We start from the raw sequence: 99,085 nt of genomic DNA, 5'->3' as shown, positions 1-99,085 counted from the left end.
AATGGACGAGGGACTTGTAAGAGGTGCAGATTCGGCTGGGGGGCCTTTCTCGCTGGGAATTGTCAGAAGATGGATTGGTAGTCCAACTACCAGGTGCATTGCGGCTAAGGCAAAGCAACTGTACCTCCACCCGATCTGGTGCTCTAGGCCTGCGATCAGTGGCCAGCCTAAGGTGCTGGCAAACCCACCTAGCAAGGTTAGACCAGTCATCGAGGCACGTGCGTGGTCGCCAAGTAGTCGTCCGAGAGTCGAAAACGCTGCGTCATAAAGGCCAGCAGCCATGCCCGCGCCGATCAGCGTCCATGCTAGGTAATAAACGGCCAAGTGACTGGCTAAGCCCATCAACAGCATACCCATCGCCAAAAATAACGAGCTAGCTGCCAACACGGGGCGTCCCCCACTTTGATCGATCCATCGTCCCACCATGGGCGAGCAAGCTCCTGCGACCAGCAGTCCCCAAGATAATCCAATCACTACGCTCGTAACTGACCATCCTGTTTCTTTGGTGATTGGTGTTGCAAGAACTGCTGGCAGGTAATAGGTCGAACTCCAAGCAAGGATTTGTGCGATGCCTAATGCCCACACAAGCTTGAATCGGTTGATAGGTCGTTGGCTGCTTTCTAGGTTTTTCACTAGCTACGGACTCTTGTTTTTTCGGACGCCAGCGGCTCAGTTTTGCGTTACGAGCGTCGGGGCGGCTTCTAACTTACGAACTCGCTTTAGCAAATACCGAAGTATTTGTTCGGCATCAGGCCCCACTCCTCGTAGGGTTGCAGAAGCGAAGTTGCGTTGTTTGGGCAAGCCTACAAAGTACAAGCCTGGAACATGAACGGCTCGCCCGTCGCGCTGCGCCACTCGTCCCTGCTCATCCATTACTGGAAGGCCTTGGAGAAATGGCAGGTTCGGACGATAGCCAGTGGCAAAAATCAGGCTATCAACGGTTTCATGCTGCCCTTCGGCCCAAATAACGCCTGTTGAAGTGACCTCGGAGAACATTGCTGCTTGATTGAAGCGTCCGGATCTCAGAGCCTTTCTGTACGTACCGTCGTCCAGTACAGGCGTGCTTTGATCGTTTAGCCACTTAGTTTTCTCTAGGCCTGTCCATTTCAACCAAGTATGAAAATCTGCTCCTAATATCCGTTGTGGCGCGAATCGAATCGCCTCTCGCGTGGCCAGAGTCACGGTTGCAACTTTGGATAAATCGTAAGCGATTTGTACAGCCGAGTTAGCAGCGCCAACTACGACGATGCGTTGCCCACTAAATGCTTCTGCATTCCGATAATGAGCACTGTGAAGCTGAGTGCCGCTGAAGTTCTTGAGCCCAGGGATATCGGGTACGTAGGGACGACTGAAGGCTCCTGAGGCCACGACCACCGCTCTCGCACAAAAGCTTTGTCCGTTCGCTGCAGTGATCCGAAATCCTTCGCCTTCCTGACCTACGTTCGCGACCCTAATCCCTTGAAGGATAGGTAACCGGAAGAAGTCGGCATAACCTTCCAGATAACGCACTACTTCATCCCGAGAAGGGTAGTGGCCTGCTGCTCCAGGAAATGGAAGCCCCGGAAGAGAGGAATATGCTGCTGGCGAGAACAATTCAAGGCTATCGTAGTAATTACGCCAGTTCCCCCCCAGGCTGCGATTGCTCATCAAAAATGCGGAAATTGAGGCCGTGCTGCTTCAGGTGCCAACCGGTAGCCAACCCTGCTTGGCCAGCACCAATGACAATAACATCCAACATCTGACTGCTTATGTTCATGTATGCGCACTCATGCACGTATTTATGCAAAAAAAGGCTCAGACCTTTTCGCCTGGACAGCACAGTGGAACGATGCTTTTGGTGTGGATGAGGATGGCCTCTAGACGCTTGATAATGGCTGGGCCGTCCACTTCATAGAACATCTGGCGCCCTATCTTAGTGGCTCTAACGATCCCCGCCTCTAGTAGCACCTGAAGGTGGCGAGACACAACCGAACGCTCTTGAGGTAAGTCAGCCGCAATTTCAGTGACATCAGCACGGCCTAGTAGCATTACGCGCTTCAGCACTGCGATTCGCGGTGGCTCACAGAGGGCTTTGAAGAATGCACCGTCCAGCGACTCTATGGCGGCCTCGATTGCCTGGGTTCGGTTCAGTAATAAGGTCATGTAGCGACTATATGTGCATGTACGCGCACATGTAAAGGATCGGTCGAAACTGGGCACTACCTCCCAGGCTATCGGATGGGCAGACTATCAGCCATTGTCGAATGGTAACGCCTTGCACATGTAGCAAGCCGAGCCAGGGCAAAGCCCCCTAAACTGCTCCGTCTGTGAGATCAGAGACGGCGCAGAGCCTCGCTGGTTCAGTGCGTAGCCCTGCCGTTCAAAAAAGCCTGATGCAGTTGTTGTCAGCAAATGAAATCGAGCGATTCCCTGCCCGGCGGCTATCGCTTCAATGACTCGAAGCATTTCAGCTCCAACCCCTTTCGATCTGTATGCGGGCTCCACGACCAGAGAGCGCAGCAACCCGTTCGTACCATGCGTTTCGAATCCTCCCCATGCGACCGTCTCACTGTCCAGCGTGAACTCAAAAAAGGTTCGGCCAGGAAGATCAATATCGTCTGATGGAAGGTCAGCAGATTTCAGTGCATCGCGAAAGCGCTGCCATTGCCCACCGGCTATTTCCGTTGCCTGGATCATCATCTCCCACTCCATCCTTTCATCTCCTTTGTGCCGCTTTGCATGGACTGTTACGGCCCAAGCCGAAGCCGTAGTCATCATATTCGCTTTACCGAATATCTGCCAAAGCGTATATTCGATTTTCCATATGCATCGAGTCTAGTCATGACCCCTGCTATCAAAGTGCTTTTCGTGTGCGTTGCCAACTCAGCCCGCTCCCAGCTTGCAGAGGCTTTGCTGCGTCACACCGACCCGCGCTTCGAGGCCTTCAGCGGAGGATCCCAACCGTCTGAGGTTGATACGCGCACGATTCAGGCGTTGGAGGCAGTTGGAGTCGATGCGACGGGCCTGCGAAGCAAGTCCATCAGCGAGTTTCAAGCTGATCGATTCGATTACGTAATCACTCTTTGCGATAAATCCGCCAGCGAGTGCCTACCAATGCCCAGTGCAGGTGAAGTCATTGCCTGGGACTTTCCTGACCCAGTAACGAGCGATGATCCCGGTGCATTTCGCCACACGCTCCACGACATCCACGAGCGCATCAAGCTCTTCGTTTTGGTCAAGACCAAACACCTGGAGGATCTATGACAGAACCCATGAACCCCACCACGTTATTCAAGTGCTTGGCGGATGACACCCGAGCCAAAATTTCCCTGCTCGTCGTGAGCGAAGGCGAGCTGTGTGTCTGCGAGCTGACGGCGGCACTCGACCTGAACCAGCCGAAGATTTCTCGTCATTTGGCCCTGCTGCGTTCTGCTGGTTTGTTGATGGATCGCCGGCAAGGTCAGTGGGTGTACTACCGCCTGAACCCCGATTTGCCTGCGTGGGTAACTGCGGTTTTGAAAGAAGTCGTAGACGCCAATCAGCAATGGCTGGAAACCGATACTAAACGCCTGTGCGGTATGAACGACCGTCCGATCAACCAGGCCGTGTGCAGCTGATTCACGCCCAACCGGATTAACGAAATGCTGATTGCCGTATTGATATTTATCGCCACCATCGTGCTCGTCATCTGGCAGCCTAAAGGGCTCGGAGTTGGTTGGAGTGCCACGTTGGGTGCCATCGTGGCGTTGCTGGCAGGCGTCGTTACTCTTGCAGACATACCCGAGGTCTGGCGCATCGTCTGGAATGCTACCGGAACTTTCATCGCGGTCATCATCATCAGTTTGCTGCTTGATGAGGCAGGCTTTTTTAAATGGGCTGCGCTGCATGTGGCCCGATGGGGAGGCGGAAGCACCCGCAAGCTGTTCGCATTTATCGTCCTGCTTGGCGCAGCGGTGTCGGCCCTGTTCGCCAATGACGGAGCAGCATTGATCCTCACACCCATTGTGATCGCGATGTTGCTGGCGTTGCGTTTTTCTCCTGCGGCTACTTTGGCATTCGTCATGGCAGCCGGTTTTATCGCCGACACGGCGAGCTTACCGCTGGTGGTTTCCAACCTGGTCAACATCGTTTCTGCCGACTACTTCGATATCGGCTTCAACGAATATGCTTCGATCATGGTGCCGGTAAACATCGTCAGCGTGGCAGCGACATTAGCCATGCTGCTGTGGTTTTTCCGCAAAGATTTACCAAAGACCTATGACCTCAACCAACTGAACAATCCGGACGAGGCAATCCACGACCGGGCCACGTTTGTAGCCGGCTGGTGGGTGCTGGCACTACTCCTGATCGGCTTCTTTGTCATTGAGCCATTGGGGGTGCCAATCAGCGCCATTGCAGCGGTCTGTGCGTTCATTCTCTATGTCATCGCGGCTCGTGGTCACGCCATCAACACAAGCAAGGTGCTCAAAGAGGCCCCATGGCAAGTGGTGATTTTTTCCTTGGGTATGTATCTGGTCGTCTATGGCTTGAAGAACGCGGGCCTGACCGACCACATCGCGCAGATCCTGAACGTGTTCGCCGGTTATGGCGTTTGGGGCGCGTCCCTGGGTACAGGGCTGCTAACAGCATTGCTGTCTTCGATCATGAATAACATGCCTACGGTTCTGGTTGGCGCCTTATCCATTCATGCCGCCGAAGTTGATGGCGTCGTACAGCAAGCGATGGTGTACGCCAACATCATTGGCTGCGATCTAGGCCCGAAGATCACTCCAATTGGCAGTCTGGCCACGCTGCTGTGGCTGCATGTGCTGGCCAAGAAGGACATCAAGATCAGCTGGGGTTACTACTTCAAGACTGGGATCGTGCTGACCCTGCCTATCCTCGTCGCCACCTTGTCTGCCCTGGCATTGCGCCTCAGTTTCTGAATCAAGGAATCTTCTGATGAAAGTCTTGTTCATGTGCACCCACAACAGCTGCCGCAGCATTCTGTCCGAGGCGCTGTTCAATCACCTGGCGCCTGAAGGCGTAGAAGCGGTCAGCTCGGGGAGCTTTCCCAGTGGCCGGGTGAATCAAAGGGCACTGCAGACACTGGAGGCGGCGGGTATCTCTACTGCGGGCTTAAGCAGCAAGGCTTCGGACGCTTTTGAAGGCTCGCCGCCAGACATCGTGATCACTGTCTGTGACCGGGCTGCAGGTGAGGCATGCCCAATCTTCTTCGGGCCAGCTTTGAAGGCGCATTGGGGGCTGGCCGACCCGTCTGAGGCTAGCGGGTCGGAAGCCGAGATCACCGCTGCGTTTGAAACCACACTCGCCAAAATTCACGAGCGCGTGAGCGCATTTCTTGCGCTGCCACTGAAGACCATCAGCACTGACCAGTTGAAAGCTGAACTGAACCGCATCGGTTCGCTTTAAAGATCAACCGAGGCGGCACCCAACCAGGCGCCGCCGTAGGAGTTTATATGCAAGAGACATTGCCGAACGTTCACGCCGACCTGATCGACATTCCTTCGTTGGAGCAACTGGCACCTCGTACGCCTTCGCTCCATAAGCCTCGAATTCTGCTTTTGTACGGATCGACGCGAGAGCGCTCTTTCAGCCGGCTGGTGACTCAGGAAGCAGCCCGCTTGTTGGAAGAGTTTGGCGCCGAAACCAAGATCTTTGACCCATCAGGTCTCCCGCTGCCGGATGACGCTCCCGATACACATCCCAAGGTCGCTGAGCTGCGCGAGCTGATGCAATGGTCTGAGGGGCAGGTGTGGTGCTCCCCTGAGCGTCACGGCTCCATGAGCGCAGTATTCAAAGCCCAAATTGACTGGGTACCGCTGGCGATGGGCGCTGTACGGCCTACGCAAGGCAAAACCCTTGCAGTGATGCAGGTCTGCGGCGGCTCGCAATCTTTCAACGTGGTCAATCAGCTGCGCGTACTGGGCCGATGGATGCGGATGTTCACCATCCCAAACCAATCTTCGGTGGCCAAGGCATTTACCGAGTTCGACGAGGCAGGTCGTATGAAGCCGTCCTCGTACTACGACCGACTCGTGGACGTGATGGAAGAGCTGATGAAGTTCACCCTGCTGTTGCGGGATCGCCAGGATTATTTGGTTGATCGGTACTCCGAGCGCAAAGAGTCCGCCGAAGAGCTTTCCAAACGCGTCAACCAGCGCTCCATCTAACGTCAGTGCGAGGAAACTGTATGAGCCAGATCACGATCTATCACAACCCGCAATGTGGCACCTCTCGCAACACCTTGGAGCTGATCCGCAACAGCGGAGAAGAGCCGACTGTTATCGAGTACCTACAGACCCCACCTGACCGCACCACGCTTGTCAGGTTGATCAAGGATATGGGTATTGAGGTGCGGGCCCTGCTTCGCATCAAAGGCACTCCTTACGAGGAGTTGGGACTGGGCGATACGTCACTTACTGATGATCAGCTCATCGATGCCATGATGGCTCACCCCATCCTGATCAATCGCCCCATCGTCGTGACGCCCTTGGGCACACGCTTGTGTCGACCGTCAGAGGCAGTCCTCGACCTTCTGCCGCAAGAGCAGCGCGGCAGCTTCGTCAAAGAAGACGGACAAGTCGTCATTGATGAGAATGGCCGCAGGGTTTAAACCGATGTAAAGCAGATGGGCCTGGGGGGATGCTGGTGAATCAAAACTCGAAATTTGATGTAGTGGTCATTGGCGGTGGCCAATCCGCGCTCACCGTAGCCTATTTCTTGAGGCGTACAGGCCTTTCCTATGTATTACTCGACGCCGAGTCAGCACCGGGAGGGGCCTGGCGGCATGGGTGGGATTCTCTCCGACTATTCTCGCCGTCTGCTTGGAGCTCAATTGCCGGCTGGCCCATGCCAGCAGTATCCGAGGGGACTCCTGGGCTGGACGATGTTATCGACTATCTAACTCTGTACGAGCGTCGATATGACTTTCCCATCATCCGATCCACGCGGGTAAACCGTGTCGAGAAAATCGAAGACGGATTACGGGTTGTCTCCGAGGACAGAGCCTGGGAGGCCAAAGCGGTTATCAGTGCAACAGGCACCTGGAGCCGCTCATTTATCCCAAGCTATCCCGGACAGGAGTTGTTTTTAGGGCAGCAGCTTCATTCCGCTCATTACGTTGGGCCGGATGAGTTTGAGGGGAAAACTGTCCTTGTCGTCGGTGGTGGCAACTCGGGAGCCCAGATTTACGCCGAGGTTTCCAAAGTGGCTCAGGCAACCTGGGTAACTCAAGAAGTCCCAAAGTTTCTACCTGATGAGGTTGATGGGCGCGTCCTGTTCGAACGAGCTACAGCTCGATTGAAGGCGCAACAGGATGGTGTGGAGCCTGAGCAGCCCGCTGGAGGGTTGGGCGACATCGTAATGGTGTCATCGGTGAAAGACGCTCGTGAACGCGGTGTATTGAGAGCGGTACGGCCATTCACGCACTTCACTTCGACAGGCGTTGTGTGGTCATCAGGAGACGAAACAAAGTTGGACGTTGTCATCTGGTGCACGGGATTTTCTCCCGCGCTCGACCACCTGAGCAGCCTGGGCGTTGTAGGCCTGGACGGTAAAGTGGCTGTGGACGAAAATCGAAGTGTTGCGTCACCCAATTTGTGGCTGGTGGGTTACGGCGATTGGACGGGGCTCGCCTCTGCGACATTGATCGGAGTAACCCGCACCGCTCGGGATGTAGTCAACCAAGTCCAAAGCTATCTCACTAGCGAACCCTGATGTCTCGCGACGCAAATCGAGTGTGCCTACTGTGATGCGACTTCAAGCTAAGGAAAGAGAATAGGCTCCAGTGGAGGAGTTGCCGGACACAGCCCGAGTCGCCAGTAGCCGACGTCGTGCCATTTCCCAAGCTTGAAGCCTACCTCCGGATATGTGCCGATGTGGACGAACCCCAGCGACTCATGCAGGCCCACACTTCCTTCATTGGGCTGTGCAATTCCGGCGTACGCTGCGCGAAATCTCTGCTTCTCAAGAATCGGAAGCAAGGTCTCATAGAGCTCACGGCCAACACCCTGACGGCGAGCCGATTCAGCTATGTATACCGTCACGTCAACTGCCCATCGGTAGGCCGGGCGTGCGCGGTGCTGGCTTGCATAGGCATAGCCCTTGACCTCCCCATCTTCTTCGGCCACAAGGTAGGGATATGTTTGAAGTGTGGTGGCTATTCGCTGAGCTATTTCCTCAGCGCTTGGCGGGATCTCTTCGAACGAGATCGCCGTTGTCGAAACTATCTGAGCGTAAATGCACTGGATAGCTTGTGCATCTGCCACCACTGCAGCGCGAATTGTGACAGGCATGTAGGACGTCCATGAGTAAGAATTTGAACACTACCTTTTCCTGGTCAGCTTTCGCCATTAGGCCATTAGAAAAAAGAGCGGCCTGAAATCTGTGTACCTCACTTGGGGGCTTGTCTTTCGTATAGTCCTAGCTCAAGACCACAGAAGGTTTATCGCGAAATTAGGGCCGCAATACATGCTCTCAGTTCTGCCCCTTAGGCTCATCAAATCCATCGGCTGCATCAACAGCTCAGCACACTGTAATCGTGCGCGAAGCAACTCGTCCTGACGGTATCGTTTAGCCGGCCTCAAAATACACTGCTGAGTAACCATCCGAAGAGGCCTCCAGCCAAGACTACCAACCATGGAGGAGCCTTCCAGAACATCAAGGCCACGAGAGCTATCAGCGTCAAGCCAAAGTCTGTAGGAGTGAATATGGCACTCGTCCAGACAGGGTTATACAAGGCCGCCAGAAGAAGGCCCACAACTGCTGCGTTTACGCCTGAAAGTGCAGCTTGGGTGCGTAAGCTTTTCCGCAGTTGCTCCCAGAATGGCAAAACGCCGATTACGAGCAGGAAAGAAGGGGCAAAAATTGCTAGGACGCACGCGGTAGCCCCGAGCCAACCAGAAGGTTGGGCATTCATGGACGCGCCAAGAAATGCTGCGAAGGTAAAAAGCGGGCCCGGTACGGCCTGTGCTAAACCATATCCGGCAAGAAATGTGTCATTGGCTACCCATCCGTTCGGCACGGTAGCTGATTGAAGCAGCGGCAGCACGACGTGCCCACCTCCAAAAACTAATGACCCAGTACGGAAAAAGGCATTTACCACAGCTAACGCTTGAGAGGGCCACACTTGAATCAGTAATGGCAGGCCAGCTAAAAGGCCGAAGAACAGCAGCAACAACACCACGCCGACTTTTCTGCTCACCGATATGGGCAAAGACTCCGTAGTTTGGCTTTCATCGGTTTTGAAGAGCATCATTCCTATGACAGCGCCGAAGAAAATCACGCCGATCTGCCCCCAGGCATGCGGCCAAAGCAGTGCAGCATAGGCAGCAAACACGGCGACGGTTATTCGAGGGGCATCAGTGCAAAGACTGCGGCCCATTCCCCAGACGGCTTGAGCAACGACAGCCACCGCGACAATTTTAAGACCATGTAAAAGACCGCTCGGAAGCGCCCCTCCCCACGAGGACATACCCTGAGCGAATAAAACCAGGATTATTGCCGAAGGCAATGTGAAGCCTGCCCACGCAGCTACTGCTCCAGGAACCCCAGCACGAGATAGTCCTAAACCTATTCCAACCTGGCTACTGGCGGGCCCCGGCAAGAACTGGCACAGAGCAATCAAATCCCCATAGCTACGCTCGCTCAGCCATTGGCGTCGAGCGACAAATTCTTCGCGAAAGTAAGCTAGATGTGCAATCGGGCCTCCGAAGGAGGTGAGCCCTAGGCGCAGAAACACCAGAAAAACCGCCCAAGGGGAGTCAGTCGTGACGGCCTTTACACTACTTTCGGCTGACAATATTCATCACTCCCAAAATGATTGCTGCACAAAACCAAATACTTTGGAGCAAACGGTATATAGGCTAAACGATGGCCTTCCTTAGGCATACGCGGCTAGCCCTGCGAGTGGATCAGAACTTGGTTTCATAATGATGTACCAACCTCAGCGAAAACCAGTTCGAGTTCTAAGCGGGTCTCGCGAGATGCTTACGGCTTTCACCATTGCCACACGTAACAGAGCCGTATCTACAAATTAGACTTTGCTAAAAAACCAACTCTTCAGCTACCTCTCCTTCAGCATTAAATTTTCGTGGGGCTTGACACTGAGTCCCGATCAAGGGTTGATTTGCTGTATACTGCCGGCTCTGCATACCCTTGAGCTACAGGAACATCAGCATGACTGTACTCCAAACGATCTACTGGCAGCCTACGCCGCCTTAGCGCTACGCCCCCTCGCAACAACCTGCTTCCGCTAGCCTCGCTCGCGGGTGCGCACTGCTGTACGCCTGGTTTTACACCTTAAGCGCACAGCAAAAAAATCCTCAAAATTTGAATTTGTATCGACTCGCTCGCCATTCCCTTGGCGTGCGCGATGCTTTGCCTTGGATATTTCTATGCTGCAAAAACTTAGACAAACGTGGTTTTCTAACGTCCGTGCCGACGTGCTCGCGGGGCTGGTAGTCGCACTCGCGCTGATCCCGGAAGCAATCGCCTTTTCCATCATCGCCGGGGTAGATCCCAAAGTCGGTCTCTACGCCTCCTTCTGTATCTGTGCTGTCATCGCCTTTGTCGGCGGGCGCCCGGGAATGATCTCGGCGGCTACCGGCGCCATGGCACTGCTCATGGTGACGCTGGTAAAAGAGCATGGACTCCAGTACCTGCTGGCCGCGACTCTACTGTGTGGCGTACTTCAAATCCTTGCCGGCTACCTGAAGCTTGGCTCGTTGATGCGGTTCGTTTCACGGTCGGTAGTCACCGGTTTTGTAAACGCATTGGCGATCCTGATTTTCATGGCGCAGTTGCCGGAACTTACGAATGTCACCTGGCATGTCTATGCCATGACCGCTGCGGGCCTGGGAATCATCTACCTGTTTCCGTATGTGCCGAAAATCGGCAAGCTGATTCCCTCTCCATTGGTGTGCATTCTGACGCTGACGGCCATCGCCATTTACCTCGGTTTGGATATCCGCACCGTCGGTGACATGGGCCAACTGCCTGATACGCTCCCGATCTTCCTCTGGCCTGAAGTTCCGCTGAATTTTGAAACCCTGCGCATCATTTTCCCGTATTCGGCTGCGTTGGCAGTAGTGGGTCTACTCGAATCAATGATGACCGCGACCATCGTCGACGACCTTACCGATACCACCAGCAACAAAAACCGCGAGTGCAAAGGCCAGGGTGTGGCCAACATCGCTGCCGGTATGCTTGGCGGCATGGCCGGTTGCGCCATGATCGGCCAGTCGATCATCAACGTTAAATCTGGTGGCCGCACCCGTCTCTCGACATTGTGTGCCGGCGTTTTCCTGCTGCTGATGGTGGTATTTCTTGGCGAATGGCTCTCCAAAATCCCTATGGCGGCACTCGTGGCTGTGATGATCATGGTGTCCATCGGCACCTTTAGCTGGGATTCTTTGCGTAATCTGAAAGAGCATCCGCTGTCGACCAACCTCGTCATGGTGGTGACCGTCGTGGTCGTCGTGGCCACTCACAACCTAGCCTACGGCGTACTGGTAGGTGTGCTGCTGGCTTCGCTGTTCTTTGCCAATAAGGTTGGGCATTACCTGGATATCAAGAGCACTCTGGAAGAGACGAAATCGCATCGGACTTACTACGTCGTGGGCCAGGTGTTCTTTAGCTCTGCGGACAAGTTCACTGAGGTTTTTGACTTCAAGGAAGCGCTCAACAAGGTCACCATCGATCTCACACAGGCGCATTTCTGGGACATCACCGCCGTCGCAGCGCTGGATAAGGTCGTGATCAAGTTCCGACGCGAAGGCGCTGAGGTTGAAGTGCTCGGTCTCAATGAAGCCAGCGCAACAATCGTTGACCGCTTCGGTGTGCATGACAAGCCCGGTGCCATCGACAAGCTCATGGGCCACTAAGGAGAACGACAATGACCCACGTAATGGCATGCATTGATAACTCACAATCCTCATTGGCGGTCTGCGATTACGCAGCATGGGCCTCGCAACGACTCAGCGCTCCCCTGACCTTGCTTCATGTGCTGGATAAGGAGAAATATCCTGCATCCGCTGACCTCAGCGGCAATATCGGTCTCGGTAGCAGAGAACATCTACTGGAAGAGTTGGCCACGCTGGATGCGCAGCGGGCAAAACTGGCCTTGGAACATGGGCAGCACATGCTTGAAAAAGCTCGCGAGCGAACAGTCCACTCTGGAGCCATGTCACCTGATATGAAGCAGCGCCATGGCCATCTCGTCGAGAGCCTGAGCAATCTCCAAGACGATATTCGGTTACTGGTGATTGGAAGAGTCGGTGAGGACAGCACGCGCAGTGCCCAAGGTCTTGGCAGCCAGATTGAAGCGGTAGTCCGAACTATCCACCACCCCATCCTCATTACAACCAGCCATTTCAGGAAACCTGAAACGGTCATGGTGGCATTTGACGGCAGCGCTACAGGACACAAGACCGTACAGATGCTTGCTTCAAGCCCGCTGTGCGAAGGCCTGCCAATTCATATCGTCATGGCTGGTACGGACTCCGAAGAAAATCAGAACGAGCTGGAGAAAGCACGAGCCACATTTGCCTCTTCTGGCTCGCTGGTGCATGCCGAGATCCGCCCAGGCGAAGTGGAGTCGGTACTCCATGCATATCAGGCAGAGCACGGCATTGACCTCTTGGTCATGGGGGCGTACGGGCACTCACGCATTAGGCAGTTTCTGGTAGGCAGCACGACCACGACGATGCTGCGAACATCCACTTCACCCGTATTACTGCTTCGCTGAGCCAGTTCCACTGGCCACAGTATTTCCAGAACTGCGGAAATGCCGTGGCCACCTTGGACGATGACTAACTGATCTTGCCGTAACGAGACCACATGCAACTCACTAACTGAAATTGTTCACCCCGAGCTGAAATCCAAGCAGGGCAGAGTATTCCGTCGACATGCAGCACGCGGCATCGTGATGTGGGGTGAACAGATTCTGCTGCTGTTCACAGAGCGCTATAACGACTTCAGCTTTCCTGGTGGCGGTCTTGATGGTGACGAGGACATTGCCACAGGTCTGAAGCGCGAGCTTGAGGAAGAGACTGGTGCCCGTGAAATACAGGTGCTCCAGCACTACGGTTACATCGAGGAGTACCGGCCCTACTGGAAGCCACAGTACGATCTGATGCACATGACATCGCATTTTTATCAATGCGAAGTAGCGCCACAGCTAGAGCCCGTGAGAATGGAAAGCCACGAAATCGCTAATGGTATGCGGCCTGTCTGGATCAACCTACATGAGGCCATATCGCACAATGAAGCCGTGATGCAGCGTCAGGACTCATCGATGGGGCAGTCCATTCAGCGCGAAACTTTCATGCTGAAAAAAGTTGCTGCGGAGTTGCTGGTGCAAATCAGCCGTTGACGGGGATGGGCGAGTCAACATCGCTCCTTCATTCCCAGCATATGTTTCCCCGGATATTTGATGATCGGAGCAACTGAGGCCCAGCATAATGCAGGAACCTCAGCGCGATCCTCCGACACAGGCATTTGAATCTGGCGTAAGTCTATTTGGGGATATACGCAGCTACCGACTTGCGAATCTCTTCCCGCGCTTCATCGGCGCTGCCCCAGCGGCCCATCTTCACCCACTTACCCGGTTCCAATGCTTTGTAGTTTTCGAAGAAGTGCTGGATCTGTGCGAGGAGTAACGCAGGGAGGTCTGAGCACTCCTTTACGTCGATGTACATGGAGCTGAGTTTTTCATGAGGCACTGCGATCACCTTGGCATCGGCTCCGGCTTCGTCAGTCATGTACATCACACCAACCGGGCGACTGCGGATGACAACTCCAGGTGAGACGGGATATGGACAAACCACCAGGACGTCCAGCGGATCGCCATCGTCGCTCAGCGTGTTCGGGATAAACCCGTAGTTGGCCGGATAGAACATCGGTGTACTGAGAAAGCGGTCAACGAAAATTTGTCCGCTCGACTTGTCCACCTCGTACTTGATCGGCGAGTGGTTTGCAGGAATCTCGATAACGGTGAAAAAGTCATCGGGGAGGGCGTTGCCAGCTGGGATGTCCGCGTAGCTCATGTTCACAGCTCCGAAGTTGTGGAGGGTGTTGAGCTGGAGGGCGTTTTTCCAAGGGTGCCCATCTCGATTGGCGTCTTGGTGAAAAACACCGATATTTCCTCAGAGTCCAATCGTTTGAACAATCGTTCTGCCTCATCTTCCGTGATGGCCAAGCGAATCTCCGTGGGTTGATCCGCCAGCTCAAAAAAGTGCGATGAATGCAGTTTTCCTGTGTGCCCAAACCCTTCGATTCCGGTGCAGAGCGTGGCGCCTCGCAACCCCATTTCTTTAGCCACGTCGACGATCCAATCGCCTAGCATCTTTCCCTGATAACGACGGTTTTGTTGGGTGAAGAAAACGACCATATAGCCTTTCATTTCTATCTCCTCAGCGAGTACCAATCATTTGGTAGGACAGAAGCCCGGCAGCGGTCATCGCTAACGAGCCTGCAACGTGCAACGAAATTGAGCCAAGCGCCCAGACCAGTCTGCCCTCCTGAATCAAGGCAACCGTTTCGGCTGAAAATGTAGAGAAGGTGGTAAGCCCACCACAGAAACCCGTGATGATCAGGAGACGCCACTCTGGACTGAGGGTAGGAGAAGCGGCCAAGAAGGCGATGGCCAGGCCGATGATGTAGCCCCCAACCATGTTCGCGACCACAGTACCTGGGGGAATCGTAGGAAACAGAGCATTCAGTTTCATGCCCAATATCCAGCGCAACCAGGCTCCAAGTGAAGCACCAACGGCGATGACCATTAATGACTTCAGCATGGCGAGCCCACCTCATCAGACCTGAGTGGACTAACTCGCAAGCGGCTCGCGCCGAAAGAAAAGGGAAACTCGGAGGGTAAGATCATAGCCTGTCCTAAAATGGAGGACAGGGAGGCGCACCTACGCACCCTGTCCAGGGTTCACGTAGGCATCATCAGCACGAAGGCCGTTAAAGGAGGAATGCCATCTCCTGATCTGATCCTATAGCATCAGCGCCAATGGTATCAATAGGCATCAAGAGCAGCTGCATGCAAGCGATCTGAAGGCCCTTTTGGCTAGGCAAGATGTTTGATTGTTGGCGCTGATTGAAAACTGACCCATCCTGCCGATTGAAAATTGACCCAGGGAGGATTGCTGATTTTTGTCCCAGCAATTGTGGATAGGAAGGTGAGTTGGCCGGACGGTTACAAATGATCGACATGGCCACTGTATCTGCTACTGGGCGCGGTCGTAGGCGATCAAAATTCGCACTTGGTGAATCGAAATTTCATAAATGTTAGCGTTTTCGCCTGCTTTAAAGCCTTTTTTATAGTTTTTCGAGGATGTTTGAGTGAAAATTCAGATTGACAAATAGGCAATTTATTTACCGTTCGTCGGCAATGTCCATTTTATTTTCACCCCCCCCTCTTGAAAATTTTTAAGCGAGACGGAGTTCTTATATTTGAGAGCAAGATAAAAGCGGCAGTGGCCCAGGCACCGCTTTTCTCACAGGATTTCGCCGGCTTTTACATCTGATATTTACGGCTTCTAGATCACACGGTTTTGAGGACTGAAGGTGAATTTGAGGTTGGAATGGTGGGGCTGGGGGCGGAGGAGAAATCGCTTTACTTTGCAGCCGTAGGCTGCTGCTTACGCTTTGACGTCAAACCAATAGGGCTCTTTTGCTGGGATCAGTCCGTCTGAAATTCCACCCGTCTCGGACAACAGGCGTCTGCAAACGTCCGCCCCCGTCATATTTCTAACGAAATGCATTTGCTGACCCTATACGCACGTTGAAAATTCTGGCCTGTAAACCAAATTTTTACACTGTAAACTCCTGTGATTAACACGTTAAAAAATTGGTTTACAGGGTGCACCTGAATTCTGGCCGCGCTTGGGGTTATGTTGCCAATTTATGGATAATGCGAGCCCGACATCGGATCCTATGACCCCACTGTCTGATGGCCAGCTCTGGTCTCTTGCCTGCGAAGCCTATGGGGATGATCTCCCTGTAATCCTTCTATCGCTTTTAAGCGCCTACGAGCGTCGTCCTGGGCTGAATAATCCTATCCGTGTTCACAGGTCGGTTATCGGCGTTGATGGCTTTACAGCGCTTCGAGAGGCCCTTGTTACACAGCGCTCCAATGGTTTCCATCAGCTCGACGGTTGCTTGGAAATCCGTGAACCTTTGGCTTGGCATCTCGTACGCCATCTGCAGCAGAAGCTGATAATCGATGGGCATGCCCCTGCTTCAATCCGCGACCAGCGTTTTGCGGCAGACCTGGGGCTTTAAGTTTGTCCCGTTGAGACACTTAGTCGACCATTGGGTTGATACGATCCTGATCGTCATCAGTCTGTCGGCCTCTCTGCCCGACCTCGATCGCTGCTGTTCGGACATCCACTCGCCCGCGTCGCTGAACTCTTGCATCATTTCTGCGGAACCCCATTAGTGTCAGGGGCTCCGGAGCTTTCTTGTTCTGCGTCTCCGCAAGAGAAAGAGAAACGCCCCGCATGGGCGGGGCGTGGTTACCAGCGCCGAACTCAGCGCTCTTTGTTCGCCTGTGAGAGCACGGAGCCGGCCAGGCTCAACACCATCTGGCTGTGGCCCGACTCACCCAGAATTTTGCTGGCGAGCTCCTCCATCCGAGCGCTGGTTTGCTTGGTAGTTGAGGCCTGAGAAAGCGCCGAGCCAGCCAGCTCCTTGGCCAAAGCCGAGGATTTAGAATCAAGCAATACAGCCGAGGCCAGGCTGGCGATCGAACTGCTGGTTTGTTTCGCGTTAAAGCTCATATTCTTACCTTCTGATCAGAGATTAAGTGCCCCGACTCAGCGCTAGCGCATCGAACCACGCGTCACCTTTATTTGACGCGGCAGTTCGCAATTCGATGTAATGCGTTCACTCAAGTCAGGTTGACTAACCGTATGGCTTTGAGAGCGGGTGGGTCACGGAACGTTTGGCGACCTAACGTGACCACTCGCTGAACTTGCCTCCCGTATAGGGATACGGTACTGCAAACACCATATCTTGGGTGTTTTTGGCGCAGCAGCCACAAGATGAGCGATTTTCGCGCGGTTATCAAGCGTTGAAGACACACATGCCCTGTGGATAATGTGTGTATATCCTGTTGGCCGTAGAGCCCAAGCTGCATACCGCTTGGCTTGCAGCGAGCCCCAAAAATTTCGAACTTTTTTCCGCTGGCCATTACGTGATTCGTCGTGAGGCTCTGAAACGCTCATGCATGCTGAACTGGCGTCGATGGGGCCAGGGCTGCCTAGAGGTAGTCGAGGAAGATCGATCCATCGTGCTCTTTGCGCACAAAGGACAGCTCTTCGGGGTATCCATCGACGCCAATCAGCTTGACTACACCGTCCGCACGCTCGTGCATGCAAACCAGAGTACACGTCGCAACCTCGGCGGCGACCTCGGCTTCATGGAGGCTATAGCGTGGGATGTGGTAAGTATCGCCGGCTTGAAGGCAAAGGCGATGTGTTTCGACTACCGCTTCACGCAGCTGAGTTTTACGCAGGGTATTCGCCGTCTGTTGAAGGTAGCGATTCCCTTCATAGATCACTTCGTACACCGGGTGGCCCGCAGTAGATCCATCGGTAACGGGCGTGCTGATGTACTGAATGTTAGTCAGCGTGCCGACCAGTATTCTGCTGCTCACATGCGTATCGTGCAGGTGGATGCGAGCGGGCATTCCCGTGATCTGGCGTACGCCGTTGGGCCAGAGATGCAGGCGCCATTGCTCAACGTCCGAGCGTTTGAGCAACATGACGTAGAAGCCATGCGGATGCTTGAGGCATTTGGGGGTCTTCTGGTTGATCCAGGCTTTCAAGGTATCCTTGATGAAAGCATTTGAGAGACCGGCAAGATCATGGAGGTTGAGAAAGTCCAGATCAGCTGACATACGGGGAGCTTTCCTTTACCGAAGCTTCCGCAGCCGTCACCACGTCCGACGGTATGATGCCCAAACCAAACATGGACTGGAGTACCTCGCTGGGGGCGACCTTGGTAGGTATCTCCACGCTGGCGGCCTCTCTGCGGATCAACCCCAGCTCATGCGCATACGCCGCATAGTCTCGATGGGTGCGGTGGTAGCGGTAGGCGAAGTCTTTGGGGTCTTCGCGTGTGATGATCAGCTCTTGAGACGACCCTTCGATCCGGAATGTCGACAGCCGCTTGCTTAGATAGAGATGCACGATGAGCAGAGAGGGGTAGTCCATCTGGGCCCTGGCAATAGTGAGGATGGTCGCCAGTACTTCAGACTTAACGTAATTCACGCTCCACAGCTTGCTGTCGAAGGTCGCGCTTTGCCGAAAACGAGCGTACTGCTCGCACAGCGCGTCGTCCCTGAAGTCGAGCAAGATTGCTTCGATCCGGATCGGCTGGCGATGTCTCTTTGCCTGCTCCAAGAGCTTCGGAAGGGTGTCTGCGCGAAAATGCCGACCCGTCCGCACACTGATCTGATAGTCAACGGATTCGGCAACGATGCGATCAAGATTTTGCGAGATGTCCTGAGGCAGAACGACCGCAGCTTTCTGGACTTCATTCGGGTCAACGAAAAACGAAATGTAGAGCGTGGACAGAATCGCAAACGCACCACTAGCCACCACAGACGTCAAGAAGCTGTTGAACGCAGTTAGTGCGGGAGAGGGTTGCGGGATGCTTGCGATCCACAGGATGGCCAGGAAGCACAAGGCGAGCAGAGTGCAGCTGGCGATCAGGAAGCTGCGGCGTTGATGAGCCGAGCTGAAAATGCCGGACAGAGACATGTCGTCTACCTTGAGAATTCCGTTTCGGTCGCGGATTTTGCTCGGCGTGATGGCGTAATGCAAGCATGAAGCCTCACAAGCAACGGGCGCTGCGATCCGAAAACTGATCCGAGGGTGCAAATCCGAATGCTTAAGCTAGGCTCAGATCGAAGCGATCTAGGCGAAGTTTTTTCCGCTGATCAGCGCCAAAATCGAGTCTCGAATCACCGCAGCGAATGGATGAAGAATCGTGTGACATGTCACAAAGGAGTATCGCTTTGCATGATTCCTTTATGCCATACTCAATTCACTAGGCGATTTTCGCCGGTTGATCCCGCTCCAAATCGGCTGCGTGAAAGGCGCAGAATTCACGATCAACACCCAGCAGTGACGGAGGCGTTTCGCTTCCTGAACCCGGAATAAACGTGGCAAAGGTATCTGCATGGCAGGTGCTTGAGATGAACGTAATCGTAAGCTTTGAGTCGAAGCAGTGAGTGAAGCCGTCTGTCGGACATCTGTTTGGGGTGCTGACGCTGTTGATGGCGGATTCGTATAATCCTCACCCTCACGAACCATGGCGAGCTGTACCCGCTTCGGCGTCGTAAGTGTCTAACGTAAGAAAGTCCGTAAGTCAGCAAGACCGCACCACCGGGAACGTGGGCAAAAAGGGGACAGAAAAATGAGCGTTGAGCTTTTGTATGAGAAGGCCAGGAAACACATGGGCGCGACGGAAGAGGAGCGCCTACGAAAAGCGCGAGCCCGTACCTTCGTGATGACCAGAATCCTAGCCAAGCAAGCCAAAGCCCAAGCCGTGACTGATGAGATGCTTGCTCGTACCTGCAGCCTCTGAGTTTTTCTGACCTGAAAGCAGCCCCTCGTGGCTGCTTTTTTTTGCGCATAGAACAATGACTCCATACCTCGTCACGGAATTTCAGGCCGAAACGCTGAGCGCCCTGATTCGCGAATGCTTTGGCTACGAATACCTGCAGATCTTTGACAAAGAGCAGGTGAAGTACCTCTACAACTACCTCTGTCACATCGGTGCCAAGTCGATCCTGCTTCAGCCTCGGTACACCGATCGTGACTTCCTAGAAGACTATTCGCGCTACTATCTGAAGCGTTTCCGTAACGACGGTCAGGTCTGCGGGCGGCTTCATTTTTTCAGCTGCAAGCTTGACCATAAATCGCTTGATCGCATGATGATCGACAGCGCGCGCCAAGACCTGTCCCGGGCTTCGCTGCAGGACAATTACCTCGGCTTTGTGGTGATCAAACCGCTCGAAAAGACCTTCATCGGCAAGACATGCCTACGCATTGCCGGTGATCACGGCACCGGGCCAGGCACGAAGAAAAAAATTGCCAAGCGCTATGACGTCAATCTGTTCGGCATCAAGCTGCATGTGAATTCGATTGCTTTCCAGGAGCAGGACAAGGTCGTCGCCGCCTGCGCGACCACTGCGATCTGGGCTGCGCTGCATGCGCTGCCAGGGCGTGATGTGAAGTCTGTCCCATCGTGCAGTGAGATCACCACCGCTGCACTCAATTTTGTGGATGGCTCGCACAACGGTTTCCCGAACAAGCACCTCACACACAAACAGATCCAGCGATCGCTCGACGTTCAGGGCTTTCGGTACCATTCCACCACACTCACTACTGAAACCCAGGGCTGGTTCCACAGCTACGCCTCTTCGCATATCGACAGTGACTTGCCGATCATTCTGGCAGGCGTCGTGTACGGGCCGGAAAGCAGCACGGCTGCTGACAAGCAGATGAAGGAAGCTGAAGCGCTGGAGGTGTTGGGGGAGTTCGATGAGCTCGACGAAACCGAGCGCGAAGAACTGAAGCTCGCAATGACGACTTCGACTTGCCAACCGATGTGCTTGAAAGGTGGCCATGCGGTGACGCTGGTGGGATATGACTTCCGAGACGGCAAAGAATGGCTCTACGTTCACGATGACCGTTTAGGCCCTTATGCGCGGGCGAAAATTGTCCCTGCGCAAGCATTCATCAAGGCTCAAGAAGACATTGGCTCTGTGGCCACTGAAGAGGTGAAGGCGTTGCTTTGCGAGCGCTGGGCGTTGGAATTCAGTCAGTGGAGCGAAAAAGCACAAGACTGGTTGCCGCCACATGAAATCCTGGTACCTGACCTCGGTATCGTTCCGGCTGACAAAAAGGCCCGTCTCGACTTCAAGTATGCGTACGGGACTGCAGAAACCATCCTCAGCCACCTCGAACGTTGGATGGTGGGCATCTGCGAGGAATCAACACTCAAGCCTGAGAAATGTTGGCACTCGATCAAGCTGGCGTCCATTTCTCAGGTTCGGGATGAGATTACCGGTCGACCCATTGGCTATGAAGTAGGCGACACCCTTGATGCCGGCGCCGAGACCCCTGTCGCGACCGCCGAGGCCATCGAGCGTTGGAACGCACACAAGTTGAGCGTCCTCACCGCACCAATGGCCCGCCTCCAGTGGAGCATTGACCTGTACTGGGGAGATCGAAAGGTGTTGAAGGTGTTGCTCGATGCCACGGACACGCCTTTGGGGGATGCTGTCTCAGCGATTTATGAACACGACTTGTTGTTCGGTGCCCTGTTCCTTAGGTGGTTCAGGGATCAGAAGGCCAATGCTCAGTACGTCGATGTTGAGCATTTCTACAGCTCGTTCTTGAAGGTGTTGGCCAAGCAAGACCAGGACTACGCCAATTACTTGAACACGACCTACGGCAAATTGCGCGCTCCCAAGCGGTTGGAGAAAAGCGAAATCACTGCTGAGGGGAAAGGCGCCAACCATACCGCGATCGAGCGATTCGACCCGCTGGCCAAGGAGCGTACCTTGGTGCGGAAATTCCCGCAGGTCGTCAAAAATCCAAAGACGAAAAACCTGATATGGGCGATCGGGAAAGACGGCAGCGTGTTCGTCGCTGAAGATTTGAAAGATCCAAAGCGCGGTCACCCGAGCATGACAGGCCTACAGGCAGCCCGGATCGCCGGGGAAATGTGGTGGCGACCCAAGGGAGGGAGGAAAGGCGTGTGGGGCGTGAATTACGGCTCAGGCCGCTACAGCTTTGACTACACCAATCCTCGGCCTTTCCTGGCCAACGCGATCACCAAGATCGCTTCTTTCTTCCCCGAAGACAGGTTTGTGGAAGAGAAGATTCGCTGAGGGACTGCGGGCGCTCACCAGGGCGCGTCTTCTCAATGTTCGCAATCGCGAGACTCGCCCAACCCAAGCCTTCCATTGACATCATCGTCACTTTTGACGATGATGGGGGCATGAGATATCCAGGCGGGAAGGGCAAGTGCTATCAGCGCTTGATCAATTTGATGCCTCCGCATCAGACCTACATCGAGACGCACTTGGGGGCGGGCGCAGTCCTGCGTCACAAAAAAACTGCAGCTCGAAACATCGCGGTGGACGTTGATCCTGCCGTTCATGACACGTGGACTGATCACCAGGTTGAAGGCCTTGAGCTCATCCTGGGTGACGCGTCGAGCTATCTGAACAGTTTCACTTACGACGGCAGCGAGCTGATCTATGCTGATCCTCCGTATGTGACAGAGACGCGTCGTCGCCCCAAGATCTACCGGTACGAATATGATCAGAGCCAGCATGAACAGCTGCTGCGTACGTTGTGCAGCGTGCCGTGCAAGGTGATGATCTCCGGCTACGACAGCGCCTTGTACAACGACATGCTCCATGGATGGAGGAAGGTCACGTTTACGGCCAAAACGCACACGGATCTGCGGGAGGAATGCGTATGGATGAACTACGCTGCCCCTCAGGAACTGCACGATAGCCGTTACCTGGGCGATACGTTCCGGGAGCGTCAGACCATCGCCAGGCGTCAGTCACGACTGCGTGATCGTATCGCGGCGATGGAGTCCGTGGAGCGCAACGATTTCTTGCACTGGATCGCGCAGACCTATGGCCCCGCTCAGGAGGCACGATGATGCAAAGCGGCGTAGTGTTTGTTGAGTCCACGCTGTACCAGCGCGACTTTCCTGATGCCAAGATCGAAGTGCTCCCGGGCGTTGCGTGGGGATTGATCGAAGCATTCCCGTCCCCCGCTTACTGGGCTTATCAAGTATGGGCAAACGACCAGGAACCTGAGCCGCTCAACTACAAGCTGGGAGCCACGTTGGCAGAGGAGGTCGGGGCATGCGTACTGGGCGGCCACGGAATTCCAGCGAACGTCGGACTGGCAGCATTCGCCCACCTGAGAAACCATGGCGCTTTTGAAGGGGGCCTGCCTAGTGAGGAGCAGCTGCAGGCGTGGCTAACCGTTCCGTTGAATATCGGTAGCCGCTCGGTACGCTACCGTTTTGCCAAACAGAAAGCGCGTTACCTGCACGCCGCGCTCGCTGCTCTGGCCGCAGGGGGCTATCCCTTGAGTTCCGGGCGGGCGCTTCGGGACTGGCTACTCAAGTTGCCGGGCATTGGCTACAAAACCGCTTCTTGGATTGCTCGCAACTGGCTCGATGCCGACGATGTCGCGATCCTGGATATCCACATTTTGCGCGCAGGGGCGTTAGCGGGCTTTTTTACGCCTGGCCTCACGGTGGAGCGGCACTACCTGAAGCTGGAAGCAGAGTTTCTTGCGCTGAGCAAAGCGATTGAGGTTCGGCCATCCAAGCTCGACGCGCTGATGTGGTACCAGATGATGTCCGCGCGTTCCGTCGTGCACAGCCTGCTGAACCAGACCGGCTTGAAGGCAGCCTAGTCCCTCAGTGTCGGCCCGCCCACTAGGACAAGTCCCACGCCGGTAAGCACCCCTGGCGGGGCAAGTCGACTGGCCCAGGGCTCCCCCGTGATACCCAGTGGGCAGAGCACGCAGTCTAAAGCCTCAGCTACCACTGCCATCACCGCTAACAGTGCCCCTGCATCCCGCCAGATCAGGCTTTCGCCGTGTTGGTATTTGGCAGCTGTTTTCCCAAGCTCGGCCACCAGAAGCAACCGCGTCGCCTGCTCGCTGGGCAGGGTTTGCTGACACTGCTCAGTCAATCCTGCGAGGGCCTCCAATGACCCTGGTATCGCAACGAGGCCGTGCCGGCGACTGTCGTAGCGGCACCAGTTCGCCGCGCCCGGGAGGTGGGCCAGGATGTGGATGGGGTGGATAGCGCCAGCAGATGGGGTGGGCCGAAGCTCCAGATCGAAGCCGTAGTCGGATTCGGCGATGGCTTGTGTACGTGTACTGCGCCACAGTAGCTGGCTCAACTGATCATCGCTCAAGGCCTGGAACGTTCGCCTGGTGCGTCTGTTCTCCAGAAGGTAGAAGATGTCCCGCTCGCGGACACCTTCTACCTCGGGCAACGCATGAAAACGGCCATCAGGCCAGGCGTACGGCTGATAGTGCCCTGGCTCTGGCCTTACGGTTGGGCTACTCAGCGTGATCCAGTCCATGCTCGATCTCGTGCCAAACCTCAAAATACTTGTAGCAGCCTCGGCAGTTACCACAGGGCACGTTTGATTTGTGGCAGCTATGAGCCCAGGCGAGCATTGAGGATGGGACGTTGGCTTCTTTGACTAACTCGAACGTGCTCAGATGAATCGCAGGCGCCTCGACGGTCATCTCACCTTCTTGGATGACCATCAGCTGGTTGATCGCCGCGATGAATTCCGGTGTGCCGTCGCGGTGTGAGCCATCCGACTTCACAGTGCCCAGGTAGAGCGTGTTCACACCCAGGCTGATTGCCTTCATGGCCGCCAGTGTGACGAGCAGCTGATTGCGATAGGGCCACCAGTCACTTGCAGGTGCATGTGCATCAGCCTTGCCGCCCGCCATGTCGCCGGAGCCGACAGCGCGGCAATCGATCGAGATGACATGGTGCTCAATACCGAGCTGTTTACAGAGGGTGGTGGAGGCGGAGATCTCGGCCTCTGCGGCCAACTGGCCATAATTCAGCGTGATACCGACTTCGGGACGCAGCCACCAGGCGATGGCGAGTGAGTCCATGCCACCTGACAATAGAAGAGCGCGCTTCATAGTTCTGCTGCCTTCCAAGCGGTCTGGTAAATGGCGGTCACGAAGTCATCGGAGATGATACAGCCGGATCCGGCCATCATTTTCTGATCCTCCTCCGACTCGTTTTCCACGTACAGGATGACGGGCTTCTTGAGTGCTCGCGCGTAGCCGATCTCATAGATCGTGCCGGCGTCGAGACCATCACCGATAGCGAGCATGAGATCGCACTCATGAATGGCCTCAAGATCCTGATGCACGACTTCCTCTGCGGGCCCGTGCCCGACGTCATGCACCGGAGAGAACACATTCAGCCCCATCGCCAGGAGCTGACTCCGCGCTTCTTCGACCAGCCAAAGCTGTGACAACGAGAAGAAGGGGCCTGCCAGATATACCAGAGGGGCTCTACCGCTTTTCGACTTCTTCGGCATGCTGGCCGCGTCGGGGTTGTACGCGCTGAGTTCAGCCTTCGACGCGAAGCCTTGGGACTCACAATAAAAGGCGGTTGCCCGTGAAGCCAGCATCGCCGCTTCCAGTGGGGGCAGCGCCTCCTCAATCCAGAAGTAGGCAAAGGTCGCGACGAAGACGTCTCCTGACCCGACCTTCCAGACCTTGGGCGTCACGAATGAGGGGATGTGGTGTGTCCGATCTTCATGCAACAGCAGTGCGCCGGCTGGGCCCATCTTGATGATGACGATTTCGGCGTGCTGCGACTTGGCAAGGGCGCGGGCCAAGTCAGTTGCGCTCAGATCACTGCTGTCATGCAACGCTTCAGCTTCGTTTCTATTTAGGACAAGTGCCAGTCGCTCTGCCTTGGAGCCGTTCTCATGGAACGGCGCTGGGGCGGTGGCGCTCTGTGGGTCATACACCGCCTGGCGTGCATCCACAACGCAGTCACCTTCCAGGAAGCCAAAGCGTACGACGTTTGCTGCACATACTTGCAGGCTGTGCTGTTGCTTGGGCGAGGGATGTAGAGATGGATGAGACAGTCCGTGGGTATAGCGGAATTGCAGGCTGCGATCAATGGCATGGGGCTCTAGCGTGAAGCCTTCCAAAGCCGACCTCAGGCGAAGAATCGACTCTGCGGTGCTGTCTACATAGGTCGTGAGGTTAACCGTTCCACCCAGGCGCGCTATCGCTGTAGCGCCTCGACCGCCCGAGCCGAAGAGTTCCTGCCATGTGGGGCACATGCACTGTTCGTAGTAAACCCCGCCAACGACGTTGATCATTAAGTCACTCCTGCTTGACCGGAGAGATCTTGAGCGCAATCTGGCCACCCACTTTGGACGTGACAAGCGCGCGGTACTGCGTACCGTTTTGAATGCAGGCGATCAGCCGAATCGCTTTCGGGGATGCGATACCTCCTGCAACGTGTCCATTCCAGACAGCAAGGGCGGAAAGTTCACTGCCTGCGACGCCTACTGTCATTTGCAGGGTGTCGCCGACTTTGATCTGCTCAACCACATCGGCCTTCGGAGAAGCAAGGTGAGTCTGAAGGTAGAGCCTGTCACAGGCGGTCTCTGTCGGAGCTCCCGCTATGTAGTCCCGGAAAAGCTTGCCATCTGAACCTGACATTACGTTCCCCAATATCCCTATGTGAAACAACGCAGCTAATCTTGGCGTCAAACCGATGGCTGTTGACAGCGGGATGACTAATGCTAGAGTGCCAGCACTCTAACCCTGCCGGCTCCAATTTGCCAATAGGCTACCGAAAGCTGTTGGCCTTACGCTCAGGGCTCAAGCATGCCAAGTTCAGCGGTGAACGCTAGCATGGCTCAGTTCGTGCTAACACAGGGCAGTGTTTGCTGATGTCGAAAATCCTCGATTTTGAGATTAAGAACTACAAAGGCATAGTCAGTACGCGCATTGAGCTCTCAGGCAAGAGTGATACGCCGATTGTGATGCTGATCGGCCTAAACGAAAGTGGTAAAACTACCATTCTCGAAGCGATATCGCAGTTCGTCAGCAGCGATAAGTCGGTCTCCAGTCTCTACGAATTCAGTCCTGAGAATAACGAAGAGTTCACCTTCATTCCCGCCAGCCAGAAGGGCTCGTTCAAGGGAACCGTTTCTGTCGCTGCCACGGTGCAGCTGGACGAAGACGAAATAACTGCGATCGAGAAGATGGCAGAAGAATTCGGGCTTTTAGTCGACAGAGAGGCTTTGGGCAAAAAGTTTCGGATCACCAAAGAAATCAGCTTTGCGAAGAATCCGAAAGGCGAAAGCACGGGCAGCCTCGGCTTGGAGCTAAATGCCAAACGGCCAAGGGAAGCTGAGTTTGAGCCTTATGCGCACCCTGATAAACCTGACGAGGATTTGTGGGAGCGGGTCGCCGAGCTGGTGGTTGAGGGTGTGCCAACGGTCGCCTACTTTCCAACATTCCTGATCAATGTGCCTGAGGAAATTGAACTGGCCCCGTTTCAAGGGGAAAGTTATGAGCAACGGCACTATCGGGAGATCCTAGCAAAGATCATAGCGTCTACAAGTCAAGATGTAGACGAACATATCAACAGGCGCATTGCGCAGTACCGTGAGAAAAATGGCCCTCAATGGCTCGATACCTTTTATCGAAGCCATGAAAAGAATCAGATCGACGCAGTGTTCAAGAAGGTCTCGCAAGCGCTGACAACTGAGGTCATAGGTGGCTGGCAGCGTGTGTTTTCGCGCGAGACGACAGCAAGACGAATCGAACTGCAGTGGTCTGTTACGGGGGCTGACACACCCACGGCAATGGTTTCATTTGCTGTGAGCAATGGAGACTCCGATTACAAAGTCAGTGAGCGTTCGATTGGTTTCAGATGGTTTTTCACCTTCCTGCTACTGACACAGTTCAAGGGTGAAAGCAGCAAGCAAAAGACAATTTATGTGTTCGATGAACCTGCCGCCAACTTGCACAGCCGTGCGCAAGCTGAGCTGTTAAAATATTTTGATCAGATGGTCGGCAGTGGAGACAAAATCATCTACTCCACCCACAGTCATCATATGGTCGATCCGAGGTGGCTCTCAGGCGCTTACATCGTTGAGAACCAGTCAGCCAAGCATGATGAAGCAGACGGATATGATCTGGAGTTCCTGCCGGCAAAAATCGCCGCGATCAAGTACAAACAGTTCATAAACAATTTTCCGGGCCGGACGTATCACTTCCAGCCGGTCTTGGAGAGGCTGCAATATGTCGTTCCAGAGATAGTCGGCTCAGCCCCTTTCGTAATTTTGGAGGGGATCTCGGATTACTACGCCTTCAAAACGGCATCGATCACGTGTGACATCCCGATAAAATTCACGATCGTCCCTGGCGTCGGTTCGAGTGCGCTTGGGAATCTGATCAGCTTTCTGATGGGGCGAGACGAGAAATTCATCGTTCTCCTAGATGACGACAAAGCCGGTCGACAAGAGCGTGAGCGATACCGGAAAAAGTATCTCCTACCTGATCGGCTCGTCATTACTTATGCCGATATTGATACGGCCTATGAGACCGGAGCGCTGGAGTTCCTTGTGGGTGAGGACAGTCTCAGGATTGTCCAAGACAAGCTGAGCTTGAGTACATTGCCCAGCAAGGATCAGTATGGGCTGTATCTCGCCGAGCAGTACCATAAAGCGGGAGCACGCGCGGGCATCTTCTCCCCGCAAGGGCTTGAGAATTTACACGCAGTGCTTCGTTTCCTTGCCCGGCAGTTCGAGCAGTCTTGAGTAGATCCGATAGCCCTGGATTTTGATCTTCGTGATCATCTGCTCTCCTTAGGTGAATGGCATGTCCGAGTAGTCGGTGCATTACTCATAGTGGAGCTCACCAAATAGTCCAATCATGAGGTCGCCGTCCAGAATCTCAAAAGGAAGGGTGACGTACTGGTCAGGGTGCCGAGGCTTGGCCTTTCCATCGTGTGGTGCATTCTTTGTGTGCCCTTGAACCTTTTCCCCGCTCTCCTTGATATAGGGAAGCACGACGATCCGGCCATGGTTCTTGGATAAGATCGTTCCCTCGTACCACAAGGTGTTTCCTTCATCGCTGCTGGACTCGCCATCCGTGTTTTTCAGCACCCACCGTGGCACCACGTCGTCCTCATACCAGAACACGAAGCCACCGCAGACCACTACTCTCTGGCCGCGCATCCTCGCCTCGGCAAGCATTTGCTTGACGCTCGCTAACTGCAGCAGCTGATTGGCTCTGGGAAGAAGCAGTGCCCGAATCTGTGCTTTCGTTCTCCCCCAGTGATCTGCTCCCGAAAGACCGAATCCTTTGGCTGTCACCTCTCGCAGGCAAATCTGCGAGCGTTTGGGAGACAAGGCTCCGATCTGTTCCCACGTCTGGTCTTCGGTACGACGAAGGCACATGTTGAATCTCGGGATGGCAACTATCTCCAGGTAAGGAGCGCGCTCAAGCTCCTGGTAGAGGGGTTGTCGCAAGCTTTCCATCGTATTGTGCAGTTTCAGCTCCTGCATGTTGGGACGGGGCAAATGGGCGTTTCGCTTGATTGCTTCGCGCTCCATGAGCTCTTCTTCTGCGTGGATGCGACGCGCCGCCGTCAGTGCTTTCTCGACTTTCAGGGTGGTTGAGCTCTGAAGCACAGGATCTGGTACCGCCTGAGCCACCAGTTCATTGGTGCGGCTGTTGAACTCGTCTGCCGCTTCCATGGCCTCCTCGTAGGAGGCGAAAACAGCCGCCCTCGCATGGCCACTGCCGTTATCGTAGAAGTAACGCTTCCAGGACAGCTGGGACTCGGGGAAGAGCTTTAGTGCTCGCAGCTGCCACGTCCATCCGATGCGGAATTGCCGGAACGGAAGAACTGCCAAGGTGGGCATTGAGTGGTATGGCATCTGATCTAGGCGCATCGATTCTCCCTGCTGTTTGCGTCTTAGCGTCTGCGGAAGCGCTGGAGCTGATCCTAGGGCGATTGATTTCCCCGACACCATGGATAGCACATTGCCAGGATGAGTCAATTTCTTGGCTAGAGGCCCCGTATTTCGGGGGCTTCAGGAGAAGATGAGCTTTGGAAAGGACTTTAGAAAACTGGTGGTTTATCCAGTATTAGGGGTTGCGCAGGTAATGTGCAAAAGCTATAATGCACATATACCAAGTTGCTTGGAAGGCATTACAAGTCAGCGTAATGTGCAGTAAAAGTGGGGGGTGAAATTGCTCGGCCTGCCGTACAACACCGCCGCGTTGGCCTTGCTGACTCACATGCTGACTCACATGCTGGCTCAGCAATGCGACCTGATCCCTCACGAGATCATTGTCACCACCGGCGACACCCATGCTTACAGCAACCACATGGAACAGATCCGCACCCAGCTCGCGCGTACGCCGAAAAAGCTGCCGGAACTGGTGATCAAGCGTAAACCTGCGTCGATCTACGATTACAAGTTTGAAGACTTTGAAATCGTTGGCTACGACGCCGACCCGAGCATCAAGGCTGACGTGGCTATCTGATCACTGTGGGAGCGGGCTTGCTCGCGAAAGCGGTGGGTCAGTCGCTGGAAATATCGACTGATCTACCGCATTCGCGAGCAAGCGCGCTCCCACATTGGGTCCGTGTTGACTTGATTCAGTGCCCGTGGCTTCTGCCCACGTGCGAAGGCTCTGCCTCGCTGGCCGCGACACTCCCGCTGACTTCCAGCCGCTGCAAAATCCCGCACTGATCCAGATCCGGCCCACCGCCGCAGCGTTGGCGCAGGTCCAGCAATTGCACCTGCAACGCCAGCAGCCCGTCGATCCGTGCCTTTACGTGGTGGATATGCTCGTCAATCAAGGCATTCACGCTTTCGCACTGGTCCTGGGGGCTGTCGCGTAGCCCCAGCAGGCTGCGGATTTCCTCGAGCGTCATGTCCAGGCTGCGGCAATTGCGGATAAAGATCAGCCGTTCGGTGTGCGCCTGGGTGTACACACGATAATTGGCGTCGGTGCGTGCCGGAGGCGGCAGCAGGCCTTCTTTCTCGTAATACCGGATGGTTTCCACCTGACAGTCGGTCAGTTTGGCCAGTTCGCCGATCTTCATCGCAGCAATCTCCAAATGGGTGCTTGACCCTATAGTGGCTACAGGGTCTTTACTTGGCAACAGGCACCTTTACGGACGCGACAGAATGAGCGACTCCATCCACACCCCCAAAAAGCATGATCACCCGCATGATCATGATCCTAAGCACGATCATGCCCACGATCACGGCGCCAAACTGACGCCTGTCAAAAAGCACGACCACGCCAGCCATGCCGGCTCCTGCTGTGCAAGCAAGGCCGCGCCTGCCGTGGTCACGCTGAGCGAAGCGCCGACCGCCGGCTCGCGCCTGAGCACCTTTCGCATCGAAGCCATGGACTGCCCAACCGAGCAGACGCTGATCCAGAACAAACTGGGCAAGCTCGCGGGTGTGCAGCAGCTGGAATTCAACCTGATCAACCGCATGCTCGGCGTCACCCATGACTTGCCGAGCACGGCGCCGATCGTCGACGCCATCAAGTCCCTCGGTATGCAAGCCGATCCTATTGAAGAAGGCACCCCGGCCGCTGCGCCGCCGGCCAAGAAACACGGGTGGCCGCTTGCAGTGTCTGGCGTCGGCGCGCTGGGTGCCGAGGTGCTGCATTTCACCGGTGTCGCACCGACCTGGGTGATTGCTCTGGTGGCGTTGGTGTCGATCCTCAGCGGCGGCCTCACCACCTACAAAAAGGGCTGGATCGCCCTGAAAAACCTCAACCTGAACATCAACGCGCTGATGAGCATCGCCGTGACGGGCGCGATCCTGATCGGCCAGTGGCCCGAAGCCGCGATGGTGATGTTCCTGTTTACTGTGGCTGAGTTGATCGAAGCCAAGTCCCTGGACCGTGCGCGCAATGCCATCAGCGGCTTGATGCAGATGACCCCGGAACAGGCCACGGTGCAACAGGCTGACGGCTCGTGGTTGGAACAAGAAGTCAAAAGCATCGATCTTGGTGCCATCGTACGAGTGAAGCCCGGCGAGCGCATTGGCCTGGACGGCGAAGTCACCGCTGGCCAATCCACCATCGACCAGGCACCGATCACCGGTGAAAGCCTGCCGATTGAAAAGACCGTGGGCGATAAAGTTTTCGCCGGCACCATCAACCAAGCCGGCTCTCTGGAATACAAGGTCACCGCAGCCGCCAACAATTCCACCCTGGCGCGCATCATTCACGCCGTAGAACAAGCCCAAGGCGCGCGGGCACCGACCCAGCGCTTTGTCGACAGCTTCGCCAAGGTCTACACTCCGGCCGTGTTCCTGTTTGCCTTGGGCGTGGCGGTGATTCCACCGCTGTTCATGGCGGGCGTGTGGTTCGACTGGATCTACCGTGCGTTGGTCCTGCTGGTGGTTGCCTGCCCTTGTGCCTTGGTGATCTCCACCCCGGTGACCATCGTCAGCGGCCTGGCGGCGGCGGCGCGCAAAGGCATCCTGATCAAAGGCGGCGTGTACCTGGAGGGCGGTTACAAGCTCGATTACCTGGCCCTCGACAAGACTGGCACCATCACCCACGGTAAACCGGTGCAAACCGACTATTTGCCGCTGTTCCCCAACGTCGCGGACAGCGCGCCGGCCCTGGCTGCCAGCCTGGCCGGGCGGTCCGACCACCCGGTGTCGCTGGCGATTGCCAACGCAGCTGTGGATAAAAACCTGCCGAGCCACGCTGTGGATAACTTTGAGGCCTTGGCCGGTCGCGGTGTACGCGGCGACATCAACGGCGAAACCTACCACCTGGGCAACCACCGCTTGGTGGAAGACTTGGGCCTGTGCTCGCCTGCGCTGGAAGAAAAGCTCTTCGCCTTGGAAAAACAAGGCAAGTCGGTGGTGCTGTTGCTCGATAAATCCGGCCCGTTGGCGTTGTTCGCGGTGGCCGACACCGTTAAAGACAGCAGCCGCGAAGCCATCCAGCAGTTGCACGACCTGGGCATCAAGACCTTGATGCTCACCGGCGACAACACCCACACCGCCCAGGCGATTGCGGCCCAGGTCGGTATCGACCAGGCTCAGGGCGACCTGTTGCCCACCGACAAACTGCACGCCATCGAAACCCTCTACGGCCAAGGCCGCCGGGTGGGCATGGTCGGCGACGGCATCAACGACGCGCCGGCCCTGGCCCGTGCCGAGATCGGTTTTGCCATGGCCGCAGCCGGCACCGACACCGCCATTGAGACCGCCGACGTGGCGCTGATGGACGATGATTTGCGCAAGATCCCGGCTTTCATTCGGCTCTCCAGGCAAACGTCGCGTATCCTCAAGCAGAACATCGCCCTGGCGTTGGTGATCAAGGCGATCTTCCTCGCGGTCACTTTCCTCGGCATGGCCACCATGTGGATGGCGGTGTTCGCCGACATGGGCGTGAGCCTGCTGGTGGTGTTCAATGGCCTGCGCCTGTTGCGCAAATAGACGATGAGAGGGTGGCGTGCTGAGTGCCGAGTTGAAGGCGTTTTTTATGGTCGCCCGCCTGGGCAGCATTACCCAGGCGGCGAAAAAACTCGGCCTGAGCCAGCCCACCGTCACCACGCAGATTCGCAATCTGGAAAGCCAGTACGGCGTTGAGCTGTTCTACCGGGGCGGCCGCCGCCTTACCGTCAGCGATGAAGGTGCGCGGCTGCTGCCAATGGTCAAGACGCTGTTGCAGCAGGAAGCCGATATCGAGTTTTTCCTGCGTAACAGCGGCCATGTCCAGGGTGCCTTGAGGATTGCCGCAACGGCGCCGTATTACATTCTCGACCTGGTCAAAGCTTTTCGTGAACGCCTGCCCCACGTGGAGGTGTCGGTGGAAATCGGCAACTCCCAGCAGGTGCTCGAAGCCTTGGACGATTACCGCGTCGATGTCGCCGCGTCCTCGCAACTGCTGGAAGACCCTCGTCTGATCCGGCGCGTACTGGGCACCGATCCGTTGGTGCTGGCGGTGCATCGCAATCACCCGTTGGCCACCCTCGAGCATGTACCGCTCAGTGCGTTGGCCGGGCACACGCTGTTGATGCGTGAGGCGGGTTCGACCACGCGCAGGTTGACCGAAGAATTGTTACAAGGCGCGGGTGTGAATTACGGGCCACTGCTGGAAATCGGCAGCCGTGAGTCGATTCGCGAGGCCGTGCTGCGCAATATCGGTATCAGCATCATCGCCCGCCAGGAAGTGCCCCATGACCCGCAGTTGCGCGTGCTGACCATCGAGAACGCGCCGCAGATTCCGGAGTATTTGTACTGCCTCAAGGAAAGAAAAGGGGCTCGCCTGCCTGCTGCCTTTCTCGGGTTGGCGCAGGAAATGTCGCCGCTCTGAGGTTTTGTGCTGGCCTTTGGATCGCCATCGCGGGCAAGCCCGCTCCCACCTTCGACCGAGTTCCAACATGAGAATGCGGTCAAAATGTGGGAGCGGGCTTGCTCGCGAAAGCGGGATCCCAAACAACACATCTCTGTAGTTACTACCCAAATCCACCAATACCACTATCACTCCCTTTTGCCTTCCTGCCACATCAGGGACGCATTGCCCCTCTAGCATGGCCTTCATCAGTTTGATGAGGTGCCTCCATGAACACAGCCCTGACCAACCCCGGCGCGCCGATGAAGGTGCGCGGTATCCAGAAACGCTTCGGCGCCTTTACTGCGCTGGACAATGTGTCGCTGGACGTCGCGGCCGGTGAGCTGGTGTGCCTGCTGGGCCCGTCCGGTTGCGGCAAGACCACTTTGCTGCGGTGTATCGCCGGTCTGGAGCGCCAGGACAGCGGCGAACTTTACCTTGGCCAACGGGATGTTTCCTTGCTGCCACCACAGGCACGGGACTACGGGATTTTGTTCCAGTCCTACGCGCTGTTTCCCAACCTGACCGTTGAAGCGAATATCGGCTACGGCCTCACCGGCAGCGGCCGCGATGAAGTGCGCAAGCGTGTCGGCCAGATGCTCGAACTGGTCGGCCTGCTGGGCAGTGAAAAGAAATACCCCGGCCAACTCTCTGGCGGCCAACAACAACGCGTCGCTCTGGCCCGTGCTCTGGCGCCAGCCCCTTCTTTGCTGCTGTTGGACGAACCGATGTCGGCGCTCGACGCCCGTGTCCGCGAGCACTTGTGCACCGAGTTGCGCCAACTGCAACGACGCCTGGGGATTACCACCCTGATGGTCACCCATAACCAGGACGAAGCCATGTTGATGGCGGACCGCATCGCCGTGATGAACAACGGCAAGGTCGAGCAATATGCCACGCCCCAGGAAATCTACGACCGACCGGCCACGCCGTTCGTGGCGGAGTTCGTCGGCCAGGGCAATTGGCTACCGTTCAGCCGCAACAGCGACAGCCATGCCCAGGTCGGCGGTATGAACATGCGCCTGGACGATAACGCCAGCAAGGCCAGGTCCGGCCGTTTGTTCTGCCGCCCGGAAGCCATCAGCGTCAACCCGCCGGTGCATGAAGAAAACCTGTTCCCGGCGAAGGTCCGCGAAATCACCTTTCTCGGCAACCGCTGCCGCATGAGCTTTGAGCTGGAACAATTGCCCGGCCATCCGCTGCTGGCCGAACTGGCCCCCGAAGCCATGCCACGCCTCGGTGCCCAGGACATCTGGGTTGCCTTGCCGCCGCGCAGCCTGCAGGTGTTTGCCTGAGATGGCCGAAGATATGACACTGCCGATTCCCGACAACCTGGCTCGTCAGGTGTCCCGCGCCGAACTGGGCGACCGCATTTTTGTGCTCGGTGGCAAAGTGCTCTGGTTGTGCCTGTTGGGCGTGGCGGTACTGATGCCATTACTGGCGATCTTCTGGCGCGGCTTCAGCAGTGAAGCCGGGCAGGGCGGTGGGTGGGTCGCGGCGCGCGAGCTGGTCACCAGCGACAACTTCCACTGGCTGCTGGGCAATAGCCTGAAGGTTTCCCTCAGCGTAGCGGCCATCGTCGTACCGTTGGCCTATCTGTTTGCTTACGCATTGCAGCGCACACTGATTCCCGGCAAGGCAGTTTGGCGGGGTATATCGCTGCTGCCGTTGATGGCGCCGTCAATGCTGCCGGGGATTGCGCTGGTGTATCTGTTCGGCAACCAGGGCATGTTGCGCGGGCTGCTTTCGGAGAATATCTACGGTTTCTGGGGCATTGTCCTCGGCGAAGTGATCTACACCTTCCCACACGCGTTAATGATCCTGCTGTCGGCACTGTCGCTGGCAGATGCGCGTTTGTTCGACGCGGCGTCGAGCATGGGGGCAAGTCCAGCCCGGGCGTTTCGCAGCATCACTTGGCCGGCCACGCGCCAGGCGGTGTTCGCTGCGTTTTGCCTGGTATTCACCCTGACCATCACCGACTTCGGCGTGCCCGTGGTGGTCGGCGGCGATTATCAGGTGCTGGCGCTGGTGGCCTACAAGGCGGTGGTCGGCCAGCAGCAGTTCGGTCGCGGTGCATTGATTGGCATGGTGTTGTTGCTGCCGGCGCTGTTCAGCTTTGCGGTCGACGCCTGGTTGCGCCGTCGGCAGGGTGACGCCATGAGTGGCCGTGCCCAGGTGTTCCAGCCGGCGCCCTCGGCGCGCCGCGATGGGTGCTACCTGACCATTGTGCTGCTGATTTGCGCGGTGTTGCTGCTGGTGTTCGGCATGGCGGTGTATTCCTCCCTGGTTAAATTCTGGCCGTACAACCTGTCGCTGTCGCTCAACCACTACCAATTCGAAGACACGGCCGGTGGCGGTTGGCTGGCCTATCGCAACAGCCTGACCATGGCCCTGTGCACGGCGCTGATCGGTAGCGTATTGATCTTCACGGGCGCCTACCTGATGGAAAAGACCAAGGGACAGAAAGGCCTGAACCTGGCGCTGCGCATGCTCAGTTTTGTGCCGATGGCCGTGCCAGGCCTGGTGCTCGGCCTGGGCTACGTGTTCTTTTTCAACCTCAACGGCAACCCGCTGCATGTGTTCTACGGGACCATGACCCTGCTGGTGGTGTGCACCATTGCGCACTATTTGACCACTGCGCAGATGACCGCGACCACGGCGTTGCGTCAGCTGGACAGTGAGTTTGAAGCCGCCGCGCTGTCGCTCAAGGCGCCGCTGTACCGCCACTATTTGCGCGTCACCGTACCGATCTGCTTGCCGGCGCTGCTGGACATCGTGCGCTACTTGTTTGTGTCGGCGATGACCACCGTGTCCGCCGCGATCTTCCTCTACAGCCCCGATACCCTCCTCGCCGCCGTCGCCGTGTTGAACATGGACGACGCCGGCAACGTAGGCGGCGCCGCGGCCATGTCCACCCTGATTCTGTTCACCTCAGGCGGCGTCTCGCTGCTGCTGGCGTGGGCTTCACGTGGCGCGTTGCGCCGCTCCCAAGCCTGGCGCCAGACCGCGCCCGGCCAATAATCCCTGAAGGAGGTGTTCCATGTTCAAGCCCCTGGCCCTGGCCGCTGCTTTACTCAGCGCATTCAGCCTGAATGCCTTTGCAGCCAAAACCGAGTTGACGGTGTACACGGCGCTCGAAGCCGAGCAGTTGAAGACTTACAAGCAGGCCTTTGAAAAAGCCAACCCGGACGTCGAGATCAAATGGGTACGCGACTCCACCGGCATCATCACCGCCAAGCTGCTGGCCGAGAAAGACCGCCCGCAAGCCGACGTGGTGTGGGGCCTGGCCGCGTCGAGCCTGGCGATCCTTGACCAGCAAGGCATGCTGACCCACTACGCGCCCAAGGACTTGGACAAGATCGGTAAAAACTACCGCGACGCCGCTAACCCACCGGCCTGGGTCGGCATGGACGTGTGGGCTGCGACCATCTGCTTCAACACCGTCGAAGCCGAGAAACAAGGCTTGACCAAACCGGTGAGCTGGCAGGACCTGACCAAGCCTGAGTACAAGGGCAAGATCGTGATGCCTAACCCGGCCTCGTCCGGCACCGGCTTCCTGGATGTGAGTGCCTGGTTGCAGACCTTTGGCGAGAAACAGGGCTGGCAGTACATGGACGACCTGCACCAGAACATAGGCCAGTACGTTCACTCCGGGTCCAAGCCGTGCAAACTGGCGGCTTCGGGTGAGTTCCCGATTGGCATTTCCTTCGAATACCCGGCCGTCCAGCTGAAACGCCAAGGCGCGCCGCTGGACATCATCCTGCCCAAAGAAGGCCTGGGCTGGGACATCGAAGCGACTGCCGTGATCAAAGGCACCGCGCACGCCGAGGCGGCTAAAAAGCTCGCTGACTTCTCCGCCAGTACTGCGGCGATGGACTTGTACAAAGACAACTTCGCTGTCCTCGCCCAGCCTGGCATCGCCAAGCCGCAGACCGAATTGCCCGCTGACTACGAGCAACGCCTGATCAAGAACGACTTCGCCTGGGCCTCGAAAAACCGCGACAGCATCCTGACCGAGTGGCGCAAGCGCTATGACGGCAAGTCGGAAAAGGTCGCGGGTCAGTAAGGTTTTCGTTAGGGCTTATGGCCTCTTCGCAGGCAAGCCCGCTCCCACATTTGAACGTGTTCGCACATCAACATGTAGGAGCGGGCTTGCTCGCGCAGGCGGCTTCGAATTCAGGACATCATGTAATGACACACCACAGCGATCTGCTGATCATCGGCGCCGGCATCCTCGGCCTGTCCCACGCTTATGCGGCGGCCAGGCGCGGCCTCAAGGTCAAGGTGTTCGAGCGCAGCGCCACACCGTTGGGTGCCTCGGTGCGCAACTTCGGCCAGGCGCTGGTCACCGGCCAACCACCGGGGCCGATGCTTGACCTGGCCCGGGAAAGTCGCGGTATCTGGGGGCAATGGGCACAAGTGGCGGGTGTGCAGCTCAAGCGCAACGGCTCGTACCTGTTTGCCCGCACCGAAGCCGAAGAGCATCTGTTGGAAGCCTTCTGCGCCGGTCGCGCACACGAACACGGCTACAACGTCGAACTGCTGCAAGGCGCGGCGATGAGGGACCTATATGGCGGTCAGTTCCGCCATCACCGCGCAGCGCTGCATGGTAAAGACGATCAGCAGTTGTATTCCCGCGAGGCGATTCCGGCGCTGATCAACTACTTGAGCCAGCAATTGAGCGTGGAGTTTCATTTCTCCACCCTGGTGCGTGACGTGGAGCCCGGCCAGGTGCACACCACCTTAGGCAGCTTTCGCGGCGAGCAGGTCATCGTGTGCTCCGGCCACGACTACCAAACCTTGCTGGCGGAACCGATCGCCGAACTCAACCCGAGTATCTGCCGCCTGCAAATGCTGCGTGCCCGGCCTGCGGCCAACCTCAACCTGCAACACGCGTTGCTCACAGGGTTGAGTTGCGTGCATTACGGCGCCTTCGCCGACCTGCCCGAAGCTGCGCCGGTTCAGGCGCAGATCCTGCGCGAAGCCGCGCATTTGCACGCGCACGGGATTCACTTGTTGATCAGCCCGACGCCCCATGGCGAACTGATCATCGGCGACTCCCATGACTACGGCAGCGACGCCTCGCCGTTCAACGCCGAGCAGGTTGATGACTGGCTGATCGAGCTGGCCGAGCAAACGTTGGGCTGCAAGGTCCAGGTGGTCGAGCGCTGGCAGGGCGTCTACGGCTCGCGCGGGCCGGCGCCGTTTTCGTTCCTGCGCGTAGCGCCCGGCGTGAGCGCGGCACTGATGCACACCGGCGTGGGCATGAGCGTGGGGCCGGCCATGGCCGAGCGAAATATCACAACCCTGTGGGGGGCCGCGTGATGAGCCCGGAGCAGGCGATTGCCGAAGTCTTTGGCGTGTACGAGCAGCACGGCATGGCGGATTACATCGGCGAGCCGGTGTCGCAGATCGAACACATGTCCCAAACCGCGCAACAGGCGATGGCCGAGGGGTTTGATGATGAAGTGGTGCTGGCGGCGTTTTTCCACGACATCGGGCACTTGTGCGGCCAGGGGGGTGAAAACATGGGCAGTTATGGTGTGGTCAGCCATGAGCGGCTGGGCGCAGATTACTTGCGCCGGGCGGGCTTCAGTGAGCGCATGGCCAGGTTGGTGGAATATCACGTGCAGGCCAAGCGTTACCTGACCTTCAGCCAGCCGGGCTATTACGCCCGCCTGAGCGAAGCCAGCCGCCGCACTTTGGCGTACCAGGGCGGCATGATGAGCGTCGAAGAAGCCCAGGCCTTCGAACAGGACCCGCTGTGTGCGGTTAGTTTGCGCATGCGCCATTGGGATGAACAGGCCAAGCATGTATCCATACCGGTGCTTGATCTTGAAGTGCTCAAGGCCAAAGCTCGGCACCTGCTCGCGGCTTAGGTTTCATCCAGACGCTGGGCCAGGGCTTGGATGTGTTCCTGGCGCTCTGCCTGACTCAGCTTGGGATGAGGGTTCAGGGACGACCATTGCGGATGAGCGCGGGCCTTGTGCAGCGCGTCCGGTAACTTGCCTTCACGCCAGGTTTTATCCTGAGGCGTGTCGACCTTGATGCTGTGCATCGCCGCATGGCCGCGCAGGCTCAGGGCCTTGAGCAACTGGCGCTGGCGCAGGGCGAGCAGGCGCAGCACGCTGTCGTCCACGGTCAATTCGCGTTGGCCCTTGATCTTGCCCAGCAGGCGGCTGCCGTAGCTACGCGCCGTTTGCAGGGCGCCCCCGGCAATCGCCCCGGCAATGGCGGCGGCGCCAAGCGTCAAGCCACCGACCAGCAGGTCCACACCTGCCCCGGCAGCCGCCCCTGCGGCGATTCCGCCACCGACGCGCACGCCGAGTTGCTTGAGGGTTTCCGGGTTGAACAGGTCATCGCCCCAGCGGCCGTCGAGTAACGGCAAGTCGCTGGCGGCGGCATCTTGTGGGCGGAAACCGAACAGTTTGAGCAGGGCTTCCACGCATTTCTGTTCGCGTTGGCGCACGGCTTTGCGCAGATCACTGATGGCTTGCTGTTCATCGGCAGTCAAAACGCTGCGCCGGCAGGCGGCGCAGTCGATCAGCAGCTCGGCGATCAGCCGTGCGGCGCTTTGCTGGCGCGCCTCGCGTTGGGCTTGTTGGTCGAGAATCAGCCGCTCCAACGGCCCCCGCGAATTCTCCAGAAGCAGGGCCAGGCTTTCATAAAGACGACGCTCGCCATCTTCCGGTGGCGCCACGCTGTCGAAACGCACCAGCGCATGCAGGCCAAGGCGGGCCAGGGCTTCGCGCCAGTCCGGCTCGCGGTGGTCGCTGCTGCTGACGAAATTGAGCACCGGCAGCAACGGCTTGCCGCAACTGGCCAGCACTTGCAGTTCATCGCGGTACTTGGCCAGCACCGGCTCGCGGGCGTCGATCACATACAGGCCGGCGTCGCAGGCCAGCAATTGGCGCAGCACCTTGGCTTCCTGTTCAAACCGCTGGCGCGCTTCGCTGCCTTCCAGGAAGCGCGCCAGACGGGCCGGGCCGTCGAGGCGTTCGCCGGGGCGATCCAGGCGTTCCAGATAGTCGAGCAGGGCGATGGCATCTTCCAGGCCGGGCGTGTCGTATAGCTCCAGCAAGGCCTCGCCATCCACCGATAACCGCGCGCCTTCGACATGCCGCGTGGTGCTGGGCCGATGGGACACTTCGCCAAACCCGACATCGCGGGTCAGGGTGCGCAGCAGCGAGGTCTTGCCGACATTGGTGTGGCCGACCACGGCGAGTTTCAGCGGTTTAGTCATGACCGGTCTCCAGCCAGTTCAGCGGCGCGCAGTCGGCGAAGGGCAGCTCTAATTGTTGCAGCGCTGCGTGCCAATCGCCCAGGCGCTCGGCGTCCAGTGCCTGGCCGGGCGGGGCTTGCAGCAGCCATACGCGGGTGGCGGCGGCGCTGCGTGCCAGCTCGGCGACCAGCGCCAGGCTGCCACGGTCGGGCGAGCGCCGTGGGTCGCAGGCGATGGCCAGGCGCGCGGGCGGGAAGCGGGTGAGTTGTTCCAGCAGTTTGTTGCGCGATTCACGGCTGTCGAGGATGCCGGCGTTTTTCACGCTGGCCGGCAGTTTGGGCGGCCAGGGGTGCTGATCGTCCAGTTCGATGGCGACCAGCAGCGCGCCGTCGCTCTCCAGCTCACTGACGCCACCGGTGACGTGGTGCAGCTGTTCGGGCGCGGCGTCGTTGACGCCCAGCCGTTCACTGCTGGGCATCAGGCGTTCGCGCAGTTGGCTGTAGCCGGGCAGGTTGAGGTCCAGGCGCAAGGCGGCGCGCCCGCGTTTCCAGCGCCACAGGCAGAGCAACGCGAGGATCAGTCGGGGCAGCAGGCCGTACACCAGCAACACGCCGACCAGCCAGGCGGCCCAGGCTTGGCGAGCGCTTTCGATGTTCAGGGCGGAATCGCCGCTGGCGCGGATCATCTCGACCGTTGGCACGTTGAAGCCCAGCAATGCGGGAAGGCGGCCCAGGGCTTGGGTCACGGCGACAAAGGTGTCGGCGCCGAGGATGGTGGTTTCCCACACAAAACCATAGCGTCGGGTGGCGAGCAGTGTCAGCAAAATCAGCATGGCACTGAGCAAGGCCAGCAACCACAGGCTGTTGACCAGCATGCCGACCGCCCAGCGATTGAGTTTCTGGCGCTGTAACAACAGCAGCAACGCCGGGGCCAGTTGCGCGGCCTTGGCATCACGCGCGAGTTTCTCGCTGAGCCACAACCACAGGCGGCCGAGGCTGGCGCTGTGTTCGCCGGCAAACAGCAGGCCCAGGGCCCAGCTGATTAACAGGATCAGATTCAAGCCGAGCAGGCTGCCCAGGGCCCAGAACACATTCACGGGCGTCACGCCATTGCCCAATGCAGCAAACGCCAGCCCGGCGCCACTGACTACCGCGACCACGGCCAACAGCACCAGCGCCAAACGGGCACCTTGCAGCCAGCGGGTGAGGGCGGCGGTCAAGCCATCGCGTTCGGCCAAGTGCAGGGCGCGCTGCTGGATGCGCGTCGGCAGGTCGCCGCCGGCCGCGCGGGCCAGGCGGTTGGCTTCCAGGTCTTCCAGCGGGCCGGCGTGTTCTTCACGCAAGCGCACGGTTTCCGTCAGCCAGAGTTTGTGCAGGGGGTTCAGTGCAGTCACGCGCGGTCCTGTTGTGTTCGTGAGCCTGGAGCATAACCGCTCCGGGGCTGTTTAGTGCACGCTGCGCGTGGCTGGGGGCTCTGGTATTCTCGTCGGCATGAAAAACACTCTCCCTCTAAGCCTGATCGCAGCCCTCGGTGAAAACCGTGTGATCGGCGTCGACAACAGCATGCCCTGGCATTTGCCGGGGGATTTCAAATACTTCAAGGCCACCACCTTCGGCAAGCCGATCATTATGGGGCGCAAGACCTGGGATTCGCTGGGCCGGCCGTTGCCGGGGCGCTTGAATATCGTGGTCAGCCGTCAGACCGATTTGGTGCTCGAAGGTGCGGAAGTTTTTCCGTCGCTCGACGCCGCGGTTGAGCGGGCTGAGTCCTGGGCGCTGGCGCAGGGCGTGGATGAGCTGATGCTGATCGGCGGTGCGCAGCTGTATGCGCAAGGGCTGGAACAGGCGGATCGCCTGTACCTGACGCGGGTTGCGTTGAGCCCGCCAGGGGATGCGTGGTTTCCCGAGTTTGATCTGAACCAGTGGACGCTGGTGTCGAATGTCGAGAACCCGGCTGAAGGTGATAAGCCGGCGTACAACTTTGAAGTCTGGGAAAAAGCCTAAGCACATTGCTGGCAAGCCAGCTCCCACACTTGACCGAGTTCCTACATGAGAATGCGGTCAAAATGTGCGAGCTGGCTTGCTTGCGACAGCGCTCCGTCAGGCCTGCGCTAACTCAGCATGCTCATCGGCATTCAACAGCGCTTTATCCGTCTGCTTCATGACCTGGCTGGTAATCGCGCCCGCGGTCATCGACCCGTTCACGTTCAACGCCGTGCGGCCCATGTCGATCAGCGGCTCCACGGAAATCAGCAGCGCCACCAGTGACACCGGCAAGCCCATCGCCGGCAGCACGATCAGCGCGGCAAACGTCGCACCACCGCCTACGCCGGCCACACCCGCCGAACTCAAGGTCACAATCGCTACCAGGGTCGCGATCCACAGCGGGTCCAGCGGGTTGATGCCGACCGTCGGTGCAACCATCACGGCCAACATCGCCGGGTAGAGGCCTGCGCAACCGTTCTGGCCGATGGTGGCGCCAAACGAGGCGGCAAAACCGGCGATGGATTGTGGAATGCCCAGGCGGCGCGTCTGCGCTTCAATGCTCAGCGGAATGGCCGCCGCACTGGAGCGACTGGTGAACGCGAAGGTCAGCACCGGCCAGACTTTGCGGAAGAACCGCAGCGGGTTGATCCCGGCCAGGGACAGCAGCAGGCCGTGCACCACAAACATCAGGCCCAGCGCCAGGTACGACACCACCACAAAACTGCCGAGCTTGATGATGTCTTGCAGGTTGGAGCCAGCGACCACTTTGGTCATCAGCGCCAGCACGCCGTACGGCGTCAGCTTCATCACCAGGCGCACCAGGCGCATCACCCAGGCTTGCAGGGTATCGATGGCGTTGAGCACTTTCTGGCCTTTTTCCACGTCATCCTTGAGCAGTTGCAGCGCGGCAACCCCCAGGAATGCAGCGAAAATAACCACACTGATGATCGACGTCGGTTTGGCGCGCGCCAGGTCGGCGAACGGGTTCGCCGGCACGAACGACAGCAGCAACTGCGGGATATTCAGGTCGGCGACCTTGCCGGCGTAATCACTCTGGATCACTTGCAGGCGCGCCATTTCCTGGGTGCCGGCCACCAGGCCTTCGGCGGTGAGGCCGAACAGGTTGGTCAGGCCGATGCCGATCAGCGCCGCAATCGCCGTGGTGAACAGCAGCGTGCCGATGGTCAGAAAGCTGATCTTGCCCAGGGACGAGGCATTATGCAGACGGGCCACTGCGCTGAGGATCGAAGCGAATACCAACGGGATCACGATCATTTGCAGCAGTTGCACGTAGCCGTTACCGACCAGGTCGAACCAACCGATGGACGCTTTGAGCACCGGGTTACCGTCGCCATAAATGGCGTGCAATGCCGTACCGAACACCACGCCGAGGGCCAGGGCGAACAGGACCTTCTTGGCGAGGCTCCAGTGCGTGTGGCGAGTTTGTGCCAGGCCCAGCAACAGGGCCACGAACACCAGTAAGTTGAGAATCAGGGGCAGATTCATTGAAGCTCCGTTGAGAAGGCAGCCAATCGCGTGAGCCTGCGATTGCGAACCGGAAATGCTAACAGCTTGAAATATATTGATTTAATACCGATATGGAATGTTGACTGTCGTTTTTGGAATAAGCGGGTGACGTTCAGGCACATGCCCTTGGCGCAATCACGATGTAAGCGGTCGCGCTCGGGCGATAACTGTCACACAGATTTGTTAGCGTCGATGTCTTTCACTCAGGGAGAAAACGCTTATGAAGCTCGCGCCAACACTACTTGCCGCCGCCTTCTGCTTCGGCCTCGCCAGCCAGGCATTTGCCGCCACCGAGTTGAAGCACTGGCCGGCGCCCGCCGCCGAGCAACTGAACAAGATGATTGCCGCCAACGCCAACAAGGGTAACTTCGCGGTGTTCGACATGGACAACACCAGCTACCGCTATGACCTTGAAGAGTCCTTGCTGCCGTACCTGGAAAACAAGGGCTTGATCACCCGCGACACCATGGACCCGTCCCTGAAGCTGATCCCCTTCAAGGACACCGCTGAACACAAGGAAAGCCTGTTCAGCTACTACTACCGCCTTTGCGAAGTCGACGACATGGTCTGCTACCCGTGGGTGGCGCAGATTTTCTCCGGCTTCACCCTCAAGGAGCTCAAAGGCTACGTCGATGAGATGATGGCTTCCGGCAAGCCCGTCCCGGTCACGTACTACGACGGTGACGTGGTCAAGAACATGGACGTCCAGCCACCAAAAGTCTTCACCGGCCAGGCTGAGCTCTACAACAAGCTGATGGAAAACGGCATTGAGGTCTACGTGATGACCGCCGCGTCCGAGGAACTGGTGCGCATGGTCGCTGCCGATCCGAAGTACGGCTACAACGTCAAACCCGAGAACGTCATCGGCGTGAGCACCCTGCTCAAGGACCGCAAGACCGGCGAGCTGACCACCGCACGCAAACAAATCGCTGCCGGCAAATATGACGAGAAGGCCAACCTTGGCCTGGAACTGACCCCTTATCTGTGGACGCCGGCAACCTGGATGGCCGGCAAACACGCCGCCATCCTGACCTACATCGACGAGTGGAAAAAGCCGGTGATCGTTGGGGGTGACACGCCGACCAGCGACGGCTACATGCTGTTCCACGATGTGGACGTGGCTAAAGGTGGCATCCACCTGTGGGTCAACCGCAAAGACAAATACATGACCCAGCTCAACGGCATGATGGCCAAGCACGCGGCCGCACAAGCCAAGGAAGGGTTGCCGGTGACGGCGGACAAGAACTGGGTGATCGTTAAGCCTGACGAGATTCAGTAAGACCCAGGCGCCTGCTTCGCGAGCAAGCCCGCTCCCACATTTGACCGAGTTCCAGCACAGGAATGCGGTCGACCACACTTGACCGAGTTCCAGCATAGGAATGCGGTCGAATGTGGGAGCGGGCTTGCTCGCGAAGGCGGTGTGTCAGGCCATACATGAGTCGGCTGGCCCACCGCTTTCGCAGGCAAGCCAGCTCCCACAGTTGGTCTTCTATGTCTGGGGAGTTTTCTGCAGGCAAAAAAATGCCCCGCACTTGGCGGGGCATTTTTATGGGCGAGGCTTACAGGCCGTCGAGCATCGCCTTGTTACGTACCGCACCCTTGTCGGCACTGGTGGCCAGCAGGGCATACGCTTTCAACGCGGTCGTCACTTTACGTGGACGTTTCTCAACCGGTTTCCAGCCTTTCTTGTCCTGTTCGACCCGGCGTGCAGCCAGCTCTTCATCGCTGATCAACAGGTTGATCGAGCGGTTCGGAATGTCGATCAGCACTTTGTCGCCATCCTGCACCAGGCCAATCGCGCCACCGGCAGCGGCTTCTGGCGAAGCGTGGCCGATCGACAGGCCCGAGGTGCCGCCGGAGAAACGGCCGTCGGTCAACAGGGCGCAGGCTTTGCCCAGGCCTTTGGATTTGAGGTACGACGTCGGGTAGAGCATCTCTTGCATGCCCGGGCCGCCTTTCGGGCCTTCGTAACGGATGATGACGATGTCGCCTTCTTTGACTTCGTCGGCGAGGATGCCACGTACCGAGCTGTCCTGGCTTTCGTAGATCTTGGCGCGGCCTTCGAACACGTGGATCGACTCGTCCACGCCAGCGGTTTTCACTACGCAGCCGTCAAGGGCGATGTTGCCGTACAGCACGGCCAGGCCGCCTTCTTGCGAGTAGGCGTGCTCGACACTGCGGATGCAGCCGTTTTCACGGTCGTCGTCCAGGGTGTCCCAACGGGTCGACTGGCTGAACGCAGTTTGCGTCGGGATGCCCGCCGGGCCTGCCTTGAAGAAGGTGTGCACGGCTTCGTCGTCCGTCTGGGTGATGTCCCATTTGGCGATGCCTTCGGCCAGGGATTTGCTGTGCACGGTCGGCAGGTCGGTGTGCAGCAGGCCGCCGCGGGCCAGGGAACCGAGGATCGAGAAGATCCCGCCGGCGCGGTGCACGTCTTCCATGTGGTATTTCTGGATGTTCGGCGCGACTTTGCACAGTTGCGGCACGTGGCGGGACAGACGGTCGATGTCGCGCAGGTCGAAATCGATCTCGGCTTCCTGGGCGGCGGCCAGCAAGTGCAGGATGGTGTTGGTGGAACCGCCCATGGCGATATCCAGAGTCATGGCGTTTTCGAACGCCTTGAAGTTGGCGATGTTACGCGGCAACACCGACTCATCGTTCTCGGTGTAGTAACGCTTGCACAGCTCGACGATGGTGCGGCCGGCTTGCAGGAACAGTTGCTCGCGGTCGCTGTGGGTGGCCAGGGTCGAACCGTTACCCGGCAACGCCAGGCCCAGGGCTTCCACCAGGCAATTCATCGAGTTGGCGGTGAACATGCCGGAGCACGAACCACAGGTTGGGCACGCGCTGCGCTCGTATTCCGCGACCTTCTCGTCAGAGGCGCTGGAATCGGCGGCGATGACCATGGCATCGACCAGGTCGAGGCCGTGGGAGGCGAGCTTGGTCTTGCCGGCTTCCATCGGGCCGCCGGAGACGAAGATCACCGGGATGTTCAGGCGCAGGGAGGCCATCAGCATGCCGGGGGTGATCTTGTCGCAGTTGGAGATGCACACGATGGCGTCGGCGCAGTGGGCGTTGACCATGTATTCCACGGAGTCGGCGATGATCTCGCGGCTCGGCAGCGAATACAGCATGCCGTCATGGCCCATGGCGATGCCGTCATCCACGGCGATGGTGTTGAATTCTTTGGCGACACCGCCGGCGCGTTCGATCTCGCGGGCGACCAGCTGGCCCAGGTCCTTGAGGTGGACGTGGCCGGGTACGAATTGGGTGAACGAGTTGGCAATCGCGATGATCGGCTTTTTGAAGTCGTCATCTTTCATCCCCGTGGCACGCCACAGTGCGCGGGCGCCGGCCATGTTGCGGCCGTGGGTGGATGTTTTCGAGCGGTAATCAGGCATTGGAGCACTCCGGGCGGCTAATCAGGTAACTACTAATCAGGTACTACTGGGGAGAGAGCTTCTATTGACGTCTGGAGCACTCCGAAAATGGCCGTGTGTCCAAAAGTTGCCACTCGCGTCGCGGGATCGCCGCGTGCTTGGGCCTTGAGCTCATAAACCCGCCGGGGGATGACTGGCGATGAATAGACCCGATTCTACACCGCTGGCGGCTGGAGGGAATGGCCGTAAGCGTGCAGACAGCGCTTACGGGACGTGTGGCGGGGCGTCAGCGCCCGACCCGCGCATTCGTCAACCAACCCCACAAGCTGAAAAGGATGAAGCTGACAGCAATGGTCATCAGCAAATGCGTTCCGGTTTGCGCTAGGGCGGCGCTGCTGACGGCGGCAGTGAGGAACATGATGCTGTTGCCTGCCGATGCTGCGGTGCCGGCACTGCTGGAGAACAGCAACATCGCCGCAGAAATCGCGGCAGGCCGAACCAGGGTAACGGCCAGGGCGCTGATCAGCATCGGAATCAGCAGGGTGACGGTGGTGATGGCCTCAAAGCTGACGATCAGTGTCAACAGCACACCGGCGACAAGCAGCAAGCCGAGGCCGAAGTTGATTTGCCGGGACAGCGGGATGCGCTTTTGCAAATACGACGCCGCGACGCCGCCGAGCAGATAGGCCACGCCGTATACCATCAGCACCAGGGCGTACTGGTATTCGGACAGTTTCAGTGCATCCATGAAAATCAGCGGCGTCACGCTGATCAGCGCGAAATAACAGGCAAACACCAGCGCGGCGATCCACCAGTAACGCAGGAAGTCTCGATTGCTTGCGACGGCTTTCAGCGTACCGATGATCGAAACCGGCGCGCGGTGGGGGCTGGCGGATTTGGACGGCAGGATGCAGAACGCATGGATCAACATGCCCAGCGCCATCAGCGCGAATCCGTAGAAGCTGCCTTGCCAGTCGAAGGTGGTTTGCAGCCAGGAGCCTATCAGGGGTGACAGCGCGACAAACGAACCACTCAGGGTCATGTAATAGAGGCGTACCCGGGCTCGATCCTGTTCCTCGAACAGGTCTTCCACCAGGGCGTGGCCCAGCACGAAGAAACCACAGCCCATCGCCTGTACAGAGCGAAACAGCAAGAAGGTCAGGTAGTCCGCGGCCAGCGCGCAGCCAATCGCGCCCAGGATCGACAAGGTGATGCAGCCGAGCAGGACTTCCTTGCGGCCCCATTTATCCGACAGCGGGCCGGCGACCAGTTGCGAGATGGAAAAGACCAGGGTGAACAGGCTGATGGACAGTGCGATGTCTGCCGTCGGCATGTCGAACCGGGTAGCCAGCGCGGGAAATGAGGGCAGGAGAATGTTGATCGGAAAGAAGCTGATCAGTGAAATGCAGGTGATGAGGATGAAGCGCGAGCGTTGTTGATGCTTGGCGCCGCCACTGAGCGGGAGCGAGCAGGTGGACTCAGACATTGTTTTTGTTTTCCGGAGTGAAACCAGCAACCGATACTAGTCTGCGACCTGCGAAATTCAATCAAAAACGTTGTGGGATGCGCGTAGGGACCTGTGTGGCAATGTTTCTGACACAGCGAAAAATGTGGGAGCTGGTGTGCTCCCACATTTTGATCCGCGCTCTATCGCAGAGCGCGGCCTACCTTAGCTGTTAGGCAACAACCGGCAGGTAATGCTCTTGATGTAGCGCGTCTCGGCAATTGCCGGGTGCACCGGGTGGTCCGGGCCCTGGCCGCCGCGTTCGAGCATCTGGATATTGCGGTCCAGGTGGCGGGCGCTGGTCAGCAGGATGTTTTGCAGGTCGTCTTCCGGCAGGTGCATCGAGCACGAGGCGCTGACCAGGATGCCGTCCTTGCTGAGCAGGCGCATGGCTTGCTCGTTCAGGCGGCGGTAGGCGCCTTCGCCGTTTTTCATGTCTTTTTTGCGTTTGATGAAGGCCGGCGGGTCGGCGACGATCACGTCGAAACGTTCTTCGCTGGCTTTCAGCTCTTTGAGGGCTTCGAAGACGTCGCCTTCGATGCAGGTCATTTTCTCGGCGACGCCGTTCAGCGCGGCGTTACGCTCAACGCCGTCGAGGGCGAAAGCGGAAGCGTCGACGCAGAACACTTCACTGGCGCCGAAGGCTGCAGCTTGCACGCCCCAGCCGCCGATGTAGCTGTACAGGTCCAGCACACGTTTGCCTTTGGCATACGGGGCCAGGCGCGCGCGGTTCATGCGGTGGTCGTAGAACCAGCCGGTTTTCTGGCCCTGGATGACCGGCGCTTCGAACTTGACGCCATTTTCTTCCAGCGCTACCCACTCCGGCACCAGGCCGAACACGGTTTCAACGTAGCGGTTGAGGCCTTCAGCGTCGCGTGCGGCGGAGTCGTTCTTGAACAGGATGCCGCTCGGCTTGAGCACTTGGGTCAGCGCCGCGATCACGTCTGCTTTGTGGGCTTCCATGGTCGCCGAAGCGATCTGCACCACCAGGATGTCGCCGAAACGGTCGACGACCAGGCCTGGCAACAGGTCGGAATCGCCGTAGACCAGGCGGTAGAACGGCTTGTCGAACAGGCGGTCACGCAGCGACAGGGCGACGTTGATGCGGTGTACCAGCAGCGACTTGTCCAGGGGCAACTTGATGTCGCGCGACAACAGGCGTGCGCAGATCAGGTTGTTCGGGCTCATGGCCACGATGCCCAGGGTCTTGCCGCCGGCCGCTTCCAGGATGGCCTGGTCGCCTGCCTGGAAGCCGTGAAGAGGTGTGGCGGCCACGTCGATTTCGTTGCTGTAGACCCACAGGTGGCCGTTGCGCAAACGACGATCGGCGTTGGCTTTGAGACGCAGGCTTGGCAGGGACATGACGTCGCTCCGGAAAAAAGAGCGGGAGTATACCGTGTTGTGCATGAATTCGCGGCGCCGCCGGACATGTGGGAGCGGGCTTGCTCGCGAAAGCGGTGGATCAGCCACTGTATTCGGTGACTGACACCGCGCTTTCGCGAGCAAGCCCGCTCCCACATTTGATCCGGTTTCAGTTCGGCATTTGGGTGTCGGTCAAGTCTTCATAAGGGTTAGAATCCTCGCCTAGCCCAGAGTGTGTACTTATGTCCCAAGAGCTTTCCGCCGAGCAGATCCAACAGGCCCTGCAAGGCATCAGCGTGCCGCCTCAACCGCAAATCATGGTGGATTTGCAGATGGAGCAGTACATGCCCGACCCGGACCTGGAAGTGATCGCGCGGTTGATCTCCCAAGACCCAGGCTTGTCCGGCGCGCTGCTGAAGATCGTCAACTCGCCCTATTACGGGCTGAGCAACAAGATCGCCTCGATCCAGCGCGCAGTGAACCTGCTGGGCAGCCGCTCGATCATTAACCTGATCAATGCCCAGTCGATCAAGGGCGAGATGAGCGACGACACCATCGTCACCCTCAACCGCTTCTGGGACACCGCCCAGGATGTGGCCATGACGTGCCTGACCCTGGCCAAGCGCACCGGTTCGCAAACCGTCGACGAGGCCTATGCTCTGGGCCTGTTCCACGATTGCGGCGTACCGTTGATGCTCAAGCGTTTCCCCAACTACATGGCGGTGCTGGAAGAGGCCTACGCCAACGCCGGCCCCGACTGCCGCGTGGTCGACACCGAGAACAACGCGTTCAACACCAACCATGCAGTCGTCGGTTATTACACCGCCAAATCCTGGCGCCTGCCGGAGCATGTGACCGACGCCATCGCCAACCACCACAACGCCCTGGCGATTTTCAGCGATGAGTCATCGCGCACTCCGCAACTGAAAAACCTGCTGGCGATCCTGAAAATGGCCGAGCACATTTGCTCGTCTTACCGGGTGCTGGGCAGCCAGGCTGAGGACCATGAGTGGAATGCTATCGGCCACCTGGTGCTGGATTACGTGGGCCTGTCGGACTACGACTTTGAAAGCATGAAGTTGTCGATCCGCGAGTTGGGCGCGCACTGACCCTTTTTTCCAGAGGTACACATGCCCGAGTTACCAGAAGTCGAAACCACCCGGCGCGGAATTGCGCCACACCTGGAAGGCCAGCGGGTCAGTCGCGTGGTGGTGCGTGAGCGGCGCCTGCGCTGGCCGATCCCGGAAGACCTCGATGTGCGTCTCTCAGGGCAGCGCATCGTCTTGGTGGAGCGGCGGGCCAAGTACCTGTTGATCAATGCCGAAGTGGGCACCTTGATCAGCCACTTAGGTATGTCGGGCAACCTGCGCCTGGTGGAAGTCGGTTTGCCGGCACTCAAACATGAGCATGTGGATATCGAACTCGAATCCGGCCTGGCCCTGCGCTACACCGACCCACGGCGCTTCGGCGCAATGCTCTGGAGTCAGGACCCGCACAACCACGCGTTGCTGATGCGCCTGGGGCCGGAGCCGTTGACCGACCTGTTTGACGGCGAGCGCCTGTTTCAGCTGTCCCGTGGCAAGTCAGTGGCGGTGAAGCCGTTCATCATGGACAACGCCGTGGTGGTGGGGGTTGGCAATATTTATGCGACGGAAGCGTTGTTTGCGGCGGGGATTGATCCGCGTCGGGCCGCGGGCGGTATTTCACGCGGGCGCTATCTGAAGCTGGCGATTGAGATCAAGCGTGTGCTGGCGGCCGCGATCGAACGGGGCGGCACCACGCTGCGGGACTTTATCGGCGGCGATGGGCAGCCGGGGTATTTCCAGCAGGAACTGTTCGTCTATGGCCGTGGCGGCGAGGCGTGCAAGGTGTGCGGCAGCGAGCTGCGTAATGTGGTGTTGGGGCAGCGCGCGAGTGTGTTTTGCCCTAAGTGCCAGAGCTGACGCTGTGTGATGGCGGATGCCGCCTTCGCGAGCAAGCCCGCTCCCACATTAGAACGCGTTCGTTCTGACGAAATACGCTTAAACGTGGGGCCGGCTTGCTCGCGAAGAGGCCGGATAGACGCTGAAGAACCTTAAGCCTTACCGGTAATCTTCCGGTACTTCTCCATCAACTGCTCTTCCGTTTCCGGATGGGCTTCATCCAGCGGAATGCAATCCACCGGGCACACTTGCTGGCACTGAGGCTCGTCGTAGTGGCCGACGCACTGGGTGCACAGGTTGGGGTCGATCACGTAGATCTCTTCGCCCTGGGAAATCGCAGCGTTCGGGCACTCGGGTTCGCAGACGTCGCAGTTGATGCAATCGTCGGTGATGATCAGGGACATGGAAACTCCTGCCAGGGCTGTCAGCCAGGGCATCTGAAAACGAATGCGCGCAATTGTGCCGCATTGGCGCCCACAGTGCGAGCGCACATGACCTGTGGCGATGTGCTTGTGGTGGTGAGCGGGCTTATTGCGTCAAGCCCACTGGCCACAGACAAGCCCGCTGGTCAGAAATTACTTTTTGAAACGCAGGGTCAGCGCATCCGCCACGGCCGGGTGCACGAACTTGGTGATATCCCCGCCCAGTGCCGCGATTTCACGAACCAGCGTGGAAGAAATGAACGAATAACGCTCCGATGGCGTGAGGAACAGGCTTTCTACGTCCGGCGCCAGTTGGCGGTTCATGTTGGCCAGTTGGAATTCGTATTCGAAGTCCGACACGGCACGCAGGCCACGCAAGAACACATTGGCGTTCTGCTCTTTGGCGAAGTGCGCCAGCAGCGTCGAAAAGCCCACCACTTCCACATTGGGCAGGTGCTTGGTGACCTCACGCGCCAATTCCACGCGCTGTTCCAGGGGAAACAGCGGGTTTTTCTTGGGGCTGGCGGCGACCGCGATGATCACATGGTCGAACAAGCGAGAGGCACGTTCGACCAGATCGCCATGGCCTTTGGTAATCGGGTCGAAGGTACCTGGGTACAACACTCGGTTCATCGCGTCGTCCTGGCGGAGTCCGTTGGGGAACCGGATGGTATCGCAGCCATCCCGGTCGGCCAAGTCAACTTATGCAGAAGAAAGCACTATAGACAGCACGAATACCGTGTTTTTTCATGCCGTTTTCAGACGTTCGGCCAATGCTGTCGCCAGTTGCGCCGTCAATCCGTACACCGATAATTGCGGGTTAGCCCCAATGCTGGTGGGGAATAGAGAGCCATCGTGGATCGACAGGTTGCGCAATTGGTGATGCCGGCCGAGGCTGTCGGCCACCGCGTTTTTCGGGTCTTCGCCCATCGCGCAACCGCCCATTACGTGAGCGCTGCCCAGTGTGGTTCGGTGCAATTCCAGGCTCAGGCCATCAATCAGGCTGCGTGCCTCGGCCAAGGAGTTCACGTAGCGTGCATCGTGGTGCAGCGGCTTCACCGACTTGGCGCCCGCCGCGAACTGAATCTCGGCCATGGTATGGAACGCCCGGCGCAGGCCGTCCCAGGCGTAATCCGATACCTGATAATCGAGCACCGGCGTGCCGTCACTGCGCAATTCCACGGTACCGCCCGGGCTGTCGGGATGAAAGCCGTCACGCAACAGCGCGAGCATGGCGTGGGTATGCGGCAGTTGGCTCATGTCCAAGGCGTTTTGTGTGCCGTAGCCGCCGAACAGGGTGCTGGCCAAGCCCGGATGTAAGGGCGGAGCTTCCAGCTTGTAGGACATTTTGCCGGTCGTGCCGTCCTGCCATTGGAAGTGGTCGGAATAGATCGACTGTGGCGCACCGTAGAACGGGTTGATGACCTCGTCGAACAGCCCGGCGGAGAAGTTCACCAAGTGCAGAAAGGTCCGTTTGCCCAGCCGCGAATGCGGGTCGGGTGCGTTTGAACGCATCAGCAGCGCCGGGCTGTTGATGCCACCACCGGACAGGACGTAATGCTTGGCCTTGACCGTGATCTTGCGCCCGGTGGGGGCCACGCAGCGTTCATCCATGGCGACGCATTCCAGGCTGCTGATCGTGTCGCCGCTGTATTTGAGCTGCTCGGCGCGGGCCAGGTAGAGCAGCTCGCCGCCTTTTTCCAGGGTGGACGGAATGGTGGTGACCAGCATCGACTGCTTGGCGTTGACCGGGCAGCCCATGCCGCAATACCCCAGGTTGAAGCAGCCGCGCACGTTGCGTGGAATCACGTGCCAGCTGTAACCGAGTTTTTCGCAGCCTTTGCGAATCACATCGTTGTTGGCATTCGGGGGGATGGCCCACGGCGCGATACCCAGGCGCTGTTCCATCTTCTCGAACCACGGCGCCATCTCGGCGCTGCTGTGGCCGGTTACCGCGTATTCGCTGGCCCAGTGGGCGAGGGTGGCGTCGGGCGTACGAAAGCTCGACGTCCAGTTGATCAGCGTGGTGCCGCCCACCGCCCGGCCCTGCAGGATGGTGATCGCGCCGTCTTTGCTCATGCGGCCGATGCCTTCCTGGTACAGGCTGGCGTAGGCCTCGTCTTCCAGCAGTTTGAAATCGCTGCTGGTTTTGAGCGGGCCTTCCTCGATCAGCAACACCTTGTAGCCGGCTGCGCTGAGGATCTCGGCGGTGGTGCCACCCCCGGCGCCGCTGCCGATAATCGCCACATCGGCTTCCAGGGTCAGATCGCTGCCTAAGGCGGCGCCATTGTGGGTTTTCCAGCCACGGGCCAGGCCGTCGCGGAACAGATCGGGTACGGGCATAGAAGTGCACTCTTGTTCTTATGAGTTAAACGCTACGAAGTTGCGGTCAATGTGGGAGCTGGCTTGCTCGCGAATACGGTCTATCAGTTAAGAATTTATTGACTGACCCACCGCTTTCGCGAGCAGGCCCGCTCCCATATTTTCTGATCGGCTTATCAGGGTTAGATCTTCGGCGGGCCGGGGTAACCGCAATGGGCCCAGGATTGCGGGCGGAAGTACCAGGCCATGATCACCAGCTTGAGCAGTGAGCCCTGGCCCATGCGCAGCAGGTTGAGGTAGCTGTTTTCCCAGCGGTGCAGGAAGTTGCGAATTTGCTCGCTGCTGGCGTTTTCCCAGCTGCCCCAGATCCCGGTCAACGGACCGCGGGTGATACCCATACCCAGTACGTCGAACAGTTGCTGGGTGAGCTTGAACATCTCCGGCGACAAGTGTTGCAGGCTGTAGTCGAGTTTTTTCAGGGTGTCTTCGATCCCGGCGACCACATCCTGGGCGCTGGCCGCGCCTTCGAGCAGCACCGGGATGACCGCGCGCAGGAACGGCAAATCACTGCTGCGCAGCATGGCAAAGCCGCTGGCCGGGGTGCTGCTGGAGCAGCCGCTGAGGCTGGCGCCGAGCCCGGCAGTGGCCAGGAACGCGCTGGCGCACAGGCCGATTTTCAAGACGCCGCGTCGCGACAGCGCGGGTGAATCAGTCAGGCTAGGGTTCATTGTTATTGTTATCCCGAGGGTGTGTTATCAACGGATAAACAGCTTCTGAATCAACGTCTGGATCGACTTGCCATAGGGCGGGTAGATCAACTTCGCCGCGTTCAGGCGCTGCTTGACCAGCACACCCTTGGCCTTGCTGAACGTGAGGAAGCCTTCATGGCCGTGGTAGTGGCCCATACCCGATGGGCCGATGCCGCCAAAAGGCATGTCGTCCTGAGCCACATGCAGCAGCGTGTCATTCAGGCATACACCGCCAGAGTGAGTCTCGTGGAGCACACGGTTCTGCTCGCTCTTGTTGTAGCCGAAGTAATACAGGGCCAACGGGCGAGGACGGTGGTTGATGTAGGCAAACGCCTGGTCGATGCCGCGATAAGGCACGATCGGCAGCACCGGGCCGAAGATTTCGTCCTGCATCACAGTCATGTCATCGCTGACATTCAGCAACAGGCTATGGGCCATGCGCCGAGCCTGGCCTTGCTCGTAAAGCGGAATCAGGGTGGCGCCTTTGTCGGTGGCGTCTTTGACGTAGGCGTTGAGCCGGGCCTGTTGCCGCTCGTTAATGATGGCGGTGTAGTCCGGGTTGTCGGCCAACGTCGGATAAAACCCGCGGACTGCCTTGGAGTAGGCCTCGATGAACCCTTCGACGCGGTCTTCCGGTACCAACACGTAGTCCGGCGCCACGCAGGTTTGCCCGGCATTCAGGCATTTGCCGAAGGCGATGCGCTCGGCGGCGTCCTTGAGTGGCACGTCGGCCGAGACGATCGCGGGCGACTTGCCGCCCAGCTCCAGCGTGACCGGCGTGAGGTGCTCGGCAGCCGCGCGCATCACATGCTTGCCGATGCTGGTGGCGCCGGTGAACAACAAGTGATCGAAGCGCAGTTTGGAAAACGCCATACCCACGTCGGCCTCGCCCAGCACCACGCACACCAGATCCTCAGGGAAGATTTTCCCCAGTAGTGCCTTGAGCAGTTCACCGGTGGCCGGGGTGGACTCGCTGAGTTTGAGCATCACCCGGTTACCTGCTGCCAAAGCACCCACCAACGGGCCAATGGCCAAATACAGCGGGTAGTTCCAGGGCACGATTACGCCCACCACACCGAGCGGCTGGTAGATGACTTTGGCTGAAGCAGGTTGGAAGGCAATGCCCACAGCGCGACGGGAAGGTTTCATCCAGCCTTTGAGGTGTTTGCTGGCGTAGTGAATGCCGTGCAGGCTGGGCATCAGTTCGGCGAACAGGGTTTCGTCGGCACTGCGGTGGCTGAAGTCCTGGCTGATCGCCTTGATCAGCGCCTCGCGTTCGTCGCTGAGCAAGTCGCGCAATGCCTTGAGCCATTGCTGGCGTTGCTCGGCGGGCGGCATCGGGTTGGCCGCATAGGCGAGACGCTGGGCGTCGAACAAGCCCTGGAGTTGATCCAGCGCCTGGGCGTCTTGCAGGTAGGCAACGTTGGCAGGCATGGCGCAGTTCCCGATTGTTATTGGAATGCATCATTTATTAGAGTCATTACTCTAAAATGTCAAATAACATTGCAGCAACATGCGGATTTATCCTGAGCAGGATAGGCCGTAAGATGCTTCATCACGTGTTCAGAAGCTGATCCCCTATGGCACCACGAGTAAAGACCAGCGAGCGCATTGTGCAAACCAGCCTGGAGCTTTTTAACCAGCAGGGTGAACGCAGTGTCAGCACCAACCATATCGCCGCCCATATGGAAATTTCCCCGGGCAACCTGTACTACCACTTCCCCAATAAGCAGGCGATCATCGCCGTGTTGTTTCGTGAATACGAAGCCCTGGTAGACAGTTTTTTGCGCCCGCCCCAAGGCCGCGCCGTGACCGTCGAAGACAAACGTTTCTACCTGCAGGCCGTGCTGGCCGGCATGTGGCGCTACCGTTTCCTGCACCGTGACCTTGAACATCTGCTGGAAAGCGACCCGGAACTTGCCACCGGCTACCGGCGGTTTTCCCAGCGCTGCCTGATCCAGGGCAGCGCCATTTATCAGGGGTTTGTCGAGGCGGGCATCCTCAATATGGACCCGGTGCAAACCGAAGCGCTAACCCTGAATGCCTGGATCATCCTCACCTCTTGGGTGCGCTTTCTGTGCACCACCAATGAAAACTCCGCTCACTTGAGCGCCGAAGCGATCAAGCGCGGTGTGTATCAGGTGCTGGTGCTGGAGGCGGGGTTTGTTACCGCCGAGGCGAAAGACGCAGTGGATGCCTTGTTCAAAGAGTTTTACGTGCCGTTGAATCAGGCACTGGAAGAAGTGAAGTAGGCCCTTTCTCGAATCTGTTCACAGGAGTCCTGTCATGCCGCTTGCCCAACTGATCAGCCCCCAGCAATTGGCCGAGCGCCAACCGCGCGGCGGGCTGGTGATCCTGGATTGCCGCTTCGCCCTGGAAGACCCGGATTATGGGCTTTGCAGCTACGCCGAAGGGCATATCGAAGGCGCGCAATACGCCGACCTGGAGCGCCACCTCAGCGGGCAGGTGACCAAGGGCGTGACCGGTCGCCACCCGCTACCGGCAGCGGATACGTTGGTTGTGCAACTGCGGGCCTGGGGCATCAACGCCGACACCGATATCGTGCTGTATGACGACGGCCCCGGCGCCTATGCCGCCCGCGCCTGGTGGCTGCTGGCCTGGCTGGGCAAGCGTGATGGCGTGTTTATTCTGGACGGTGGCCTCAAGGCCTGGCACACGGCAGGTTTCCCGCTGAGCCTGGACGCACCTGTGGTTGAGCCGGGAACATTTGCCGGTACGCCGGATAATCAGCTGGTATTGGATGCGCAACACCTGCAAAAGCGCCTGGGCGAACCGGGCATGACCTTGATCGATGCCCGTGCCCAACCACGGTTTCGTGGCGACGTGGAGCCGATCGACCCGATCGCCGGGCACATTCCCGGCGCGCAATGTGCGGCATTCAATGAAAACCTGGGCAGCGATGGGCGCTTCCTGCCGGCTGAGCAGCTCAAACAGCGCTTCGCCGCGCAGTTGCAGGGGCGTTCGCCGGATGCACTGGTGGCGTATTGCGGTTCGGGCGTGACGGCGTGTCACAACCTGTTTGCCCTGAGTTTGGCGGGTTATCCGTTGGGCAAGTTGTATGCAGGGTCGTGGAGCGAGTGGATTACTGATCCGGCGCGGGAAGTTGCAACCGGCGACTGATTTGCCTGGTGTGTAAACCCAATCGAAATGTGGGAGCGGGCAAGCCCGCTGCCTCATTATTTAGCGTGCTCCTCCCGCAACCATTGCGGGATGCGGCGCTCCAGGTAGTAGCTGGGGTGCTTCAGCGAACCCTCGACAAACCCCACATGCCCACCCTTGGCCAGCAACTCGAACTCGGTGCAGTCCGACAGTTCGCTGGCCTCGGGCAGGCTGTGGGCGAACACGAAGGGGTCATCGGCGGCCTGGATGATCAGGGTGGGGGTACGGATTTCGCCCAGGTAGTAACGGCTCGATGCGCGGCGGTAATAGTCTTCTGCACTGAGGAACCCATGCAGCGGCGCGGTTACCCGCCCGTCGAAGTCCCAGAATGTGCGCATCTTCTCCAGAGAGCCCAGTGCTTCCAGGGTTTTTAGCCCGTCAGCCCGACCATCCTGTAGAAACCGGCTCTGTTTGAGGCGGATATACGCCAACATCTCGCGCATGAAATGCTTTTGATAAACCCGCGAAAAGCCCAACCCGATGCGATCTGCACATTGATCCAGCCGAAACGGCACCGACACTGCCGCCGCGCCTTGCAGCCCAGAGGCTTCGCCGGTTTCTCCCAGGTGCTTGAGCAGCACATTGCCCCCCAGCGAATAACCCACGGCGTACAGCGGAGCCAACGGCCGCTGGGTGCGCAGATGGGCAATCGCGGCCGCCAGGTCCTCGCTGGCGCCCGAGTGATAGCTGCGCGCCAAGAGGTTGGGTTCGCCCGAGCACCCGCGCCAGTTCAACGCTGCGCTGGCCCAGCCTTGGGAAGCGAGGGCTTTTTGCAGGCCGGCCACGTAGGGCGAATTGGACGACCCCGTCAGCCCATGCAGCACCAGCACCAACGGCGCTTGCGCGTCATGGGGGCCATGCCAGTCGAGGTCGAGAAAGTCGCCGTCGTCCAACCATAGGCGCTCGCGCTGGCGTTCGATATGGGTGGTAGGGCGCCACAATGGCCCCCAAAGCGTTTGTAGGTGCGGGTTGCCAAGGCCGAAGGCGGGTTTGAACAGGTCGACGGAAGGAATCATGGATATCTCTGTAGCGAGCGAGCTTGTTGTGGCGAGCGGGGCCAGCCCGCTCGCCATAAATCAGGCAGCGCTTTCCACCAAACGGTGCCACAACGCGTAATACACCCGACCGGACTTCTGCTCCCGGTGCAGGCGCCAGCTACCCGGCAGGCCGAGGGTCGACGGTGCGGTCTCGCTTTCAGTGTAGATCCACGCATCCGGTGCCAGCCATTGGCGCTCTTCCAGCAACGCACACACCGTCGGCAGCAGGTTCTGGTTGAACGGCGGGTCGAGGAACACCACGTCGTACTCGGTGGCCGGCTGGGTTTCCAGGTAGCGCAACGCGTCGGCGGTCTGAACCTGGCCGGTGGTGCAGCGCAGGGTGCCCAGGTGTTCCTTGAGGCTGGAGACGGCCACATTGCTGGCATCCAGCGCCTGGCCTTGCGCCGCGCCACGGGACAGCGCTTCGAGGAACAGCGCGCCGCTGCCGGCAAACGGGTCCAGCACCTTGGCGCCGCCGATGTACGGCGCGAGCCAGTTGAACAGGGTTTCACGCACGCGATCCGGGGTTGGACGCAGGCCGACGACGTCGGGGAAGCTCAGCTTGCGGCTGCCCCATTCGCCACCAATGATGCGCAGTTGGCCCACACCGTTATGGACGTTGTGGACGGGTTTTTTCGGGCGAGATGAACTGGCCATTAATGCTCCGGAACCCCGAGCGGCTGCTCGGCAGGTTTATCAGTGGGGGGCGGTAGTGGCTTTTGCGCAATCGTCGGGCCGGCGGTCACGATGACCATCTTGTCGGCGCTCAAGTGTTTATTCATCGCAGCCTTCACCTGTTCTACGGTCAGGGCCTGGGATTGTTTCATGAAATCTTCCAGATAGCTCAGCGGCAGGTTGTAGAAACCCATGGCGCCCAGTTGCCCGACGATATCGGCATTGCTCGCGGTGGACAGCGGGAAGCTGCCGGCCAGCTCGCGCTTGGCGTCATCCAGTTCCTTCTGCGTCGGGCCGGTCTTGAGGTAGTCGGCCAGCACGTCTTCAACCAGGCGCAAGGTGCCGCCGCTCATTTCGGCGCGGGTTTGCAGGTTGATCATGAACGGGCCGCGCGCCTGCATCGGTGAGAAGCCGGAGTATACGCCGTAGGTCAGGCCGCGCTTTTCGCGCACTTCGCTCATCAAACGGGTGCCGAAGCCACCGCCGCCGAGGATCTGGTTGCCCAGGGACAACGCGGCGTAATCCGGGTCGGCGCGGTCGATGCCCAGTTGCGCGAACAACAGGTGCGTCTGCTTGGACGGGAACTCAATGTGGCTCAGGCCGGCCTTCGGTTCGGTTGGCTGGGCGATCTTCGCCAGGGCCGGACCTTTGGGCAATGAGGCGGAGACCTTGGCGGTCATGGCTTCGGCCTCGGAGCGGGTCAAGTCGCCGACCACTGCAATGACCGCGTTGCCCGCCGCGTAAGCCTTGGCGTGGAACGCCTGCAACTGCGCGAGGGTAATTTTCGGGATGCTGTCGGGTGTGCCTTCGCTCGGGTGCGCGTAAGGGTGGTCGCCGTACAGGCGCTTGAACAGTTCAAGGCTGGCCAGCTTGGCCGGGTTCTGCTTCTGGTACTCAAAGCCGGCGAGGATCTGGTTCTTGATCCGCGCCAGGGAATCGGCCGGGAACGTCGGCTTGCCGATCACGTCGTCAAACAGTGCCAGGGCCGCCTCGCGCTTGTCGCTGTCGCTCAGGCTGCGCAGCGACACCAGCGCCATGTCGCGATAGGCGCCATTGCCGAAGTCGGCGCCCAGGCCTTCAAAGCCGCTGGCAATCTGGCTGACATCCTTGCCCGGCACGCCTTCGTTAAGCATGGCGTTGGTCAGCAATGCCACACCGGGGCTGCTGCCATCCTGGCTGCTGCCGGCGGCGAACAGGATGCGCATGTCGAACATCGGCAGTTCATGCGCTTCGACGAACAGCACCTTGGCGCCCTCGGCGGTGGTCCAGGTTTGCACGTCAAGCTTGCGGTTGGTCGGCGCCTTGCCGTCCAGCTCCGCGAGGGATTGCAGTTTGTTGGCCGATTGAGCCTTGTCCAATGCCTGGCTGGCTACGGACTCGCTCGGGCGCAGGAAGTACACGGCACTGGCTGCAATCAGGGTGACGACGACCAGGCCAGGAAAGATCAGGCGGCTGCTTTTGCGATCACTCATGAGCGGTCTCCTCAGGCAAAACATGGGCGACGCTCAAACGTTCGCGGGTGAAATAGGTGCGCGCGGCCTTCTGGATGTCTTCCGGGGTCACGCTTTGCAGGTCGGCCAGTTCGGTGTCCATGAGTTTCCAGGACAGGCCAACGGTTTCCAGCGAGCCGATGGCCGTGGCCTGGCTGGTAATGGAGTCACGTTGGTAAACCACGCCGGCAATCACCTGGGCGCGGATACGCTCCAGTTCTTCCGCCGTCGGCGGTTTGGCTTTCAATTCGTCCAGCAGGCGCCACAGGCCGGCTTCGGCCTGGGCAATGGTTTTTTTCTTCTGCTGGTTCGGAGTGGCCGTCAGGGTGAACAGGCTGTCGCCCCGGGTGTAGGCGTCGTAGCTGGTGGAGGCGGCGGAAACCAACTCTTCACCGCGCTCCAATTGCTCCGAGATACGCGCGCTGTAGCCGCCATCCAGCAGGGCCGAGAGCAGGCGCAGAGCTTGTACCGAGCGTTTGTCTTCGGCGGTGGCCAGGCCCGGTACGTTGAAACCGAGAATGACGCTCGGCAGCTGGGTCTGTACATGCATGGTCAGCAGGCGCTCGCCGGGTTCGGCGAGCTCCAGCGGGATCTTCGCGGGTGGCACATCACGTTTTGGGATTGGGCCGAAGTAGCGCTGGGCCAGGCTCTTCACCTGGTCCGGGGTCACGTCGCCGACCACTACCAGCGTGGCGTTGTTCGGCACGTACCAGGACTGATACCAATGGCGCAGCTCTTCGACTTTCATGCGCTCAAGGTCGGCCATCCAGCCGATGGTCGGCGTGTGGTAGCCGCTGGCCGGGTAAGCCATGGCCTTGAAGCGCTCGTAGGCCTTGGACATTGGGTTGTCGTCGGTGCGCAGGCGGCGCTCTTCCTTGATGACCTCGATCTCGCGGCTGAACTCATCGGCCGGCAGGCGCAGGCTGGCCATGCGGTCGGCTTCGAGTTCGAAGGCGACGCCCAGGCGATCACGGGCCAGTACCTGGTAGTAGGCGGTGTAGTCGTCGCTGGTGAAGGCGTTTTCTTCGGCGCCCAGGTCGCGCAGGATCAACGAGGCTTCGCCTGGCCCGACCTTGGCGCTGCCCTTGAACATCATGTGTTCCAGGGCATGGGACAAACCGGTCTGGCCCGGCGTTTCATAGCTCGAACCCACCTTGTACCAGACCTGGGAAACCACGACCGGTGCACGATGATCTTCGCGCACGACCACTTTAAGGCCGTTATCCAGGGTGAATTCATGGGTGGGTTGTGGGTCGGCAGCCAAGGCTGAAAGGGGCAGGCAAACTGTGCCGAGCAGCAGGCCAGCGGCGCGGCGGGCTAGAGCATTCATTCGTTTTTAAACCTGTTGGGTTGCCCGCTTGGTCTTAGCGTCGGCGGGCGAGGAGGTGCTAGGATACTGATCCGATTTGGACACGGCCACTGCGGCGGTCATCTTGTCCCGGATCCAGTCGTAGGAATGTTGGAGTAGATGGTGGGTTTCCCCGACGATCTTCCACTTTTCGCCGATTTTATCGCTTCAGTCCTTTATTGAAACGATTTGTTGAGGCCTTTATTTACGCCTTACAAAATGTTGCGCATGAACAAGCGAGCGTTAACGCAGTCTGTTCTGCATCGAATTTATTTACCGAGGCGCCCTGGCGCATCGCTACTTTGAGATAGCCGTCCTCCATGTTTGGTTCCAACGACGACAAGAAGAGCCCAGCTGCGGCTGGCGAGAAAAAAGGCCTGTTCGGATGGCTGCGCAAAAAGCCGCAGGAAACCGTCGTCGAACAGTCACAGGTTCAACCTGAGCCTATCCCAGAGCCTGTATTAGAAGCCGAACCGGTCGCTGAAACCCCGGCGCCGGTAGTGTTGCCGATGGCTGAGCCCGTATTGCAGCCAGCGGCACAGGTTGAGCCAGCGCCAGAGCCAGAGCCAGAGCACAAGCCGTGGCTGGAACTGCCGGTGGCCGAAGAGCCTGTGGCGCTGGTTGAAGACGTGCAGGCTGAGCACGTGACGCCGCCGATTCCGGTCGTGGTTGAGCCGGTGGCGGTTGTGGTCGAAGCGCCGCCATTGATCGAAGCGCCTGCGCCGGTGGTTGTGGAGCCCGCGCCGGCACCTGTGGTGGTTGCCGCGCCTGCCGTTATCGAGCCGCCGGTCGCACCGGAGCCGGTCGTCGTGCCTGCTGAAACCAGTAAGACCGGTTTCTTCGCCCGCCTCAAGCAAGGCCTGAGCAAGACCAGCGCCAGCATTGGCGAAGGCATGGCCAGCCTGTTCCTGGGCAAGAAGGTTATTGATGATGAGCTGCTGGAAGACATCGAAACCCGCCTGCTGACCGCCGACGTGGGCGTCGAAGCCACTGCGGTGATCATCCAGAGCCTGACCCAGAAGGTCGCGCGCAAGCAGTTGACCGACGCCGATGCGCTCTATAAATCCCTGCAGGCCGAGCTGGCCGCGATGCTCAAACCTGTGGAAGCGCCACTGGTCATCACCCCGAAGAAGCCGTTCGTAATTCTGGTGGTCGGCGTCAACGGTGCCGGCAAAACCACCACCATCGGCAAGCTGGCCAAGAAGCTGCAGTCGGAAGGCAAGAAGGTCATGCTTGCCGCCGGCGACACCTTCCGCGCTGCTGCCGTGGAGCAGCTGCAAGTCTGGGGTGAGCGCAACAAGATTCCAGTCATCGCCCAGCACACCGGCGCCGACTCCGCCTCGGTGATTTTCGATGCGGTGCAGGCTGCCAAGGCCCGCAATATTGATGTGTTGATCGCCGATACCGCCGGTCGCCTGCACACCAAGGACAATTTGATGGAAGAGCTGAAGAAAGTGCGCCGTGTCATCGGCAAGCTCGACGGCGAAGCGCCACACGAAGTGTTGCTGGTGCTCGATGCCGGCACAGGCCAGAACGCCATCAGCCAGGCCAAACAATTCAACCAGACGGTGCAACTGACCGGCCTGGCATTGACTAAGCTCGACGGCACGGCCAAGGGCGGCGTGATCTTCGCCCTGGCTAAACAGTTCGGCTTGCCGATTCGTTATATCGGCGTCGGTGAAGGCATCGATGACCTGCGCACCTTTGAAGCCGAACCCTTTGTACAGGCACTTTTCGCCGAGCGGGAGCGTCCATGATTCGATTCGAACAGGTCGGTAAACGCTACGCCAACGGGCATGTGGGCTTGCATGAGCTGAGCTTTCGAGTGCGTCGCGGCGAGTTCTTGTTTGTGACCGGCCACTCGGGTGCCGGCAAAAGTACATTGTTACGCCTGTTGCTGGCGATGGAGCGTCCTACTACCGGCAAGTTGCTGCTGGCGGGCCAGGACCTGGCCACCATCAGCAATGCGCAGATTCCTTTCCTGCGCCGTCAGATTGGTGTGGTGTTCCAGAACCATCAGTTGCTGTTTGATCGTACGGTGTTCAACAACATTGCCTTGCCGTTGCAGATCCTCGGGCTGTCCAAGGCTGAGATCGTCAAGCGCGTGGATTCGGCACTGGAGCGTGTGGCGCTGTCGGACAAGACCGACCTGTACCCGGGCGACCTGTCCACCGGCCAGCAACAACGCGTCGGTATCGCCCGCGCCATTGTCCACCGCCCGGCCTTGCTGCTGGCGGACGAACCCACCGGTAACCTCGACCCGCGCCTGGCGGCCGAGATCATGGGCGTGTTCGAAGACATCAACCGTCTGGGTACCAGTGTGCTGATCGCCAGTCACGACCTGGCCCTGATCGCCCGTATGCGCCACCGCATGCTCACTCTGCAACGTGGCCGCCTGATCGGTGACGGGGAGGCCGGCGTATGAGTGCGACACGCAGCCCTAAAGTTTCCGAGCGCGTGGCGCCCAAAGCCGCCGACCCGCAACCGCAGAAGAAAAAACGCGACGATGACGATGGCCCGGATTTCGGCACGCTGCTGCGCGCCTGGATCGAAAGCCATCGCGCCAGCCTGCTCGACAGCCTGCGCCGCCTGGGCAAACAGCCGATTGGCAGCTTTTTCACCTGCCTGGTGATGGCTGTGGCCCTGAGCCTGCCGATGGGGTTGTCGCTGCTGCTTAATAACGTCGAGCGTCTGGGCGGGTCCTGGCAGCGCGCGGCGCAGATTTCGCTGTACTTGAACCTCGACGCCAGTACCAAGGAAGGCGAGAGTTTGCGCGATGACATCAAGCACCTGCCGGGTGTTGCGGATGCCGAGTACATCAGCCGCGACCAGGCCCTTGAGGAGTTCCAGCAGCAATCCGGCCTGGGCGAGGCGCTCAAAGAATTGCCGCAGAACCCGCTGCCAGGCGTGGTGCTGGTAACGCCGAATGAAGTCGACAAGCCGGCCCTTGAAGCCCTGCGGCAAAAACTCGCAGAGATGCCCAAGGTGCAACAGGCACAACTTGATCTAGTCTGGGTGGAGCGCCTGGCCGCGATCCTCAAGCTGGGCGACCGCTTTGTGTTTGGCCTGACGGTGTTGTTGGTGTCTGCATTACTTTTGGTGATAGGTAATACCATTCGTCTTCATATTGAAAACCGTCGCACCGAGATAGAAGTGATTAAACTGGTCGGCGGCACAGACAGCTATGTGCGTCGTCCATTTCTGTACATGGGCGCGCTTTATGGCTTTGGTGCGGGGATTTTGTCCTGGGGCGTGCTGGCGTTTGGCCTTGATTGGCTGAACGACGCGGTAGTCGGGCTTGCCGGCTTGTATGGCAGCGATTTCGCCTTGGCTGGCGTGCCGGTCGCCGATGGGCTGTCACTCTTGCTTGGCGCGGTATTGTTGGGGTATATCGGTGCGTGGATTGCAGTCGCTCGTCATTTACGTGAGCTGGCGCCGAAGTAGTTAATGTCAGATTAATGTGGTTTCGTTTGTATTGACCGTATTGGTGGTTTAGGGAACTTGTCCTACGGTTCCCGGTCAATTTTCGCAGTGCTGAACTGCACGAGTTATGTGAGTCGGAGGTTTTTTCGTATGACCACTTCTTTGCAACCTGCTTATGCTTTGGTCCCGGGTGCGAACCTGGAGGCCTATGTGCACACGGTCAACAGCATTCCATTGCTGACACCGGAGCAGGAGCGTGAACTGGCCGAGAGTCTCTACTATGAGCAGGATTTGGGGGCGGCTCGGCAGATGGTGCTCGCCCACCTGCGTTTTGTCGTACACATCGCCCGTAGCTATAGCGGCTACGGTCTGGCCCAGGCTGACCTGATTCAGGAAGGCAACGTCGGCCTGATGAAGGCTGTAAAGCGCTTCAACCCGGAAATGGGTGTGCGCCTGGTGTCGTTTGCTGTGCACTGGATCAAGGCGGAAATCCACGAGTTCATCCTGCGCAACTGGCGGATCGTGAAAGTCGCGACCACCAAGGCTCAGCGCAAACTGTTCTTCAACCTGCGCAGCCAGAAGAAACGCCTGGCGTGGCTGAACAACGAAGAAGTCCACCGCGTGGCCGAAAGCCTCGGTGTGGAGCCGCGTGAAGTGCGCGAGATGGAAAGCCGCCTGACCGGCCATGACATGGCCTTCGACCCAGCCGCCGAAGCGGATGACGACAGCGCATTTCAATCGCCGGCCAACTACCTGGAAGACCACCGGTACGACCCGGCGCGTCAACTGGAAGACGCCGACTGGAGCGACAACTCCAACCACAACCTGCACGAAGCGCTGGAAGTGTTGGACGACCGCAGCCGTGACATCCTCTACCAGCGTTGGCTGGCGGAAGAAAAAGCCACGCTGCACGACCTGGCACAGAAGTACAACGTGTCGGCCGAGCGCATTCGTCAGCTTGAGAAAAGCGCGATGAACAAGCTGAAGTTGTCGATCGCCGCTTAAAACGCTGCGATAAGACAAAAAAATGCCCCGATCGAAAGATAGGGGCATTTTTGTTTGCAGTCGAAAATCTCAAGCTCAACTCGGTCCACTGTGGGAGCTGGCTTGCCTGCGATGAGGCAGTATCAGCTAACACATGGGTAGTTTGACCCACCGCTATCGCAGGCAAGCCAGCTCCCACATGGGTAGTGCAGTGTGTCAGTCGGACCACGGGGCTTTGCGGGAGTTATTCAATTCCACCAAGTAACCATCCCCACCCAACTGGCTCATCTGCTGGCGAATCCACGCTGCGCGCCGCGCCACATAGGCCGTTGGATGGCTGGCGCTCCACACTCGAGGGTTGGGCAGCACCGCCGCCAGATAACTGGCCTGCTGGCGGGAAAGCGCCTTCGCGCTCACTCCAAAATGGTGCCGCGCCGCAGCTTCCGCGCCAAACACGCCTTCATCCCATTCCACGCTGTTGAGGTACACCTCAAGAATCCGCTGCTTGGGCCATAACACCTCGATCAATCCGGTAAACCAGGCCTCCAGGCCTTTGCGCACATAACTGCGGCCGGTCCACAGAAACAGGTTTTTCGACACTTGCTGGCTCAAGGTACTGGCGCCGCGAATCGAACCGCCGCGCTCGTTGTGCGCCAGTGCCGCCTGAATCGCGCCAAAGTCAAAACCCCAATGCTGGGGAAAACGCTGATCTTCGCCGGCCATCACCGCCACCTTAAGGTCGTCGGAGATTTCATCCCACGCCACCCACGTGCGTTGCAGGTCAATCGGTTCGCCGTCGACCCAGGACTCGACCTTGCGCTCTATCATCAGCGCGGTGAACGGTGGCGGGACGACACGAAACAGCAGCACCAGCAGCACACTGCCGATGGCGAACCATTTCACGACTTTGAGAAAACGTTTGAAGAGGAGACGCAGCATAGAGATGGCTTGGCCGAACCCGTTGAGCGGGCCATTATACAGACACCGCCCTTTGAGTCTGACTGGAGTTCCTCATGCTGCGTAGCTTTCTGATGCTGGCTGCCTTTTTCGGCTTTACCGGTGTCGCCCTCGGTGCCTTTGCTGCCCACGGCCTGAAAAACCGCCTGAGCGCCGAATACCTGGCGATCTTCCACACCGGCGTGACCTACCAACTGGTACATGCCCTGGCGTTGTTCGGCGTCGCATTGCTGGCAGCGCATATTCCGGGCCGACTGGTCAGCTGGGCGGGCATCTCCTTTGCCGTGGGTATCCTGCTGTTCTCCGGCAGCTTGTATGCGCTGACCCTGACCGGCATCAGCAAGCTTGGCATCATCACCCCGTTCGGTGGGCTGGCGTTCCTGTTGGGCTGGTTCTTCCTCGGCTTGACCGCGTGGCGCCTGCAGGTCATCTGACCGAGGGGCTTGGGCCAGCAATGCCAATCGGGCTAGAATGCTGGCCCCTAAAAACGATGGCGGCCCGTGGCATGCGCATTCAGTTGAACGGCGAATCCTTTGAACTGCCCGACGGTGAAACCGTTGCGGCCCTGCTGACCCGTCTGGACTTGACCGGGCGTCGCGTCGCAGTGGAGCTCAACCTGGATATCGTCCCGCGTAGCCAGCACGCCGACACCGCGCTCACCGAAGGCGACCAGGTCGAAGTGGTTCACGCCATCGGCGGCGGTTAGCCGTTCGGCGCTCAACGGCGCCATCCCGAATTCTGCAGAACCTCACCCCATTTCGAGGATTTCCCATGAGCATCGTTCGTAGCGACAAGCCCTTCGTCCTGGCCGGTCGTACCTACCAGTCCCGTTTGCTGGTCGGCACCGGCAAGTACCGCGACATGGAAGAAACCCGCCTGGCCATCGAAGCCTCGGGTGCAGAGATCGTCACCTTTGCCGTGCGCCGCACCAACCTTGGCCAGATCGAAGGGGAGCCGAACCTGCTCCAAGTGCTGTCGCCGGATCGCTACACTTTCCTGCCGAACACTGCCGGTTGCTACGACGCCATCGAAGCCGTGCGCACCTGCCGCCTGGCCCGTGAGCTGCTCGACGGCCACAACCTGGTGAAGCTGGAAGTGCTGGCCGACCAGAAAACCCTGTTCCCCAACGTAATCGAAACCCTCAAGGCCGCCGAAACGCTGGTCAAGGAAGGCTTTGACGTCATGGTCTACACCAGTGATGACCCGATTATTGCCCGTCAATTGGCGGAAATCGGCTGCATCGCGGTGATGCCGCTGGCCGGTCTGATCGGTTCCGGGTTGGGTATCTGCAACCCGTACAACCTGCAGATCATCCTCGAAGAAGCCAAGATCCCTGTGCTGGTGGACGCGGGCGTGGGCACTGCCTCCGACGCCACCATCGCCATGGAGCTGGGCTGCGATGCGGTGCTGATGAACTCGGCTATCGCCCATGCCCAGCAGCCGGTCATGATGGCCCGAGCCATGCAACACGCAATCGTCGCCGGTCGCCTGGCCTATCTCGCCGGGCGCATGCCGAAAAAACTTTACGCCAGCGCTTCCTCGCCGCTGGATGGTCTGATCAAGTAAGAGCCATTGATGACTGAATCAAACGAAACGCCGAACACCGTGGAAGAAGGCGACGAGTCCAAGCACCGCCGCATCAAGAGTTTTGTGATGCGCGCCGGTCGCATGACCGAAGGCCAGCAAAAGGGCCTGGAACAAGGTACGCCGCTGTTCGTACTGCCATTGGCTGATGCGCCGGTGGACTACGACCAGGTATTCGGTCGTTCGGCCCCACGCTCCCTGGAAATCGGCTTCGGCATGGGCCACTCCCTGCTGGAAATGGCCGCAGCCGCGCCGGAACAGGACTTCATCGGTGTCGAAGTACACCGCCCGGGTGTCGGCGCGCTGCTTAACGGCGTGCTGACCCAAGGCCTGACCAACCTGCGGGTCTACGACTGCGACGCGATCGAAGTGCTCAACCGCTGCATCGCCGACAACAGCCTCGACCGCCTGATGCTGTTTTTCCCGGACCCGTGGCACAAGTCCCGCCACCACAAGCGTCGCATCGTCCAGGCTTCGTTTGCCGAACTGGTACGCAGCAAGCTGAAAGTGGGCGGCATCCTGCACATGGCCACCGACTGGGAACCGTACGCGGAATACATGCTGGAAGTGATGGACGTAGCGCCTGGCTATCGCAACCTGGCCGAAGACGGCAAATGCGTGCCACGCCCGGCCGAGCGCCCGATCACCAAGTTCGAACGCCGCGGCGAGCGTCTGGGGCATGGGGTTTGGGATTTGAAGTTCGAGAAGGTCGACTGACACGTCATTAGCGTGGAATGCAGTCAAAAATGTGGGAGGGGGCTTGCTCCCGATAGCGGTGGATCAGTCCTCTTGATGTCGACTGACACTCAGCTATCGGGAGCAAGCCCCCTCGCGCATTTGCATCTGTGTGTTGGGTTTGGGGTCAGCGGCGGTCTGCCACAACGCCAATCAACACCAGCACCACCACCAACACCGGCGCCAGGCTGTAGTTATTGAACTGGCTCAGCCCGCGCACTATCCACGGTGTGGCATACAGCAATGCCGCGCCGCTGCCGATCATGCACACCAACGCCATCAACGGTACGCGCAGCGCACCCGCGATGCTGCCCAGGCGGCCTTCGATCCAGCCTTTGATATCAGCGCCAAACAGCACCAGCAAACAGCCGACAAGAGCCAGGGAGATTTCCGAGAGGTTGCTGCGGCTCCAGCGGGATACGGTGGCGAGCAGGTCGAGTACCAAATCCATTCGATTTCCTTAGAGCGTCAGCTCAAAAACTTCTGCAACAGGTCATTGAGAAAGAGTTGCCCGCGGTCAGTCGCCGCCAGGCGTGACGGTTCGACCTGCATTAAGCCACTTTGTTCTGCCTCACGGCGGCCTTCGTCGAGGCTGGCCAAGTCGAGGCCGGTGCGCTCGGCGTACAGCCTGGATTCAACGCCTTCGGTGAGCCGCAACGCGTTCATCAGGAATTCGAACGGCAGTTCTTCATTGGTCAGTTCTTTCGCGCCAGCCTGGAAGCTTTTGGCCGGGTTCAGGTAGTCCTTCGGCGCTCGGGTCTTCCAGGTGCGCACGATGCGCCCGTCCGGATGGCTGAGCTTGCCGTGGGCGCCTGCGCCGATGCCGATAAAGTCGCCGAAGCTCCAGTAATTCAGGTTATGCCGCGCCGGGCGCCCTGGTTGGGCATACGCCGACACTTCATATTGCGCGTAACCGTGCTCGGCCAGCAGCGCCTGGCCAGCTTCCTGAATGTCCCACAGCGTGTCGTCTTCCGGCAGCGCGGGTGGCTGGTTCCAGAACACGGTGTTGGGCTCCAGCGTCAGCTGATACCAGGACAAGTGCGTTGGCTTCAGTGCGATGGCCTGGCGCAAGTCGCTCAGCGCATCGTCCAGGGATTGGTCGGGCAGCCCGTGCATCAGGTCCAGGTTGAAGTTATCGAACCCGGCCTGGCGTGCCATGCCGGCGGCGCGTACGGCTTCATCGCCATTGTGGATGCGGCCCAGGGCCTCAAGTTTTTCCTGCTGAAAGCTCTGGATACCGATGGACAGGCGATTGATCCCCAGCTTGCGGTACGCCACGAACTTCTCTTGCTCGAAGGTCCCGGGGTTGGCTTCCAGGGTGATTTCGATATCGCCGGCAAACGCAATGCGCGCTTCCACGCCTGTGAGCAGGCGACCCAGGGCCGCGGCGCTGAACAGGCTTGGCGTACCGCCGCCGAAGAAGATCGAACTCAGTTCGCGGCCGTAAACCGCCTGCAGGTCTTGATCAAGGTCGGCCAGCAGCGCGTCCACGTACTCTTCTTCCGGCAGCACGTTGCTGGCGGTGTGGGAGTTGAAGTCGCAATACGGGCATTTGCGCACGCACCACGGGATGTGGATGTACAGCGCCAGGGGCGGCAGCACCGGCAAGGCCGCCCGAGGTGTTTGCGCGCCGCCGTGGATCAGCGGCTGCGCAGAGGTGTTCTGGGTCATTTCAGGCTCAAGCGTTGGCGCAGCAAATCCATTGCGCGGGCGCGGTGGCTGATCTGGTTCTTGTCGGCCGGGCTCAGTTCGGCGCTGGAGACATTGCGCTCCGGCACCCAGAACAGCGGGTCATAGCCAAACCCATGCTCACCACTGGCGGCATGCAGGATGCGCCCGTGCCACAGGCCTTCGCAGAGGATCGGCAGCGGGTCATCGGCATGCCGCACCAGCGCCAGCACACACACGAACTGCGCGCCACGCATCGCGTCCGGCACCTCCTTGAGGGCGTCCAGCAGCTTGGCGTTGTTGGCCGCATCGCCCTTGCCGTCGGCATAGCGCGCCGAGTAGATGCCGGGGGCGCCGCCGAGGTAATCCACCGCCAGGCCCGAGTCATCGGCCAAGGCTGGCAGCCCGGAGATACGCGCGGCATTGCGTGCCTTGAGGATCGCGTTCTCGACAAACGACAGGCCGGTTTCTTCCGGCTCGACCTGGCTGAACTCGCCAATCGAGCGCAGTTGCACGGACTCACCGAGCATGGCCTGGAGTTCTTTGAGTTTGCCTGCGTTATGGCTGGCGAGTACCAGTTGGGTAAGGTTCATCATGGCGCCGGGAACAGTTCCTGGTTGAAACTGAAACCGTGAGCCTTGCCGCCGGTTTCAACATTGATGGTGAAAATCTTGGTTTCCTGCTGTGGCACCGGGTATTGGGCGATGTAGTTGGTGCTGCCGTTCTCGGTGACCTTCTTGAACGTCAGCATCTCGCTTTTGCCGCCGAGGTCCTTGACCGTGCCGGTGACGGTGGCATCGATCGGCGTCACGCCCTTTTGCACGAACACGTTGATCATGCCGACCTTTTTGTCGCGTACCACTTCCAGTTGCTGGGCCTGTTCCGGCTGCAGGAAGGTGGATGTGAAGGTGTTGTAACGCACGGTGATATCACCAAATTCCTTCAGGCGGTTGCTGTCGATAGCGTCGGCTGCCATGGCACTGGTGCCCAGGCAGGCGGTGAGTAGAAAAATAGCCAAACGACTCATGTTCGTCCTCCTTGAAAATGGTTAGACGGCGATTTGATGGTCTGTCAGGCCAGGGCTGCTGACTCGGTAGATACCGATTTCGCCCAACAGATTGGGCCATAGCTTACTCGCCCAGCCGTGGCGGTGCTGTTGATCGACGGCAAGGCGGTTGATCACCTTGGCTTCACGCTCGCCGCACAAGGCTTCGAAGTCTTCGAATGTGCAGAAGTGGATGTTTGGGGTGTTGTACCACGTGTACGGCAGGAAGTCCGACACCGGCATCCGGCCCTTGGTGGCCAGGTACCACCGGCAGCGCCAATGGCCGAAGTTGGGGAAGGTGATGATGCACTGGCGGCCTACACGCAGCATTTCGTCGAGGATACGGTCCGGGTAGTGCACCGCTTGCAGCGCCTGAGTCATCACCACAATGTCGAAGCTGTTGCTGGCAAAGTTGCCCAGGCCCTTGTCCAGGTCCTGCTCGATCACGTTGATGCCCTTGGCCACGCACTGGGCGATGTTGTCCGGGTCGTTTTCCAGGCCATAGCCGGTGACTTGCTTGTTGTCGCGCAGCCAGCTCAGCAGTTCGCCATCGCCGCAGCCAAGGTCGAGCACGCGGCTGCCGGCGGGGATCCAGTCTTGGATGATTTCCAGGTCGGCTCTCATGGCGTTCTCACAGTGCTATTCGGTTCATGTAGTTGCTGAAGGCCTGCAGGTAACGCGGGATCGGAATCAGGAAGGCGTCGTGGCCTTGCGGTGCATCGATCTCCAGGTAGCAGACGTCTTTGCGGGCGGCCATCAAGGCATCCACCAACTCCCGGGAGCGGGCCGGCGAGAAGCGCCAGTCGGTGGTAAACGACATCACGCAGAACTTGGCCGTGGCGCCCTCGAAGGTTTTCGCCAGGTCGTCGTCATGGTTCGCGGCCGGGTCGAAGTAATCCAAGGCCTTGGTCATCAGCAGGTAGGTGTTGGCGTCGAAACGCCCCGAGAACTCCTCGCCCTGATAACGCAGGTAGCTTTCCACCTGGAACTCGACGCTGTGGAAATCGTAGTTGAGCTTCTCGCTCTTGAGCCCACGGCCGAATTTTTCGCCCATGGAGTCATCGGAAAGATACGTGATGTGCCCGACCATCCGCGCCAGCATCAAGCCGCGCTTGGGAATCACGCCTGCTTCCTGGAACGAACCCCCGTGGAACTCGGGGTCGGTGAGGATGGCTTGGCGCGCCACTTCGTTGAACGCGATGTTCTGCGCCGACAGTTTTGGCGCCGAGGCGATTGCCAGGCAATGGCGCACGCGATCCGGGTAGGTGATGGTCCACTGCAACGCCTGCATGCCGCCCAGGCTGCCGCCGATCACCGCGGCCCATTGTTTGATGCCCAGCCGGTCGGCGAGGCGGGCCTGGCTGTGTACCCAGTCTTCCACGGTCAGTACCGGGAAGTCCGCGCCGAAGGGCTTGCCGGTTTCCGGGTTGAGGCTGCTCGGGCCGGTGGAGCCGTTGCAGCCGCCGAGGTTGTTGAGGCTGACCACAAAGAACTTGTTGGTGTCGATGGGCTTGCCGGGGCCGATGCAGCTGTCCCACCAGCCGGGCTTGCGCTCGTCGGTACTGTGGAAACCGGCGGCGTGATGGTGGCCGGACAGGGCGTGGCAGATCAGCACGGCGTTGCTCGCCGTGGCATTCAACTGGCCGTAGGTTTCGTAGATCAGGTCATAGGCCGGCAGCGAACGGCCACAGGCCAAGGCCAGCGGTTCGCTGAAGTGCGCCAATTGGGGCACGACCAGTCCAACAGAATCGGGGGGGAAGGCAGCTGGCATCGACCCTGCTCTCGTTTAAATGAGGCGTAAGTCTAAAGACCGCTGCACCTAGCGGCAAGCAAAGGCCTGCACCCGTACAAAGATACAAATGTGGGAGGGGGCTTGCTGCCGATGACGGCGTGGCAGTCGACATCTGTTTGACTGACCCACCGCTATCGGGAGCAAGCCCCCTCGCAGATTTTTTAGCGCACTCAGATCAGGCCAAACAGTTCTTTTGGCATGAACGCGTAGTAGGCCAGGCGCGGAATCACCCAGCTTTGCAGCAGCTGGATCGCGATGAACGCGAAGATCGGCGAGATATCCAGGCCACCCAGGTTAGGTATCAACCGACGGAACGGTGCCAGCACGGGCTCGGTAATCTGGGCAACCAGCTCAGCACCTGGGCTGCGGCTGCCGGGTGCGACCCACGACAGAATCACGCTGATGATCATCGACCAGAAGATGATCTTCAAAAACAGCGAGAAGATCCCGATCAGGCCCCATGGCAACAGCAGCACGGTGAAGGCTTGGTAGCCGTTGAGCATCAGGATCACCACAAACAGCAAAATCTGCAGCAACAGCGCCAGCACCAGCGACGACATGTCCAGGCCGAACAGGCTCGGGATCACTCGGCGCAGGGGCTTGAGCAGCGGTTGAGTGGCCTTCACCACGAACTGGCACAGCGGGTTGTAGAAGTTCGCCCGCACCAGTTGCAGGATAAAACGCATCAGCACGATCAGCAGGTACAGGCTGCCCAAGGTCTGGATGATGAAAATGGCAGCGTCATTGATTCCGAGCATGTTTGTTTCCTGTCTAATCCAGTTGCGAGTAGGGGACGACTATTTACCCAGCTGCTCGGCCATTTCAGCCGAACGATGTGCTGCAGCACCCAGTGCTTTTTCCACCAGGGCTTCAAAACCTCCGGCCTGGAACGATTCGATGGCCGCTTGCGTGGTGCCGCCCGGGGACGTCACGCGGCGGCGCAGCTCGGCCGCATCCACCTCGCTGGCGACGGCCATCTTCGCCGCGCCCAGCGCGGTTTGCTCGGCCAGTTGCTCCGCGACTTCATGTGGCAAGCCCAGTTTCACGCCAGCGGCGGTCATGGCCTCGATCAACAGGAAGAAGTAGGCCGGGCCGCTGCCGGAGACGGCGGTTACCGCATCCAGTTGGTGTTCCTGTTCCAGCCACAGGGCAATGCCCACTGCAGACAGCAGCTCTTGAGCCTGGTCACGTTGTTGGGCGCTCACTTGGGATGTGGCGTACAGGCCGCTCACGCCTTGGCGCAGCAGCGCCGGGGTGTTGGGCATGCAGCGCACGATTGGCTGGGCACCGAGCCAGTGGTTCATGCTGGCGCAGGTGATGCCGGCGGCAATCGATACCACCAGTTGATGCGGTTGCAGGCTCGGGCGCAGGCTTTCGCACACGGCTTTCATGGCTTGCGGTTTCACTGCCAGCACGATCACGTCAACGCCCTGAATGGCTTCGGCGTTGTCGGCAAAGGTTTCGATCCCGTGCTCGGCGCTGACGCGCGCACGCGTGTCGGCGCCCGGGTCGCTGGCGCGGATGTGCTGGGCTTGCAGGCCTTTGGCCCGCAAGCCACCGATCAGGCTGGCCGCCATGTTACCGGCGCCGATAAAGGCAATACGCGTGTTGCTCATGACAGGTCCTTATTCAGAGGAAAGTCAGCCATTTGATGGCTGGCCGTAGTCGCGGGCGCCAAACAGAGCGGTACCGATCCGCACCCAGGTGGCGCCTTGGGCGATGGCCGACTCAAGGTCGTGGCTCATGCCCATGGAAAGTGTGTCCAGGCCCAGGTTCAGGCTCGCCTGCAGGTCGCGTACTGTCGCGAAGGCTGCATCCTGCTCGGCGCGGTCTTCAGTCGGTTCGGGGATCGCCATCAAGCCACGCAGCTTCAGGCGCGGCAGGGCGCTGATCGCTGCGGCCAGGGCCGGCAGGTCGGCGGGTGTACAGCCGGACTTGCTGGCTTCGCCACTGACGTTGACCTGGATGCAGATGTTCAGCGGCGGCAGGTCGGCCGGGCGTTGTTCAGACAGGCGTTGCGCGATTTTCAGGCGGTCCACGGAATGCACCCAAGCAAAGTTCTCGGCGATCGCACGAGTCTTGTTCGATTGAATGGGGCCGATGAAGTGCCAACTCAAGGGCAGGTCGTTTAATTCGGCCTGTTTGCCCAGGGCTTCCTGCAGGTAGTTTTCGCCAAAATCGCACATCCCGGCCGCATAGGCTTCGCGTACCGCTTGCGCGGGTTTGGTCTTGCTCACGGCCAGCAAGTGGATGCTGCTTTCGTCACGTTGCACGGCGTGGGCCGCGGCGCGGATCCGCTCGCTAACCAGGCCAATGTTGTCTGCTATCGTCGACATTCAAGATGCACCCGTGGATATGGAGTCCGCGGCATTCTACTGGAAATGGAAAGCCTTATGGATATCACTGAATTGCTGACGGCCAGCGTGCGTCGTGGCGCCTCTGACCTGCATTTGTCGGCTGGCGTGGCGCCGATGCTGCGTGTGGATGGCGAGGTCTGGCCCCTGGACGGCCCGGCGCTGTCGCCCCCGCAAGTGGCGGATTTATTGAGCCCTTTGCTCAACCAGTACCAAGAAAAGGATTTCGAAACATCTCTTGAAACGGATTTTGCCTTCGAGCTGCCGGGCGTGGCGCGGTTCCGGGCGAATGTGTTCCAGCAGGCGCGCGGCATGGGCGCGGTGTTTCGCACCATTGCGACCGAGGTGCAAAGCCTGGAAAGCCTCGGGCTGGGAGAAGTGTTCCAACGGATCACCCGGTTTCCGCGCGGCCTGGTGTTGGTGACCGGGCCAACCGGGTCCGGCAAGTCCACGACGCTGGCAGCGATGATCGACCATCTTAATCAGCACCGGCGCCAGCACATTCTTACGCTGGAAGACCCCATCGAATTTATCCACAGGCCGAAAATGGCCTTGATCAACCAGCGGCAGGTACAACGCGATACACACAGTTTTTCCACGGCGCTGCGTTCGGCGCTACGGGAAGACCCGGATGTCATTCTGGTGGGGGAGTTGCGTGACCTGGAAACCATACGGCTGGCGTTGACGGCAGCTGAGACCGGGCACCTGGTGTTTGGCACCGTGCACACCACGTCGGCGGCAAAGACCGTGGACAGGCTGGTGGATGTGTTCCCGGCCGGGGAAAAGGCCATGGTTCGCACGATGCTGTCGGAGTCGTTGCAGGCGGTGGTGTCCCAGGTGCTGGTCAAGAAGATCGGCGGCGGGCGGGTGGCGGCTCACGAGATCATGCTGGGCACGCCGGCCATCCGTAACTTGATCCGTGAAGACAAGGTGGCGCAAATGGTCTCCGCGATACAGACCGGTGGGGCGTTGGGCATGAAAACGTTGGATATGAGCTTGAAGGCGTTGGTCAATGAGGGGTTGATCAGCCGGGAGGAAGCGCGGGGGCAGGCGCGGGTGCCGGGGGATATCTGAGGTCTTGTGTGCCATGAAAATCAACTGTGGGAGCGGGCTTGCTCGCGAAGGCGGTAGATCAGTCACCTAAGATGGTGACTGACACTGCGCCTTCGCGAGCAAGCCCGCTCCCACATGTTTTACCGCATTTCAGCCAGAGATCAGCGCTGCACAACCCGCAGGTTGTTCTGCTCTTTAGGCAGAACACGCTTGGCAATCACGTAGTTCTTGTCCCAGAACGGCTTCTTCAGCGTGTCGATGCTCACCGACTTGCCACGACGCGGCGCGTGGATAAAGCGGTCGTTGCCCAGGTAGATGGCAACGTGGTTGACCTGGCGGCTCTTCAGTTTGAAGAACAACAGGTCCCCCGGTTTCAGGTCCTTGCGATCAACCTTCAGCCCGTGGCCAGCGGCCATGGCGTTGGAAGTGCGAGGCAAATCCACCGCTTTTACGTCGTTAAACGCATATTTCACCAACCCACTGCAGTCGAACCCTTTACTTGGGCTGCTACCGCCCCAACGATAAGGAGTACCGAGCACATTAACGGCGCGGCTGAGGACATTGCTGCTTTGCTTGGTGTTGCCGGCCAGTTGGGTATGAATGGCTTTACCGTGGGCCTTGCTCACTTGAGTCGGGCGGTTGACGGTCAGCTTTACCGACTTGGCAGTGCTGGGTGTGCTGTGAACTTTAGGGGTGAAACCGTTAACGTTAGGAAGACGTTGCTCACGATTGGTGGCGTGGGCGGCCAGTGGCATTAATAGGCAAATGGTTAGCCATGTCTTGAAAAATGGTCGCATTAGGCGTGGCTCTTGATGGTTTGCGCGCAACTTTATAACAGCTTTTTGTGTCGTTCTAAGGCCGTTTGTCGACTGAACCCTGGGGTCAAATTCAGGAAAAACGCGACGAATTGCCGCTATTGTCCTACAGAGGTCAGGTGGCATAAGGCTTTGCGGGAGGGAAGATACCATTTGCCGTGCGTCGGGCGCCCGTAAAAAAGTCACAAAGAAAATGAAAAAATTTATCTATCGAGGCAAAAGAGGTACTCCATGAACACCTATCGACAGGATGTGATGCAGCAGGACACCCACAGCAAGGTGATTGGCTACCTGCTCTGGATTTTCGGTTTTACCGGGGCGCATCGCTTCTATTACGGCAAGCCCGTGACCGGGACAATCTGGTTTTTCACCTTCGGCCTGTTCGGTATCGGGTGGCTGATCGACTTGTTCCTGATCCCGGCCATGGACCGTGAAGCGGACCTGCGTTTTACCGCCGGGCCCATCGAATACAATGTGGCCTGGGTACTGTTGGCGTTCCTGGGGGTGTTCGGCCTGCACCGTATGTACCAGGGCAAATGGATCACCGGCCTGATCTACCTGCTGACCGGTGGGTTGTTCCTGATCGGTGTGCTGTATGACTTCTGGACGCTGAATACACAGGTTTCGATCCGCAATGCCGAGCGCAATAGCGGGCGCTGAGTCTCTCAAGGCCTCTACAAAACCAAATGTGGGAGGGGGCGTGCGCCCGATAGCAGTGGGTCAGCGACAGATAAGCTGACTGACCCACCGCCTCCGGGAGCACGCCCCCTCCCACTTTTTTACCGTGCCCGTTTTAGGCCTGGTAGCTGATCCGCCCATCCACCAAGGTGTATCGCACCGTCGCCGGCAGGCTATGGCCGATGAACGGGCAGTTTTCGCCCTTGGACAGCCAGTGTTCGCCGGCAACCGTGGAGCTGGCTGGATCAAACAGCACCAGGTCCGCCGCTGAGCCCACCGCCAGCTTGCCCGCCGGCAGGCGCAAGGCTTCGGCCGGGCCGGCGCTCAGGCGTGCCAGCAGCGTCGGCAGGTCGAGCAAGCCATCCTCAACCAGCGTCATTGCCAAGGGCAGCAGCAGTTCGACGCTGCTGATGCCCGGTTCTGTCGCGCCAAACGGGGCCAGCTTGGCATCCCGCTCGTGGGGCTGGTGATGGCTGGAGATCGCCGAGACCACGCCCGACTTCACCGCCGCGCGCAAACCTTCACGGTCGGCCAAGGTGCGCAGCGGCGGCTGCACGTGGTAAAGGCTGGAAAAGTCGATCAGCGCCTCATCGGTCAAAATCAGCTGATACAACGCCACGTCCGCCGTCACCGGCAGGCCGCGCGCCTGTGCCTGGGCGATCAGGGCCACGCCCCGCGCGCTGGTCAATTGGCTGAAGTGCGCACGCACGCCGCTTTGTTCCACCAGCAGCAGGTCGCGGGCCAGGGCCACGGTTTCAGCGGTTTCCGGAATGCCCGGCAGGCCGAGGAAGCTGGCGACAGCGCCTTCATGGGCCAGGCCGCCTTCGGCCAGGTCACGGTCCTGGGAGTGAAAAATCACCGTCAGGTCGAACGTGGCCGCGTATTCCAGGGCGCGACACAGGGTGCGCGTACTGCGGAAGCTTTCCAGGCCGTTGCCGAACGCCACACAGCCGGCGTCGCGCAGGGCAATCAGCTCGGCGAGCTGTTCGCCTTCCAGGCCTTTGCTCAGGGCGCCGATCGGGAACACTTTGCAATTGCCGGCTTCACGGGCGCGGTCGAGGATCAGCTCGGTCACGGCCGAGGTGTCCAGGATTGGCTTGGTGTGCGGCGGGCAGCACAGGCTGGTCACGCCACCGGCGGCGGCGGCGCGGGTTTCGCTGGCGATGCTGCCTTTGCGGCTGTAACCCGGCTCACGCAGGGCGACGTTCAGGTCCACCAGGCCAGGGGCGGCCACCAGGCCTTTGGCGTCGATGGTCTCAACCGCACTGAAACCGCTGGGCGCGGCGCCGATGGCGATGATTTTGCCGGCTTCCACATGAAGATCGGTAACGTGATCCAGGCCGCTGGCCGGATCGATGACTCGGGCGCCGAGAATGCTGAGCTTCACTGGGCGTTCTCCTGCTCGAATTGACGTTGCGCGGTTTGCCCGCTCATGGCCATGGACAGCACGGCCATGCGGACGGCGATGCCGTAAGTCACCTGGTTCAAAATCACCGATTGCGCGCCGTCGGCCACCGCCGACTCAATCTCCACGCCACGGTTGATCGGGCCTGGGTGCATCACGATGGCGTCCGGCTTGGCGCCGGCCAACCGCGCGGTGGTCAGGCCGAACAGGCGGTAAAACTCACCTTCGCTCGGCAGCAGGCCACCGGCCATGCGCTCGCGTTGCAGGCGCAGCATGATCACCACGTCCACATCCTTAAGGCCTGCGGCCATGTCGGTGTAGACCTTCACGCCGTACTGTTCGATGCCGATCGGCAGCAAGGTTTTCGGCGCGATCACGCGGATGTCCGGGCAACCCAGGGCTTTGAGGGCCAGCATGTTTGAGCGGGCGACCCGCGAGTGCAGGATGTCGCCGACGATGGCCACCGACAGGTTTTCGAAGCCGCCCTTGTGCCGACGGATCGTCAGCATGTCGAGCATGCCTTGGGTCGGGTGGGCGTGACGGCCGTCGCCGCCATTGATGATTGCCACGTTCGGGCACACATGCTCGGCGATGAAGTGCGCCGCGCCGGAGTCGCCGTGGCGGACCACGAACATGTCGGCGGCCATGGCTTCCAGGTTGCGCAGGGTGTCGAGCAGGGTCTCGCCCTTGCTCGCCGACGAGGTCGACACGTTCAGTGTGATGACGTCGGCCGACAGCCGCTGGGCCGCCAGTTCAAAGGTGGTGCGGGTGCGGGTAGAGTTCTCGAAGAACACATTGCAGATGGTCTTGCCGCGCAGCAGCGGGACCTTCTTCACTGCGCGGCCACCGACTTCAAGGAAGGAGTCGGCCGTGTCGAGGATTTCGGTCAGCAGTTCGCGGGGCAAACCGTCGAGGGACAAGAAGTGTTGCAGCTGGCCCTGAGCATTGAGCTGCAGCGGGCGCTTGGCATCTAGAGGCGTCATCGCGGGGACTCTGTACAAGGCGGTTTAAAGGGCAAGGTCTTGCAGTTCGAGTTCGAGCGGCGTTGGACCGGACAATTTTACCCGCTGGTGGGCTTGCAGGGACAGGGTTGCACCGACCACATCCGGGCTGATCGGCAATTCGCCGGCGTCCAGGTCCAGCAGGCACACCAGGGTCACACTGGCCGGGCGGCCGTAGTCGAACAGTTCGTTCATGGCGGCGCGGATAGTGCGGCCGCTCATCAGCACGTCGTCGATCAGCACCAAGTGCTGGCCTTCGATTTCGAACGGCAGGGCCGAAGGACGCACTTGCGGGTGCAGGCCGTTCTGGCTGAAGTCGTCGCGGTAGAACGATACGTCCAGTGTGCCCAACGGCGAATCACTGCCCAGTGCTTCCAATAACGCTTGGGCCACCCACACACCGCCGGTGCGAATGCCGATAAAGCGCGGTTCGCTGATGGCACGGTGTTGCAGGTGCGCCTTGAGGCGAATCGCCATCTGGCTGATCAGTTCGGCGGGATTGGGCAGGCTCATGGTGGCTCCTTCAAGGCCTTGCGCGGCAGGGGTGCGCACAAGGTCCGGGCTCAAACGTAAAAAGACGCGGCAAGCCGCGTCAGTCAGGATTCAAATAAAGCGGTGTTTTCATCCAGCCAACCCTGCAACAGCAAGGCGGCGGCGATGGCGTCCACCGGGTTGTCGCGGTAGCTGCCTTTCTGGCCGCCACGGTCGCGGCGCTCGCCTTTGGCTTCAAAGGTGGTCAGGCGTTCGTCGTGGGTATAGAAGGGCAGGTTGTAGCGACCATTGAGGCGGCGGGCGAATTTTTCCGCGCGCAGGCACATGTCGCTGGGGGTGCCGTCCATGTTCAAGGGCAAGCCGACCACGACCGCGTCGGGCTTCCACTCCTTGATCAGGGCTTCGACCTGGTTCCAGTCCGGCACGCCGTTCTGGGCTTTCAAGGTGCACAGCTCGCGGGCCTGGCCGGTAATGACCTGGCCGACCGCCACGCCGATCTGTTTGGTGCCGTAGTCAAACCCGAGGATCAAACGCAAGGCCATCAAGCGTGCCCCGCCTGGCTGGTCAGCAGGCTGAGGTTGACCCGAAGCTTGGCCGCGGCCGCTTCCAGGCGCAGTTCGCTGGCGGTGTTGAACAGGATGTCGGCGTCGAACGGGCAGGTCAGCCAGGCATTGCTGGCCAATTCGGCTTCCAGTTGCCCGGCTTCCCAACCGGCGTAGCCGAGAGTAATCACGCTTTGCTCAGGCCCCACGCCGTCGGCGATGGCAAACAGTACGTCCTGGGAGGTGGACAGCGACACGCCCTCAAGGTCGACCGTGGCCTGGAACTTCGGCCCGGTCGGGTGCAGCACAAAACCGCGATCGGTCTGTACCGGCCCGCCGATATAGATCGGCACGCTCTGGCAACGGGCCGGCGGGTCGACCTCGGGCCGCAGTTGCTCAAGGATGTCGGCCAGGTTCAGTTCTTGCGGGCGGTTCACCACCAGCCCCATGGCACCATTGGCCGTGTGCTCGACGATATAGGTCAAGGTCTGCGCAAAGTTCGGGTCGGCCATATGGGGCATGGCGATCAGGAATTGGTGCTTGAGGTAGGTCGGGCTGACATTTTTCATGTCCGCTAGTGTGGCGTTGGAGGGGCGAACTGACAAGCTGGGGATGCGGGTGATGTGGCAATTGTCATCAATTGCTGGACAGCCGATCACCCCGGGCAAACTTCCAGGTGCGGATGATTTCCAGGCGGTCGACATCATTCAGGTCGCCGGTAAACGGTGCGAAAGGCGCGGCCAGGCGCACGATGCGCTGGGCGGCCTGGTCCAGCAGCGGCTGGCCGGATGACTCCAGCACCTGCACTTCATATAGCGAACCGTCGCGGTTGATCGACACCAATAAGCGCAAATTGCCATAGATCTGCTGGCGCCGAGCTTCATCCGGGTAGTTGAGGTTGCCGATGCGCTCGACCTTCTTGCGCCACTCATCCTTATACCAGGCGCCTTTGTCGCGCATGGTCGAGGCCGCATTCAGGCGGTAGATACGGGGGCGCTTGGCGTACAGCTGTTGTTCGTTGGCCAGTTCGGCTTCGAGGCTGGAGATTTGGTCGGAGAGTTGTGAACTGTCAAACGTCGGCGCCGGTTTCACCGGTTCGGGCTGTGGTTCGGTCTTGGCTTTTTCGCGTTGGGTCGGCGCTTTTTGCGGTTTGGGCGCGACGGTGGTCACCGCTGCCTTGGGCGCGGCTTGCTTGACTTCGGGCTTGGGCGACGGCGGTGGGGTGACTTTATTGACCGTGTTGTCCTGAAACGGCGCCACTTCAGTGGTCTTGGGCACGGCTTTCTTGTCGAGGGTGCCGCTGCCCTGCTGGTTGTCCTGAGCGAGAAAATCGGCCTTCTCCGGCTTCTTTTCGCTCTTGAACGTGGCGAGGGTGATTTCCAGGGTTTTGGTGATCTGCTTGGGTTCGACAAAGCTGAAGCCCAGGCCGAGCAGCAAGGCGAGGTGAATCAAGGCCGCCAGGAACAGGGTAAATCCGAGCCGATCAGCCGGGCGCACGCCGCTATGGGAGAGTTCGGAGGGCAGATCGGACGGGAGTGTCATGACAAAAAAACCAACATCGCGCGTTTCACAGGTGGCGCATGATAACGCAATGTTGGTGTGTGTCCGGCTGTTCTATGTCACTTGGCTTGTAGCTTGCGCTCAATGGCCGCCATCAGCATTTCGCCGATGTTCGTGCCAAATGCGTTGTCGATCTCGCGAATACAGGTCGGGCTGGTGACGTTGATTTCGGTGAGGTTCTCACCAATAACGTCAAGCCCCACAAACAGCAGGCCTTTCTCGCGCAGGGTTGGGCCAACCTGGGCGGCGATCCAACGGTCTTTGTCCGACAACGGCCGAGCTTCACCACGCCCCCCCGCCGCCAGGTTGCCACGGGTTTCACCCGCCGCCGGAATACGCGCCAGGCAATAATCCACTGGCTCGCCGTCGATCATCAGGATGCGCTTGTCGCCGTCCTTGATCGCCGGCAGGTACGCCTGGCCCATGATCTGCTGGGTGCCCAGCGCGGTCAGGGTTTCCAGGATGACCGACAGGTTCGGGTCGCCTGCACGGTGACGGAAGATCGAGGTGCCGCCCATGCCGTCCAGCGGCTTGAGGATTACATCGCCATGTTTGGCGGCGAATTCACGCAGCACATCGGCGCGGCGGCTGACCACGGTAGGTGGGGTGCACTGCGGGAACAGCGTGGCGAACAGCTTTTCATTGCAGTCGCGCAGGCTTTGCGGCTTGTTGACGATCAACACGCCGGCGCGCTCAGCCTGCTCCAGCAGGTAGGTGGAATAGACGAATTCCATGTCGAACGGCGGGTCCTTGCGCATCAGGATCACGTCCAGGTCGCTCAAGGGGCTGTCGATTTCATCCGCAAGCTCAAACCACTTTTCCGGGTTGGCAAACACCTGCAGCGGGCGCATGCGTGCACGGGCCTCGCCGTCGCCCTGATAAAGGTCGCGCTGCTCCATATAGAACAGGGTCCAGCCGCGGGCCTGGGCGGCCAGGAGCATGGCCAGCGAGCTGTCCTTTTTATAGGAAATGCTGGCGATAGGGTCCATGACAATGCCGACGCGAACGCTCATGGGGGATTTCCTCTAGCAAATTAGGGCGCATAAAAGTGGCGTCAGAGTGGCGCTGCGGCTGTTGTGGGTCAAGGAAAAACCACCTGGCCGGTTGCTCGATAGATTGCGCCCGGAGACTGTGCTAAAAAGACTGGCACGGCGCAGCAGCCCTTGAATTCCAAGGCTTGCGGCGCTCATCCTGTGCAACATCAGGCAGTACACACCGAAAACCGATTCGCTGTGGCGATGGTAGAGCAGATATGGAACAGCATTCCAACGCCTTGAAAGTGATGGTGATCGACGATTCGAAAACGATCCGCCGTACCGCCGAGACGCTGTTGAAGAACGTGGGGTGCGATGTCATCACGGCCATCGACGGTTTCGATGCATTGGCCCGGATTGTTGATCACCACCCGCACATTATCTTTGTCGACATCATGATGCCGCGCCTGGATGGCTATCAGACCTGCGCCCTGGTGAAGAATAATCCGGCGTTCAAGTCGATCCCGGTGATCATGCTGTCCTCCAAGGACGGCCTGTTCGACAAGGCCAAGGGGCGCATCGTTGGTGTCGATCAGTTTTTGACCAAGCCTTTCAGCAAGGAAGAACTGCTGAGTGCGATCAAGGCCTATGTGCCAGGGTTCGCCGCAGTAGAACAAGCACACTGACGCCGCCTCACAAGGGCAGGCGCCGACCAATGTAGTGGGGAAAACCATGGCACGCGTTCTGATCGTCGACGATTCGCCGACTGAAATGTACAAACTGACCGGCATGCTGGAAAAGCATGGCCATCAGGTCCTCAAGGCCGAAAATGGCGCTGACGGCGTGGCGCTTGCCCGTCAGGAAAAACCCGATGCGGTCCTTATGGACATCGTGATGCCGGGCCTCAATGGCTTCCAGGCAACGCGCCAGCTGTCCAAGGAACCGGAAACCAACGCCATCCCGATCATCATCATCACCACCAAGGATCAGGAAACCGACAAGATCTGGGGCGCGCGCCAGGGCGCCAAGGACTACCTGACCAAGCCTGTTGATGAAGAGACCCTGATCAAGACCCTCAACGCGGTGCTTAAACCCAAGCTCCCATGACCGAGTCGCAAACCGCCTTCGAACTGCTGCTGGACATCGACCGCCGCTGCCGCCTGTTGGCCGCTGACCTGCCGTCCCAGGAAACCCGCCTGCAACGTTGGAGCGGGATCGGCTTTCGCCTGGGGCCGCATTGGTATGTGGCGCCGATGGGCGAAGTCGCCGAGGTGTTGCACGAACCGCGCTGCACCTTGATGCCGGGGGTTAAACCCTGGGTCAAGGGCGTGGCCAACCTGCGCGGGCGCTTGCTGCCGGTGATGGACCTGGGCGGGTTTCTCGGCATGGACCTGTCCAAGGCGCGCAAGCAACGGCGGGTGCTGGTGGTGGAATTCAACGACTTGTTTGTCGGGCTGCTGGTAGATGAGGTGGTGGGCATGCAGCATTTCGCACAAGACGCCTTGTTGACGGGCGCCACTTCCGGCGTGCCGTTTATCCAGGGCCAGTTCGACAGCGACCAGCTCTGGCAGGTCTTCAGCCCCTTCGCTTTGGCCCAGGCCCCAGGCTTCATGGATGTTGCCGCATGACCACCGCTACCACTCCCAAACCGCAAGCCGCGTCGCGCAGCCGTTCGCAGATCATCGTGCTGTTTATCGCACTGATCGTGTTCATCATGCTGTTGTTCGCCAATTTTGCGTACCTCAACACCCAGTCCACCTACGACAAACAGTACATCGGCCACGCCGGTGAGCTGCGCGTGCTGTCCCAGCGCATCGCCAAAAATGCCACCGAAGCCGCCGCCGGCAAAGCCGCTGCGTTCAAGCTGCTGAGCGACGCGCGCAACGACTTCGCCCAGCGCTGGGGCTACCTGAAAAAAGGTGACGCCGAGACCGGCCTGCCGGCGGCGCCCAGTGCGGTACGCGCCGAGATGCGCGCCGTGCAGACGGACTGGGAAGCGCTGCTGAAAAACACCGACGCCATCCTCGCCAGCGAGCAGACGGTGTTGTCGTTGCACCAGGTGGCCGCGACCCTGGCCGAAACGGTGCCGCAATTGCAGATGGAGTCGGAAAAGGTCGTCGATATCTTGCTGCAACGCGGCGCCCCGGCGAGCCAGGTGGCATTGGCCCAGCGCCAGTCGCTGCTGGCCGAACGCATCCTGGGCGCCGTCAACACCGTGCTGGCCGGCGACGAAACCGCCGTGCAGGCCGCCGACGCGTTTGGTCGCGATGCCAACCGCTTCGGCCTGGTGCTCAACGGCATGCTCAACGGCAACCCGGGCCTGCGCATTACCCAGGTTGAAGACCACGACGCCCGTGCGCGCCTGGCGGAAATCGCCGAGCTGTTCGAGTTCGTCTCCGGCTCTGTGGATGAGATCCTCGAAACCTCGCCGCAGCTGTTCCAGGTGCGTGCGTCGGCGAGCAATATTTTCAACCTGTCGCAAACCCTGCTTGATGAAGCCTCGCACCTGGCCACCGGGTTTGAAAACCTCGCCAGCGGGCGCAGCTTCGACACCATCGGCGGCTATGTGCTGGGCCTGTTGGCGCTGACCTCGATCATCCTGATCGGCCTGGTAATGGTGCGCGAAACCAACCGCCAACTGCATGAGACCGCCGAAAAGAACGAGCGCAACCAGAACGCGATCATGCGCCTGCTCGACGAAATCGAAGACCTGGCCGATGGCGACCTCACGGTGACCGCCTCAGTGACCGAAGACTTCACCGGCACTATCGCCGACTCCATCAACTATTCGGTGGACCAACTGCGCGATCTGGTGGCGACGATCAACTTAACCGCCGGGCAAGTTGCCGGCGCGGTGCAAGAGACTCAGGCCACCGCCATGCATCTGGCCCAGGCCTCGGAGCATCAGGCCCAGCAGATCGCCGAAGCGTCCACCGCGATCAACCAGATGGCCCAGTCCATCGATCAGGTGTCGGCCAACGCGGCGGAGTCCTCGGCGGTGGCGGAGCGTTCGGTGGAAATTGCCAACAAGGGCAACGAGGTGGTGCACAACACCATCCACGGCATGGACAACATTCGCGAGCAGATCCAGGACACCGCCAAACGCATCAAACGCCTGGGCGAATCTTCCCAGGAGATTGGCGATATCGTCAGTCTGATCGATGACATTGCCGACCAGACCAATATCCTCGCCCTCAACGCGGCGATCCAGGCCAGCATGGCCGGCGACGCCGGGCGTGGTTTTGCGGTGGTGGCCGATGAAGTGCAACGGCTGGCCGAGCGTTCATCCGCCGCCACCCGGCAAATCGAAACGCTGGTGCGGGCGATTCAGACCGACACCAATGAAGCCGTTATTTCCATGGAACAGACCACCACCGAAGTGGTGCGCGGCGCGCGCTTGGCCCAGGACGCCGGGGTGGCGCTGGAGGAGATCGAAGGCGTGTCGAAAACCCTTGCGGCGTTGATTCAGAGTATTTCCAATGCGGCGCAGCAGCAGACGTCGTCCGCCGGGCAGATTTCCCTGACGATGAACGTGATCCAGCAAATCACCACGCAGACGTCATCCGGCTCGACCGCCACCGCCGAAAGTATCGGCAACCTGGCGAAGATGGCCAGCCAGTTGCGCAGGTCGGTATCGGGCTTCACCTTGCCACCGCCTAAACAGGTAGACGATTGAAATGTTATCTGGAGAACACCACATTCCAAATGTGGGAGCTGGCTTGCCTGCAATAGCGGGCTTTCAGTTGATACATCTACAGCTGACCCACCGCCATCGCAGGCAAGCCAGCTCCCACAGTGGATCTCCATTGTTTTCGGCAACACACGCAGTCCATGAATTCTAAGCGGAGCAGTTATGGTTGATCGGCACGACTACGTGGCCCTCGAATGGGTCAAGGGCGACATTGCCGAAACCCTGAAACAGGCCCGTTCGGCGCTGGACACGTTTGTCGAAACCCACGACAGCGACGCCATCGGCGAGTGCCTTGCGTGCATTCACCAGGTGCATGGTGCGTTGCAAATGGTCGAGTTTTACGGCGCGGCCCTGCTGGCGGAAGAAATCGAAGAGCTGGCGCTGGCATTGCAAGGCGAGCGCGTCAGCCAGCGCGATGAAAGCATCCGTCTGCTGCAACAGGCGCTTAGCCAGCTGCCGCTGTACCTTGACCGTGTGCACAGCGCCCGCCGCGATTTGCCGCTGGTGGTGTTGCCGCTGCTCAATGACCTGCGCAGCGCACGCGGCGAAGGCCTGCTGTCGGAGACCAGCCTGTTCAGCCCGCAACTGCTGTCGATTGCGCCGTTGCCCGATGAGGCCCTGGCCCAGCGCGCGCTGCCTGACCTTCACGAGCAACTGCGCCAGTGGCACCAGCTTCTGCTCCAGGCGTTGGCCGGGCTGCTGCGTGAAGACCATGGCCCAAGCAACCTGGAAGACATGGCGCGGGTCTTCGCCCGCCTCGAAGCCCTGTGCCAGGGCGCGCCGCTGCTGCCATTGTGGCAAGTCACCTCGGCGCTGGTGGAAGGCATGCTCACCGGCGTCATCGCCAACAGCCCGGCGCTGCGCAGTTTGCTCAAAGCCAGCGACAAGCAACTCAAGCGCCTGCTGGCCCAGGGCATCGGCGGCATCAACCAACCGGCGCCGGATGAGTTGCTCAAGAGCCTGCTGTTCTACGTCGCCAAGGTCACCCGGCCGACGCCGCGCATGCAAAGCCTCAAGGAACGCTACGGGCTGGATGAAGCCTTGCCCGACAGCGCCGTGGTGGATGCCGAGCGCGCGCGCCTGGCCGGGCCGGATCGCAATGCCATGGGGTCGGTGCTTGGCGCGTTATGTGAGGAACTGGTGCGGGTCAAGGAGCGCCTGGATCTGTTCGTGCGCAGTGACCGGCAACACACCAGCGACCTCGATGCCTTGCTGGCGCCGCTGCGGCAAATCGCCGACACCTTGGCGGTACTGGGCTTCGGTCAGCCGCGCAAAGTCATCATCGACCAGCTTGCCGTGGTGCTTGGCCTGGTCCAGGGCCACCGCGAACCCAATGATGCGGTGCTGATGGATGTCGCCGGGGCCTTGCTGTATGTCGAGGCCACGCTGGCGGGCATGGTCGGCACCGTCGAACCGGAAAACCGCGAAGAAAGCCGCCTGCCCACCACTGACCTGACCCAGATTCATCAACTGGTTATCCGCGAATCCTGCCAGTGCCTCAAGCAAGCCAAAGAGCTGGTGATTGACTGCGTTGAAGCCGACTGGGATCGCCAGCGCCTGGAGTCTCTGCCCGAGCTGCTCAGCCAGGTGCGTGGGGCTCTGGCGATGATTCCGCTGCCGCGCGCGGCGAGCCTGATGCGCGGCTGTACCGATTACGTCGACGAACAGCTGATGGTGAATGAGGCCATGCCCTGCGAGGCACAGCTGGCGCATTTTGCCGACGTGATCAGCAGCCTGGAGTACTACCTGGAACGCATGCTCCAGGATGCCGACGCTGCGGGCGAACGCGTGCTGGAACTGGCCACCCAGGGCCTGGCCGCACTCGGCTACCTGCCCGCCGAAAAACCCTGGCGGCAGGCGCTGGTCGCGCCGGATGGCGCACTGTCGACCGAGGTTGCGCCGAGCCAATCCCAGTTCGACGCATTGGCCAGCCCGACCTCACGCCTGAACCCGCCGGCACTGAAACGCCCGGGCAGCCTGCAGCCACCGCCGGACGGTGAGGAACCCATCGACGACGAGCTGCGCGAAGTCTTCCTTGAAGAAACCGACGAAGTCCTCGAAGTGCTGCACCGTTACTTGCCGAACAGCGCGGACAAAACCGCCCAAGCTGAGATGCGCCGCGCGTTTCACACCTTGAAAGGCAGCGGCCGTATGGTCCGCGCCCTGGTGTTGGCCGAGTTGGCCTGGGCGTTGGAAAACCTGCTTAACCGCGTGCTCGAACGCAGCGTTACCCTCGGCCCCGATATTCAACAGGTGCTGGATGACGCCGTGGCCCTGCTGCCGGAATTAATTGCCGACTTCGCCACTGATGACCAGCGCCAACGCGATGAAGTCGACGCCTTGGCCGCGCGTGCCCACGCGCTGGCCAGCGGCACTGTATCGGCCGCAGAACCCCACGACCCGATGCTGCTGGAGATTTTCCGCAACGAAGCCCAGAGCCACCTGGAAAGCCTCAACCACTTCCTGCAACAAGCCGCCGAACACGTGCCGCTGCAGGTCAGCGATGAATTGCAACGCGCCCTGCACACCCTCAAGGGCAGTGCCTACATGGCCGGCGTACTGCCAATTGCCGAACTGGCACGGCCGCTTGATCACCTGACCCGCGAATACAAGGCCCACCGCCTGCCGCTGGACCTGGATGAAGTGGAGTTGTTGCTGGAAGCGGAAGGTTTGTTTCAACGCGGGTTGCGTCAACTGGACAGCGATCCGCTCGTGCCGATCGAGGGTGCGCCAGACCTGATCAGCCGTACCCAAAGCCTGCTTGACCAGCAGCTCGAAGCCCTGCTCGATGCGCCCAACACGGGCCTGCGTATCAAGCGCGACCCGCAGTTGATTACCAACTTCCTGGCCCAGGGCATGGACATCCTGCTGGATGCCGAAAGCCTGCTGCGCCGTTGGCAACAACACCCCGGCGAGCGTCAGGAACTGACCGCGCTGCTGGACGAATTGACCACCCTGGGTGAAGGCGCGCACATCGCCGACCTGCACGCGATTGACGCGCTGTGCGAGGCCTTGCTCGATCTGTATGGTGCCGTGGAAGAAAGCAGCCTTGCGGTCAGCGAGCGGTTTTTCCATGAGGCCGAACAGGCCCATGAAGCGTTGATCAACATGCTCGACCAGTTGGCCGCCGGCCAGGAAATCAGCCCGGCGCCGGCGCGGGTACAAGCGCTGCGCGAATTGCTCGATGACGCCCTCGACCCGTCCGCCACCGGCCTGATCAAAAGCGACGGCAGCCGCGCCCTGAGCATCTCGGAACTGGGCGCCGCCACGGCACAGTTGGGCCAGGACACGGCGATGGACGACGAGATTGTCGAGATCTTCCTGGAAGAGGCGGTGGATATCCTCGACAGCGCCGGGCAGTCGCTTAAACGCTGGTTGCTGGAGCCCGACAGCGCGGCACCGCTGTCGTCGCTGCAACGGGATTTGCACACCCTCAAAGGCGGCGCGCGCATGGCCGAGATCGGGCCCATTGGCGACCTGGCCCATGAGCTGGAAAGCCTGTACGAAGGCTTGGTGGACCGCCGCTACAGCTACTCCCCGGAACTCTCCCATGTGCTGATGGCCAGCCATGAACGGCTGGCCTTGCAGCTGGAGCAACTGCAAGACCACCAACCCCTGAGCGACTCCAGCGACTTGATCGCCGAGCTGCGCGAGTTACGCCACAGCAGCACGCCAGCCACCCCGGTCGCAGCGCCCGAAGCGGCAGCTGACCCCGAGCTGCTGGATATCTTCCTTGAAGAAGCTGCCGATATTCTCGACAGCTCAAGCAGCGCGTTGCTGCGCTGGCAGGCCGAGCCGAACAATCGCCAGGAGGTGGAAACCCTGCTGCGCGACCTGCACACCCTCAAAGGGGGCGCGCGCATGGTCGAGATCGGGCCGATTGGCGATTTGGCCCATGAACTGGAGTTTCTCTACGAAGGGCTGTCCGCCGGTTTGCTGGCCCCGTCTCCTGAACTCTTCGCGTTGCTGCAGGGCTGCCATGACCGCCTGGCGCAGATGATCGATGCGGTGGCGGACGGCTTGCCGGTCGGTTCGGTGGACAAGCTCATCGAGCGCATCAAAAGCCTGGTGCACCCTAGTGATGAGCCGGTGTTGCCTGTGGCATTGCCGACGGGCAAGGCGGAAGCGGCGGTCGACCCGGCGGCGGACATGGTGAAAATCTCCGCCGATTTGCTGGATGACCTGGTCAACCTGGCCGGTGAAACCTCGATCTTCCGTGGCCGTATCGAGCAGCAAGTCAACGATGCGCGCACCGCGCTCAATGAAGTCGAAACCACCATTGAACGCATGCGCGACCAACTGCGCCGTCTCGACACCGAAACCCAGGGCCGCATCCTCAGCCGCCAGCAGGCCGAGGCCGAGCGCCTGGGTTATGAAGAATTTGACCCGCTGGAAATGGACCGCCATTCGCAGTTGCAGCAGCTGTCGCGCGCGCTCTCCGAGTCGGCCTCCGACCTGTTGGACCTCAAGGAAACGCTGGACCGCCGCAACCAGGATGCGCACAACCTGTTGCAACAGCAGGCGCGCATCAACACCGAGTTGCAAGAAGGCCTGATGCGCACGCGCATGGTGCCGTTTGAACGCATGTTGCCGCGCCTCAAGCGCATCGTGCGCCAGGTGGCGGAAGAGTTGGGCAAGGACGTCGAGTTTGTGGTCGGCAATGCCGAAGGCGAGATGGACCGCAACGTGCTGGAACGCATGGTGGCGCCGCTGGAACATATGCTGCGCAATGCCGTGGACCATGGCCAGGAATCGCGCGAGGCACGGTTGCTGGCCGGTAAGCCTGCGAGGGGCCGCATCAGCCTGGACCTGACCCACGAAGGCGGCGATATCGTCTTCGACATGCGCGACGACGGCGCCGGGGTGCCACTGGAGGCGGTGCGGCGCAAGGCAATCAAGCGGGGGTTGCTCAGCCCTCATCAAGAGATGAGCGACCGCGACGTATTGCAGTTCATCCTGCAACCGGGGTTCTCCACGGCGGAAAAGATCACGCAGATTTCCGGGCGGGGCGTGGGCATGGACGTGGTGCACGAAGAAGTGCGCCAACTTGGTGGCTCGATGGTGATTGATTCGAGGCCGGGCGAGGGCGTGCACTTTCGCATTCGCCTGCCGTTTACGGTGTCGGTCAACCGCGCACTGATGGTGCAATGCGCGGACGATCAATACGCGATTCCGCTCAACACCATTGAAGGCCTGGTGCGCGTCCTGCCCCACGAGCTGGCGGGGCACTATCAACAAGACCCGCCGCGTTATGAATACGCCGGCCAGCGCTACGAGTTGTTCTACCTGGGTGACCTGCTGCACACCGTCGCCCGGCCGAAATTGCTGGGCCAGTACCAGCCGGTGCCGGTGCTGTTGGTGCAATGCAACGAACGGCGCGTGGCGGTGCATGTGGATGCCATGGCCGGTACGCGAGAGATCGTCGTCAAGGGCCTGGGGCCGCAATTTGCGGGCGTGCAGGGGCTGTCCGGGGCGACCATTCTGGGCGATGGCCGCGTGGTGTTGATCATCGATTTGCTCGCGCACATCCGTGCCCGGCAACCGGCCTTGCCGGCCCGGTCGGTCGACGCCGCGCTGGTGCTCAACGACCCGTTGAAAAAGCGCCCGCTGCTGGTGCTGGTCGTGGACGATTCGGTCACGGTGCGCAAAGTCACCAGCCGCCTGCTGGAGCGTAACGGCATGAACGTACTCACGGCCAAAGACGGGATCGACGCCATCGCCCTGCTCGAAGAACACACCCCGGACCTGATGTTGCTCGACATCGAAATGCCGCGCATGGACGGCTTCGAAGTGGCCATCCAAGTGCGCAACGACCCACGGCTGATGCGCCTGCCGATCATCATGATCACCTCGCGCACCGGCCAAAAACACCGCGACCGCGCCATGGCCATTGGCGTCAATGACTACCTCGGCAAGCCGTACCAAGAGTCGGTGCTGCTGGAAAGCATCGCCTACTGGAGCAAGTCCCATGCTTGACCACCGCACCAGCCAACTCACCGGCCTGCTGTTGCCCCTGGCCGACCGCCACCTGGTGCTGCCCAACGTCGCCATCGCCGAGCTGATCGACTTCCAACGCGGCGAACCGGCCAGCGATGCGCCGCCGTGGTACCTGCGGCAAGTGACCTGGCGCGACCGGCAGTTGCCGTTGATCAGCTTTGAAGCGGTGTGCGGTGAGGCCAGCGTGACCGGCGAGCGTTCGCGAATTGTGGTGTTGAACGCGCTCGGCGGGCGGCCAACGTTGAAGTTTATTGCGATGGTGATTCAGGGGATTCCCCGCTCGTACAAACTCGATAGCCAGTTGAGTTACGTGGATGTGCCGCTGTGCCCACTGGAACTGGCGGCGGTGCAGGTGGGCGAGCATGTGGCGAAAGTGCCTGACCTGATGGGGCTGGAAGCGCTGTTGGTCGAGTCCGGCCTGGCCTGACGATTAGCCTTGTGAAGATCCACTGTGGGAGCTGGCTTGCCTGCGATAGCGGCTTGTCAGTCACTGCATCAACAACTGACCCACCGCTATCGCAGGCAAGCCAGCTCCCACACTGAATTGTGTTCAATCGCGCGTTAGCGTTTTCGTGACTAAAAAATTGTTGTTGATGATCGTACCTTTTCACCATTTCGGATCGGCTAATGATGCGGACTGACCGCTCACATGTCGGAATGGGATGGAGTTGCTGTAGGCGAGTTCTGCATTTGGATTAAGCGGGTTTTCAGGCCTGTGTGGAGTGGCTAGCTTCTGCGCTCCTCATTGCCTGCAAGGATCTGCAAATGGCCGTACCGTTAATGCCGCCCGGTGTTTCAATTTTTGAAAACATGGCGATATCTCGTTGCAAACGCACTCATCTCAAGCCGGGCTCGGCATTCGCTTATTCTTGGTTTTATTCTCAGGTCAGGGCTGCTGGCCCATGGAACTACAAGAAGCGAGGGCGCGAGTATGAGGCTTTTGGTAACTTCAATTACGGCGCTACGGGTACGGTGCTGGGCATTCCCGAGCATGTGTTGTTGCGAGCTGCTGGTGTGGCTCAAACCGTCGCAAAAACCACCCTTCCGGATTTTGGAACATGGTGGGGCGGTGAGCCTTTTGGTGATGACCCACGGGACCAATATTGGATAAGAAAAGGTATTGAATATGCAATTTCGCAAGGCCACTAAGCGCCTCATACCGTTTCTGCGTAATTGCCTGCTTGTGGTCTGCCTGATCTATATCGGCGGCAGTTGGATACTGTCGCCCGGAACACCGGTTCTGGATGAAGTGGTTTTGAAGCATTCCTTGGGCAACGGCACTTCGATCTATGGTGCGCGCGACGGCCAGGGGGGGGCGACGGTGGGGTTTTCCTACAGATACTACGTCCATGAGGATTTGGGGAGTGATCAGGAAATACTCGCCGCCTTAGTGTCTGCACATGCGTTTCTGAAAACCCGAGAGCCCGATGTTCAAGCGCGTGATGAGGGCGGTGCACTGCATCTGATTATTCGGGGGCGTGTGTATGAGTACCATAGCTATGCACTGGAGGGCTTGGGGACGGTCAAGGTGATGATGGCTTTGTGATGGGCCAGTGTTCGGATTTTTCCTGCAAGATTTCGGGCGGTGCATGAACTTGTTGTGGGTAGTGATGGCGGCTAGTCTTCGTTCGTCATCGAAAAAACGGTGACACGGACGTGCAAGTCCGACGAAACTGTTTAGGCGTACAGACGCCCAGCCAACCACGGGCGTTTTTTGTGCTCGCTGCTTTATGGCGGCTGCGCGCAGGAGGTCTTCGGACCTGCTGGGTGTCCTAAACAGGCCCGGTCTTGCACACCTGCGCACGGTCGCCACCCTCATTCGCGTGCAAGCGAACGGTGGCGCTCCTTACTAACTGTTTAGGAGTTTCATCATGATCAAACCTACCCCAAATCCACCCGCTAGTGTTTTCACTGTAAACCCTCACCAAAACACCGAAGCCCTATTGGTCAACGCCAGCGAAACCCTGTCCTCGCTGAACGCCATGACCTGCAACCTGGCCTTTGACCTGAATACGTCCCAGCGCGCAATCATGCTCGGCATTCAGCAAATGGCCGAGTTGGGCCAGTTGCTGGTCGATAGAGCGCTGGAGCAAGTCAGCCCGGCGGCGGCAGGTTAAAGCGGTCCCAAATAGGGACTGATCGTTCCCTGTCTGGGACCGCTTACTAACAGGCACCACCGAACAAATGTGGGAGCGGGCTTGCTCGCGAATACGGTGGATCAGTTGTAGATGTGCTGACTGACCCACCGTATTCGCGA

The 99,085-nt window shown here is 59.4% G+C and carries 99 protein-coding genes, 1 pseudogene and 1 riboswitch; of the genes and pseudogenes, 48 read left to right on the top strand and 52 right to left on the bottom strand.

What is annotated here, in order from left to right; all coding sequences use genetic code 11:
- From A7D21_RS34475 to arsN2, 5 genes are all read right to left on the bottom strand, one after another.
- Positions 1 to 585 (bottom strand): MFS transporter (locus A7D21_RS34475; RefSeq protein ID WP_371859227.1); only part of this gene is annotated, 585 nt, incomplete at its 3' end.
- A gap of 84 nt (positions 586 to 669) precedes the next feature.
- Positions 670 to 1,647, bottom strand: coding sequence for an NAD(P)/FAD-dependent oxidoreductase (locus tag A7D21_RS18445; RefSeq protein WP_256556259.1), 978 nt, complete (start codon positions 1,645 to 1,647; stop codon positions 670 to 672).
- Positions 1,613 to 1,756: an FAD-dependent oxidoreductase gene (locus A7D21_RS36270; RefSeq protein ID WP_236713098.1), complete on the bottom strand. Its 144-nt coding sequence runs from the start codon at positions 1,754 to 1,756 to the stop codon at positions 1,613 to 1,615. Before A7D21_RS36270 ends, A7D21_RS18445 begins: the two co-directional genes overlap by 35 nt.
- A gap of 38 nt (positions 1,757 to 1,794) precedes the next feature.
- A complete protein-coding gene (locus A7D21_RS18440; protein ID WP_069552307.1) occupies positions 1,795 to 2,142 on the bottom strand; it encodes a helix-turn-helix transcriptional regulator in 348 nt (115 codons plus the stop codon).
- A gap of 87 nt (positions 2,143 to 2,229) precedes the next feature.
- Positions 2,230 to 2,691 carry an arsenic resistance N-acetyltransferase ArsN2 gene (arsN2, locus tag A7D21_RS18435; RefSeq protein ID WP_058410995.1) on the bottom strand — a complete coding sequence of 154 codons (462 nt, stop codon included), beginning with the start codon at positions 2,689 to 2,691 and terminating at the stop codon, positions 2,230 to 2,232.
- Between the two features lie 129 nt (positions 2,692 to 2,820).
- On the opposite strand from arsN2, the gene A7D21_RS18430 reads away from it, so the two are divergent.
- From A7D21_RS18430 to A7D21_RS18400, 7 genes are read left to right on the top strand one after another with little or no spacing between them, the layout of a single operon-like run.
- Positions 2,821 to 3,243, top strand: coding sequence for an arsenate reductase ArsC (locus tag A7D21_RS18430; RefSeq protein ID WP_058410996.1), 423 nt, complete (start codon positions 2,821 to 2,823; stop codon positions 3,241 to 3,243).
- Positions 3,240 to 3,596 (top strand): metalloregulator ArsR/SmtB family transcription factor, encoded by a 357-nt coding sequence (locus tag A7D21_RS18425; protein ID WP_058410997.1) that lies wholly within the window; start codon positions 3,240 to 3,242, stop codon positions 3,594 to 3,596. The genes A7D21_RS18430 and A7D21_RS18425 overlap by 4 nt, the downstream gene beginning before the upstream one ends.
- Positions 3,597 to 3,620: 24 nt before the next feature.
- A complete protein-coding gene (locus A7D21_RS18420; RefSeq protein ID WP_032856859.1) occupies positions 3,621 to 4,904 on the top strand; it encodes an arsenic transporter in 1,284 nt (427 codons plus the stop codon).
- A gap of 16 nt (positions 4,905 to 4,920) precedes the next feature.
- Entirely contained in the window at positions 4,921 to 5,391 is a 471-nt protein-coding gene (locus A7D21_RS18415; protein WP_033902850.1) for an arsenate reductase ArsC, read from the top strand.
- A gap of 47 nt (positions 5,392 to 5,438) precedes the next feature.
- Entirely contained in the window at positions 5,439 to 6,152 is a 714-nt protein-coding gene (gene arsH / locus A7D21_RS18410; RefSeq protein ID WP_033902849.1) for an arsenical resistance protein ArsH, read from the top strand.
- Positions 6,153 to 6,172: 20 nt separating this feature from the next.
- Positions 6,173 to 6,595 carry an arsenate reductase (glutaredoxin) gene (gene arsC / locus A7D21_RS18405; RefSeq protein ID WP_058410998.1) on the top strand — a complete coding sequence of 141 codons (423 nt, stop codon included), beginning with the start codon at positions 6,173 to 6,175 and terminating at the stop codon, positions 6,593 to 6,595.
- A gap of 29 nt (positions 6,596 to 6,624) precedes the next feature.
- On the top strand, positions 6,625 to 7,698 hold the full coding sequence (locus A7D21_RS18400; RefSeq protein ID WP_058410999.1) for an ArsO family NAD(P)H-dependent flavin-containing monooxygenase: 1,074 nt from the start codon (positions 6,625 to 6,627) through the stop codon (positions 7,696 to 7,698).
- A 47-nt stretch (positions 7,699 to 7,745) separates the two neighbouring features.
- On the opposite strand, the gene A7D21_RS18395 is transcribed toward A7D21_RS18400, so the two are convergent.
- Together A7D21_RS18395 and chrA are read right to left on the bottom strand one after the other, a co-directional pair.
- Positions 7,746 to 8,276 carry an arsinothricin resistance N-acetyltransferase ArsN1 family B gene (locus A7D21_RS18395; protein ID WP_033902846.1) on the bottom strand — a complete coding sequence of 177 codons (531 nt, stop codon included), beginning with the start codon at positions 8,274 to 8,276 and terminating at the stop codon, positions 7,746 to 7,748.
- 287 nt (positions 8,277 to 8,563) lie between these two features.
- Positions 8,564 to 9,784, bottom strand: coding sequence for a chromate efflux transporter (gene chrA, locus A7D21_RS18390; RefSeq protein WP_058410841.1), 1,221 nt, complete (start codon positions 9,782 to 9,784; stop codon positions 8,564 to 8,566).
- A 592-nt stretch (positions 9,785 to 10,376) separates the two neighbouring features.
- On the opposite strand from chrA, the gene A7D21_RS18385 reads away from it, so the two are divergent.
- The 3 genes from A7D21_RS18385 (at position 10,377) to A7D21_RS18375 (ending at position 13,354) form a co-directional block, all read left to right on the top strand.
- Positions 10,377 to 11,864: a SulP family inorganic anion transporter gene (locus A7D21_RS18385; protein ID WP_058410840.1), complete on the top strand. Its 1,488-nt coding sequence runs from the start codon at positions 10,377 to 10,379 to the stop codon at positions 11,862 to 11,864.
- Positions 11,865 to 11,875: 11 nt separating this feature from the next.
- A complete protein-coding gene (locus tag A7D21_RS18380) occupies positions 11,876 to 12,727 on the top strand; it encodes a universal stress protein (RefSeq protein WP_058410839.1) in 852 nt (283 codons plus the stop codon).
- 126 nt (positions 12,728 to 12,853) lie between these two features.
- Entirely contained in the window at positions 12,854 to 13,354 is a 501-nt protein-coding gene (locus A7D21_RS18375) for an NUDIX hydrolase (RefSeq protein ID WP_153426187.1), read from the top strand.
- A gap of 142 nt (positions 13,355 to 13,496) precedes the next feature.
- On the opposite strand, the gene ppa is transcribed toward A7D21_RS18375, so the two are convergent.
- Genes ppa through crcB form a run of 3 tightly spaced genes read right to left on the bottom strand, consistent with a single transcriptional unit; the run spans position 13,497 to position 14,777 of the window.
- Positions 13,497 to 14,027, bottom strand: coding sequence for an inorganic diphosphatase (gene ppa, locus A7D21_RS18370; RefSeq protein ID WP_058410837.1), 531 nt, complete (start codon positions 14,025 to 14,027; stop codon positions 13,497 to 13,499).
- A 2-nt stretch (positions 14,028 to 14,029) separates the two neighbouring features.
- Positions 14,030 to 14,383, bottom strand: coding sequence for a DUF190 domain-containing protein (locus A7D21_RS18365; protein WP_058410836.1), 354 nt, complete (start codon positions 14,381 to 14,383; stop codon positions 14,030 to 14,032).
- A 10-nt stretch (positions 14,384 to 14,393) separates the two neighbouring features.
- Positions 14,394 to 14,777: a fluoride efflux transporter CrcB gene (gene crcB, locus A7D21_RS18360; RefSeq protein WP_017337059.1), complete on the bottom strand. Its 384-nt coding sequence runs from the start codon at positions 14,775 to 14,777 to the stop codon at positions 14,394 to 14,396.
- 138 nt (positions 14,778 to 14,915) lie between these two features.
- A riboswitch (Fluoride riboswitch) is annotated at positions 14,916 to 14,977 on the bottom strand.
- Positions 14,978 to 15,921: 944 nt separating this feature from the next.
- Here crcB and A7D21_RS35405 point away from each other — a divergent pair.
- Positions 15,922 to 16,269, top strand: coding sequence for a hypothetical protein (locus A7D21_RS35405; protein ID WP_141718236.1), 348 nt, complete (start codon positions 15,922 to 15,924; stop codon positions 16,267 to 16,269).
- A 248-nt stretch (positions 16,270 to 16,517) separates the two neighbouring features.
- Here the strand turns inward: A7D21_RS35405 and A7D21_RS18345 are convergent, their stop codons facing one another.
- The 3 genes from A7D21_RS18345 to A7D21_RS18335 all read right to left on the bottom strand — a co-directional run bounded on the left by A7D21_RS18345 (position 16,518) and on the right by A7D21_RS18335 (position 18,815).
- Positions 16,518 to 16,766: a hypothetical protein gene (locus tag A7D21_RS18345; protein WP_058410833.1), complete on the bottom strand. Its 249-nt coding sequence runs from the start codon at positions 16,764 to 16,766 to the stop codon at positions 16,518 to 16,520.
- Positions 16,767 to 17,248: 482 nt separating this feature from the next.
- Positions 17,249 to 17,887, bottom strand: a complete 639-nt coding sequence (locus A7D21_RS18340) for a hypothetical protein (protein WP_058410832.1) — start codon at positions 17,885 to 17,887, stop codon at positions 17,249 to 17,251.
- The gene (locus A7D21_RS18335) at positions 17,877 to 18,815 is read right to left on the bottom strand and encodes a hypothetical protein (RefSeq protein ID WP_141718235.1); all 939 of its coding nucleotides are present in this window, start codon (positions 18,813 to 18,815) and stop codon (positions 17,877 to 17,879) included. The genes A7D21_RS18340 and A7D21_RS18335 overlap by 11 nt, the downstream gene beginning before the upstream one ends.
- A gap of 821 nt (positions 18,816 to 19,636) precedes the next feature.
- Here A7D21_RS18335 and A7D21_RS18330 point away from each other — a divergent pair.
- The 3 genes from A7D21_RS18330 to A7D21_RS18320 are packed head-to-tail and all read left to right on the top strand — an operon-like array spanning position 19,637 to position 23,453.
- Entirely contained in the window at positions 19,637 to 21,895 is a 2,259-nt protein-coding gene (locus tag A7D21_RS18330; RefSeq protein ID WP_069552306.1) for a hypothetical protein, read from the top strand.
- 35 nt (positions 21,896 to 21,930) lie between these two features.
- Positions 21,931 to 22,683, top strand: coding sequence for a DNA adenine methylase (locus A7D21_RS18325; protein WP_236713077.1), 753 nt, complete (start codon positions 21,931 to 21,933; stop codon positions 22,681 to 22,683).
- Entirely contained in the window at positions 22,680 to 23,453 is a 774-nt protein-coding gene (locus tag A7D21_RS18320) for an 8-oxoguanine DNA glycosylase (RefSeq protein WP_228385891.1), read from the top strand. The genes A7D21_RS18325 and A7D21_RS18320 overlap by 4 nt, the downstream gene beginning before the upstream one ends.
- Here the strand turns inward: A7D21_RS18320 and A7D21_RS18315 are convergent.
- The 4 genes from A7D21_RS18315 to A7D21_RS18300 are packed head-to-tail and all read right to left on the bottom strand — an operon-like array spanning position 23,450 to position 26,267.
- Positions 23,450 to 24,133 (bottom strand): SagB/ThcOx family dehydrogenase, encoded by a 684-nt coding sequence (locus tag A7D21_RS18315; RefSeq protein WP_058410829.1) that lies wholly within the window; start codon positions 24,131 to 24,133, stop codon positions 23,450 to 23,452. The two genes, A7D21_RS18320 and A7D21_RS18315, sit on opposite strands and share 4 nt — an antisense overlap.
- Positions 24,111 to 24,716, bottom strand: coding sequence for a 7-cyano-7-deazaguanine synthase (locus tag A7D21_RS18310; RefSeq protein WP_058410828.1), 606 nt, complete (start codon positions 24,714 to 24,716; stop codon positions 24,111 to 24,113). Before A7D21_RS18310 ends, A7D21_RS18315 begins: the two co-directional genes overlap by 23 nt.
- Positions 24,713 to 25,921: a PfkB family carbohydrate kinase gene (locus A7D21_RS18305; protein WP_058410827.1), complete on the bottom strand. Its 1,209-nt coding sequence runs from the start codon at positions 25,919 to 25,921 to the stop codon at positions 24,713 to 24,715. The genes A7D21_RS18310 and A7D21_RS18305 overlap by 4 nt, the downstream gene beginning before the upstream one ends.
- A gap of 4 nt (positions 25,922 to 25,925) precedes the next feature.
- The gene (locus A7D21_RS18300) at positions 25,926 to 26,267 is read right to left on the bottom strand and encodes a hypothetical protein (RefSeq protein WP_063613477.1); all 342 of its coding nucleotides are present in this window, start codon (positions 26,265 to 26,267) and stop codon (positions 25,926 to 25,928) included.
- 233 nt (positions 26,268 to 26,500) lie between these two features.
- Between A7D21_RS18300 and A7D21_RS18295 the strand changes: the two genes are divergently transcribed.
- The gene (locus tag A7D21_RS18295) at positions 26,501 to 28,378 is read left to right on the top strand and encodes an AAA family ATPase (protein ID WP_058410826.1); all 1,878 of its coding nucleotides are present in this window, start codon (positions 26,501 to 26,503) and stop codon (positions 28,376 to 28,378) included.
- 81 nt (positions 28,379 to 28,459) lie between these two features.
- On the opposite strand, the gene A7D21_RS18290 is transcribed toward A7D21_RS18295, so the two are convergent.
- Entirely contained in the window at positions 28,460 to 29,518 is a 1,059-nt protein-coding gene (locus tag A7D21_RS18290; RefSeq protein ID WP_069552305.1) for a hypothetical protein, read from the bottom strand.
- Positions 29,519 to 29,822: 304 nt separating this feature from the next.
- On the opposite strand from A7D21_RS18290, the pseudogene A7D21_RS18285 reads away from it, so the two are divergent.
- Positions 29,823 to 30,116, top strand: a pseudogene (locus A7D21_RS18285) (thymidylate synthase); the annotation flags it as partial.
- A gap of 115 nt (positions 30,117 to 30,231) precedes the next feature.
- Here A7D21_RS18285 and cadR read toward each other — a convergent pair.
- Positions 30,232 to 30,681, bottom strand: a complete 450-nt coding sequence (gene cadR / locus A7D21_RS18280; RefSeq protein ID WP_053258516.1) for a Cd(II)/Pb(II)-responsive transcriptional regulator — start codon at positions 30,679 to 30,681, stop codon at positions 30,232 to 30,234.
- Positions 30,682 to 30,766: 85 nt separating this feature from the next.
- Here cadR and A7D21_RS18275 point away from each other — a divergent pair, with 85 nt between their 5' ends.
- From A7D21_RS18275 to A7D21_RS18245, 7 genes are all read left to right on the top strand, one after another.
- Positions 30,767 to 33,055 carry a heavy metal translocating P-type ATPase gene (locus A7D21_RS18275; protein WP_069552303.1) on the top strand — a complete coding sequence of 763 codons (2,289 nt, stop codon included), beginning with the start codon at positions 30,767 to 30,769 and terminating at the stop codon, positions 33,053 to 33,055.
- Positions 33,056 to 33,071: 16 nt separating this feature from the next.
- Complete coding sequence (locus A7D21_RS18270) at positions 33,072 to 33,935, top strand: LysR family transcriptional regulator (RefSeq protein WP_069552302.1); 864 nt, start codon at positions 33,072 to 33,074, stop codon at positions 33,933 to 33,935.
- Between the two features lie 248 nt (positions 33,936 to 34,183).
- Complete coding sequence (locus A7D21_RS18265) at positions 34,184 to 35,248, top strand: putative 2-aminoethylphosphonate ABC transporter ATP-binding protein (protein ID WP_053258513.1); 1,065 nt, start codon at positions 34,184 to 34,186, stop codon at positions 35,246 to 35,248.
- A gap of 1 nt (position 35,249) precedes the next feature.
- Positions 35,250 to 36,974 carry a putative 2-aminoethylphosphonate ABC transporter permease subunit gene (locus A7D21_RS18260; protein ID WP_069552301.1) on the top strand — a complete coding sequence of 575 codons (1,725 nt, stop codon included), beginning with the start codon at positions 35,250 to 35,252 and terminating at the stop codon, positions 36,972 to 36,974.
- Between the two features lie 19 nt (positions 36,975 to 36,993).
- The gene (locus tag A7D21_RS18255) at positions 36,994 to 38,019 is read left to right on the top strand and encodes a putative 2-aminoethylphosphonate ABC transporter substrate-binding protein (RefSeq protein WP_069552300.1); all 1,026 of its coding nucleotides are present in this window, start codon (positions 36,994 to 36,996) and stop codon (positions 38,017 to 38,019) included.
- A gap of 125 nt (positions 38,020 to 38,144) precedes the next feature.
- A complete protein-coding gene (locus A7D21_RS18250; RefSeq protein ID WP_069552299.1) occupies positions 38,145 to 39,278 on the top strand; it encodes a TIGR03364 family FAD-dependent oxidoreductase in 1,134 nt (377 codons plus the stop codon).
- A complete protein-coding gene (locus A7D21_RS18245; protein WP_053258509.1) occupies positions 39,278 to 39,832 on the top strand; it encodes a phosphonate degradation HD-domain oxygenase in 555 nt (184 codons plus the stop codon). Before A7D21_RS18250 ends, A7D21_RS18245 begins: the two co-directional genes overlap by 1 nt.
- On the opposite strand, the gene A7D21_RS18240 is transcribed toward A7D21_RS18245, so the two are convergent.
- Both A7D21_RS18240 and A7D21_RS18235 read right to left on the bottom strand, forming a co-directional pair.
- Entirely contained in the window at positions 39,829 to 41,196 is a 1,368-nt protein-coding gene (locus tag A7D21_RS18240) for a DUF3482 domain-containing protein (protein WP_053258508.1), read from the bottom strand. The two genes, A7D21_RS18245 and A7D21_RS18240, sit on opposite strands and share 4 nt — an antisense overlap.
- Positions 41,189 to 42,568, bottom strand: a complete 1,380-nt coding sequence (locus A7D21_RS18235; RefSeq protein WP_053258507.1) for a DUF2868 domain-containing protein — start codon at positions 42,566 to 42,568, stop codon at positions 41,189 to 41,191. The genes A7D21_RS18240 and A7D21_RS18235 overlap by 8 nt, the downstream gene beginning before the upstream one ends.
- A gap of 97 nt (positions 42,569 to 42,665) precedes the next feature.
- Here A7D21_RS18235 and A7D21_RS18230 point away from each other — a divergent pair, with 97 nt between their 5' ends.
- The gene (locus A7D21_RS18230) at positions 42,666 to 43,178 is read left to right on the top strand and encodes a dihydrofolate reductase (protein ID WP_053258506.1); all 513 of its coding nucleotides are present in this window, start codon (positions 42,666 to 42,668) and stop codon (positions 43,176 to 43,178) included.
- A gap of 96 nt (positions 43,179 to 43,274) precedes the next feature.
- On the opposite strand, the gene A7D21_RS18225 is transcribed toward A7D21_RS18230, so the two are convergent.
- Positions 43,275 to 44,666: an L-cystine transporter gene (locus A7D21_RS18225; RefSeq protein WP_053258505.1), complete on the bottom strand. Its 1,392-nt coding sequence runs from the start codon at positions 44,664 to 44,666 to the stop codon at positions 43,275 to 43,277.
- A gap of 241 nt (positions 44,667 to 44,907) precedes the next feature.
- On the opposite strand from A7D21_RS18225, the gene A7D21_RS18220 reads away from it, so the two are divergent.
- A complete protein-coding gene (locus tag A7D21_RS18220; protein ID WP_053258504.1) occupies positions 44,908 to 45,966 on the top strand; it encodes a hypothetical protein in 1,059 nt (352 codons plus the stop codon).
- 280 nt (positions 45,967 to 46,246) lie between these two features.
- Here the strand turns inward: A7D21_RS18220 and ilvD are convergent, their stop codons facing one another.
- From ilvD to A7D21_RS18205, 3 genes are all read right to left on the bottom strand, one after another.
- Entirely contained in the window at positions 46,247 to 48,088 is a 1,842-nt protein-coding gene (gene ilvD / locus A7D21_RS18215) for a dihydroxy-acid dehydratase (protein WP_053258503.1), read from the bottom strand.
- 265 nt (positions 48,089 to 48,353) lie between these two features.
- On the bottom strand, positions 48,354 to 49,553 hold the full coding sequence (locus tag A7D21_RS18210; RefSeq protein WP_053258502.1) for an MFS transporter: 1,200 nt from the start codon (positions 49,551 to 49,553) through the stop codon (positions 48,354 to 48,356).
- Between the two features lie 183 nt (positions 49,554 to 49,736).
- The gene (locus A7D21_RS18205; protein ID WP_017734765.1) at positions 49,737 to 50,933 is read right to left on the bottom strand and encodes a class I SAM-dependent rRNA methyltransferase; all 1,197 of its coding nucleotides are present in this window, start codon (positions 50,931 to 50,933) and stop codon (positions 49,737 to 49,739) included.
- 296 nt (positions 50,934 to 51,229) lie between these two features.
- Between A7D21_RS18205 and A7D21_RS18200 the strand changes: the two genes are divergently transcribed.
- Both A7D21_RS18200 and mutM read left to right on the top strand, forming a co-directional pair.
- Positions 51,230 to 52,042, top strand: a complete 813-nt coding sequence (locus A7D21_RS18200) for an HDOD domain-containing protein (protein ID WP_171902620.1) — start codon at positions 51,230 to 51,232, stop codon at positions 52,040 to 52,042.
- A 21-nt stretch (positions 52,043 to 52,063) separates the two neighbouring features.
- Complete coding sequence (mutM, locus tag A7D21_RS18195; RefSeq protein ID WP_069552297.1) at positions 52,064 to 52,876, top strand: bifunctional DNA-formamidopyrimidine glycosylase/DNA-(apurinic or apyrimidinic site) lyase; 813 nt, start codon at positions 52,064 to 52,066, stop codon at positions 52,874 to 52,876.
- A 131-nt stretch (positions 52,877 to 53,007) separates the two neighbouring features.
- Here mutM and A7D21_RS18190 read toward each other — a convergent pair whose 3' ends face one another.
- The 5 genes from A7D21_RS18190 to A7D21_RS18170 all read right to left on the bottom strand — a co-directional run bounded on the left by A7D21_RS18190 (position 53,008) and on the right by A7D21_RS18170 (position 57,782).
- On the bottom strand, positions 53,008 to 53,259 hold the full coding sequence (locus A7D21_RS18190) for a YfhL family 4Fe-4S dicluster ferredoxin (RefSeq protein WP_003195146.1): 252 nt from the start codon (positions 53,257 to 53,259) through the stop codon (positions 53,008 to 53,010).
- Positions 53,260 to 53,430: 171 nt separating this feature from the next.
- Positions 53,431 to 53,910, bottom strand: coding sequence for a pantetheine-phosphate adenylyltransferase (gene coaD, locus A7D21_RS18185; protein ID WP_003176711.1), 480 nt, complete (start codon positions 53,908 to 53,910; stop codon positions 53,431 to 53,433).
- Between the two features lie 114 nt (positions 53,911 to 54,024).
- The gene (locus A7D21_RS18180) at positions 54,025 to 55,620 is read right to left on the bottom strand and encodes a GMC family oxidoreductase (RefSeq protein ID WP_053258499.1); all 1,596 of its coding nucleotides are present in this window, start codon (positions 55,618 to 55,620) and stop codon (positions 54,025 to 54,027) included.
- A gap of 161 nt (positions 55,621 to 55,781) precedes the next feature.
- A complete protein-coding gene (locus tag A7D21_RS18175; protein ID WP_053258498.1) occupies positions 55,782 to 56,327 on the bottom strand; it encodes a hypothetical protein in 546 nt (181 codons plus the stop codon).
- Positions 56,328 to 56,354: 27 nt separating this feature from the next.
- Positions 56,355 to 57,782, bottom strand: a complete 1,428-nt coding sequence (locus A7D21_RS18170; RefSeq protein ID WP_069552296.1) for a coniferyl aldehyde dehydrogenase — start codon at positions 57,780 to 57,782, stop codon at positions 56,355 to 56,357.
- Positions 57,783 to 57,928: 146 nt separating this feature from the next.
- Here A7D21_RS18170 and A7D21_RS18165 point away from each other — a divergent pair, with 146 nt between their 5' ends.
- Positions 57,929 to 58,600: a TetR/AcrR family transcriptional regulator gene (locus A7D21_RS18165; RefSeq protein WP_053258496.1), complete on the top strand. Its 672-nt coding sequence runs from the start codon at positions 57,929 to 57,931 to the stop codon at positions 58,598 to 58,600.
- A 34-nt stretch (positions 58,601 to 58,634) separates the two neighbouring features.
- Positions 58,635 to 59,489, top strand: a complete 855-nt coding sequence (locus tag A7D21_RS18160) for a sulfurtransferase (RefSeq protein ID WP_069552295.1) — start codon at positions 58,635 to 58,637, stop codon at positions 59,487 to 59,489.
- Between the two features lie 56 nt (positions 59,490 to 59,545).
- Here the strand turns inward: A7D21_RS18160 and A7D21_RS18155 are convergent, their stop codons facing one another.
- From A7D21_RS18155 to A7D21_RS18140, 4 genes are read right to left on the bottom strand one after another with little or no spacing between them, the layout of a single operon-like run.
- The gene (locus tag A7D21_RS18155; RefSeq protein ID WP_053258494.1) at positions 59,546 to 60,544 is read right to left on the bottom strand and encodes a hydrolase; all 999 of its coding nucleotides are present in this window, start codon (positions 60,542 to 60,544) and stop codon (positions 59,546 to 59,548) included.
- Positions 60,545 to 60,604: 60 nt separating this feature from the next.
- The gene (rsmD, locus tag A7D21_RS18150) at positions 60,605 to 61,222 is read right to left on the bottom strand and encodes a 16S rRNA (guanine(966)-N(2))-methyltransferase RsmD (RefSeq protein ID WP_053258493.1); all 618 of its coding nucleotides are present in this window, start codon (positions 61,220 to 61,222) and stop codon (positions 60,605 to 60,607) included.
- Positions 61,222 to 62,712, bottom strand: coding sequence for a pitrilysin family protein (locus A7D21_RS18145; RefSeq protein ID WP_069552294.1), 1,491 nt, complete (start codon positions 62,710 to 62,712; stop codon positions 61,222 to 61,224). The genes rsmD and A7D21_RS18145 overlap by 1 nt, the downstream gene beginning before the upstream one ends.
- A complete protein-coding gene (locus A7D21_RS18140) occupies positions 62,705 to 64,060 on the bottom strand; it encodes a pitrilysin family protein (protein WP_053258491.1) in 1,356 nt (451 codons plus the stop codon). The genes A7D21_RS18145 and A7D21_RS18140 overlap by 8 nt, the downstream gene beginning before the upstream one ends.
- Positions 64,061 to 64,398: 338 nt before the next feature.
- Here A7D21_RS18140 and ftsY point away from each other — a divergent pair, with 338 nt between their 5' ends.
- The 4 genes from ftsY (at position 64,399) to rpoH (ending at position 68,506) form a co-directional block, all read left to right on the top strand.
- On the top strand, positions 64,399 to 65,835 hold the full coding sequence (gene ftsY / locus A7D21_RS18135; protein WP_053258490.1) for a signal recognition particle-docking protein FtsY: 1,437 nt from the start codon (positions 64,399 to 64,401) through the stop codon (positions 65,833 to 65,835).
- Positions 65,832 to 66,503: a cell division ATP-binding protein FtsE gene (gene ftsE / locus A7D21_RS18130; protein WP_003213784.1), complete on the top strand. Its 672-nt coding sequence runs from the start codon at positions 65,832 to 65,834 to the stop codon at positions 66,501 to 66,503. The genes ftsY and ftsE overlap by 4 nt, the downstream gene beginning before the upstream one ends.
- The gene (gene ftsX, locus A7D21_RS18125; protein ID WP_053258489.1) at positions 66,500 to 67,522 is read left to right on the top strand and encodes a permease-like cell division protein FtsX; all 1,023 of its coding nucleotides are present in this window, start codon (positions 66,500 to 66,502) and stop codon (positions 67,520 to 67,522) included. Before ftsE ends, ftsX begins: the two co-directional genes overlap by 4 nt.
- Positions 67,523 to 67,651: 129 nt before the next feature.
- Positions 67,652 to 68,506 (top strand): RNA polymerase sigma factor RpoH, encoded by an 855-nt coding sequence (rpoH, locus tag A7D21_RS18120; RefSeq protein WP_003176698.1) that lies wholly within the window; start codon positions 67,652 to 67,654, stop codon positions 68,504 to 68,506.
- A gap of 195 nt (positions 68,507 to 68,701) precedes the next feature.
- Here rpoH and mtgA read toward each other — a convergent pair whose 3' ends face one another.
- The gene (gene mtgA, locus A7D21_RS18115) at positions 68,702 to 69,424 is read right to left on the bottom strand and encodes a monofunctional biosynthetic peptidoglycan transglycosylase (RefSeq protein WP_069552293.1); all 723 of its coding nucleotides are present in this window, start codon (positions 69,422 to 69,424) and stop codon (positions 68,702 to 68,704) included.
- Positions 69,425 to 69,498: 74 nt separating this feature from the next.
- Between mtgA and A7D21_RS18110 the strand changes: the two genes are divergently transcribed.
- From A7D21_RS18110 to trmB, 4 genes are all read left to right on the top strand, one after another.
- Positions 69,499 to 69,876 carry a DUF423 domain-containing protein gene (locus A7D21_RS18110; protein ID WP_053258487.1) on the top strand — a complete coding sequence of 126 codons (378 nt, stop codon included), beginning with the start codon at positions 69,499 to 69,501 and terminating at the stop codon, positions 69,874 to 69,876.
- Positions 69,877 to 69,947: 71 nt separating this feature from the next.
- Positions 69,948 to 70,148, top strand: coding sequence for a sulfur carrier protein ThiS (gene thiS / locus A7D21_RS18105; RefSeq protein WP_053258809.1), 201 nt, complete (start codon positions 69,948 to 69,950; stop codon positions 70,146 to 70,148).
- Between the two features lie 65 nt (positions 70,149 to 70,213).
- Positions 70,214 to 71,008 carry a thiazole synthase gene (locus A7D21_RS18100; protein WP_069552292.1) on the top strand — a complete coding sequence of 265 codons (795 nt, stop codon included), beginning with the start codon at positions 70,214 to 70,216 and terminating at the stop codon, positions 71,006 to 71,008.
- Between the two features lie 9 nt (positions 71,009 to 71,017).
- Positions 71,018 to 71,743: a tRNA (guanosine(46)-N7)-methyltransferase TrmB gene (gene trmB / locus A7D21_RS18095; RefSeq protein WP_016976030.1), complete on the top strand. Its 726-nt coding sequence runs from the start codon at positions 71,018 to 71,020 to the stop codon at positions 71,741 to 71,743.
- A gap of 145 nt (positions 71,744 to 71,888) precedes the next feature.
- Here trmB and A7D21_RS18090 read toward each other — a convergent pair whose 3' ends face one another.
- The 9 genes from A7D21_RS18090 to A7D21_RS18050 form a co-directional block, all read right to left on the bottom strand.
- Positions 71,889 to 72,212, bottom strand: coding sequence for a DUF3392 domain-containing protein (locus A7D21_RS18090; RefSeq protein WP_017139459.1), 324 nt, complete (start codon positions 72,210 to 72,212; stop codon positions 71,889 to 71,891).
- A 17-nt stretch (positions 72,213 to 72,229) separates the two neighbouring features.
- Entirely contained in the window at positions 72,230 to 73,432 is a 1,203-nt protein-coding gene (hemW, locus tag A7D21_RS18085) for a radical SAM family heme chaperone HemW (protein WP_069552291.1), read from the bottom strand.
- The gene (gene rdgB, locus A7D21_RS18080; protein ID WP_053258484.1) at positions 73,429 to 74,025 is read right to left on the bottom strand and encodes an RdgB/HAM1 family non-canonical purine NTP pyrophosphatase; all 597 of its coding nucleotides are present in this window, start codon (positions 74,023 to 74,025) and stop codon (positions 73,429 to 73,431) included. The genes hemW and rdgB overlap by 4 nt, the downstream gene beginning before the upstream one ends.
- Positions 74,022 to 74,456: a DUF4426 domain-containing protein gene (locus A7D21_RS18075; protein WP_053258483.1), complete on the bottom strand. Its 435-nt coding sequence runs from the start codon at positions 74,454 to 74,456 to the stop codon at positions 74,022 to 74,024. Before A7D21_RS18075 ends, rdgB begins: the two co-directional genes overlap by 4 nt.
- Positions 74,457 to 74,477: 21 nt before the next feature.
- The gene (gene metW / locus A7D21_RS18070; protein WP_003213768.1) at positions 74,478 to 75,098 is read right to left on the bottom strand and encodes a methionine biosynthesis protein MetW; all 621 of its coding nucleotides are present in this window, start codon (positions 75,096 to 75,098) and stop codon (positions 74,478 to 74,480) included.
- 7 nt (positions 75,099 to 75,105) lie between these two features.
- On the bottom strand, positions 75,106 to 76,245 hold the full coding sequence (locus A7D21_RS18065) for a homoserine O-acetyltransferase (RefSeq protein ID WP_069552290.1): 1,140 nt from the start codon (positions 76,243 to 76,245) through the stop codon (positions 75,106 to 75,108).
- 191 nt (positions 76,246 to 76,436) lie between these two features.
- Positions 76,437 to 77,024 carry a YggT family protein gene (locus A7D21_RS18060; protein ID WP_053258481.1) on the bottom strand — a complete coding sequence of 196 codons (588 nt, stop codon included), beginning with the start codon at positions 77,022 to 77,024 and terminating at the stop codon, positions 76,437 to 76,439.
- Between the two features lie 39 nt (positions 77,025 to 77,063).
- A complete protein-coding gene (proC, locus tag A7D21_RS18055) occupies positions 77,064 to 77,882 on the bottom strand; it encodes a pyrroline-5-carboxylate reductase (protein WP_069552289.1) in 819 nt (272 codons plus the stop codon).
- A 24-nt stretch (positions 77,883 to 77,906) separates the two neighbouring features.
- The gene (locus A7D21_RS18050; protein WP_069552288.1) at positions 77,907 to 78,602 is read right to left on the bottom strand and encodes a YggS family pyridoxal phosphate-dependent enzyme; all 696 of its coding nucleotides are present in this window, start codon (positions 78,600 to 78,602) and stop codon (positions 77,907 to 77,909) included.
- A gap of 57 nt (positions 78,603 to 78,659) precedes the next feature.
- On the opposite strand from A7D21_RS18050, the gene A7D21_RS18045 reads away from it, so the two are divergent.
- Positions 78,660 to 79,694 (top strand): type IV pilus twitching motility protein PilT, encoded by a 1,035-nt coding sequence (locus A7D21_RS18045; RefSeq protein WP_053258478.1) that lies wholly within the window; start codon positions 78,660 to 78,662, stop codon positions 79,692 to 79,694.
- A 140-nt stretch (positions 79,695 to 79,834) separates the two neighbouring features.
- Here the strand turns inward: A7D21_RS18045 and A7D21_RS18040 are convergent, their stop codons facing one another.
- The gene (locus tag A7D21_RS18040) at positions 79,835 to 80,470 is read right to left on the bottom strand and encodes a C40 family peptidase (RefSeq protein ID WP_053258477.1); all 636 of its coding nucleotides are present in this window, start codon (positions 80,468 to 80,470) and stop codon (positions 79,835 to 79,837) included.
- 249 nt (positions 80,471 to 80,719) lie between these two features.
- Between A7D21_RS18040 and A7D21_RS18035 the strand changes: the two genes are divergently transcribed.
- Positions 80,720 to 81,148 carry an NINE protein gene (locus A7D21_RS18035; protein WP_053258476.1) on the top strand — a complete coding sequence of 143 codons (429 nt, stop codon included), beginning with the start codon at positions 80,720 to 80,722 and terminating at the stop codon, positions 81,146 to 81,148.
- A 133-nt stretch (positions 81,149 to 81,281) separates the two neighbouring features.
- On the opposite strand, the gene A7D21_RS18030 is transcribed toward A7D21_RS18035, so the two are convergent.
- The 7 genes from A7D21_RS18030 to gshB form a co-directional block, all read right to left on the bottom strand.
- The gene (locus A7D21_RS18030) at positions 81,282 to 82,553 is read right to left on the bottom strand and encodes a dihydroorotase (RefSeq protein ID WP_069552287.1); all 1,272 of its coding nucleotides are present in this window, start codon (positions 82,551 to 82,553) and stop codon (positions 81,282 to 81,284) included.
- Positions 82,550 to 83,554: an aspartate carbamoyltransferase catalytic subunit gene (locus A7D21_RS18025; protein ID WP_053258474.1), complete on the bottom strand. Its 1,005-nt coding sequence runs from the start codon at positions 83,552 to 83,554 to the stop codon at positions 82,550 to 82,552. Before A7D21_RS18025 ends, A7D21_RS18030 begins: the two co-directional genes overlap by 4 nt.
- A 24-nt stretch (positions 83,555 to 83,578) precedes the next feature.
- The gene (pyrR, locus tag A7D21_RS18020; protein ID WP_053258473.1) at positions 83,579 to 84,085 is read right to left on the bottom strand and encodes a bifunctional pyr operon transcriptional regulator/uracil phosphoribosyltransferase PyrR; all 507 of its coding nucleotides are present in this window, start codon (positions 84,083 to 84,085) and stop codon (positions 83,579 to 83,581) included.
- Positions 84,086 to 84,168: 83 nt separating this feature from the next.
- Positions 84,169 to 84,606 (bottom strand): Holliday junction resolvase RuvX, encoded by a 438-nt coding sequence (ruvX, locus tag A7D21_RS18015; RefSeq protein ID WP_003195067.1) that lies wholly within the window; start codon positions 84,604 to 84,606, stop codon positions 84,169 to 84,171.
- Positions 84,606 to 85,175, bottom strand: coding sequence for a YqgE/AlgH family protein (locus A7D21_RS18010; RefSeq protein ID WP_053258472.1), 570 nt, complete (start codon positions 85,173 to 85,175; stop codon positions 84,606 to 84,608). The genes ruvX and A7D21_RS18010 overlap by 1 nt, the downstream gene beginning before the upstream one ends.
- Positions 85,176 to 85,242: 67 nt before the next feature.
- Positions 85,243 to 86,148, bottom strand: a complete 906-nt coding sequence (locus tag A7D21_RS18005; RefSeq protein ID WP_053258471.1) for an energy transducer TonB — start codon at positions 86,146 to 86,148, stop codon at positions 85,243 to 85,245.
- Positions 86,149 to 86,225: 77 nt separating this feature from the next.
- Positions 86,226 to 87,179 carry a glutathione synthase gene (gshB, locus tag A7D21_RS18000; protein WP_016976046.1) on the bottom strand — a complete coding sequence of 318 codons (954 nt, stop codon included), beginning with the start codon at positions 87,177 to 87,179 and terminating at the stop codon, positions 86,226 to 86,228.
- Between the two features lie 239 nt (positions 87,180 to 87,418).
- Between gshB and pilG the strand changes: the two genes are divergently transcribed.
- From pilG to A7D21_RS17960, 9 genes are all read left to right on the top strand, one after another.
- The gene (gene pilG, locus A7D21_RS17995) at positions 87,419 to 87,826 is read left to right on the top strand and encodes a twitching motility response regulator PilG (RefSeq protein ID WP_053258470.1); all 408 of its coding nucleotides are present in this window, start codon (positions 87,419 to 87,421) and stop codon (positions 87,824 to 87,826) included.
- Between the two features lie 46 nt (positions 87,827 to 87,872).
- Positions 87,873 to 88,247 carry a twitching motility response regulator PilH gene (gene pilH, locus A7D21_RS17990; protein ID WP_053258469.1) on the top strand — a complete coding sequence of 125 codons (375 nt, stop codon included), beginning with the start codon at positions 87,873 to 87,875 and terminating at the stop codon, positions 88,245 to 88,247.
- Positions 88,244 to 88,768, top strand: a complete 525-nt coding sequence (locus A7D21_RS17985; protein ID WP_053258468.1) for a chemotaxis protein CheW — start codon at positions 88,244 to 88,246, stop codon at positions 88,766 to 88,768. Before pilH ends, A7D21_RS17985 begins: the two co-directional genes overlap by 4 nt.
- Complete coding sequence (locus A7D21_RS17980) at positions 88,765 to 90,816, top strand: methyl-accepting chemotaxis protein (RefSeq protein WP_069552286.1); 2,052 nt, start codon at positions 88,765 to 88,767, stop codon at positions 90,814 to 90,816. The genes A7D21_RS17985 and A7D21_RS17980 overlap by 4 nt, the downstream gene beginning before the upstream one ends.
- Positions 90,817 to 90,993: 177 nt before the next feature.
- Entirely contained in the window at positions 90,994 to 96,807 is a 5,814-nt protein-coding gene (locus tag A7D21_RS17975) for an Hpt domain-containing protein (RefSeq protein ID WP_069552285.1), read from the top strand.
- The gene (locus A7D21_RS17970) at positions 96,800 to 97,255 is read left to right on the top strand and encodes a chemotaxis protein CheW (protein ID WP_053258465.1); all 456 of its coding nucleotides are present in this window, start codon (positions 96,800 to 96,802) and stop codon (positions 97,253 to 97,255) included. The genes A7D21_RS17975 and A7D21_RS17970 overlap by 8 nt, the downstream gene beginning before the upstream one ends.
- A gap of 338 nt (positions 97,256 to 97,593) precedes the next feature.
- On the top strand, positions 97,594 to 97,977 hold the full coding sequence (locus A7D21_RS34465; protein ID WP_073636742.1) for a polymorphic toxin type 44 domain-containing protein: 384 nt from the start codon (positions 97,594 to 97,596) through the stop codon (positions 97,975 to 97,977).
- A complete protein-coding gene (locus A7D21_RS17965; protein ID WP_069552284.1) occupies positions 97,955 to 98,374 on the top strand; it encodes a hypothetical protein in 420 nt (139 codons plus the stop codon). The genes A7D21_RS34465 and A7D21_RS17965 overlap by 23 nt, the downstream gene beginning before the upstream one ends.
- Positions 98,375 to 98,699: 325 nt before the next feature.
- Entirely contained in the window at positions 98,700 to 98,945 is a 246-nt protein-coding gene (locus A7D21_RS17960) for a DUF6124 family protein (protein WP_069552283.1), read from the top strand.
- The last annotated feature ends 140 nt before the right edge of the window (positions 98,946 to 99,085 follow it).

The organism is Pseudomonas sp. AP19 (assembly GCF_001728855.1).
Classification (GTDB): Bacteria; Pseudomonadota; Gammaproteobacteria; order Pseudomonadales; family Pseudomonadaceae; genus Aquipseudomonas; species Aquipseudomonas fluorescens.
Note: the sequence above shows the minus strand (reverse complement) of the source record. Positions and strands in the feature narration are given on the sequence as shown.

Excerpts from the sequence above, each read along its gene's own strand:
- metW (WP_003213768.1), bottom strand. The coding sequence starts at position 75,098 with ATGAGAGCCGACCTGGAAATCATCCAAGACTGGATCCCCGCCGGCAGC.
- A7D21_RS18440 (WP_069552307.1), bottom strand. The coding sequence starts at position 2,142 with ATGACCTTATTACTGAACCGAACCCAGGCAATCGAGGCCGCCATAGAG.
- A7D21_RS18160 (WP_069552295.1), top strand. The coding sequence starts at position 58,635 with ATGCCGCTTGCCCAACTGATCAGCCCCCAGCAATTGGCCGAGCGCCAA.
- A7D21_RS18380 (WP_058410839.1), top strand. The coding sequence starts at position 11,876 with ATGACCCACGTAATGGCATGCATTGATAACTCACAATCCTCATTGGCG.
- A7D21_RS18330 (WP_069552306.1), top strand. The coding sequence starts at position 19,637 with ATGACTCCATACCTCGTCACGGAATTTCAGGCCGAAACGCTGAGCGCC.
- A7D21_RS18295 (WP_058410826.1), top strand. The coding sequence starts at position 26,501 with ATGTCGAAAATCCTCGATTTTGAGATTAAGAACTACAAAGGCATAGTC.
- A7D21_RS18245 (WP_053258509.1), top strand. The coding sequence starts at position 39,278 with ATGAGCCCGGAGCAGGCGATTGCCGAAGTCTTTGGCGTGTACGAGCAG.
- proC (WP_069552289.1), bottom strand. The coding sequence starts at position 77,882 with ATGAGCAACACGCGTATTGCCTTTATCGGCGCCGGTAACATGGCGGCC.
- A7D21_RS18100 (WP_069552292.1), top strand. The coding sequence starts at position 70,214 with ATGAGCATCGTTCGTAGCGACAAGCCCTTCGTCCTGGCCGGTCGTACC.
- arsH (WP_033902849.1), top strand. The coding sequence starts at position 5,439 with ATGCAAGAGACATTGCCGAACGTTCACGCCGACCTGATCGACATTCCT.
- A7D21_RS18065 (WP_069552290.1), bottom strand. The coding sequence starts at position 76,245 with ATGCCAGCTGCCTTCCCCCCCGATTCTGTTGGACTGGTCGTGCCCCAA.
- A7D21_RS18290 (WP_069552305.1), bottom strand. The coding sequence starts at position 29,518 with ATGCGCCTAGATCAGATGCCATACCACTCAATGCCCACCTTGGCAGTT.
- A7D21_RS18395 (WP_033902846.1), bottom strand. The coding sequence starts at position 8,276 with ATGCCTGTCACAATTCGCGCTGCAGTGGTGGCAGATGCACAAGCTATC.
- ruvX (WP_003195067.1), bottom strand. The coding sequence starts at position 84,606 with ATGGCCTTGCGTTTGATCCTCGGGTTTGACTACGGCACCAAACAGATC.
- A7D21_RS18445 (WP_256556259.1), bottom strand. The coding sequence starts at position 1,647 with ATGAGCAATCGCAGCCTGGGGGGGAACTGGCGTAATTACTACGATAGC.
- A7D21_RS18075 (WP_053258483.1), bottom strand. The coding sequence starts at position 74,456 with ATGAGTCGTTTGGCTATTTTTCTACTCACCGCCTGCCTGGGCACCAGT.
- A7D21_RS17985 (WP_053258468.1), top strand. The coding sequence starts at position 88,244 with ATGACCGAGTCGCAAACCGCCTTCGAACTGCTGCTGGACATCGACCGC.
- A7D21_RS34465 (WP_073636742.1), top strand. The coding sequence starts at position 97,594 with ATGGCCGTACCGTTAATGCCGCCCGGTGTTTCAATTTTTGAAAACATG.
- pilG (WP_053258470.1), top strand. The coding sequence starts at position 87,419 with ATGGAACAGCATTCCAACGCCTTGAAAGTGATGGTGATCGACGATTCG.
- A7D21_RS18400 (WP_058410999.1), top strand. The coding sequence starts at position 6,625 with ATGCTGGTGAATCAAAACTCGAAATTTGATGTAGTGGTCATTGGCGGT.
- A7D21_RS18090 (WP_017139459.1), bottom strand. The coding sequence starts at position 72,212 with ATGGATTTGGTACTCGACCTGCTCGCCACCGTATCCCGCTGGAGCCGC.
- A7D21_RS17975 (WP_069552285.1), top strand. The coding sequence starts at position 90,994 with ATGGTTGATCGGCACGACTACGTGGCCCTCGAATGGGTCAAGGGCGAC.
- A7D21_RS18010 (WP_053258472.1), bottom strand. The coding sequence starts at position 85,175 with ATGAAAAATGTCAGCCCGACCTACCTCAAGCACCAATTCCTGATCGCC.
- A7D21_RS18260 (WP_069552301.1), top strand. The coding sequence starts at position 35,250 with ATGGCCGAAGATATGACACTGCCGATTCCCGACAACCTGGCTCGTCAG.
- A7D21_RS18265 (WP_053258513.1), top strand. The coding sequence starts at position 34,184 with ATGAACACAGCCCTGACCAACCCCGGCGCGCCGATGAAGGTGCGCGGT.
- A7D21_RS18025 (WP_053258474.1), bottom strand. The coding sequence starts at position 83,554 with ATGACGCCTCTAGATGCCAAGCGCCCGCTGCAGCTCAATGCTCAGGGC.
- pilH (WP_053258469.1), top strand. The coding sequence starts at position 87,873 with ATGGCACGCGTTCTGATCGTCGACGATTCGCCGACTGAAATGTACAAA.
- ppa (WP_058410837.1), bottom strand. The coding sequence starts at position 14,027 with ATGAGCTACGCGGACATCCCAGCTGGCAACGCCCTCCCCGATGACTTT.
- crcB (WP_017337059.1), bottom strand. The coding sequence starts at position 14,777 with ATGCTGAAGTCATTAATGGTCATCGCCGTTGGTGCTTCACTTGGAGCC.
- A7D21_RS18005 (WP_053258471.1), bottom strand. The coding sequence starts at position 86,148 with ATGACACTCCCGTCCGATCTGCCCTCCGAACTCTCCCATAGCGGCGTG.
- ftsX (WP_053258489.1), top strand. The coding sequence starts at position 66,500 with ATGAGTGCGACACGCAGCCCTAAAGTTTCCGAGCGCGTGGCGCCCAAA.
- cadR (WP_053258516.1), bottom strand. The coding sequence starts at position 30,681 with ATGAAGATCGGCGAACTGGCCAAACTGACCGACTGTCAGGTGGAAACC.
- gshB (WP_016976046.1), bottom strand. The coding sequence starts at position 87,179 with ATGAGCGTTCGCGTCGGCATTGTCATGGACCCTATCGCCAGCATTTCC.
- A7D21_RS18110 (WP_053258487.1), top strand. The coding sequence starts at position 69,499 with ATGCTGCGTAGCTTTCTGATGCTGGCTGCCTTTTTCGGCTTTACCGGT.
- thiS (WP_053258809.1), top strand. The coding sequence starts at position 69,948 with ATGCGCATTCAGTTGAACGGCGAATCCTTTGAACTGCCCGACGGTGAA.
- A7D21_RS35405 (WP_141718236.1), top strand. The coding sequence starts at position 15,922 with ATGACCCCACTGTCTGATGGCCAGCTCTGGTCTCTTGCCTGCGAAGCC.
- A7D21_RS18430 (WP_058410996.1), top strand. The coding sequence starts at position 2,821 with ATGACCCCTGCTATCAAAGTGCTTTTCGTGTGCGTTGCCAACTCAGCC.
- A7D21_RS18230 (WP_053258506.1), top strand. The coding sequence starts at position 42,666 with ATGAAAAACACTCTCCCTCTAAGCCTGATCGCAGCCCTCGGTGAAAAC.
- A7D21_RS18145 (WP_069552294.1), bottom strand. The coding sequence starts at position 62,712 with ATGAGTGATCGCAAAAGCAGCCGCCTGATCTTTCCTGGCCTGGTCGTC.
- A7D21_RS18155 (WP_053258494.1), bottom strand. The coding sequence starts at position 60,544 with ATGATTCCTTCCGTCGACCTGTTCAAACCCGCCTTCGGCCTTGGCAAC.
- A7D21_RS18425 (WP_058410997.1), top strand. The coding sequence starts at position 3,240 with ATGACAGAACCCATGAACCCCACCACGTTATTCAAGTGCTTGGCGGAT.
- ilvD (WP_053258503.1), bottom strand. The coding sequence starts at position 48,088 with ATGCCTGATTACCGCTCGAAAACATCCACCCACGGCCGCAACATGGCC.
- A7D21_RS18140 (WP_053258491.1), bottom strand. The coding sequence starts at position 64,060 with ATGAATGCTCTAGCCCGCCGCGCCGCTGGCCTGCTGCTCGGCACAGTT.
- A7D21_RS18225 (WP_053258505.1), bottom strand. The coding sequence starts at position 44,666 with ATGAATCTGCCCCTGATTCTCAACTTACTGGTGTTCGTGGCCCTGTTG.
- A7D21_RS18365 (WP_058410836.1), bottom strand. The coding sequence starts at position 14,383 with ATGAAAGGCTATATGGTCGTTTTCTTCACCCAACAAAACCGTCGTTAT.
- A7D21_RS18035 (WP_053258476.1), top strand. The coding sequence starts at position 80,720 with ATGAACACCTATCGACAGGATGTGATGCAGCAGGACACCCACAGCAAG.
- A7D21_RS18250 (WP_069552299.1), top strand. The coding sequence starts at position 38,145 with ATGACACACCACAGCGATCTGCTGATCATCGGCGCCGGCATCCTCGGC.
- A7D21_RS18165 (WP_053258496.1), top strand. The coding sequence starts at position 57,929 with ATGGCACCACGAGTAAAGACCAGCGAGCGCATTGTGCAAACCAGCCTG.
- A7D21_RS18240 (WP_053258508.1), bottom strand. The coding sequence starts at position 41,196 with ATGACTAAACCGCTGAAACTCGCCGTGGTCGGCCACACCAATGTCGGC.
- A7D21_RS18300 (WP_063613477.1), bottom strand. The coding sequence starts at position 26,267 with ATGTCAGGTTCAGATGGCAAGCTTTTCCGGGACTACATAGCGGGAGCT.
- A7D21_RS18315 (WP_058410829.1), bottom strand. The coding sequence starts at position 24,133 with ATGGACTGGATCACGCTGAGTAGCCCAACCGTAAGGCCAGAGCCAGGG.
- A7D21_RS18385 (WP_058410840.1), top strand. The coding sequence starts at position 10,377 with ATGCTGCAAAAACTTAGACAAACGTGGTTTTCTAACGTCCGTGCCGAC.
- A7D21_RS18210 (WP_053258502.1), bottom strand. The coding sequence starts at position 49,553 with ATGTCTGAGTCCACCTGCTCGCTCCCGCTCAGTGGCGGCGCCAAGCAT.
- A7D21_RS18325 (WP_236713077.1), top strand. The coding sequence starts at position 21,931 with ATGTTCGCAATCGCGAGACTCGCCCAACCCAAGCCTTCCATTGACATC.
- A7D21_RS18340 (WP_058410832.1), bottom strand. The coding sequence starts at position 17,887 with ATGTCAGCTGATCTGGACTTTCTCAACCTCCATGATCTTGCCGGTCTC.
- A7D21_RS17970 (WP_053258465.1), top strand. The coding sequence starts at position 96,800 with ATGCTTGACCACCGCACCAGCCAACTCACCGGCCTGCTGTTGCCCCTG.
- hemW (WP_069552291.1), bottom strand. The coding sequence starts at position 73,432 with ATGACCCAGAACACCTCTGCGCAGCCGCTGATCCACGGCGGCGCGCAA.
- A7D21_RS18205 (WP_017734765.1), bottom strand. The coding sequence starts at position 50,933 with ATGTCCCTGCCAAGCCTGCGTCTCAAAGCCAACGCCGATCGTCGTTTG.
- trmB (WP_016976030.1), top strand. The coding sequence starts at position 71,018 with ATGACTGAATCAAACGAAACGCCGAACACCGTGGAAGAAGGCGACGAG.
- ftsE (WP_003213784.1), top strand. The coding sequence starts at position 65,832 with ATGATTCGATTCGAACAGGTCGGTAAACGCTACGCCAACGGGCATGTG.
- mtgA (WP_069552293.1), bottom strand. The coding sequence starts at position 69,424 with ATGCTGCGTCTCCTCTTCAAACGTTTTCTCAAAGTCGTGAAATGGTTC.
- A7D21_RS18220 (WP_053258504.1), top strand. The coding sequence starts at position 44,908 with ATGAAGCTCGCGCCAACACTACTTGCCGCCGCCTTCTGCTTCGGCCTC.
- A7D21_RS18310 (WP_058410828.1), bottom strand. The coding sequence starts at position 24,716 with ATGAAGCGCGCTCTTCTATTGTCAGGTGGCATGGACTCACTCGCCATC.
- A7D21_RS36270 (WP_236713098.1), bottom strand. The coding sequence starts at position 1,756 with ATGAACATAAGCAGTCAGATGTTGGATGTTATTGTCATTGGTGCTGGC.
- A7D21_RS18275 (WP_069552303.1), top strand. The coding sequence starts at position 30,767 with ATGAGCGACTCCATCCACACCCCCAAAAAGCATGATCACCCGCATGAT.
- arsN2 (WP_058410995.1), bottom strand. The coding sequence starts at position 2,691 with ATGGAGTGGGAGATGATGATCCAGGCAACGGAAATAGCCGGTGGGCAA.
- ftsY (WP_053258490.1), top strand. The coding sequence starts at position 64,399 with ATGTTTGGTTCCAACGACGACAAGAAGAGCCCAGCTGCGGCTGGCGAG.
- A7D21_RS18045 (WP_053258478.1), top strand. The coding sequence starts at position 78,660 with ATGGATATCACTGAATTGCTGACGGCCAGCGTGCGTCGTGGCGCCTCT.
- coaD (WP_003176711.1), bottom strand. The coding sequence starts at position 53,910 with ATGAACCGAGTGTTGTACCCAGGTACCTTCGACCCGATTACCAAAGGC.
- A7D21_RS18345 (WP_058410833.1), bottom strand. The coding sequence starts at position 16,766 with ATGAGCTTTAACGCGAAACAAACCAGCAGTTCGATCGCCAGCCTGGCC.
- A7D21_RS18320 (WP_228385891.1), top strand. The coding sequence starts at position 22,680 with ATGATGCAAAGCGGCGTAGTGTTTGTTGAGTCCACGCTGTACCAGCGC.
- arsC (WP_058410998.1), top strand. The coding sequence starts at position 6,173 with ATGAGCCAGATCACGATCTATCACAACCCGCAATGTGGCACCTCTCGC.
- A7D21_RS18180 (WP_053258499.1), bottom strand. The coding sequence starts at position 55,620 with ATGCCCGTACCCGATCTGTTCCGCGACGGCCTGGCCCGTGGCTGGAAA.
- A7D21_RS17980 (WP_069552286.1), top strand. The coding sequence starts at position 88,765 with ATGACCACCGCTACCACTCCCAAACCGCAAGCCGCGTCGCGCAGCCGT.
- A7D21_RS18255 (WP_069552300.1), top strand. The coding sequence starts at position 36,994 with ATGTTCAAGCCCCTGGCCCTGGCCGCTGCTTTACTCAGCGCATTCAGC.
- A7D21_RS18175 (WP_053258498.1), bottom strand. The coding sequence starts at position 56,327 with ATGAACCCTAGCCTGACTGATTCACCCGCGCTGTCGCGACGCGGCGTC.
- A7D21_RS18190 (WP_003195146.1), bottom strand. The coding sequence starts at position 53,259 with ATGTCCCTGATCATCACCGACGATTGCATCAACTGCGACGTCTGCGAA.
- rdgB (WP_053258484.1), bottom strand. The coding sequence starts at position 74,025 with ATGATGAACCTTACCCAACTGGTACTCGCCAGCCATAACGCAGGCAAA.
- A7D21_RS18415 (WP_033902850.1), top strand. The coding sequence starts at position 4,921 with ATGAAAGTCTTGTTCATGTGCACCCACAACAGCTGCCGCAGCATTCTG.
- A7D21_RS18040 (WP_053258477.1), bottom strand. The coding sequence starts at position 80,470 with ATGCGACCATTTTTCAAGACATGGCTAACCATTTGCCTATTAATGCCA.
- A7D21_RS18060 (WP_053258481.1), bottom strand. The coding sequence starts at position 77,024 with ATGCTCGGAATCAATGACGCTGCCATTTTCATCATCCAGACCTTGGGC.
- rsmD (WP_053258493.1), bottom strand. The coding sequence starts at position 61,222 with ATGGCCAGTTCATCTCGCCCGAAAAAACCCGTCCACAACGTCCATAAC.
- A7D21_RS18170 (WP_069552296.1), bottom strand. The coding sequence starts at position 57,782 with ATGCCTGCCAACGTTGCCTACCTGCAAGACGCCCAGGCGCTGGATCAA.
- pyrR (WP_053258473.1), bottom strand. The coding sequence starts at position 84,085 with ATGAGCCTGCCCAATCCCGCCGAACTGATCAGCCAGATGGCGATTCGC.
- A7D21_RS18050 (WP_069552288.1), bottom strand. The coding sequence starts at position 78,602 with ATGTCGACGATAGCAGACAACATTGGCCTGGTTAGCGAGCGGATCCGC.
- mutM (WP_069552297.1), top strand. The coding sequence starts at position 52,064 with ATGCCCGAGTTACCAGAAGTCGAAACCACCCGGCGCGGAATTGCGCCA.
- A7D21_RS18420 (WP_032856859.1), top strand. The coding sequence starts at position 3,621 with ATGCTGATTGCCGTATTGATATTTATCGCCACCATCGTGCTCGTCATC.
- A7D21_RS17960 (WP_069552283.1), top strand. The coding sequence starts at position 98,700 with ATGATCAAACCTACCCCAAATCCACCCGCTAGTGTTTTCACTGTAAAC.
- A7D21_RS17965 (WP_069552284.1), top strand. The coding sequence starts at position 97,955 with ATGCAATTTCGCAAGGCCACTAAGCGCCTCATACCGTTTCTGCGTAAT.
- rpoH (WP_003176698.1), top strand. The coding sequence starts at position 67,652 with ATGACCACTTCTTTGCAACCTGCTTATGCTTTGGTCCCGGGTGCGAAC.
- A7D21_RS18305 (WP_058410827.1), bottom strand. The coding sequence starts at position 25,921 with ATGATCAACGTCGTTGGCGGGGTTTACTACGAACAGTGCATGTGCCCC.